General features: G+C 60.9%; 110 protein-coding genes, 2 tRNA genes, 4 pseudogenes and 1 riboswitch (1 of these 117 cut by a window edge). Of the genes and pseudogenes, 57 read left to right on the forward strand and 59 right to left on the reverse strand.

All coding sequences use genetic code 11. The features are described from left to right. Positions 1 to 393 precede the first annotated feature (393 nt). Complete coding sequence (locus AC09SL_RS21400; protein ID WP_058545934.1) at positions 394 to 744, forward strand: DUF6124 family protein; 351 nt, start codon at positions 394 to 396, stop codon at positions 742 to 744. A 211-nt stretch (positions 745 to 955) separates the two neighbouring features. On the opposite strand, the gene adeC is transcribed toward AC09SL_RS21400, so the two are convergent. The 3 genes from adeC to AC09SL_RS21415 are packed head-to-tail and all read right to left on the reverse strand — an operon-like array spanning position 956 to position 6,735. Next, positions 956 to 2,413, reverse strand: coding sequence for an AdeC/AdeK/OprM family multidrug efflux complex outer membrane factor (gene adeC / locus AC09SL_RS21405; RefSeq protein ID WP_064107050.1), 1,458 nt, complete (start codon positions 2,411 to 2,413; stop codon positions 956 to 958). After that, entirely contained in the window at positions 2,410 to 5,574 is a 3,165-nt protein-coding gene (gene emhB / locus AC09SL_RS21410; protein WP_058545935.1) for an efflux RND transporter permease subunit EmhB, read from the reverse strand. Before emhB ends, adeC begins: the two co-directional genes overlap by 4 nt. A 3-nt stretch (positions 5,575 to 5,577) precedes the next feature. Beyond that, positions 5,578 to 6,735 carry an efflux RND transporter periplasmic adaptor subunit gene (locus AC09SL_RS21415; protein ID WP_058545936.1) on the reverse strand — a complete coding sequence of 386 codons (1,158 nt, stop codon included), beginning with the start codon at positions 6,733 to 6,735 and terminating at the stop codon, positions 5,578 to 5,580. Between the two features lie 264 nt (positions 6,736 to 6,999). Here AC09SL_RS21415 and AC09SL_RS21420 point away from each other — a divergent pair, with 264 nt between their 5' ends. Next, entirely contained in the window at positions 7,000 to 7,632 is a 633-nt protein-coding gene (locus tag AC09SL_RS21420; RefSeq protein ID WP_058545937.1) for a TetR family transcriptional regulator, read from the forward strand. A gap of 191 nt (positions 7,633 to 7,823) precedes the next feature. Here the strand turns inward: AC09SL_RS21420 and AC09SL_RS21425 are convergent, their stop codons facing one another. The 4 genes from AC09SL_RS21425 to AC09SL_RS21440 all read right to left on the reverse strand — a co-directional run bounded on the left by AC09SL_RS21425 (position 7,824) and on the right by AC09SL_RS21440 (position 11,188). Continuing rightward, positions 7,824 to 8,330: a hypothetical protein gene (locus AC09SL_RS21425; protein WP_058545938.1), complete on the reverse strand. Its 507-nt coding sequence runs from the start codon at positions 8,328 to 8,330 to the stop codon at positions 7,824 to 7,826. Between the two features lie 288 nt (positions 8,331 to 8,618). Further along, positions 8,619 to 9,668 (reverse strand): alkene reductase, encoded by a 1,050-nt coding sequence (locus AC09SL_RS21430; RefSeq protein WP_058545939.1) that lies wholly within the window; start codon positions 9,666 to 9,668, stop codon positions 8,619 to 8,621. 33 nt (positions 9,669 to 9,701) lie between these two features. Continuing rightward, positions 9,702 to 10,868, reverse strand: coding sequence for an MFS transporter (locus tag AC09SL_RS21435; RefSeq protein WP_057449692.1), 1,167 nt, complete (start codon positions 10,866 to 10,868; stop codon positions 9,702 to 9,704). Between the two features lie 17 nt (positions 10,869 to 10,885). Beyond that, entirely contained in the window at positions 10,886 to 11,188 is a 303-nt protein-coding gene (locus AC09SL_RS21440; protein ID WP_014336977.1) for an ArsR/SmtB family transcription factor, read from the reverse strand. Positions 11,189 to 11,342: 154 nt separating this feature from the next. On the opposite strand from AC09SL_RS21440, the gene AC09SL_RS21445 reads away from it, so the two are divergent. Then, positions 11,343 to 11,927, forward strand: coding sequence for an acyl carrier protein phosphodiesterase (locus AC09SL_RS21445; RefSeq protein ID WP_058545940.1), 585 nt, complete (start codon positions 11,343 to 11,345; stop codon positions 11,925 to 11,927). A gap of 52 nt (positions 11,928 to 11,979) precedes the next feature. Here the strand turns inward: AC09SL_RS21445 and AC09SL_RS21450 are convergent, their stop codons facing one another. Together AC09SL_RS21450 and olsB are read right to left on the reverse strand one after the other, a co-directional pair. Then, on the reverse strand, positions 11,980 to 12,774 hold the full coding sequence (locus AC09SL_RS21450) for a lysophospholipid acyltransferase family protein (RefSeq protein WP_058545941.1): 795 nt from the start codon (positions 12,772 to 12,774) through the stop codon (positions 11,980 to 11,982). Next, a complete protein-coding gene (olsB, locus tag AC09SL_RS21455) occupies positions 12,774 to 13,529 on the reverse strand; it encodes an L-ornithine N(alpha)-acyltransferase (RefSeq protein ID WP_003198679.1) in 756 nt (251 codons plus the stop codon). The genes AC09SL_RS21450 and olsB overlap by 1 nt, the downstream gene beginning before the upstream one ends. 153 nt (positions 13,530 to 13,682) lie before the next feature. Here olsB and AC09SL_RS21460 point away from each other — a divergent pair, with 153 nt between their 5' ends. The 5 genes from AC09SL_RS21460 (at position 13,683) to AC09SL_RS21480 (ending at position 18,464) form a co-directional block, all read left to right on the forward strand. After that, complete coding sequence (locus tag AC09SL_RS21460) at positions 13,683 to 14,567, forward strand: acyl-CoA dehydrogenase family protein (RefSeq protein WP_058545942.1); 885 nt, start codon at positions 13,683 to 13,685, stop codon at positions 14,565 to 14,567. A gap of 522 nt (positions 14,568 to 15,089) precedes the next feature. Further along, positions 15,090 to 16,184: a serine hydrolase domain-containing protein gene (locus AC09SL_RS21465; RefSeq protein ID WP_058544295.1), complete on the forward strand. Its 1,095-nt coding sequence runs from the start codon at positions 15,090 to 15,092 to the stop codon at positions 16,182 to 16,184. Then, on the forward strand, positions 16,181 to 16,492 hold the full coding sequence (locus tag AC09SL_RS21470; RefSeq protein WP_058544296.1) for a hypothetical protein: 312 nt from the start codon (positions 16,181 to 16,183) through the stop codon (positions 16,490 to 16,492). The genes AC09SL_RS21465 and AC09SL_RS21470 overlap by 4 nt, the downstream gene beginning before the upstream one ends. 222 nt (positions 16,493 to 16,714) lie before the next feature. Next, complete coding sequence (locus tag AC09SL_RS21475) at positions 16,715 to 17,305, forward strand: YceI family protein (protein ID WP_058544297.1); 591 nt, start codon at positions 16,715 to 16,717, stop codon at positions 17,303 to 17,305. Position 17,306: 1 nt separating this feature from the next. Beyond that, positions 17,307 to 18,464 carry a phospholipase D-like domain-containing protein gene (locus AC09SL_RS21480; protein ID WP_058544298.1) on the forward strand — a complete coding sequence of 386 codons (1,158 nt, stop codon included), beginning with the start codon at positions 17,307 to 17,309 and terminating at the stop codon, positions 18,462 to 18,464. Positions 18,465 to 18,591: 127 nt separating this feature from the next. Here AC09SL_RS21480 and bglX read toward each other — a convergent pair whose 3' ends face one another. Beyond that, positions 18,592 to 20,883, reverse strand: a complete 2,292-nt coding sequence (gene bglX / locus AC09SL_RS21485; RefSeq protein ID WP_058544299.1) for a beta-glucosidase BglX — start codon at positions 20,881 to 20,883, stop codon at positions 18,592 to 18,594. Between the two features lie 250 nt (positions 20,884 to 21,133). Between bglX and AC09SL_RS21490 the strand changes: the two genes are divergently transcribed. The 6 genes from AC09SL_RS21490 (at position 21,134) to AC09SL_RS21515 (ending at position 25,850) form a co-directional block, all read left to right on the forward strand. Beyond that, entirely contained in the window at positions 21,134 to 21,742 is a 609-nt protein-coding gene (locus tag AC09SL_RS21490) for a LemA family protein (protein ID WP_058544300.1), read from the forward strand. A 41-nt stretch (positions 21,743 to 21,783) separates the two neighbouring features. Further along, positions 21,784 to 22,542 (forward strand): TPM domain-containing protein, encoded by a 759-nt coding sequence (locus AC09SL_RS21495; protein WP_058544301.1) that lies wholly within the window; start codon positions 21,784 to 21,786, stop codon positions 22,540 to 22,542. A 28-nt stretch (positions 22,543 to 22,570) separates the two neighbouring features. After that, positions 22,571 to 23,188, forward strand: a complete 618-nt coding sequence (locus AC09SL_RS21500) for a TPM domain-containing protein (RefSeq protein ID WP_058544302.1) — start codon at positions 22,571 to 22,573, stop codon at positions 23,186 to 23,188. Between the two features lie 211 nt (positions 23,189 to 23,399). Further along, a complete protein-coding gene (locus tag AC09SL_RS21505; RefSeq protein ID WP_058544303.1) occupies positions 23,400 to 24,617 on the forward strand; it encodes a class I SAM-dependent methyltransferase in 1,218 nt (405 codons plus the stop codon). Between the two features lie 224 nt (positions 24,618 to 24,841). After that, positions 24,842 to 25,423, forward strand: a complete 582-nt coding sequence (locus AC09SL_RS21510) for a DJ-1/PfpI family protein (RefSeq protein ID WP_064107051.1) — start codon at positions 24,842 to 24,844, stop codon at positions 25,421 to 25,423. A gap of 82 nt (positions 25,424 to 25,505) precedes the next feature. After that, positions 25,506 to 25,850: a YegP family protein gene (locus AC09SL_RS21515; protein ID WP_058543069.1), complete on the forward strand. Its 345-nt coding sequence runs from the start codon at positions 25,506 to 25,508 to the stop codon at positions 25,848 to 25,850. Positions 25,851 to 26,019: 169 nt separating this feature from the next. Here AC09SL_RS21515 and AC09SL_RS21520 read toward each other — a convergent pair whose 3' ends face one another. Further along, entirely contained in the window at positions 26,020 to 27,039 is a 1,020-nt protein-coding gene (locus AC09SL_RS21520; RefSeq protein WP_058543068.1) for a DUF4917 family protein, read from the reverse strand. Between the two features lie 140 nt (positions 27,040 to 27,179). On the opposite strand from AC09SL_RS21520, the gene yiaY reads away from it, so the two are divergent. Beyond that, entirely contained in the window at positions 27,180 to 28,328 is a 1,149-nt protein-coding gene (gene yiaY, locus AC09SL_RS21525) for an L-threonine dehydrogenase (RefSeq protein WP_058543067.1), read from the forward strand. Here the strand turns inward: yiaY and AC09SL_RS21530 are convergent. Beyond that, positions 28,325 to 29,488, reverse strand: coding sequence for an MFS transporter (locus AC09SL_RS21530; protein WP_058543066.1), 1,164 nt, complete (start codon positions 29,486 to 29,488; stop codon positions 28,325 to 28,327). The two genes, yiaY and AC09SL_RS21530, sit on opposite strands and share 4 nt — an antisense overlap. Positions 29,489 to 29,501: 13 nt before the next feature. Further along, positions 29,502 to 30,737 (reverse strand): aminotransferase class I/II-fold pyridoxal phosphate-dependent enzyme, encoded by a 1,236-nt coding sequence (locus tag AC09SL_RS21535; protein WP_058543065.1) that lies wholly within the window; start codon positions 30,735 to 30,737, stop codon positions 29,502 to 29,504. Between the two features lie 257 nt (positions 30,738 to 30,994). Between AC09SL_RS21535 and fos the strand changes: the two genes are divergently transcribed. The 3 genes from fos to AC09SL_RS21550 all read left to right on the forward strand — a co-directional run bounded on the left by fos (position 30,995) and on the right by AC09SL_RS21550 (position 33,729). Next, positions 30,995 to 31,411 (forward strand): fosfomycin resistance glutathione transferase, encoded by a 417-nt coding sequence (gene fos, locus AC09SL_RS21540; protein ID WP_058543064.1) that lies wholly within the window; start codon positions 30,995 to 30,997, stop codon positions 31,409 to 31,411. A 176-nt stretch (positions 31,412 to 31,587) separates the two neighbouring features. Beyond that, complete coding sequence (locus tag AC09SL_RS21545; protein ID WP_058543063.1) at positions 31,588 to 32,940, forward strand: sensor domain-containing protein; 1,353 nt, start codon at positions 31,588 to 31,590, stop codon at positions 32,938 to 32,940. Between the two features lie 285 nt (positions 32,941 to 33,225). Continuing rightward, positions 33,226 to 33,729 carry a DUF4142 domain-containing protein gene (locus tag AC09SL_RS21550; protein WP_058543062.1) on the forward strand — a complete coding sequence of 168 codons (504 nt, stop codon included), beginning with the start codon at positions 33,226 to 33,228 and terminating at the stop codon, positions 33,727 to 33,729. An 89-nt stretch (positions 33,730 to 33,818) separates the two neighbouring features. Here the strand turns inward: AC09SL_RS21550 and AC09SL_RS21555 are convergent, their stop codons facing one another. Then, complete coding sequence (locus tag AC09SL_RS21555; protein ID WP_057449713.1) at positions 33,819 to 34,223, reverse strand: low affinity iron permease family protein; 405 nt, start codon at positions 34,221 to 34,223, stop codon at positions 33,819 to 33,821. 176 nt (positions 34,224 to 34,399) lie between these two features. Between AC09SL_RS21555 and AC09SL_RS21560 the strand changes: the two genes are divergently transcribed. After that, positions 34,400 to 34,546, forward strand: a complete 147-nt coding sequence (locus AC09SL_RS21560) for a hypothetical protein (RefSeq protein WP_165826044.1) — start codon at positions 34,400 to 34,402, stop codon at positions 34,544 to 34,546. A 116-nt stretch (positions 34,547 to 34,662) separates the two neighbouring features. Here AC09SL_RS21560 and AC09SL_RS21565 read toward each other — a convergent pair whose 3' ends face one another. The 3 genes and pseudogenes from AC09SL_RS21565 to AC09SL_RS21575 form a co-directional block, all read right to left on the reverse strand. Then, entirely contained in the window at positions 34,663 to 35,073 is a 411-nt protein-coding gene (locus tag AC09SL_RS21565; protein WP_058543061.1) for a type II toxin-antitoxin system HicB family antitoxin, read from the reverse strand. A gap of 40 nt (positions 35,074 to 35,113) precedes the next feature. Further along, positions 35,114 to 35,290: pseudogene (locus AC09SL_RS21570) on the reverse strand (type II toxin-antitoxin system HicA family toxin); the annotation flags it as partial. A 279-nt stretch (positions 35,291 to 35,569) separates the two neighbouring features. Continuing rightward, positions 35,570 to 36,199 (reverse strand): LysE family translocator, encoded by a 630-nt coding sequence (locus AC09SL_RS21575; RefSeq protein ID WP_058543060.1) that lies wholly within the window; start codon positions 36,197 to 36,199, stop codon positions 35,570 to 35,572. 144 nt (positions 36,200 to 36,343) lie between these two features. On the opposite strand from AC09SL_RS21575, the gene AC09SL_RS21580 reads away from it, so the two are divergent. After that, positions 36,344 to 36,823, forward strand: a complete 480-nt coding sequence (locus AC09SL_RS21580; protein ID WP_003198732.1) for an Lrp/AsnC family transcriptional regulator — start codon at positions 36,344 to 36,346, stop codon at positions 36,821 to 36,823. 16 nt (positions 36,824 to 36,839) lie between these two features. Here AC09SL_RS21580 and AC09SL_RS21585 read toward each other — a convergent pair whose 3' ends face one another. The 17 genes and pseudogenes from AC09SL_RS21585 to AC09SL_RS21665 all read right to left on the reverse strand — a co-directional run bounded on the left by AC09SL_RS21585 (position 36,840) and on the right by AC09SL_RS21665 (position 53,012). Further along, positions 36,840 to 37,007, reverse strand: a complete 168-nt coding sequence (locus tag AC09SL_RS21585; protein ID WP_116643002.1) for a type II toxin-antitoxin system ParD family antitoxin — start codon at positions 37,005 to 37,007, stop codon at positions 36,840 to 36,842. 115 nt (positions 37,008 to 37,122) lie between these two features. After that, entirely contained in the window at positions 37,123 to 37,422 is a 300-nt protein-coding gene (locus AC09SL_RS21590; protein ID WP_014337003.1) for a DUF3077 domain-containing protein, read from the reverse strand. Between the two features lie 727 nt (positions 37,423 to 38,149). Continuing rightward, positions 38,150 to 38,317, reverse strand: coding sequence for a hypothetical protein (locus AC09SL_RS21595; RefSeq protein ID WP_165826043.1), 168 nt, complete (start codon positions 38,315 to 38,317; stop codon positions 38,150 to 38,152). Further along, the gene (locus AC09SL_RS21600) at positions 38,305 to 39,039 is read right to left on the reverse strand and encodes a zeta toxin family protein (protein WP_058543059.1); all 735 of its coding nucleotides are present in this window, start codon (positions 39,037 to 39,039) and stop codon (positions 38,305 to 38,307) included. The genes AC09SL_RS21595 and AC09SL_RS21600 overlap by 13 nt, the downstream gene beginning before the upstream one ends. Before the next feature lie 315 nt (positions 39,040 to 39,354). Continuing rightward, a complete protein-coding gene (locus tag AC09SL_RS21605) occupies positions 39,355 to 39,915 on the reverse strand; it encodes a hypothetical protein (protein ID WP_058543070.1) in 561 nt (186 codons plus the stop codon). A gap of 128 nt (positions 39,916 to 40,043) precedes the next feature. Continuing rightward, positions 40,044 to 40,117: transfer RNA gene (locus AC09SL_RS21610), tRNA-Gly, on the reverse strand. A 160-nt stretch (positions 40,118 to 40,277) separates the two neighbouring features. After that, the gene (locus tag AC09SL_RS21615) at positions 40,278 to 41,162 is read right to left on the reverse strand and encodes an alpha/beta fold hydrolase (protein ID WP_058543058.1); all 885 of its coding nucleotides are present in this window, start codon (positions 41,160 to 41,162) and stop codon (positions 40,278 to 40,280) included. Positions 41,163 to 41,473: 311 nt separating this feature from the next. Further along, on the reverse strand, positions 41,474 to 42,166 hold the full coding sequence (locus AC09SL_RS21620; RefSeq protein WP_058543057.1) for a pseudouridine synthase: 693 nt from the start codon (positions 42,164 to 42,166) through the stop codon (positions 41,474 to 41,476). A 35-nt stretch (positions 42,167 to 42,201) separates the two neighbouring features. Further along, positions 42,202 to 42,420, reverse strand: coding sequence for a cysteine-rich CWC family protein (locus AC09SL_RS21625; protein WP_064107053.1), 219 nt, complete (start codon positions 42,418 to 42,420; stop codon positions 42,202 to 42,204). Then, positions 42,413 to 43,021: pseudogene (locus tag AC09SL_RS21630) on the reverse strand (GGDEF domain-containing protein); the annotation flags it as partial. The gene AC09SL_RS21625 and the pseudogene AC09SL_RS21630, both read right to left, overlap by 8 nt. Positions 43,022 to 43,281: 260 nt before the next feature. Next, positions 43,282 to 45,060, reverse strand: coding sequence for an allophanate hydrolase (gene atzF, locus AC09SL_RS21635; protein ID WP_058542941.1), 1,779 nt, complete (start codon positions 45,058 to 45,060; stop codon positions 43,282 to 43,284). 22 nt (positions 45,061 to 45,082) lie between these two features. Then, the gene (gene uca, locus AC09SL_RS21640) at positions 45,083 to 48,724 is read right to left on the reverse strand and encodes an urea carboxylase (protein ID WP_064107054.1); all 3,642 of its coding nucleotides are present in this window, start codon (positions 48,722 to 48,724) and stop codon (positions 45,083 to 45,085) included. 211 nt (positions 48,725 to 48,935) lie between these two features. Further along, positions 48,936 to 49,577 (reverse strand): urea amidolyase associated protein UAAP2, encoded by a 642-nt coding sequence (locus AC09SL_RS21645; RefSeq protein WP_058543863.1) that lies wholly within the window; start codon positions 49,575 to 49,577, stop codon positions 48,936 to 48,938. An 11-nt stretch (positions 49,578 to 49,588) separates the two neighbouring features. Further along, positions 49,589 to 50,314 carry an urea amidolyase associated protein UAAP1 gene (locus AC09SL_RS21650; protein ID WP_058543862.1) on the reverse strand — a complete coding sequence of 242 codons (726 nt, stop codon included), beginning with the start codon at positions 50,312 to 50,314 and terminating at the stop codon, positions 49,589 to 49,591. Between the two features lie 14 nt (positions 50,315 to 50,328). Next, positions 50,329 to 51,117, reverse strand: coding sequence for an ABC transporter ATP-binding protein (locus AC09SL_RS21655; RefSeq protein WP_058543861.1), 789 nt, complete (start codon positions 51,115 to 51,117; stop codon positions 50,329 to 50,331). After that, the gene (locus tag AC09SL_RS21660) at positions 51,114 to 51,929 is read right to left on the reverse strand and encodes an ABC transporter permease (protein ID WP_058543860.1); all 816 of its coding nucleotides are present in this window, start codon (positions 51,927 to 51,929) and stop codon (positions 51,114 to 51,116) included. Before AC09SL_RS21660 ends, AC09SL_RS21655 begins: the two co-directional genes overlap by 4 nt. A gap of 15 nt (positions 51,930 to 51,944) precedes the next feature. After that, positions 51,945 to 53,012 carry a putative urea ABC transporter substrate-binding protein gene (locus AC09SL_RS21665; RefSeq protein ID WP_058543859.1) on the reverse strand — a complete coding sequence of 356 codons (1,068 nt, stop codon included), beginning with the start codon at positions 53,010 to 53,012 and terminating at the stop codon, positions 51,945 to 51,947. Positions 53,013 to 53,072: 60 nt separating this feature from the next. Next, positions 53,073 to 53,174: riboswitch (guanidine-I (ykkC/yxkD leader) on the reverse strand. A 305-nt stretch (positions 53,175 to 53,479) separates the two neighbouring features. Between AC09SL_RS21665 and AC09SL_RS21670 the strand changes: the two genes are divergently transcribed. After that, the gene (locus AC09SL_RS21670; protein ID WP_081264505.1) at positions 53,480 to 53,893 is read left to right on the forward strand and encodes a hypothetical protein; all 414 of its coding nucleotides are present in this window, start codon (positions 53,480 to 53,482) and stop codon (positions 53,891 to 53,893) included. A 262-nt stretch (positions 53,894 to 54,155) separates the two neighbouring features. Here AC09SL_RS21670 and AC09SL_RS21675 read toward each other — a convergent pair whose 3' ends face one another. Further along, positions 54,156 to 55,268 (reverse strand): enoyl-CoA hydratase/isomerase family protein, encoded by a 1,113-nt coding sequence (locus AC09SL_RS21675; RefSeq protein ID WP_058543858.1) that lies wholly within the window; start codon positions 55,266 to 55,268, stop codon positions 54,156 to 54,158. Positions 55,269 to 55,399: 131 nt separating this feature from the next. Here AC09SL_RS21675 and ung point away from each other — a divergent pair, with 131 nt between their 5' ends. Continuing rightward, a complete protein-coding gene (gene ung / locus AC09SL_RS21680) occupies positions 55,400 to 56,092 on the forward strand; it encodes a uracil-DNA glycosylase (RefSeq protein WP_058543857.1) in 693 nt (230 codons plus the stop codon). An 86-nt stretch (positions 56,093 to 56,178) separates the two neighbouring features. Here the strand turns inward: ung and AC09SL_RS21685 are convergent, their stop codons facing one another. Genes AC09SL_RS21685 through AC09SL_RS21700 form a run of 4 tightly spaced genes read right to left on the reverse strand, consistent with a single transcriptional unit; the run spans position 56,179 to position 60,219 of the window. Further along, the gene (locus AC09SL_RS21685) at positions 56,179 to 57,201 is read right to left on the reverse strand and encodes an AbrB family transcriptional regulator (protein WP_058543856.1); all 1,023 of its coding nucleotides are present in this window, start codon (positions 57,199 to 57,201) and stop codon (positions 56,179 to 56,181) included. Next, positions 57,194 to 58,708, reverse strand: coding sequence for a tripartite tricarboxylate transporter permease (locus tag AC09SL_RS21690; protein ID WP_058543855.1), 1,515 nt, complete (start codon positions 58,706 to 58,708; stop codon positions 57,194 to 57,196). Before AC09SL_RS21690 ends, AC09SL_RS21685 begins: the two co-directional genes overlap by 8 nt. 1 nt (position 58,709) lies before the next feature. Next, positions 58,710 to 59,171 carry a tripartite tricarboxylate transporter TctB family protein gene (locus tag AC09SL_RS21695; RefSeq protein WP_058543854.1) on the reverse strand — a complete coding sequence of 154 codons (462 nt, stop codon included), beginning with the start codon at positions 59,169 to 59,171 and terminating at the stop codon, positions 58,710 to 58,712. 55 nt (positions 59,172 to 59,226) lie between these two features. Then, on the reverse strand, positions 59,227 to 60,219 hold the full coding sequence (locus AC09SL_RS21700; RefSeq protein ID WP_058543853.1) for a Bug family tripartite tricarboxylate transporter substrate binding protein: 993 nt from the start codon (positions 60,217 to 60,219) through the stop codon (positions 59,227 to 59,229). Between the two features lie 427 nt (positions 60,220 to 60,646). On the opposite strand from AC09SL_RS21700, the gene AC09SL_RS21705 reads away from it, so the two are divergent. Beyond that, positions 60,647 to 61,318 (forward strand): response regulator, encoded by a 672-nt coding sequence (locus AC09SL_RS21705; RefSeq protein WP_003198779.1) that lies wholly within the window; start codon positions 60,647 to 60,649, stop codon positions 61,316 to 61,318. Further along, positions 61,311 to 62,702: a sensor histidine kinase gene (locus tag AC09SL_RS21710; protein ID WP_058543852.1), complete on the forward strand. Its 1,392-nt coding sequence runs from the start codon at positions 61,311 to 61,313 to the stop codon at positions 62,700 to 62,702. Before AC09SL_RS21705 ends, AC09SL_RS21710 begins: the two co-directional genes overlap by 8 nt. A 174-nt stretch (positions 62,703 to 62,876) precedes the next feature. Here the strand turns inward: AC09SL_RS21710 and AC09SL_RS21715 are convergent, their stop codons facing one another. Together AC09SL_RS21715 and ygfZ are read right to left on the reverse strand one after the other, a co-directional pair. Beyond that, complete coding sequence (locus AC09SL_RS21715) at positions 62,877 to 63,698, reverse strand: HDOD domain-containing protein (RefSeq protein ID WP_058543851.1); 822 nt, start codon at positions 63,696 to 63,698, stop codon at positions 62,877 to 62,879. A gap of 35 nt (positions 63,699 to 63,733) precedes the next feature. Continuing rightward, positions 63,734 to 64,675 carry a CAF17-like 4Fe-4S cluster assembly/insertion protein YgfZ gene (ygfZ, locus tag AC09SL_RS21720; RefSeq protein WP_058543850.1) on the reverse strand — a complete coding sequence of 314 codons (942 nt, stop codon included), beginning with the start codon at positions 64,673 to 64,675 and terminating at the stop codon, positions 63,734 to 63,736. A gap of 149 nt (positions 64,676 to 64,824) precedes the next feature. Between ygfZ and AC09SL_RS21725 the strand changes: the two genes are divergently transcribed. Both AC09SL_RS21725 and AC09SL_RS21730 read left to right on the forward strand, forming a co-directional pair. Next, a complete protein-coding gene (locus tag AC09SL_RS21725; RefSeq protein ID WP_003184348.1) occupies positions 64,825 to 65,079 on the forward strand; it encodes an FAD assembly factor SdhE in 255 nt (84 codons plus the stop codon). After that, on the forward strand, positions 65,063 to 65,515 hold the full coding sequence (locus tag AC09SL_RS21730; RefSeq protein WP_058543849.1) for a protein YgfX: 453 nt from the start codon (positions 65,063 to 65,065) through the stop codon (positions 65,513 to 65,515). Before AC09SL_RS21725 ends, AC09SL_RS21730 begins: the two co-directional genes overlap by 17 nt. Here the strand turns inward: AC09SL_RS21730 and nadB are convergent. Continuing rightward, a complete protein-coding gene (gene nadB / locus AC09SL_RS21735) occupies positions 65,484 to 67,100 on the reverse strand; it encodes an L-aspartate oxidase (protein ID WP_058543848.1) in 1,617 nt (538 codons plus the stop codon). The two genes, AC09SL_RS21730 and nadB, sit on opposite strands and share 32 nt — an antisense overlap. 558 nt (positions 67,101 to 67,658) lie before the next feature. On the opposite strand from nadB, the gene rpoE reads away from it, so the two are divergent. From rpoE to AC09SL_RS21755, 4 genes are all read left to right on the forward strand, one after another. Further along, positions 67,659 to 68,240, forward strand: coding sequence for an RNA polymerase sigma factor RpoE/AlgU (rpoE, locus tag AC09SL_RS21740; protein WP_003172477.1), 582 nt, complete (start codon positions 67,659 to 67,661; stop codon positions 68,238 to 68,240). A 31-nt stretch (positions 68,241 to 68,271) separates the two neighbouring features. After that, positions 68,272 to 68,859, forward strand: a complete 588-nt coding sequence (locus AC09SL_RS21745) for a sigma-E factor negative regulatory protein (protein WP_058543847.1) — start codon at positions 68,272 to 68,274, stop codon at positions 68,857 to 68,859. A 12-nt stretch (positions 68,860 to 68,871) separates the two neighbouring features. Next, positions 68,872 to 69,819 (forward strand): MucB/RseB C-terminal domain-containing protein, encoded by a 948-nt coding sequence (locus AC09SL_RS21750; RefSeq protein ID WP_058543846.1) that lies wholly within the window; start codon positions 68,872 to 68,874, stop codon positions 69,817 to 69,819. Positions 69,820 to 70,054: 235 nt separating this feature from the next. After that, positions 70,055 to 71,485, forward strand: a complete 1,431-nt coding sequence (locus AC09SL_RS21755; protein ID WP_058543845.1) for a DegQ family serine endoprotease — start codon at positions 70,055 to 70,057, stop codon at positions 71,483 to 71,485. Positions 71,486 to 71,547: 62 nt separating this feature from the next. On the opposite strand, the gene AC09SL_RS21760 is transcribed toward AC09SL_RS21755, so the two are convergent. Beyond that, positions 71,548 to 72,981: a M48 family metalloprotease gene (locus AC09SL_RS21760; protein ID WP_058543844.1), complete on the reverse strand. Its 1,434-nt coding sequence runs from the start codon at positions 72,979 to 72,981 to the stop codon at positions 71,548 to 71,550. Between the two features lie 98 nt (positions 72,982 to 73,079). Here AC09SL_RS21760 and AC09SL_RS21765 point away from each other — a divergent pair, with 98 nt between their 5' ends. Beyond that, positions 73,080 to 73,319 (forward strand): sulfurtransferase TusA family protein, encoded by a 240-nt coding sequence (locus tag AC09SL_RS21765; RefSeq protein ID WP_014337032.1) that lies wholly within the window; start codon positions 73,080 to 73,082, stop codon positions 73,317 to 73,319. Between the two features lie 29 nt (positions 73,320 to 73,348). Then, entirely contained in the window at positions 73,349 to 74,419 is a 1,071-nt protein-coding gene (locus tag AC09SL_RS21770; RefSeq protein ID WP_058543843.1) for an AI-2E family transporter, read from the forward strand. Between the two features lie 138 nt (positions 74,420 to 74,557). On the opposite strand, the gene AC09SL_RS21775 is transcribed toward AC09SL_RS21770, so the two are convergent. After that, positions 74,558 to 75,031 carry a peroxiredoxin gene (locus AC09SL_RS21775; RefSeq protein ID WP_003198804.1) on the reverse strand — a complete coding sequence of 158 codons (474 nt, stop codon included), beginning with the start codon at positions 75,029 to 75,031 and terminating at the stop codon, positions 74,558 to 74,560. Between the two features lie 10 nt (positions 75,032 to 75,041). Next, a complete protein-coding gene (locus AC09SL_RS21780) occupies positions 75,042 to 75,602 on the reverse strand; it encodes a glycine cleavage system transcriptional repressor (protein WP_003184325.1) in 561 nt (186 codons plus the stop codon). 315 nt (positions 75,603 to 75,917) lie between these two features. On the opposite strand from AC09SL_RS21780, the gene dapA reads away from it, so the two are divergent. From dapA to AC09SL_RS21815, 7 genes and pseudogenes are all read left to right on the forward strand, one after another. Further along, positions 75,918 to 76,796 carry a 4-hydroxy-tetrahydrodipicolinate synthase gene (gene dapA / locus AC09SL_RS21785; RefSeq protein ID WP_058543842.1) on the forward strand — a complete coding sequence of 293 codons (879 nt, stop codon included), beginning with the start codon at positions 75,918 to 75,920 and terminating at the stop codon, positions 76,794 to 76,796. Between the two features lie 17 nt (positions 76,797 to 76,813). After that, positions 76,814 to 77,929 carry an outer membrane protein assembly factor BamC gene (bamC, locus tag AC09SL_RS21790; RefSeq protein WP_058543841.1) on the forward strand — a complete coding sequence of 372 codons (1,116 nt, stop codon included), beginning with the start codon at positions 76,814 to 76,816 and terminating at the stop codon, positions 77,927 to 77,929. Positions 77,930 to 77,933: 4 nt separating this feature from the next. Continuing rightward, positions 77,934 to 78,692: an MBL fold metallo-hydrolase gene (locus AC09SL_RS21795; protein ID WP_003198811.1), complete on the forward strand. Its 759-nt coding sequence runs from the start codon at positions 77,934 to 77,936 to the stop codon at positions 78,690 to 78,692. 27 nt (positions 78,693 to 78,719) lie between these two features. Continuing rightward, on the forward strand, positions 78,720 to 79,433 hold the full coding sequence (purC, locus tag AC09SL_RS21800; protein ID WP_058543840.1) for a phosphoribosylaminoimidazolesuccinocarboxamide synthase: 714 nt from the start codon (positions 78,720 to 78,722) through the stop codon (positions 79,431 to 79,433). A gap of 83 nt (positions 79,434 to 79,516) precedes the next feature. Beyond that, a tRNA-Ser gene (locus tag AC09SL_RS21805) sits at positions 79,517 to 79,606 on the forward strand. A gap of 391 nt (positions 79,607 to 79,997) precedes the next feature. Then, complete coding sequence (locus AC09SL_RS21810; RefSeq protein ID WP_064107056.1) at positions 79,998 to 80,282, forward strand: AbrB/MazE/SpoVT family DNA-binding domain-containing protein; 285 nt, start codon at positions 79,998 to 80,000, stop codon at positions 80,280 to 80,282. Between the two features lie 2 nt (positions 80,283 to 80,284). Then, positions 80,285 to 80,793, forward strand: a pseudogene (locus AC09SL_RS21815) (type II toxin-antitoxin system YhaV family toxin). Positions 80,794 to 81,071: 278 nt separating this feature from the next. Here AC09SL_RS21815 and AC09SL_RS21820 read toward each other — a convergent pair. After that, positions 81,072 to 81,338, reverse strand: coding sequence for a hypothetical protein (locus AC09SL_RS21820; RefSeq protein WP_013692484.1), 267 nt, complete (start codon positions 81,336 to 81,338; stop codon positions 81,072 to 81,074). A gap of 340 nt (positions 81,339 to 81,678) precedes the next feature. On the opposite strand from AC09SL_RS21820, the pseudogene AC09SL_RS21825 reads away from it, so the two are divergent. The 3 genes and pseudogenes from AC09SL_RS21825 to AC09SL_RS21835 form a co-directional block, all read left to right on the forward strand. Next, a pseudogene (locus AC09SL_RS21825) lies at positions 81,679 to 82,455 on the forward strand (MCP four helix bundle domain-containing protein); the annotation flags it as partial. 78 nt (positions 82,456 to 82,533) lie between these two features. Beyond that, positions 82,534 to 83,313 (forward strand): methyl-accepting chemotaxis protein, encoded by a 780-nt coding sequence (locus AC09SL_RS21830; protein ID WP_373419643.1) that lies wholly within the window; start codon positions 82,534 to 82,536, stop codon positions 83,311 to 83,313. 13 nt (positions 83,314 to 83,326) lie between these two features. Next, positions 83,327 to 84,073: a phytanoyl-CoA dioxygenase family protein gene (locus tag AC09SL_RS21835; protein WP_058543837.1), complete on the forward strand. Its 747-nt coding sequence runs from the start codon at positions 83,327 to 83,329 to the stop codon at positions 84,071 to 84,073. A gap of 11 nt (positions 84,074 to 84,084) precedes the next feature. Here AC09SL_RS21835 and AC09SL_RS21840 read toward each other — a convergent pair whose 3' ends face one another. The 3 genes from AC09SL_RS21840 to AC09SL_RS21850 all read right to left on the reverse strand — a co-directional run bounded on the left by AC09SL_RS21840 (position 84,085) and on the right by AC09SL_RS21850 (position 85,749). Next, the gene (locus AC09SL_RS21840; protein ID WP_058543836.1) at positions 84,085 to 84,453 is read right to left on the reverse strand and encodes a cupin domain-containing protein; all 369 of its coding nucleotides are present in this window, start codon (positions 84,451 to 84,453) and stop codon (positions 84,085 to 84,087) included. A gap of 102 nt (positions 84,454 to 84,555) precedes the next feature. After that, entirely contained in the window at positions 84,556 to 85,362 is an 807-nt protein-coding gene (locus AC09SL_RS21845; protein WP_058543835.1) for an AraC family transcriptional regulator, read from the reverse strand. 195 nt (positions 85,363 to 85,557) lie between these two features. Then, positions 85,558 to 85,749, reverse strand: coding sequence for a YegP family protein (locus AC09SL_RS21850; protein WP_058543834.1), 192 nt, complete (start codon positions 85,747 to 85,749; stop codon positions 85,558 to 85,560). 284 nt (positions 85,750 to 86,033) lie between these two features. Here AC09SL_RS21850 and AC09SL_RS21855 point away from each other — a divergent pair, with 284 nt between their 5' ends. Further along, positions 86,034 to 86,957, forward strand: coding sequence for a LysR family transcriptional regulator (locus AC09SL_RS21855; RefSeq protein ID WP_058543833.1), 924 nt, complete (start codon positions 86,034 to 86,036; stop codon positions 86,955 to 86,957). A gap of 103 nt (positions 86,958 to 87,060) precedes the next feature. Continuing rightward, the gene (locus AC09SL_RS21860; RefSeq protein WP_058543832.1) at positions 87,061 to 87,426 is read left to right on the forward strand and encodes a 5-carboxymethyl-2-hydroxymuconate Delta-isomerase; all 366 of its coding nucleotides are present in this window, start codon (positions 87,061 to 87,063) and stop codon (positions 87,424 to 87,426) included. A gap of 3 nt (positions 87,427 to 87,429) precedes the next feature. On the opposite strand, the gene AC09SL_RS21865 is transcribed toward AC09SL_RS21860, so the two are convergent. Then, positions 87,430 to 88,362 carry a LysR family transcriptional regulator gene (locus AC09SL_RS21865; RefSeq protein WP_058543831.1) on the reverse strand — a complete coding sequence of 311 codons (933 nt, stop codon included), beginning with the start codon at positions 88,360 to 88,362 and terminating at the stop codon, positions 87,430 to 87,432. A 521-nt stretch (positions 88,363 to 88,883) separates the two neighbouring features. Between AC09SL_RS21865 and AC09SL_RS21870 the strand changes: the two genes are divergently transcribed. The 6 genes from AC09SL_RS21870 to AC09SL_RS21895 all read left to right on the forward strand — a co-directional run bounded on the left by AC09SL_RS21870 (position 88,884) and on the right by AC09SL_RS21895 (position 95,397). Further along, positions 88,884 to 90,266 carry a glutamine synthetase family protein gene (locus tag AC09SL_RS21870; RefSeq protein WP_058543830.1) on the forward strand — a complete coding sequence of 461 codons (1,383 nt, stop codon included), beginning with the start codon at positions 88,884 to 88,886 and terminating at the stop codon, positions 90,264 to 90,266. Positions 90,267 to 90,432: 166 nt separating this feature from the next. Further along, complete coding sequence (locus AC09SL_RS21875) at positions 90,433 to 92,082, forward strand: phosphoethanolamine transferase (RefSeq protein WP_058543829.1); 1,650 nt, start codon at positions 90,433 to 90,435, stop codon at positions 92,080 to 92,082. A gap of 67 nt (positions 92,083 to 92,149) precedes the next feature. Continuing rightward, positions 92,150 to 92,791 (forward strand): class I SAM-dependent methyltransferase, encoded by a 642-nt coding sequence (locus AC09SL_RS21880; protein ID WP_058543828.1) that lies wholly within the window; start codon positions 92,150 to 92,152, stop codon positions 92,789 to 92,791. A gap of 121 nt (positions 92,792 to 92,912) precedes the next feature. After that, positions 92,913 to 94,046 carry a ribonuclease D gene (gene rnd, locus AC09SL_RS21885; RefSeq protein ID WP_058543827.1) on the forward strand — a complete coding sequence of 378 codons (1,134 nt, stop codon included), beginning with the start codon at positions 92,913 to 92,915 and terminating at the stop codon, positions 94,044 to 94,046. Next, positions 94,043 to 94,336 carry a YcgL domain-containing protein gene (locus AC09SL_RS21890; RefSeq protein ID WP_003198853.1) on the forward strand — a complete coding sequence of 98 codons (294 nt, stop codon included), beginning with the start codon at positions 94,043 to 94,045 and terminating at the stop codon, positions 94,334 to 94,336. Before rnd ends, AC09SL_RS21890 begins: the two co-directional genes overlap by 4 nt. Positions 94,337 to 94,464: 128 nt before the next feature. Next, positions 94,465 to 95,397 carry a D-2-hydroxyacid dehydrogenase gene (locus tag AC09SL_RS21895; RefSeq protein WP_058543826.1) on the forward strand — a complete coding sequence of 311 codons (933 nt, stop codon included), beginning with the start codon at positions 94,465 to 94,467 and terminating at the stop codon, positions 95,395 to 95,397. A gap of 158 nt (positions 95,398 to 95,555) precedes the next feature. Here the strand turns inward: AC09SL_RS21895 and AC09SL_RS21900 are convergent, their stop codons facing one another. Then, a complete protein-coding gene (locus AC09SL_RS21900; RefSeq protein ID WP_058543825.1) occupies positions 95,556 to 96,149 on the reverse strand; it encodes a nitroreductase family protein in 594 nt (197 codons plus the stop codon). A gap of 160 nt (positions 96,150 to 96,309) precedes the next feature. On the opposite strand from AC09SL_RS21900, the gene AC09SL_RS21905 reads away from it, so the two are divergent. Together AC09SL_RS21905 and AC09SL_RS21910 are read left to right on the forward strand one after the other, a co-directional pair. Further along, complete coding sequence (locus AC09SL_RS21905; protein ID WP_018607524.1) at positions 96,310 to 96,759, forward strand: YcgN family cysteine cluster protein; 450 nt, start codon at positions 96,310 to 96,312, stop codon at positions 96,757 to 96,759. Between the two features lie 31 nt (positions 96,760 to 96,790). After that, a complete protein-coding gene (locus AC09SL_RS21910; RefSeq protein WP_058543824.1) occupies positions 96,791 to 98,020 on the forward strand; it encodes a hypothetical protein in 1,230 nt (409 codons plus the stop codon). Positions 98,021 to 98,144: 124 nt separating this feature from the next. On the opposite strand, the gene AC09SL_RS21915 is transcribed toward AC09SL_RS21910, so the two are convergent. From AC09SL_RS21915 to AC09SL_RS21940, 6 genes are all read right to left on the reverse strand, one after another. Further along, positions 98,145 to 98,522: a YgaP family membrane protein gene (locus tag AC09SL_RS21915; RefSeq protein WP_003198860.1), complete on the reverse strand. Its 378-nt coding sequence runs from the start codon at positions 98,520 to 98,522 to the stop codon at positions 98,145 to 98,147. 77 nt (positions 98,523 to 98,599) lie between these two features. Further along, positions 98,600 to 99,070, reverse strand: coding sequence for an RNA methyltransferase (locus AC09SL_RS21920; RefSeq protein WP_003198862.1), 471 nt, complete (start codon positions 99,068 to 99,070; stop codon positions 98,600 to 98,602). A 131-nt stretch (positions 99,071 to 99,201) separates the two neighbouring features. Continuing rightward, positions 99,202 to 101,307 carry a copper-transporting P-type ATPase gene (locus AC09SL_RS21925; protein ID WP_231139259.1) on the reverse strand — a complete coding sequence of 702 codons (2,106 nt, stop codon included), beginning with the start codon at positions 101,305 to 101,307 and terminating at the stop codon, positions 99,202 to 99,204. Then, positions 101,297 to 101,506 (reverse strand): DUF2933 domain-containing protein, encoded by a 210-nt coding sequence (locus tag AC09SL_RS21930; RefSeq protein WP_058543822.1) that lies wholly within the window; start codon positions 101,504 to 101,506, stop codon positions 101,297 to 101,299. The genes AC09SL_RS21925 and AC09SL_RS21930 overlap by 11 nt, the downstream gene beginning before the upstream one ends. A gap of 290 nt (positions 101,507 to 101,796) precedes the next feature. Beyond that, positions 101,797 to 102,171 carry a YajD family HNH nuclease gene (locus AC09SL_RS21935; RefSeq protein ID WP_003184246.1) on the reverse strand — a complete coding sequence of 125 codons (375 nt, stop codon included), beginning with the start codon at positions 102,169 to 102,171 and terminating at the stop codon, positions 101,797 to 101,799. Between the two features lie 48 nt (positions 102,172 to 102,219). After that, complete coding sequence (locus AC09SL_RS21940; protein ID WP_064107057.1) at positions 102,220 to 102,906, reverse strand: spermidine synthase; 687 nt, start codon at positions 102,904 to 102,906, stop codon at positions 102,220 to 102,222. A 75-nt stretch (positions 102,907 to 102,981) separates the two neighbouring features. On the opposite strand from AC09SL_RS21940, the gene AC09SL_RS21945 reads away from it, so the two are divergent. Further along, a complete protein-coding gene (locus tag AC09SL_RS21945; RefSeq protein ID WP_058546108.1) occupies positions 102,982 to 103,269 on the forward strand; it encodes a hypothetical protein in 288 nt (95 codons plus the stop codon). A gap of 184 nt (positions 103,270 to 103,453) precedes the next feature. Here AC09SL_RS21945 and AC09SL_RS21950 read toward each other — a convergent pair whose 3' ends face one another. Beyond that, complete coding sequence (locus AC09SL_RS21950; protein ID WP_003184242.1) at positions 103,454 to 103,927, reverse strand: cyclic nucleotide-binding domain-containing protein; 474 nt, start codon at positions 103,925 to 103,927, stop codon at positions 103,454 to 103,456. 163 nt (positions 103,928 to 104,090) lie between these two features. Continuing rightward, a complete protein-coding gene (locus AC09SL_RS21955; RefSeq protein WP_064107058.1) occupies positions 104,091 to 106,145 on the reverse strand; it encodes a S9 family peptidase in 2,055 nt (684 codons plus the stop codon). Positions 106,146 to 106,280: 135 nt separating this feature from the next. Between AC09SL_RS21955 and AC09SL_RS21960 the strand changes: the two genes are divergently transcribed. The 4 genes from AC09SL_RS21960 to AC09SL_RS21975 all read left to right on the forward strand — a co-directional run. After that, complete coding sequence (locus AC09SL_RS21960; RefSeq protein WP_058545956.1) at positions 106,281 to 106,778, forward strand: hypothetical protein; 498 nt, start codon at positions 106,281 to 106,283, stop codon at positions 106,776 to 106,778. Between the two features lie 32 nt (positions 106,779 to 106,810). Beyond that, positions 106,811 to 107,587: a class II glutamine amidotransferase gene (locus tag AC09SL_RS21965; RefSeq protein WP_058545957.1), complete on the forward strand. Its 777-nt coding sequence runs from the start codon at positions 106,811 to 106,813 to the stop codon at positions 107,585 to 107,587. Between the two features lie 12 nt (positions 107,588 to 107,599). After that, positions 107,600 to 108,142 carry a DUF2937 family protein gene (locus AC09SL_RS21970; protein ID WP_057449800.1) on the forward strand — a complete coding sequence of 181 codons (543 nt, stop codon included), beginning with the start codon at positions 107,600 to 107,602 and terminating at the stop codon, positions 108,140 to 108,142. Positions 108,143 to 108,556: 414 nt separating this feature from the next. Next, on the forward strand, positions 108,557 to 109,273 hold the 5' portion of the coding sequence (locus AC09SL_RS21975) for an MFS transporter (RefSeq protein ID WP_058545958.1). 570 nt of this gene lie beyond the right edge of the window; 717 of the gene's 1,287 nt are visible here — the first part of the coding sequence; the start codon lies at positions 108,557 to 108,559; its stop codon lies beyond the right edge, outside the window.

Below are 109,273 nucleotides of genomic sequence, written 5' to 3' on the forward strand. Positions count from 1 at the left end.
TGCCGAGCCTAGGCGAGGCACCGAGTGGTGGGGCAGGAGCGTTTTGCTTACTTTTGACTGGGCCGGCTTCCGGGCTCTTCAAAAGTGAGCCGCCGTAAGGGCGGAACCCTAAGCAGCCGTTACCGCAGCAATGGATATGTACCCGATCAACAAAATCTTGGCCAGCCGTAAGGCCGCCATCGTGGGCAAGCCTTGCTCCCACAGGATTTGTGGCCGGTCTGACAGACGCGGCGATTTTTCCGACGAGGTTTTAAGGTTGCTGCTCGGAAGCGGTATCTCTAGCTTGTACGTGTCGCTGCCAATCCAGCGACCGGGACTGCAAGCCCGCCGAATTCGTTAGGCGCCAGCGCCCGGACCCACGTCTCGGGCTCCAATTGATGCAGGAGCGCCGTTATGAAAAAACATCATCCTTCTTCGCCATCAGAGAGCACCTTCCCCTACAACGACCCCGATCCGGAAAAGCTCCAAGAGGCCGCAGACCGAGCACTCGATTACCATCTGGGCACCCACCCTGATCCCAAACCCAAAACCTCAACTCAAGTGTTCACCGTCATCGATACCCTCGACACCGAATGCCTGCTAGCAAATCTCAGCGAAACCCTGGCCTCAGCCAGTGCCATGGTCAACGACCTGGCGTTCGATCTGGAAGGCTCGCGGCGGCATGTCGCGCTCGGTGTGGCGCAGATGATTGACTTGAGTGAGCTGTTGGCCAATCGAGCGCTGGATATCGTCGACCCGCGTTAACCAAGTTTGGCGAGGGGATTTAGCGAAACGTCGTATCGCCCCGCTGGGCTGTGGGAGTAAAGCTTGCTCGCGAAACAGGCGCCTCGGTTCCTGAAAGACCGCATCGCCTCCATCGCGGGCAAGCCTTGCTCCCACATAGGCTGGCATTAAAGCGCGCACAAACAAAAAGCCCACCTTTCGGTGGGCTTCATGTTCAGCGTTCAAACATCAATCAGAACAGCTTCATCTTCGGCGCTTCTTCTTTCACCGGTTCGTTCTTGCCCGTCTGGGCATTCCAACCACCGCCCAGTGCCTTGTACAAATTGACCTCACTGGTCAGTTGCGCAAGACGGTCAGTGATCAGCGATTGTTGCGCGCTGAACAACTGGCGTTGGGCATCGAGGAAGGTCAGGTTGCTGTCGACGCCGATGCGGTAGCGACGCTCGGCCAGGCGGTAGTAGTCCTGGTTGGCGGTGACGAAGTCGGTCTGGGCCTGCAACTGTTCGTTGTAGGTCTGGCGCGCGGCCAGGCCGTCGGAGACTTCCTGGAACGCTGTCTGAATCGACTTCTCATACTGCGCGACGTTGATGTCTTTCTGGATCTTGGCGTAGTCCAGGCTCGCACGCAGGCTGCCGGCGTTGAAGATCGGCAGGTTGATTTGCGGCGCGAAGGTCCAGGTGCCCGAGCCGCCCTTGAACAGGCCGGACAGGTCCGGGCTCAAGGTGCCGGCGTTGGCCGTCAGGCTGATGCTCGGGAAGAACGCGGCCCGTGCGGCGCCGATGTTGGCGTTGGCGGCCAGCAGGTTGCGTTCGGCCTGGAGGATGTCCGGACGACGTTGCAGCAGGTCCGACGGCAGCCCGGCCGGCACTTCGCTGAGCAGGTCATCGCTCAGCGGTTGCGAGTTCAGGTTGGCCGGCAGCCCGGTGCCCAGCAGCAGGGTCAGGCTGTTTTCGTCCTGGGCGACCTGGCGGGTGTAGCGCGCCAGTTGCACACGGGCGTTTTCCACGGCGGTGCGCGCCTGGCTCAGGTCCAGGGCCGAGGCCACGCCGACTTCGGCACTGCGCGAGGTCAGCTTCAAGCTTTGCTCGTAGGTTCCAAGGGTTTCCTGGGTCAGCTTGAGCAGTTCCTTGTCGGCCTGCCAGGTCAGATAGGCATTGGCGACGTTGGCTACCAGGCTGATCTGCGTACTGCGACGGGCTTCTTCGGTGGCGAAGTAGCTTTGCAGCGCTTGCTCGCTCAGGCTGCGAACCCGACCGAACAGGTCCAGTTCATAGGCGCTGATGCCCAAGGTCGCCGAGTACGAACTGCTGATGGCCGCTTCACCGGTTTGCGAAGCCCGTGCCGGTACCCGCTGACGGCTGCCGGAGCCGGTGGCCGAGACCGCCGGGAACAGGTCAGCGCGCTGGATGCGGTATTGCGCGGCGTAGGCATCGATGTTCAGCGCCGCGACGCGCAGGTCGCGGTTGTTTTCCAAGGCGACCTGGATCAGCTGTTGCAACGCCGGGTCATGGAAAAACTGTTTCCAGCCTTGCTCGGCGGCGGCCTGGCCAGGCGCATTGGCCGACTCGTAGGCCGGGCCTTGCGGGTATTGCGCCGCGACCGGTGCGTCGGGCCGCTGATAGTCGGGGATCAGCGAGCAGCCGCTGAGCACGACGGCGGCGATGGTCAGGGAGAGTAGCGACTTGCTCATTGGCCAGCCTCTTTAGAAGTTTCAGGAGTGTCGTCCTGGTCGATAGGTTTGCGACGACCCATTGACGACACCGTCACGAAGAACAATGGCACCCAGAAGATTGCCAGGATGGTAGCGGTGAGCATACCGCCAATCACGCCGGTACCGATGGCGTGCTGGCTGCCCGAGCCGGCTCCGGTGGAGATGGCCAGCGGGACTACCCCGAGGACGAATGCCAGGGACGTCATGATGATTGGCCGCAGACGCATCCTGCAGGCTTCGATGGCGGCTTCCACCAGTGTGCGGCCCTGCTCATGAAGTTCCTTGGCAAACTCGACGATCAGAATGGCGTTTTTCGCCGCCAGGCCGATGGTTGTCAACAGGCCAACCTGGAAGTAAACGTCGTTGGACAGGCCGCGCAGGCTGGTCGCCATCAGGGCACCGATGATCCCCAGGGGGACCACGAGCATGACCGCGATCGGAATCGACCAGCTCTCATACAGCGCTGCCAGGCACAAGAACACCATCAGCAGCGACAAGGCGTACAACGCTGGCGCCTGGGAGCCCGATAGACGTTCCTCGTAGGACAGGCCCGTCCAGGAAATACCAACACCGGCCGGCAGCTTCTTGGCGATGGCTTCGACTTCGGCCATGGCTTCGCCAGTGGAATAACCCGGGGCGGGGGCGCCCAGTATTTCCATCGCTTCCACGCCGTTGTATCGGGCCAGTTTGGGCGAGCCATAGACCCACTCGCCCTTGGCGAACGCGGTGAACGGCACCATGGTCCCGGCGCTGTTGCGCACGTACCATTTCTTCAGGTCCTCCGGGCTCATGCGAGAGCTGGGTTGACCCTGCACATACACCTTCTTCACCCGACCACGGTCGATGAAGTCGTTCACGTAGCTACTGCCCAGGGCAATCGACAGGGTGTTGTTGATGTCCGACAAGGTGATGCCCAGCGCGCTGGCCTTCTCGTCATCGATTTCCAGTTGGTACTGCGGCTCGTCGTTCAGGCCGTTTGGACGCACCTGGGACAGGATCTTGCTCTGCGAAGCCATCCCCAGGAACTGGTTGCGTGCCTCCATCAGCTTGTCGTGGCCAATGCCGGCACGGTCCTGCAGGAACACGTCGAAACCGGTGGCGTTACCCAGCTCCAATACCGCTGGCGGAGCAAAGGCGAACACCATGGCATCACGGAACGTGAAGAAGTGCTGTTGGGCGCGGGCGGCGAGCTTGAACACGCTGTTGTCGGCGTTACGCTCGTCCCACGGCTTGAGCATGATGAACGCCATGCCGGAGCTCTGGCCGCGACCGGCGAAGTTGAAGCCAGTCACGGTAAATACCGAGGCCACGGCATCGCCTTCACCGCCGTCCTTGCTGGGACGCAGCAGGAACTCACGCATCTTGTCCACCACAACCTGGGTACGCTCGGCACTGGAGCCCGCCGGCGTTTGTACCTGGGCAAACAGTACGCCCTGGTCTTCTTCCGGCAGGAACGCCGTCGGGATGCGGGTGAACAGCCAGATCATGCCAACCACGATGAGCACGTAGGCCAGCAGGTATGGGGCCTTGTGCTTGAGCATATTGCCCACACCGCGCTCGTAGCTGCGTACGCCACGGTCGAAGTTGCGGTTGAACCAGCCGAAGAAACCGCGTTTCGGTGTGCCATGCTCACCCTTGGGGATCGCCTTGAGCATGGTGGCGCACAGGGCCGGGGTGAAGATCAAAGCCACCATGACCGATAGGGCCATGGCCGAGACGATGGTGATGGAGAACTGCTTGTAGATCACCCCGGTGGAACCGCTGAAGAACGCCATCGGCAGCAGTACCGCCGAAAGCACCAGGGCGATACCCACCAGGGCGCCCTGGATCTGGCCCATGGATTTCTTGGTGGCTTCCTTGGGTGACAGGCCTTCTTCGCTCATCACCCGTTCGACGTTTTCCACCACGACGATGGCGTCGTCCACCAGCAAGCCGATAGCCAGCACCATGCCGAACATGGTCAGGGTGTTGATGCTGAAGCCGAATGCCGCGAGGATCCCGAAAGTACCCAGCAGTACTACCGGCACGGTCATCGTGGTGATGATGGTGGCGCGGAAGTTCTGCAGGAACAGGAACATCACCAGGAACACCAGCACGACCGCTTCGACCAGGGTTTCAACCACACCCTTGATCGACTCGCTCACCACCGGCGTGGTGTCGTAGGGGAACACCACTTCCATGCCCTGCGGGAAGAATGGCTTGAGGTCGTCGATGGTCTTGCGCAGGGCCTTGGCCGTGTCGAGGGCATTGGCGCCGTTGGCCAGCTTTACCGCCAGGCCCGACGCCGGGGCGCCATTGAACTGGGCGCTGACGCTGTAGTTCTCACCACCCAGGCCCACATCGGCAACATCGCCGACGCGTACTTGCGAACCGTCCGGGTTGACCTTGAGCAGGATCGCCTTGAACTGCTCGGCGGTCTGCAGACGAGTCTTGCCGATGATGGTGGCGTTCAGTTGCTGGCCGGGCAGGGCAGGCAAGCCGCCGAGCTGGCCGGACGAGACCTGGACGTTTTGCGCGGCAATGGCGTTTTTCACGTCCACCGGCGTCAGGTTGAAATTGTTCAGCTTGGCCGGGTCGAGCCAGATCCGCATGGCGTACTGGGCACCGAAGACCTGGAAGTCACCGACACCGGCGGTACGCGAGATAGGGTCTTGCAGGTTGGACACGATGTAGTTGGCCAAGTCGTCCTTGGTCATGCTGCCATCGCGCGACACCACGCCGATCACCATCAGGAAGTTCTTCACGGCCTTGGTCACGCGGATACCCTGCTGCTGCACTTCTTGCGGCAGCAGCGGGGTGGCCAGGTTCAGCTTGTTCTGGACCTGGACCTGCGCGGTATCGGAGTTGGTGCCCTGCTCGAAGGTCGCGGTGATGGTCATGCTGCCGTCGGAGTTACTTTCCGACGAGACATAACGCAGGTTGTCGATACCGTTGAGCTGCTGCTCGATCACCTGCACCACGGTGTCCTGCACGGTTTGCGCGGACGCACCCGGATAGGTCACCTGGATCGCAATGGCCGGTGGCGCGATACTCGGGTACTGGTTGATCGGCAATTTGAGGATCGATAGAGCCCCGACCAGCATGATCACCAGGGCAATCACCCAGGCGAAAATCGGACGGTCGATAAAAAATTTCGACATGGTTTACTCCCCTTTACCGCCGGCTGCTTTATCAGCTGCCTGAGCGGGGGCCGGGTTCTTGGTATCGACGTTGGTGGCTTCGGTGGCTTTGACTTCCACCCCCGGCCGTACGTATTGCAACCCTTCGGTGATCAGGCGGTCGCCGGCCTTGAGCCCGTCTTCGATCAGCCACTGGCTGCCGACAGTGCGGCTGGCCTTGAGCTGACGCAACTCGACCTTGTTGTCCGGGCCTACCACCAGGGCAGTTGGCATGCCTTTGAGGTCGCGGGTCACGCCTTGCTGCGGGGCGAGGATCGCTGCGCTGTTCACACCGGCCTGCAGTTGTGCATGGACGAACATCCCCGGCAGCAGCGTGTGGTCCGGGTTCGGGAACACGGCGCGCAAGGTCACCGAACCGGTGGTCTGGTCGACCGACACTTCGGAGAATTCCAGCTTGCCTTCGTGTGGGTATTGGCTGCCGTCTTCCAGGGTCAGCTTGACCATGGCGGCATTGTCACCGGCCTTCTGCAAACGACCACTCTTCAGCTCACGGCGCAGTTGCAGCAACTCGACCGAACTCTGTGTCACGTCGACGTAGATCGGGTCCAGTTGCTGGATGGTTGCCAGGGCGTCGGCCTGACCATTGCTCACCAACGCGCCCTCGGTCACCGAGGAACGACCGATACGGCCGGAGATCGGCGCGTAGACCTTGGTGTAGCGCACGTTGATCCGGGCTGTCTGCAGGTTGGCTTCCGACTCCAGGCGGTTGGCCACGGCGGTGTCGTATTCCTGACGGCTCACCGCCTGTTCATCCACCAGTTGCTTGTAGCGGTCTGCAATCGACTTGGTGGAGCGCAGGTTGGCCTCGGCACTCTTGAGGTTCGCTTCATAGACGGCCGGGTCGATCTGGTACAACTGCTGGCCGGCCTTGACGTCAGCGCCTTCCTTGAACAGGCGCTTGAGAATGATGCCGTTGACCTGTGGCCGTACTTCCGCGATGCGGAATGCGCTGGTGCGCCCCGGAAGCTCCGACGTCAGGGTGAAGGGCTGGGTCTTGAGGGTTACGACGCCAACCTGAGGCGGCGGAGGAGCAGGTGCAGCCTCTTCCTTTTTGCATCCGCTGAGCAGCGATGCCAGGGCGATGGCGGTAACCAGGGCAGTAACAGCTGGCTTGAATTGCATGGAAATCCTCGGGTCCAGGCGCGCAACTGGCGCACTCGAAAGGTGGAAAGGTAAAAGGCGCACTATTTCAATTAGTAGGATGCTAAGAAATATACTTACGTACATGGTTGTTTGTAAACAGCCCAATTGCGTAACATCCGTATTTACAAAAGCCTGACAAAGGCCTGTATAGATCAGAGGCGCGCTCCAAGAGACGTCGCCTCATATTTTGTTCAGCTGATTCTTACGCATTGCTGACGCATCCTGCTTGAGGTGTTTACTGCCATGGTCCGTCGTACCAAAGAGGAAGCCCAGGAGACTCGCAGCCAGATACTTGAAGCCGCCGAAAAGGCGTTTTTCGAGCGAGGCGTGGCGCGCACGACCCTGGCCGATATCGCGACACTGGCTGGTGTGACGCGTGGTGCCATCTATTGGCATTTCAGCAACAAGGCGGACCTGCTCCAGGCCATGCTCGATACCCTGCACGAGCCGCTCGATGAGTTGGCCCGTGCCAGTGAGAGTGAAGAGGAGCTTGATCCGCTGGGCTGTATTCGCAAGCTGTTGGTCCGGTTGTTCCAGCAAGTGGCCCTTGACCCGAAAACCCGACGCATTAATGAGATCCTGTTCCATAAGTGTGAATTCACCGATGAAATGTGCGATTTGCGACAGCAGCGACGCGAGGTGAGTCTCGACTGCAATGTGCGCATCGCCCTGTCGTTGCGCAATGCGATGAAACGCGGCCAGTTGCCGGATGATCTGGATCCCGAAAGGGCGGCAGTTGCCATGCATGCCTACATCGACGGCATCTTGTACCAGTGGCTACTGGCCCCGGACAGTTTTGCCCTGGCGGCTGAGGCCGAGCGCTGGGTGGAGATCGGGCTGGACATGCTGCACTTGAGCCCCAGCCTGCGCAAATGAAACAAAATGGGTGATTGCGTCGGTTTGTGTCAATAGCCGATCCAGAGGTACCTCGCTGGGCACTCATCCCGGCGGGGTACTTTATATAGGCACCGCAGCGTCTTTGACAGGCGGCGAATCGGCTATTTTGTAGGGAAATTGTTGCGCATTGGTTAAGTCGCGTCTCGGTCACCCTCCCTAGGTGAGTCTGATCAGGTCGGGTTGTTTTCGTCGATCGTCAGATTAACGGTGTAGCTGAACGGCACTTCAGACATTTTTTGGGAAATGACGGCTTTGCAACTGTAGTTGTTATTACCAGAAGAGTTGACTGTTTTGCTCCAGTGAGGGCTGTAGCTGGGCTCCGACCAACCAGGAATAATGGGAACTTCGAGTTGAGTGGCAAGTTGGCAGATATGGCCGTTGACTTCATAAGCCAGGTTGAGCTGGATGGGCGATATTCTTCTTAGTGTGGGTTGCCAGCCGGACGCTGGGTAAGTGAATCCCCTTTGGAAGGGGATGTTTATATTCCGTAACTTTTTCGGCGATACGTCATAATCTGAGATTGGGTAATCGGGTGGGAGGACCGAGAGGTGTTTCAGCTTCAAAGTATCTGAAGTGTTGTTCGTGACCTGAACGAGCACGGCTGTGTCCGCCATGGCGCTGGTGATAAATGCCGGAGCCAATGCAGCAGCCAGGATAAAACGCTTAATGTGGGTCATGATGGGCTCTTCCGTGAGCGCAGATATGTTTGGGTCTGCATGATATGTTTGATTAAATATTGTCAGGTGGTTGCCAGCGACATGGTTTTATATTTGTCGCTGTTCAGCGTTTCTATTATTGGCGTGATTAGAGGTGTCAATCTATAGTGCCGACCTTTCGGGTTGTTTTTTTATGTGTCGCAACGTTGGTGGTGAATTTTTGTTGTCGGTTTACTCCGTTTTTTAAACATAAAAAAGCCCCGGCGTTTTTTGATGCCGAGGCTTTCTTCATATAAGGCAGCGGAGCACTTACATTACCGGGTAATCAATGTAGCCTACCGGTCCTTTGCCATAGAACGTTTCCGGATGCGCCTCGTTCAGCGGTGCATCGGCTTTCAAGCGTGCCGGCAGGTCCGGGTTGGCAATGAACGGCACTCCGAAGGCAACGGCATCGGCCTTGCCCTCGGCCAGCCAGGCATTGGCGCTGTCCTTGGTGAAGCGTTCATTGGCGATGTACGGGCCGCCGAAAGCCTGCTTGAGTTGCGGGCCGATGCTGTCATCGCCTTCTTTCTCACGGGAGCAGATAAAGGCGATGCCACGCTTGCCCAGCTCGCGAGCCACGTAGCTGAAGGTTTCCAGGCGGTTCTCGTCACCCATGTCATGGGAGTCGGCGCGTGGCGCCAGGTGCACGCCAACCCGGCCGGCACCCCAGACTTCAATGGCCGCGTCGGTCACTTCCAGCAGCAGGCGGGCACGGTTTTCCAGGGAGCCGCCGTAGTTGTCGGTGCGCTGGTTGGTGCTGCTTTGCAGGAACTGATCGAGCAGGTAGCCGTTGGCGCCGTGGATTTCCACGCCGTCGAAACCGGCGGCCTTGGCATTCTCGGCACCGACGCGGTACGCATCGACGATGTCGGCGATTTCAGCGGTTTCCAGCGCGCGTGGGGTCGGGTAGTCGGCCAGCGGACGGACCAGGCTTACGTGGCCCTTGGGCTGGATCGCGCTGGGCGCCACCGGGGTTTCGCCGTTCAGGTACGACGGGTGGGAGATCCGGCCCACATGCCACAGTTGCAGGAAGATCTTGCCGCCGGCGCCGTGGATCGCCTTGGTGACGTTGGACCAGCCGCGCACCTGGTCGTTGGACCAGATGCCCGGGGTGTCCGGATAGCCTACGCCCATCGGTGTGACCGAGGTTGCTTCGCTGAGGATCAGGCCGGCGGATGCGCGTTGCACGTAGTACTCGGCCATCAGCGCGTTGGGCACGCGGCCTGCATCGGCGCGGCAGCGGGTGAGCGGGGCCATGATGATGCGGTTCTTCAGCTCGATGTCGCCGAGTTTGATGGGGTCGAAAATAGTCGCCATGAAATACAACCTCGAAAGTGGAAGGATTAAAAGTCAGTGAGTTGCCGGTGCCAGGTCGGCATTGCCGCCCTGGCGGAAAGTGATCAGGGTGACCAGCAGCGCCAGCACGGCCAGCGCGCCGGCGGCCAGGGGCACGGAGGTCAGGCCCAGGCCATGGTCGATGACACTGCCGCCGACCCAGGCGCCCAGGGCGTTGCCAATGTTGAAGGCGCCGATGTTCAGGGTGGACACCAGGTTGGGCGCATCTTTGCCGAAGGTCACCACGTTGACTTGCAGGGCCGGCACGGCGGCGAAGCAGGCAGTGGCCCAGAGGAACAGGGTGATTTCGCTGGGGATCAACGCCACGCTGGTCCAACTCAGTACGGTGGACACCACGGCCATGGTGAGGAAGACGCCCATCAGCGTGTTCGCCAGGCTCTTGTCCGCCAGCTTGCCGCCGATGATGTTGCCCAGGGTCAGGCCCAGGCCGATCAGCACCAGGGTCCAGGTCACGCCTCGGGGCGATACGCCGGTCACTTCACCCAGCAGCGGGGCGACATAGGTGAACAGGGTGAACACCGAGGCGGAGAACAGCGCGGTCATGCTCAGGGACAGCCACAGGCCGGCCCCTTTGAGCGCCACCAGTTCCGAGCGCATGTCGAGTGTTTCTTCATCGCGCTTGGCCGGCAGGAAGCGGATCAGGCCGATCAGCGCAATTACGCCAATGACAGTCACTGCCCAGAAAGTCGAACGCCAGCCGGCTTCCTGGCCCAGTGCGGTGCCCAGTGGTACGCCGAGCACGTTGGCCAGGGTCAGGCCGGTGAACATCAAGGCCACGGCCGAGGCGCGCTTGTTGGGCGCCACCAGGCCGGCAGCCACCACCGAACCGATACCGAAGAACGCGCCGTGGCACAGGGCCGTGACGACCCGGGCGAACATCAGCACGTTGTAGTCGCTGGCGATGGCGCAGAGCAGGTTGCCTACGATGAAAATCCCCATCAACACCACGAGGGCAGCCTTGCGCGGCAGCCGCGCGGTGGCCAGGGCCATGAACGGCGCACCGATGGCCACGCCCAGGGCGTAGCCGGTCACCAGCCAGCCGGCGCCAGGAATCGACACGCCCAGGTCGGCCGCCACGTCGGGCAGCAGGCCCATGATGACGAACTCGGTGGTGCCGATGGCGAAGGCGCTCAGGGCCAGGATCAGGAGTGAGAGGGGCATGATGGGTCCTTGTCGGGTCAGAGCTCTTGGCTCATTTGCTTGAGGAACTGCTGGATCACGTCCTCGTTGCGTTTGAAGAAGTGCCATTGACCGACCTTCTGGCTGGTGATCAGCCCCGCCCGTTGCAACACCGCCAAGTGCGCAGACACCGTGGATTGCGACAGGCCGCAACGCTGGTCGATCTGCCCGGCGCAAATGCCGAATTCGTGGTTGTGCAACTGTTCAGGGAACTGGACCTTGGGGTCTTTGAGCCAGTTGAGGATGTCTCGCCGTACTGGGTGTGCCAGGGCTTTTATTATTTCGTCGAGGTCGAGGGTCATGGTGGCAGCTCGGAGTGAGTAAAACGCTATATCGCGATGGAGCGAACCTTAAATCGTTATTTTGCGATATACCAATATGGATTTGATCTGAATATCGAACAAATCGCTATATCGGGTTATAACGATATTGGCGTGGTGGTGCTAAGCTGCGGCCATGAACTATCTCGCGCACCTGCACCTCGGCGGCCCTGGCCGGGAACAACTGCTCGGCAGCCTCTACGGCGACTTCGTCAAGGGCCCGCTGCAAGGGCTCTATGACTCACGAATCGAAGCGGCGATTGCCCTGCATCGGCGCATCGACATGTACACCGACCGCCATCCCTTGGTGGACATCGCCCTGTCGCGCTTTTCCACGGTGCGACGGCGCTATGCCGGGATCGTGCTCGACGTGTTTTTCGACCACTGCCTGGCCCGGGACTGGCCGTTGTACGGTGAAGGGCCGCTGCTGGACTTCACTTCCCGGGTGTACCAGGTACTCGGCACCGAACCGCAGCTGCCGGGACGCCTGGCGCACATCGCGCCGTTTATGGCGGCGGATGACTGGCTGGGGTCTTATCGGGAGTTCGAGGTGCTTGGGCAGGTACTGCGCGGCATTTCCCGCCGCCTGTCCCGCCCCGAGGAGCTGGCCGGAGCGATGCCGGAGTTGATCAGGCTCTATGAGCCGTTGAGCGAAGACTTTCGGTTGTTCTACCCGCAACTGCAGGATTTTGCTCAAAACCAAGTCACACCGCAGGAATAAATGTGGGAGCGAGCAAGCTCGCTCCCACAGGGGGCTCCACGGAGATCCAGGATCAGGCCGCAATCGCAGCAGGTCGCATCGGCGCTTGCTGTTTCTCTGGAAGTGCCCCGAACAAAGCCTTGTGCACCGCCTGCTGCGCCTGGAAGGCCAGTGCCGCGCGTTCCTGGCCGTGGCAGGCAATCGGTTCCAGCAGATGGATTTCCACCTCGCCCCGATCATTGGCAAACAAGCGCATCAGGTGCGACAGCAAATCATCATCGCCAATGAACGGCGCCAGTGAATCCGGTTCACCGTTGCGCAGGTAACGGATCGCCACCGGCTGCAACGCGACATCGGCATCGATGGCCGCCGACAACAAGCGACCGTGGAAGGTGCGCAAGGTACGGCCATCGGTGGTAGTGCCTTCCGGAAACATCAACAGCGGATGGGCCTGTTCCAGGTGGCGGCTCATTTGCTTGCGGATCAACTGGCTGTCACCCGAACCGCGCCGGATAAACAGGCTGCCGGCCTTGGCTGCCAACCATCCGGCCACCGGCCAGGTGCGCACTTCGGCCTTGGACAGGAACGACAGCGGCGTGAGCATCCCCAGCAACGGGATGTCGGTCCAGGACACATGGTTGCTGACCCACAGCATCGGCCGATGCGGCAGTTGACCGTGGACGGTGACTGAAAAGGGCAGGGCACGGCTCAGCCGTGCCATGAAGAACCGCGACCAGCGCTGGCGACGGACCATCGAGTGGGCGATCCCAGCACGTTCGAACAGGCCGAACACGCTGGCCATGCTCAGGCCCAGCGCCACCACCAGCAATACTCGCGCGATTCGCGCGTACACCCGCAGCCGGCTCATCAGACCGCTGCCTTGAAGTGGCGGGCGTAGCGCGGGCAGAGCTCGTCGCGCTTGAGCAGGATGAACACGTCGGCCACCTGGAAATCCTCGTCCCAGCACGGCTCGCCGCAAATCTTCGCGCCCAGGCGCATGTAGGCCTTGAGCAGCGGCGGCATCTCGGCGATGACGTTGGACGGCACGTCCAGGGTCGGCAAGGGTTTTTTCGGTACGGCTTGCAGGTGTTCGGTGCACAGGTAGCGTTCGCGCAGGCGTTGCATGATCGCCTGGGCCTGGATACCGCCGTCCTGCATCGGAATGCTCGCGCAGCCCATCAGGTAGCTGTAGCCGCCTTCGTTCAGGACTTCGGCCAGTTCGCCCCAGAGCACGGCGATGGTGCCGCCGTTGCGGTAGGCCGGGTCGACGCAGGTACGGCCGATTTCCAGGATCGGGCCCTTGAGATGGACCAGGCCGTGGAGGCTGAATTCTTCTTCGCTGTAGAACCGGCCCAGGCTGCTGGCGGCCTGGTGGTCGAGCAGGCGAGTGGTCGCCACGAGGCGGCCGGTGTTCAGGTCGCGTACGCCAATGTGGGCGCAGTGAACATCATAGTCATCCATGTCCAGACCCATTTCCGCGCCCTTGAGCTTGGCGTTGAATTCGCCGCTGAAGACGTTGAAACGCAGGGCCTGTGCTTCTTGCAAGGCTTGGGCGCCGATCAGGCGTTCGGCTTGCAGGCGGCGTTCATTGCCGGTGTCGCTGATGCGGGCGATCTGGGTCATAGCGAATCTCCGTGCGGGATGTGCTCCCGTCTTGGGTTGAGCCAATCGACTTTCTTTATGCAGCCATGTTGTGCAAAGTCAGGCTATGTAGCCCCGGTGTCATCGCCATGAAGCTTTGGTGATGCTTATATGACAGCCCTCGAGGAGCCCCCCATGCCCTGGCACACCCTGATCGAACGCGGCGAGCGCCTGCCCGCCCATCCGGACCTGGCCGAAGGATATTCAGCGTTGTTGCAACGCTTGGGGCCGGTAACGCCGTTCGAACTGGCCGTCACCGGGGCGCGGTTGATGGCGACACCGGGCCTGGCGTTCCTGGTGGGTTACCAGGCGGCGCTGCGGGTGCTGTGGCCCAGCGCGCCCCAGAGCCTCGGCGCCTTGTGTGCCACCGAACAGCGCAGCCTGCGCCCGGCAGACATGCAAACCCGTCTCGACGATTTGCGCCTGAGCGGACGCAAGGATTTCGTCACCGCCGGCGACGCCGCCGAGTGGCTGCTGATTGCCGCTCGCTGCGAAGCACCCGGTGAAACGCCACGGCTGAACCTGGCAGTGGCCTATGCGGGTGAGCCCGGCGTGACCCTGGAAAAACTGCCCGCCATTGCCCTGATGCCGGACATCAGCCATGGCCGCGTCCTGCTTGACGGCGCGCTGTGCGAGTTGCTGGCGGGCGACGGGTGGGACGCCTACGTCAAACCGTTCCGCACCCTGGAAGACCTTTATGTGCTCAGTGCGATGACCGCCTGGTTGTATGGCGTCGGGCAGGAATGTGCCTGGCCCCAGGCGTTGCAATTGCGCCTGCTGGCGTTGCTCGCCGGCTGCGCGGAGGTGAGTCGGCATAACCCTTCCAGTGCGGTCGGGCATGTGCTGCTGGGCGGGTTGTTCGCTCAATTCCAGGGGCTCGATGGTGAACTGAACGATGCGTTGAACGCTGGGCCTGCGGCGTGGCGCGAGATGTGGACGCGGGACAAAGGAGTGATGGAGATTGGGGCGGGGGCGCGGGCCAAGCGGTTGGCCAAGGCGTTGGGATCCTCATTGATTTGAAGGCCCTCATCGCGGGCAAGCCTTGCTCCCACAGGTCTACAACAGTCTGTCATTTGGCATTGAGCCTGTGGGAGCAGGCCTTGCTCCCACAGGTCTACAACAGTCTGTCATTTGGCACTGAGCCTGTGGGAGCAGGCCTTGCTCCCACAGGTCTACACCAGTCTGTCATTTGGCACTGAGCCTGTGGGAGCAGGCCTTGCTCCCACAGGTCTACACCAGTCTGTCATTTGGCACTGAGCCTGTGGGAGCAGGCCTTGCTGCCACAGGTCTACAACAGTCTGTCATTTGACACTGAGCCTGTGGGAGCAGGCCTTGCTCCCACAGGTCTACAACAGTCTGTCATTTGGCACTGAGCCTGTGGGAGCAGGCCTTGCTCCCACAGGTCTACAACAGACTGTCATTTGGCATTGCACCTGTGGGAGCAAGGCTTGCCCGCGATGGCGTTGGTACTGTCGATACAAGCCTCGAAACTGTCATCAAGTCTGAATAGGCTCTGAAGGTTCAATCCTGCGAGCCTCAAGCATGTCCAAAGGCTGGTTCCTGATCCCGCTGCTCTTGCTCAACCTGAGCGCCCACGCCGAAGATTGGCCCGGCGAGCAATGGCCCATTGGCCCGACCCCGAGCGGGCCGGCCATCGAAGCCTTGGAGCAATACGCCTTCCCACCCCGGGACGATGCGAGCCGCGAGGGCATCCGCACCGATGCGCTGCTGGTGATCCAGGACGGTCGGCTGGCCTATGAACGTTACGCCGGGCCGACCACTGCCCAGACTCCGCACCTGACCTGGTCCATCAGCAAAAGCCTGCTGGCAACAGTGTTTGGCGTGGCCTACGGGGAAAAGCGCTTTGCCCTGGATGATCCGGCAGCCAAGTACTACCCGCCACTGAGCCGGCACCCGGGCCTGACCCTGGCCGATCTTTTCCACTGGGCCTCAGGCCTGGACTGGCAGGAGGACTACGAATACGCGCCGCTCAACTCTTCGGTGGTGGCGATGCTCTATACCCGTGGGCGTCATGACATGGCGGCGTTCACTGCGCAGCATGAAAGCGCCAGCCCGCCGGGGCAGGCGTTCCGTTATTCCAGCGGTGACAGCAACCTGCTGGCGGCGGCCTTGAGAACCATCGTCGGCCCGGCGCGCTACCCCGACTATCCCTGGACGGCATTGTTCGACCCCCTGGGCATCCACCACGCCACCTGGGAAACCGATGCCAGCGGCACGTTCGTTGGATCGTCCTATGCCTACCTCACCGCGCGAGACCTGGCGCGTGTCGGGTTGTTGATGCAGCGGGACGGTCGCTGGGGCGAACGGCAACTGATCCCCAAGGCTTGGGTCGCGTTCAATCGCCAGCCGTTCGCCTACTTCCAGGCTGGCCAGGACGAAGCCGTGCCCGGCGGGCATTGGTGGCTCAACCGCGCCGCCGATCCGGCAATCCATCCCTGGCCCGATGCGCCGCCGGATACCTTTGCCGCGCTGGGCCATTGGGGCCAGGCGCTGTACGTCATCCCCAGCGCCAAACTGGTGATCGTGCGCTATGGCGACGACCGCGACGGCAGCTATCGCCATAACGAATTGCTCAAGCGCACCATGGCGGCGTTCGCCGGGGCGGTGCAGCCATGAAGCGCAAAGTGTTGCTCAGCCTGCTGTCGGTGCTGCTCGTTGCCCTGTTCAGTTGGGTTTGGCTGGAGCGGGTGGCATTGCGGGCTTTCCCCGACATCATCAGTGCCTACACCGCCAAGGAGTACTGCTCGTGCCGCTACGTGATGGAGCAATCGGCGGACTACTGCCGTGGCTATGTGAAGCAGTCGGTGCCCATCAGCGATTTTCTCGAGACCGCTGAAGCCAAACGCATCACCGTCAGCGGGTTGGGGCGTAGCAACAGTGCGCGGTGGATGGGGGAGCGGCAGGGGTGTCGGTTGGAGCCCTGAGCTAACTGTTGGGAACAAGGCCTGACGCCGATCCTAGTGTGGGAGCAAGGCTTGCCCGCGATGGCGATTCCGAGAACGCCATCGCGGGCAAGCCTTGCTCCCACAAATGAGTCCCTTGACCACAGGTTCTGTGTCTTCCTGGCCGTTGTTGCACCAGACAGTTTGCAAGCGCCCTCGGCCCGGTTAAGGTTCGCCACAGGTTTATCTACCCTCCGAGTGTGTATGTTCAAGCGGTTTTTCCCTCACGCTGCCGCCAGCTTGCTGCTGGCCTGCGCCGCGCTGCCGGCCCAGGCTGACTGGTACCTGGACAGCGAATCGTCGCGGCTGTCATTCATCAGCAGCAAAAACGGCAATGTCTCCGAGGTCCAGCGTTTCCTGGTGTTGCACGGTCAAGTCCAGCCCGAGGGCTTGGCGCGCCTGGAAGTGGAACTGGAATCCATCAACAGCGGCATTCCCCTGCGCGATGAGCGCATGCGGGCCGAGTTGTTCGAGATCAAGCAATTTGCCGAAGCCACTGTCACCGCAAAGATCGACCTGGTGCCGATCCAGGATCTGGCCAACGGCGCGCAGTTGGAATTGCGCCTGCCACTGACGGTGGACCTGCACGGCAAGCAGCATGAGTACCCGGTCGAACTGCTGGCCACGCGCCTGGACGAGCGACGTTTCCAAGTGGTGACCCTGGAACCGGTGGTGCTCAACGCGGCGGATTTCGATCTGGCACCGGGGCTGGAAAAGCTGCGAAACCTGGCTGGGTTATCAGCCATCAGCCTCTCGGTGCCGGTGAGTGCGGTGCTGATTTTCACGGCGCGCTGACATGAGCGGCCCGGTATTTCCCTGGCGTGAAGGCAATCGCTTCGAGCTGTTGGTCGATGGCCCGCAGTTCTTCCCGCGCATGCTGGTGGAAATCGCCCGAGCCCTGGAACAGGTCGAGCTGGAACTCTATCTGGTGGAGGCAGGCACTTGCGCCGAGGCGATGGTCCAAGCACTGGTCCAGGCCGCCGAGCGTGGTGTTCGCGTGCGGTGCCTGTTCGATGACTACGGCAGCCTGGCGTTTACCCTGGCCCTGCGCAAGCGTCTGACCGACGCCGGGGTGGAGTTGCGTTTCTACAATCGCCTGAGCTGGCGCCGCTGGGTGCGCAACCTCTATCGGGATCACCGCAAGCTGCTGCTGGTGGACCAACGCCTGGCCGTGGTCGGCGGCACCGGGGTGACCGATGAATTCTGGAACCCCCTCGACGACCGCAGTGAGTGGCACGAAGTGATGGTGGAAATCGTCGGCCCGCTGGTGCTCGACTGGCAGTTGCTGTTCGACCGCCAATGGCTCGCCAACCGCCATCGGCGAGCCTGGAAACCGGCGTCCAACTTCGGCTTGCCACGCCTGCCGCGCGTACCGCCGGTGGGCGAGGGCATGGGCCGGGTGGCGTATGCCGACGCCCGCCAGCATCGCGACATCCTGCAATCGCTGTCGCGGGCATTGAACAGCGGCCAGAAACGCATCTGGATGGCGACACCGTATTTCCTGCCGACCTGGAACGTGCGCCGTTCCTTGCGCAAGGCCGCCGCCCGCGGCATCGACGTGCGCCTGCTGCTGACCGGCCCGCGCACCGATCACCCGTCCGTGCGCTACGCCGGGCACCGTTACTACCCGCGACTGCTCAAGGCTGGCGTGAAAATCTTCGAATACCAGCCGTGTTTCCTGCACCTGAAGATGGTGCTGGTGGACGACTGGGTCAGCATCGGCTCCTGCAACTTCGATCACTGGAACCTGCGTTTCAACCTGGAGGCCAACCTCGAAGCCCTGGACTCCAGGCTCAGCAGTGCAGTGGCGGCCAGTTTCGAGCGGGACTTCACCCAGAGCCTGCAAGTCAGCCTCGACGCCTGGCAGCGCCGGCCGTTGTGGAAGCGCTTCAAGCAGCGGGTGTGGGGGTTGGTGGATCGGTTGGTGGTGAACCTGTTGGATCGCCGGGGCTAGCCCGAACACCCAGATACAACTGTGGGAGCGAGCTTGCTCGCGATGGCGGAGTGTCAGTCGATATCAATGTGACTGATCTGACGCTATCGCGAGCAAGCTCCACACATGGGTTTTGTGTTGCCTGGGATCAGAGCAACTCAAAACTCTGCTGCTTCACATCCTGGGAATCCAGGCCGATCTGTACGTTGAACTTGCCCGGCTCCGCAGCGTACTGGAGCTGGGCATTGAAGAACTTCAGGTCGTCTTCGGTGATGGTGAAGTGGATGACTTTCTTCTCGCCGGCCTTGAGCATCACCTTGCGGAAGTTCTTCAGTTCCTTCACCGGGCGAATGACCGAGCCGGTCACGTCCTGGATGTACAACTGCACCACGGTTTCGCCGTCACGCTTGCCAGTGTTTTCCAGCGTCACGCTGGCATCGAGCTTGCCGGTCTTGTTCAGCGTGGTCGACGACAGGACCATGTCCGACAGGCTGAACTCGGTGTAGCTCAGGCCGTAGCCGAACGGATAGAGCGGGCCGGTGGTGTCATCGAAGTACTGCGAGGTGTAGTTGCCCGGCTTACCCGGGGTGAATGGCCGGCCGATGCTCAGGTGGTTGTAGTAGGTCGGAATCTGCCCCACCGAGCGTGGGAAGGTGATCGGCAGTTTGCCCGATGGGTTGTAGTCGCCGAACAGCACATCAGCGATGGCGTTGCCGCCTTCGGTGCCGCTGAACCAGGTTTCCAGGATCGCATCGGCCTGCTGCTTTTCTTCCAGCAACGACAGCGGCCGGCCATTCATCAGCACCAGCACCAGCGGCTTGCCGGTGGCCTTCAGGGCCTTGATCAGCTCGCGTTGGCTGGCCGGAATGTTCAGGTCGGTACGGCTCGACGATTCATGGGACATGCCACGGGACTCGCCCACGGCGGCCACCACCACATCGGCGTCCTTGGCGGCGTTTACCGCTTCGTCGATCAGCACTTGGGCCGGGCGCGGGTCGTCCACCACTTCCGGGGCATCGAAGTTGAGGAAGTTCAGGTAGTCGAGCACCTTCTTGTCGTCGGTGATATTGGCGCCACGGGCGTAGATCAGCTTCGAGTCAGCGCCCAGGACGCGGGTCATGCCGTCGAACAGGGTGACCGATTGCGCAGGACGCCCGGCGGCGGCCCAACTGCCCATCATGTCGATCGGTGCCTTGGCCAGCGGGCCGACCAGGGCGATCTTCGCCGTCTTCTTCAAGGGCAGGGTCTGGTTGCGGTTTTCCAGCAGGACCAGGCTGCGGCGCGCCACGTCACGGGCGTCGGCGCGGTGCAGGCGGCTTTCGGCGTAGGTGTCGGCCGGATCATCCTCGGCCTTGCCGATGCGCAGGTACGGATCCTTGAACAGGCCCATGTCATATTTCGCCGCGAGCACTTCGCGCACCGCGTTGTCGATGTCGCTCTGCTCGATTTCACCGGCCTTGAGCAAGCCTGGCAGTTCCTTGCCATAGAGCGAGTCGTTCATGCTCATGTCGATGCCGGCCTTGATCGCCAGTTTCGCCGCTTCGCGACCGTCCTTGGCTACGCCGTGGTTGATCAGTTCGAAGATCGCGCCGTGATCACTGACAGCCAGGCCCTTGAAGCCCCATTCCTTGCGCAGCAGGTCATTCATCAGCCAGGTGTTGGCCGTGGCCGGTACGCCGTTGATGGAGTTCAACGCGACCATCACCCCGCCGGCACCGGCGTCGATGGCGGCGCGGTAGGGTGGCAGGTAGTCCTGGTACATTTTCAACGGACTCATGTCCACGATGTTGTAGTCCCGGCCGCCTTCCACCGCGCCGTACAGGGCGAAGTGCTTGACGCTGGCCATGATGCTGTCGGCCGCGTTGGCGCCGTTGCCCTGGAACGCCTTGACCATCACCCCGGCGATGCGCGACACCAGGTAGGTGTCCTCGCCGAAACCTTCGGAGGTTCGGCCCCAGCGTGGGTCGCGGGAAATGTCGACCATCGGCGCGAAGGTGATGTCCAGGCTGTCGGCGGCCGCTTCCTTGGCCGCGATGCGGCCGGAGTGGTAGATCGCGTCCATGTCCCAGCTCGAGGCCAGTGCCAGGGGGATCGGGAAAATCGTGCGGTGGCCGTGGATCACGTCATAGGCGAAGAACATCGGGATCTTCAACCGGCTGCGCATGGCCGCGTCCTGCATCGGACGGTTTTCAGCGCGCGTGATGGAGTTGAACGTGCCACCGATGTTGCCGGCGGCGATTTCCTTGCGAATCATCTCCCGGGGCATTTCCGGGCCGATGCTGATCAGGCGCAATTGGCCGATCTTCTCTTCGAGGGTCATCTGCTTCATCAGGTTGCTGATGAACGCGTCCTTGTTCTCTATGGGGGCTGGCAGGTTGTCGGCAAATACGGATTGACTGGCCAGACTGATAAACAGGCCCAGCATACACAGCTTCTTCATGAATAATTTTCTCGCAAGCCTAAAGGGCGGGGATCACACCACGCCGGTCAGCCAAAATGTGAGGAGCGGCTATTGTTGTTCAGTTAAATGCAGCACACTTTCGAACCCATTGGGCTGAACTTAGTTTCGCACTGCGCATCTTTTAGCCCATCGACCCGTTTCAATCCAGTGCGGCGGCAAATTATGCCCCAGGCGCCGGTGAGATAGGTGGCCGTGTTTTTCCATGTCATGCAAGGGAGAGTTCCACCCGATGAATCCACGACTGAACCACCTTCGCAGCCTGCCGATGCTGGCCCTGATGCTGCTCACCACGTTGCTGGCCGGTTGCGGCATCAATAACATCCCGACCCTGGACGAACAGGCCAAGGCTGCCTGGGGCCAGGTGCAGAACCAGTACCAGCGGCGCGCCGACCTGATTCCCAACCTGGTGGAAACCGTCAAGGGCTACGCCCAGCACGAGCAGGAAACCCTCACCGCTGTGATTGAAGCGCGGGCCAAGGCGACGTCGATCCAGGTCGACGCCAGCACCCTGGACAATCCCGAAAGACTCAAGCAGTTCCAGCAGGCCCAGGACCAGTTGAGCGGCGCGTTGAGCCGGCTGATGGTGGTGGTCGAGCGTTATCCGGACCTCAAGGCCAACCAGAATTTCCTGGCGTTGCAATCGCAGCTCGAAGGCACCGAGAACCGCATCGCCGTGGCCCGCCGCGACTTCATCCTGGCCGTGCAGAAATACAACACCGAGATCCGCACGTTCCCGGGACGCCTGTGGCACAGCGTGCTGTACAGCGACCTGCCGATCCGCGAGACCTTCGAGGCCACCAGCCCCAATGCCGAAAAAGCCCCTGAAGTGAAGTTCTGAACAAACTGTGGGAGCGAGCTCGCTCCCACACTGGAGTTCCAATGCGCGTGTTGAAATTTGGCCTGGTGCTGTTGCTCTGGGTGTTTGCCATCACGGCCCAGGCCGAGCTGAAGTTTCCGGCATTGACCGGGCGGGTGGTGGACGCCGCCCAGATGCTTGAGCCATCGGTACGCACGCAACTGCAAGCGCAGCTCAAGGCCCATGAACAGGCCACCGGCGAACAGGTCGTGGTGGTCACGCTGGCGGACCTGCAGGGCAGCAGCATCGAAGACTTCGGCTATCAACTGGGGCGCCACTGGGGCATCGGGCAGAAGGATAAAAACAACGGCGCGCTGCTGATTGTCGCCCGGGATGACCGTAAACTGCGCATCGAGGTGGGCTATGGCCTGGAAGATCGCCTGACCGACGCGCAGAGTTCGGTGATCATCAACCAGGTGATTACCCCGGCCTTCAAGACCGGCAACTTCAACAAAGGCATCAGCGACGGCGTCGCGGCGATGCTGGTGGTGCTGGGCGGCAGCCCGTTGGATGAGCCGGCGCCGGCATACAGTGCCGATGGGCAGCAGGAGCAGGGCGATTATGTCGAGCGCCATCCAGGGCTGTTCGTCTTCCTGGTGATCCTGTTTATTTTGACGGTATTGGTCTGTCAGATGCTCGGTATCCTGCCGACCGGAAGCGGCGGCTCCCGCGGCTCGCGCGGTTCCGGTGGTTTCGGTGGAGGCTTCGGTGGCGGAGGCGGCGGGGGCTTCAGCGGTGGTGGTGGCAGTTTCGGGGGCGGCGGTTCGTCGGGCGGCTGGTGACAATAATAATGAGCAGGCACTTTTAACCATGGCACTACTGACTGAACACGAACAACGCAAGGTCGCCGAGGCCATCGCCCGGGTCGAGCGGTATACCGACGCTGAACTGGTCACGGTGCTGGCCGCCCGCGCCGACGACTACGCCTATATCCCGCTGCTATGGGCCAGCCTGCTGGCCCTGGTGGTGCCCGGCGTGGTCCATTACCTCACCGGCTGGCTGGCCATGCACAGCCTGTTGCTGGTGCAGTGGGTCAGCTTCATCGTGTTATGCCTGGTGTTTCGCATCCCCAGGATCACCACACACCTGATCCCTCGTTCCGTTCGTCACTGGCGGGCCTCCAACCTGGCGCGCCGGCAATTCCTCGAACAGAACCTGCACCACACCGTGGGCAGCACAGGCGTGCTGATTTTTGTCTGCGAGGCTGAGCGCTACGTGGAAATCCTGGTCGATGAAGGTATTTCCAAGCGCCTGGACAACAAATGCTGGGATGCCATCGTCGCAACGTTCACCCAGCAGGTTCGCCAGGGCCAGACCTTGCAGGGTTTCGTGACCTGCATCGAAGCTTGCGGCGAATTGCTCAAGGAGCACGTGCCGGTGACCCAAGAGCGCAATGAACTGCCCAATCGATTGGTGGTGCTGGGCTGAAAATCTCCTGCCAGCACAAGCCTGTGGGAGCAAAGCTTGCTCGCGATGAACAATGGCTCGGTTTAGCCTGCTGAATCGCGATGTATTCATCGCGGGCAAGCCTTGCTCCCACAGAGGCTACTGGTCGCCAAACGAACTTTTCCGTGCCCTCGCTGCCCATCCCCCCTAAAATACCGCCATTCCCGATTCGCCGCCCCGAGGCCGTTTTTTCATGTCTGCCACCGCAACGCCCATCCGTCCCGCGCCGGATCACCACGCCCAGTTCATCGAGCTGCTGCGCACCAGCCTCGAGCAGAACGGCTTCATCAAACTGGTGCTGGCCAAGTACGTGGGTGACGAAGCAGACCTCCAGCGGCTGATCATCAAGCAGCTGACGGTCAAGGACCAGCCGTGCCTGTCCTTCGTCTACCGCTACAAGACCCGCGATATCACCAAGAATTTCCCGCTGGCCGAAGGGGTGCAAACCATTGCCGCGCTGTTGCCGGCATCGTTCAAGAACGCGCATTTGCTGGCGGTCACCGACGAGGCGCAACTGGAGTACAGCAAGAAGGGCAAGAGCTCGCTGTTCAAGAGCAAGCCCCAGCAACTGCGGGAAGTGCCATCGGCCGAGCACAACCGTGAGAAGAATCGCTTCCTCGACCTGAACCGGCCATTTTTGGCCGACCTGGGCGTGACCAACCACAAGCACGAGCTGATTCCGGCGATGTCGCGCAAGTGGAAGCAGATCAACAAGTTCATCGAAGTCTTCAGCCATGCGCTGACATCCTCGCCGCTGGCCCTGGATAAACCAGTGCGGGTCTCGGATTTCGGTTCGGGCAAAGGCTACCTGACGTTCGCCATCCACGATTACCTGCGCAACACCTTGCAGGCCGAAGGCGTGGTGACCGGTGTCGAGCTGCGCGAAGACATGGTCAAGCTGTGCAACGAAGCCGCCGCGCGGCTGGAACACCCGGGCCTGAGCTTCCAGCACGGTGACGTGCGCAGCGTGGCGCCAAGCGCGGTGGATGTGATGATCGCCTTGCACGCCTGCGATATCGCCACCGACTACGCGATCCACATGGGCATACGCTCGGGCGCCTCGATCATCATGTGCTCGCCGTGCTGCCACAAGCAGATCCGCTTGCAGATCCAGAGCCCGGCCTTGCTCAAGCCCATGCTGCAATACGGCCTGCACCTGGGCCAGCAGGCGGAAATGGTCACCGACAGCTTGCGGGCGCTGTTCCTGGAAGCTTGCGGCTACGAGACCAAGGTCTTCGAGTTCATCTCACTGGACCACACCAACAAGAACAAGATGATCCTGGCCGTCAAACGCGCCGAACCGGTGGACCCCACCGAGCTGCTGGCCAAGATCCAGGAACTCAAGGCCTTCTACCACATCACCGAGCACTGCCTCGAAACGCTGCTGCGGGCGGATGGATACCTCGCCTGAAGCAGCTATACCGAACGCTGTGGGAGCAAAGCTTGCTCGCGATGACGCGGTTCTGGCAGTTGAACCGTGTCGCCCTCATCGCGAGCAAGCTTTGCTCCCACAGGGGAATTTGTATCTTTGGGTATGCATCCCGTCAGGTAATCAGCGGTTATCGCTCGCCTGCCAACACTCCGGTCTACCTTTAATGCGTTAACCATTCACGCATCCCCAAAGGAGCCCTTCCCATGGCTGCCAAGAAAATCCTCATGCTGGTCGGCGATTACGTCGAAGATTATGAAGTCATGGTGCCGTTCCAGGCTTTGCAGATGGTCGGTCACACCGTGCACGCCGTGTGCCCGGACAAAACCGCCGGGCAGACGGTGCGCACAGCGATCCACGACTTTGAAGGCGACCAGACCTACAGTGAAAAGCCGGGGCACTTGTTTGCCCTCAACCATGACTTCGCCAACGTCCAGGCCGCCGACTACGACGCGCTGCTGGTGCCGGGTGGACGAGCGCCGGAATACCTGCGCCTGAATGAAACCGTCTTGCAGTTGGTGCGCGATTTCGATCTGGCGGGCAAGCCGATTGCCGCGGTGTGCCACGGTGCACAATTGCTGGCGGCGGCGGGCATCCTCGAAGGGCGTGAATGCAGCGCCTACCCGGCATGTGCCCCGGAAGTACGGCTGGCGGGCGGGACCTACATCGACATTCCCGTGACCCAAGGCCATGTGCAGGGCAACTTGGCGACCGCACCGGCCTGGCCTGCGCACCCGAACTGGCTGGCGGGGTTCCTGACGCTGCTGGGCACGGCCATCACTTTGTAATAACGCTGCACACCAGACTGGCAGGGCAAGCGCAGCGGGTCTTTACTCTCGGGGCATGTTTTCATTGCCAGGAGAAAAAATCATGTCCGGATGGTACGAAATCAGCAAAAGCAGCAGCGGCCAGTTTCGGTTTGTGCTCAAGGCAGCCAACGCCGAGACAATCTTGACCAGTGAGCTGTACACCACCCGCAGCGGTGCCGACAGCGGCATTGTTTCGGTGCAGAAAAACAGTCCGTTGGCCGAGCGCTATGAACTCAAGAGCACCAAGGACGGCCATCCGTACTTCAACCTCAAGGCTGCCAACCATGAGGTGATTGGCAGCAGTGAAGCTTATTCATCGGACGCGGCCCGGGACAAAGGCATCGCCAGCGTCAAGGCCAATGGACCGACGACGGTCATCAAGGACAAGACCGTGGCTGCGCTCTGAAGGCACAGCAATAAGGGCGCCCAGCCTGTGGACGAGAAATCATGTGTGGGAGCAAAGCTTGCTCGCGATGCAGGCGCTGCGGTTGTGCAGGCTAACCGAGTCATCGTTCATCGCGAGCAAGCTTTGCTCTCACACATAGATCCCCTCGCCACGCGTTTTTAACCTGCCTTTAAACCTCCACCGGCACCGACAACTTCGGATCGCCCAGCGGATGGCTCTTGGCATCGAAGAAGCGCAATTGCACCTTCAGCCCCTGGAACACCTTGGCGTAATGCCGCTTCTGATGCTGGATGAACGCCTGGCTACGGGGGTAGATCGAAATCGCCACGGTTTTCGGTGCGGCCAGGCGCAGGGCTCGCACGATGTGGTGGTCCTGCTCGCCCAGGGCGTGGCCGAACAGGCACAGGTTGTCGCCGTGCTGCAGCAACTGGTCGTAGCAGAACGACAGGTAATCGCTGCTGCGGATGGTCTTGAGCTTGTCCTGGCTCGGGCCTTCATTGACGAATAAAGGCACGTCGTCGAGGGTCTTGATCGTGTTGTTGATGGCGAAACTGCCCAACAAGGTGCCTTCGGTGGAGGTGAGCTTGCGCGCCGTGCCGTCCTGGTTGCGCACCAGGTGCAGGCCGCCGTGCAGGTACAGCAGGCGCGGTTTGTCTGTGGTCGCCTGGCTCAGGTCGAAACTATGGTCTTCACCGAAGAACAGGTCGCTGATGGTCTCGGGCGCCTGCTGGATCGCCCAGTAGTTGAGCAGGTCGTAGTTGGTGGTGAACACCGTGCGGTAGCGGCTCAGCTCCTGGTTGAGCGTCGCCAGGGTCGCCGGTTGCACCAGGCGCCACGGGATGTGCACCGCATGCACGGTGTTGATCAGCGCTTCCTTGATCGCGTAATAGCGATTGCGTGGCGCGGCGGAGCTGACGGCCAGGGCCTTGTTGACCCGGCTGGTGGTTTTCAGCGCCGCGAGCACCTGTTCGAAACTGCGCGTCTGCATCGCGTCGAACACGCTCAGTTCCGACGGTGTCAGGGGTTTTTCCTCGACGGTACGGGCGTTTTCGAACAGCGAGTCATAGCCGAAATCGTCCCACACCGCGCGGCTGGCCCCATTGCCCACCAGCAGGCCGCTGAAGGCGGTGTCGGCGCGCACGGCCTCCCAGTCTTCAAGCCGGCTGTCGTATTCCTGGAAATCGGTCATCGCAAGGATCATCTCAAAACGTGGCAAAGGCAGGGCGCGACTTTATCACGACCCAGTCTTGAGCCAGATCAAGATGCGTCATGACTACTCGGTCATTCTGTAGGCCCTGCCGATCCGGCCTCAACCAGGAGCGTGACCCCATGAGCAGCACTTTTTTCATTCCCGCCGTGAACATCATGGGGCTGGGCTGCCTCGATGAAGCGATGACCGCTATTCGCAACTACGGCTTTCGCAAAGCCCTGATCGTCACCGACGCGGGGCTGGCCAAGGCCGGCGTCGCCAACATGGTGACCGAGCAACTGGCGCTGCAGGACATCGATTCCGTGATTTTCGACGGTGCCAAGCCCAACCCAAGCATTGCCAATGTCGAGCTCGGGCTGGGGCTGTTGAAGGAGAGCCGGTGCGATTTCATCGTGTCGCTGGGCGGCGGTTCGCCCCACGATTGCGCCAAGGGCATCGCGCTGTGCGCCACCAACGGCGGGCAGATTCGCGACTATGAAGGCGTCGACCGTTCGAGCAAGCCGCAATTGCCGTTGATCGCCATCAACACCACGGCGGGCACTGCCAGCGAAATGACCCGTTTTTGCATCATCACCGACGAGACACGCCACGTGAAAATGGCGATTGTCGATCGCAACGTGACCCCATTGATGTCGGTGAACGACCCGGCGCTGATGGTGGCGATGCCCAAGGGCCTGACGGCCGCCACCGGCATGGATGCACTGACCCACGCGATCGAGGCTTATGTCTCCACCGCCGCCAACCCCATCACCGATGCCTGCGCCCTGAAGGCCATCACCCTGATCAGCAACAACCTGCGCCTGGCCGTGCGTGACGGCAATGACCTGACGGCGCGGGAGAACATGGCCTACGCGCAGTTTCTCGCGGGGATGGCGTTCAACAATGCATCATTAGGTTTCGTGCACGCGATGGCGCATCAGCTGGGTGGCTTCTACGACCTGCCTCACGGGGTGTGCAACGCGGTGCTGTTGCCTCACGTGCAGAGCTTCAACGCTTTGGTGTGCGCCGTTCGCCTGACCGACGTGGCCCATGCCATGGGCGCCGATACGCGCGGCTTCAGCCCGGAAGAGGGGGCCCGGGACGCCATTGCGGCGATCCGCAAACTGGCCCATGACGTGAACATTCCGACCGGCTTGCGCGAGCTGGGCGTACGCCTCAACGACGTGCCGGTGCTGGCTGCCAATGCCTTGAAAGACGCCTGCGGCCTGACCAACCCACGGGCAGCGGACCAGCGGCAGATCGAAGAGATTTTCCGCAGCGCGTTCTAAGCGACCCGGGGCGGCACGAACCTCACACAGAGCATCGCCGCCGCGCCCAGCAGCGCACACAATGCCGCCAGCGGCCAGGCCTGTTGGCTCAACAACAGGCTGGCCATGGCGCCGATTACCGAGGCCATCAGTTGGTGCAGGAACCCACTCAACGCCATGGCATAAGCGCCGGCCACCGGTGAGCCTTCGTTGGCCAGGGACAGGCTGATGGGGTAGATCAACGACTGGCCAAACACCGCGAAGCAATACGGCAGCCAGAAGAGCAACGCGATGCCGCTCAAGGTGAGGCTGCCTGCCAGCATGGTCATGCACCCGCCCAGTACCAGGACGATGCCCCAACCCATCATTCGCCGTTGACCGGTACGCAGTACAAAAGCGTTCACCACCAGCGCCCCAAGCAAATACGCCGCACTGACTGGCCAACCCAGCAGGCCGTATTCAATGGGCGACCAGTGGAAGCTCTCCTGCAGGATCAGCGGCGCTGCGGTATTGAAGGCGACGATCACGCCGTAACCCAGCCCACCGGCCAAGGCTGGCAGCAGGAACGCCCGTTGCTGGAGTATTTGCCCGTAGATGCCCCATGCCGATTGCCCATTGCCGGCTTGCACCAGCACCGGGAACCTGGCCCGGGACACCGCCGCAGCCATGGTCAGGCTGACGGCACCCAAGCCTTGGAAAATCGCCTCCCACCCGAAAGCAGCCTGGATCAGCGAGCCCAGGTACTGGCCGATACCTAGGGCAATCACAAAGGCGATCGATATCCATGACAGCGCCTTGGCCAACAAGTCGCCGCTGAAGCTGTCACGAATCAAGACCCGTGCCATCACCGAGATTCCGCTGGCACCGATGCCTTGGATCAACCTGAGTGTCAGGAACGCCTCCACTGTCGTGCCCAGCGGCAGGGCCAGGTTGCCCAGGCCATACAGCCCCAGAGCCGCCAGCAAGACCGGCTTGCGCCCCAGGCGCTGGCTCAGGCTGCCCCAGAGCAACATGGGCAGCGCCATGCCGATCAGGTACACCGACAAGCCCCAGGAAACCCGGCCCGCATCGGCGCCCAGATCCCGGGCGATATCGGGCAGGGCCGGCAAGTAAATGCTCATGCCCAGTTGGGCCAGGAAGACGGTGGTGCAGGTGACGATCAGGGTTGTACGATTTTTCATCAAGCGTCCCGTCTCAAGGGCGGATGTCACGCCCGTGGCTCAGCAGCAGTTCGGTGACCTTTTCGCAAAACGAGCGAATTACTTTCGACTCCATGTCGGCGCGCAGGGTAATGCGAATAGCGGCCTTGCCTTGCGGCAACACGGGGAAAAAAACCGCCGAGGTGAAATACCCCAGTTCGGCCAGTTCGACGGCCAGGCTGTTGGCCAGCGTCGCTTCACCGCAGGGCACCATACGGATTGCCATGGGACTGCCGCGCTGTTCGGTGCGCACGAGGCTGTCGAAGAAGCGGATGTTAGCCTGCAAACGCTCCTGCAAGGCGCTGAATTCTCGGCTGCGGTGAAGGCGGATCGAGGCCATGCCGGCGCCGATGGCCGCAGCGTTCAGGCTCTGGGACCAATTGCTCGGCCCACCGTAACGCTGCACCAGCGCTTTGTGCCGTTCACTGCCAAACATGACCAGCCCGCCACTGGCGCCGAATGACTTGGCCAGTGAAGCAACGATAAGGGTGCGCTCGTCCACGGCAGGGATGCGCGAACGGACCAGGCCTGCGCCGGACTCCCCGACCGTAGACAGTGCGTGGGAGTCATCCAGATAGAGAAACAGGCCATAGCGCTGCTTGAGATACATCAGGCTGTCCAGGTCCGCCAATCCGCCCATGCTGTAGGCACTGTCGGCTACGTAAGCCACGCTGCGCTGGCGTTTGCACAAGTCTTCAATGAAATCCATGTCGTTGTGCGGGCAGGTGATGACCTGGGTTTCATCGGCGCAGGCGGCCTTGCTGTGGTTCATCGAGTAATGGGCGTGTTTGTCGAACACCATGACCGGCGAACACTGGTTGGTGAACGCGCCGCTGGCCAGCAGCGGCAGGATTCCGGCGCTTGCAGCACTGCACGACAGGGCACTGAGGCAACTGGCGCCAAACAGTTCCGACAATTGGGTTTCGTACTGGTCCAGGATCGCCAGCTTGCAGCGATTTCTTGAGTTGGCGACCCGCAGGGTGCCGGTTTCCCACAGGGCAGTCATGGCACCGTCCAGCAACGCGGGGTGATAGTCCAGGCCCAGGTAGGACGTGGTACAGAAGTGATGAAAGGTGCGGCCGTATTGATCGACCAGCACATTGGGTGTCTTGACCTCGACATTCAGGCCTGAGATTTTTCCGGCTTCGGTGCCCTGCCAGTTCTGGTCTGCGAGGGAAATCATCTTGCGGTAGTGGGTGAAGTGATGGGGCGCTTGAGCCGTCTGGTTCATGGTGCGATTACATTCCTTGGTGAGTGGTTCTGTCCGTGGGCTGTTTCGATAGCGGTGTGTTTCCAGACTTTACAGATTGTTGTGCAGGGCTTTGAATCGGCCGTTTCCGGTGTGTTTGAGCGTTACGGGAGAGTTCTGTGTAGGACTTTGCCTAGGGCCTTGGACGGGGAATCCATCGGCGATGTCGGAGCTTGGGAATACCAGGGGTTTGCCCCAAGCCCGCTGGGTTATCACTCTTTTCTGAAGGTTGCTCACTCATGCTCACAGGCCTCAATCACCTGACCCTTGCTGTCACCGAGCTGGATCGCAGTGTGGCTTTTTATAACGAGCTATTGCAGCTGCGTCTTGAAGCCAAGTGGAACAGCGGGGCCTATTTATCGCTGCCGGGTTTGTGGTTGTGCCTGTCTCTCGACCCATTGCGCAGGCCCGAGCCGGCGGCGGACTACACTCATTATGCTTTGAGCATCGATGCCGAGGATTTCCCGGTGCTGGTGGCGCGGCTGAACGCGGCCCGGGTGTCATCGTGGCGAGACAACCGTAGCGAGGGTGATTCGTTCTACTTTCTCGACCCGGACGGGCACAAGTTCGAAGTCCATGTGGGCGACCTGGCGTCGCGGTTGAAGGCCTGTCGGCAGGCACCGTATGTCGGCATGGTGTTTTTTACCGAGCCGTGATGGGGCAGCGTCGGATCGAGTTGCTGCGCCTACTGGGCGTTTCATTCCCTACAGTTGATCGCCTACGCTATCCTCATCGGTACTGGGGGCGTCAGTCTCGCTCGTTGTATCGGCGTCACGAACTGACGATTACCCGCTTCGTTTACCGCTGCATTATCCGGATGACCTCCAGCCCCATGGACACTCGAAGTTCCGCGCCGCTGGCCAGCTACATCGACCTTCTGCTGGACGCGGTGTGTGCCGTCGACGGCCAAGGGCGTTTCGTGTTTGTCAGCGCTGCCTGTGAAGAAATTTTTGGCTACACCCCGCAGGAACTGATCGGCCAGCCGATGATCGATCTGGTGCACCCTGCCGACCGCCAGCGGACCCTTGAGGCGGCGCGGGAGATCATGGATGGCGAGCCCAAGCTCAATTTCGAGAACCGTTACCTGCGCAAGGACGGTCGAGTGGTGCACATCCTGTGGTCGGCGCGCTGGTCGCCGGCGGACCAACTGCGCATCGCCGTGGCTCGGGACATCACCGAACGCAAGCAGGCGGAGTCCCGGCAGGCGGCGTTGTATGCGATTTCCGAGGCGGCCCATGCCGCGGCGGACCTGATGGCGCTGTTCAAGCGCATCCACCTGATTATTGGCGAGTGGTTGCCGGCGCTGAATTTTTCGGTGGCGCTGTATGACGAACAATGTTCGCAGCTTAACTTCCCCTATCACGTCGATGACCGGGAAAGGCAGCCCGAATTGCCGGGCACGGTCACCGGGCGTTTGTGCGCCGAGGTGATTCGCAGTGGCCAGCCTATCCTGCTGACGCCCGGTGGCAGTCACTTGCCGCCGGGGTTCGACGACCTTGTGGCGCAGCCAGACGCGCCTTGTTGGCTGGGCGTGCCGCTGAACTCGCAGAGTGGCACGATTGGCGCGCTGATCGTCAAGAGTGCGCCGAACAACGTGCGCTACACCGAGCAGGACAAGGAGCTGCTGCAATACGTCTGCGTCCAGATCACCGTCGCCATCGAGCGCAAGCAGTTGCATGCCCGGTTGCAGCATATGGCTCAGTACGATCAACTGACCCAGGTGCCCAACCGCGAATTACTTCGTGAACGGTTCAAGTGCGCACTGACCACCGCCCGTGCTGCGTCCGGGCGCATGGCCTTGCTGTACATCGACCTGGACCGTTTCAAGCAGGTCAACGACACCTATGGCCACGGGGTTGGCGACATGTTGCTACAAGCGGTGGCCAAGCGTCTCAAGGGCTGTATCCGCGACACTGACACCGTGGCACGTATTGGCGGGGACGAGTTCGTGGTCCTGCTGCACAGCATCCATGCCTTGGAGGATGCCCAAAGCGTACAGGAGAAAATCCGCCATGCACTGGCCCAGCCGCTGCGTCTGGACGGGCACTGCCTGAGCATCGAGCCGAGCATCGGTGTGGCCTGTTTCCCCGATCATGGCACTGAAGATGTTGCCCTGTTCCGCCACGCCGACGAGGCGATGTATGCCGCCAAACGCCGGAATCACAGGGTGTTGGATATCGGATAGCGCGCCACCGTTCGTCGTGGTGCTGGACGTTTTTTCAACCTTTCGGGCTTTGCTCGTTTCAAATGTCAGGTGAGGCCCGCTCGCCGGAAACATCACTCACGATCGAACGAAGGTGTCTGCAGCGGGTCGCAGAAGTGGGAGAACCACCCTCGCGGCTGTCGACAGATGCCCGGCGAAAGCCGGAACTGGCCGCAACGGGGTCAGGCGTTTCGCCTGATCATTTGGGGTGGTTCTGATTCAGAGGCGGAGAACCCGCCAGAATTTTCATCAGAGGAGGGCGCGACCATGAGCCGTATGGCCAGCTTTTTTCGCATCACCAGTGTCGTCGTGCTGATGGGCCTGGGTGCCAACAGTGCCTGGGCCCAATCGCCTGCCGAATTCATCAACGATGCTTCAGCCAAAGGCATGGCCGACATCGAGACAAGTCGCATGGCCCACGGGAAAGCCGAATCCAGGGAGGTCAAGGACTACACCATCATGGTGATCAACGACCGCACCACGGCCAATCAACACCTGGCGAAGATCGCCAAGAAGCTTGACTTGCCCGTCGCTCCCCGGGAAGAAGTGGCTGACAAGGCCAAGGCCCTGATGCCGCAAGTCAAGGAAGGCGAGTCGTTCGAGGCTGCGTATGCCGCCAGCCAGGTCAAGGCCACCGAGGAGGCCATTGCGCAGATCCAGCAGGAGGCCCAGACCACCGAAGTGCCGGAGATCAAGGCCTTCGCCGATGAAACCCTGCCTAAACTGCAGACCCACCTCGAGATGGCCAGGGCGCTGCAGGCCAGCCGTTGATCTGCTGCGTTTTTGTATTCAGGGCCGGGACGTTCGCGTCCCGGCTGATTTTTGCCCGCCAGAAGGAGAGCGCTTCCAGCGCGTCTGCGTCAGCACTGGTTCAGGTCTACCTTGTTCTTTTCTTCCAGCCCTTCAAGACTCTTGGCTTCGCCCTGGCCCATGGCCTGGTAATGCTTTCTCAGCGCTTCCAGTTGCTTGAGGTCCAGCGACTCAAGGCCGAGCATCGCATTCTGTGCCTCCTTGGTCGCGCGCAATAACTCATCGACCTTGAGGTGCAAGATGTCGGTATCGCGGTTCTGCGTGTTTTGAATCAGGAACACCATCAGGAAGGTAATGATCGTCGTTGATGTATTGATGATCAGTTGCCATGTGTCATTGAAGTCGAAAAGAGGTCCGCTGAGGGCCCAGAGCGCCAACAAGACGATGGCGCCCAGGAATGTCTTGGGGCTCCCCGCCCAGAGGGCCAGTTTTTGAGCGATTTTTGCGAACGTCATTGCTGTGTTTCCTTATGGGATGCACCTGTCTGGTGTGACAGCAACGAGATGGTGAAAATTCTACTTACATTTCAGTTGCAAGCATCCGTCGACGTTCATCGTCCGGCGCGATGACAGTCGCAACCATTGCCACGCTCGCAGGTCTCTGCTTAAAGCCCTCAGCATCGGAATACATCATGAATTTCGCCCGCACTTTTTACCTCGCCTGCGCTTTGTTCGCCCTGCAAGGCTGTTTCGACAACTCGGATAACGAGACCAAGGACAACACCGACGGCACCAAGTCTTCGGTGCAGATGCAAGAGTCTGGAACGGAAAACAAATAGTCGTCTAGCTCAACCCTGTGGGAGCGAGCTTGCTCGCGATGGCGTCGGCTCAGCGATATCATGGGTGCCTGACACACCGCTATCGCGAGCAAGCTCGCACAGTTGGTGGTGGCGTCTCAGCGCCCTTGTTGCAACACCTTCAGCGCCGCCGAAGCCAGGAAGCCGGAACGGCTCTTCTCTTCAGGATGGTGCAACACATATTCATCAATACGATTGAGCAGGTAGCCGGGCAACGTGATGTTGAGTTTCTGCGCCTTGCCCAGGTACTTGGTCACATCGATGTCCACCAGTGCCCAGGTGCAGCCAGCATATTTCGGATTGGCTGCGTGCAGCGTCACAGTATTGGCCGGCGGAATCGGCGAGCCGTCTTCAGCCAGAATCTCGAAGTGACCCTCGATGGCCTCACGCGCCATCGCCATGGCCTCGTCCAGGTCGTCGCCTGCGGAAAAACAACCGGGGATATCCGGCACTTCAACACCCCAGGCGTGCTTGTCATCGCCCATGGAAATCGCAATCGGGTAAAGCATATTCATCGTCCTCCGGGAACGTCGCGCAACGGGCCGGCTGAAGCAGCGCCTGTTGCAAAATACTGATGGCCGTTTTCTTGAGCAGGTCCTTCTTCGGATGAGGAACCGTGACCAACCCCGGTTTGGTCGGGTGCTTGAAATGATGGTGGCTGCCCCGAACCCGCACCAGATACCAACCGTCTGCAATGATCTGGCTTATCAAAAATCGGCTATTCACAACACCTCCGTGTGGTGCGCTTGGTGGGTACTATACCTACTTAGAATGAATGATCAACACTATAACCACCAAGTTCGACATCGGTGGACTCGCGTGGTCACTGCAACGAAGTCTAGAAGCGGCGTGGTACAAGGGCGGCAGAGGGGCGGGGTGGGTTTATTTCGGGATGTGAAGCCGGACGAAAATACTTGTGTGGTGAGGGAGCTTGCTCCCGCTGGGCTGAAGCAGCCCTGGATTTACAGCTCAAATACCAGGGGCCACTTCGCGAAACTTCGGTCGCTATGACTGCTGCACAAACGTCAGCCGCACCGCAAACCCAATCAAAAGACTCCCAAACAACCACTGCTGCACGCGCTGGGCCGAAGGGGAACGCTGAAGCCAGCGACCCAGTGCAACACCCACCAACGCATAGGCGCTATCGAACAGCAGGCCGACGCCGACCAGTACCACGCCCAGGGTCGCAAACTGCCCCAGCACCGGCCCGCCTTGTGGATCGATGAACTGCGGCAACAGCACCGAGCAAAACAGCAAGGCCTTGGGATTGAGTAGATTGGTCAGCAGCCCACGTCGAGTCGCCTGGTGCCAACGCCGCTTTCCGGCCTCGACAGCGGCGTTTTCAAAATTCGGCAACAAGGTGGTCCGCAGGCATTGAAAACCGATCCATAACAAGTAGGCCGCCCCGGCCAGACGCACGACATCGAACGTCCACGGCGCGGTCTTGAACAAGGCCGAAAGCCCCAACGCCGCCAATGCGACATGACACCCACGAGCAACCCCCAGGCCCAACGCCGTCGCCAGCGCTGCGCCCCTGCCCTGACGGGCACCGGTTTGCAGCAGCAGAATCATGTCCGGCCCGGGCAACAGATACGCCACCGCCAACGCCATCAAAAACAACCCGAGCTCTGCCATGCCACACCCCTTCATCAACGATTCGCAAGTGACCAGTCTATGGCGGAGGGGCGGGGCAGGTGGTTGCGAAGTCAGCTTCTAAAGCTTAGGGAATTGGCATAACCTGCCACATATCTGCATCATCCAATCGGAAAATGCCAACTTATGAAACTGGACGCCTTTGACCGCAAAATCCTCGTCGCGCTGCAACGCGACGGCCGCCTGAGCAACGTGCAACTGGCCGAAGAAATCGGCCTGTCCCCGTCGCCCTGCTTGCGCCGCGTGCGAATGCTCGAAGAGGCGGGGGTGATTCGTGGTTACCAAGCCGTCCTGGACCGCGACGAAGTGGGCCTCGGGCTGACGATCTTCGTCGGCGTCAAGGTCGAACGGCACAACGACGAGCGAGCCGAAGCATTTCGCCAGGCAGTGACGGCATTGCCCGAAGTGATCTCGGCGTTCCTGGTATCGGGCGAGTCGGATTTTCTACTGCAAGTCGTGGTGCCGGACCTGCGGGCTTATGACCGTTTTGTCACGGGGCATTTGTTGAAATTGCCCGGCATCAGCGATATCCGGAGTAACTTTGCGATTAATACGGTGAAGACGCCGGGGGCGTTGCCGTTGGGGCATTTGCCTGGGGCTGAATAGTTTTTACGATGGGGATTTATCCACGTCCTAATAACATTCGCTGTTTGAATGCGTCGGGATTGAATGGGCGAGGGGGGCCGCTGGACTCACCGTCTTCAAGGGCCGAGCGGATATCCTTCAGTTCGGCATTACGTTCCTGAGCGCGCTGATTGGCAACGGTTATAGTTTTTCGAACGCTTCCCATGCTTGAGCCTCTAGGGACGTCGGTATTGCTAAGCCCCGCTGCGAAAGAAGCAGGGCTTAGCGCTGTCTGTCGGATGGGGTTCCCTATGTCCCCATGCTCAGGACTTACTGTCGATCTACTGCGCCTCGGATTTTTTCTTGGACTCAGCTGCTGGTCTTGGCGTAATGACTTTCACAACGTCATCAATCACCGCCTTGCTCATCTCCAACAAAAAGTGCGCAGCCCAGGCGTATCGGTCGGTGCTCTTTTCAAACGCCGCGTCTTCGGCAAGCCGGTGAGCGAGATGCAAAAGGTCCGATGCCCGCTCCAATGCTTCTTGGATGGGGACGCCGCCGTTGACACGGAACAGCGCTCGATCAGCGGAATAGTTGAAGGGGGTGTAGCCGATGGTTTTTAGCTCAGTGTTTTCGTTCATGGCCTGCCTCCGAAGGACGGAAGGTCGTTGGCCCCAAGCTGAGGCTTGGTTCGGTCAGCGTGGAAATAAGATGGAATTACGTTTCGCATAGTTTCACTCCTTGACTTGAGAAACCGCCGCCATCCTTTCCTAGATTCGGGTGGCGGCCGTACGTGGGCTAGGAACCGGGAATCAAGGCACCCGGCACACCCGAGGGTGTCCCACGCACAGCCGCCATAAAACATCATCGCAAACACAAAAAACGCCTGCAATTTTATGGGCGCTGTGCGCCTTGAATTCAACGGGTTCCTAGGCCCGGTCGCTGAATTTGCAGCGACGTCTGGAGAGTAGCCATCGAAGGACAAGGGCAACAAGGCGAAAACTCGCCGAAAAGCAACGTAAGCGCACCCCCTACGCAATTCTCGGATTTTGCCTACAAATATCCCGGGGCCATGCAATACGTGGCGAGGGAGCTTGCTCCCGCTGGGCTGCGCAGTGGCCCCTCTTGTGAGCGCTTCGCACTCAAGCGGGAGCAAGCTCCCTCGCCACGGGACTCATTTTTTCTCAGGACTATTGTCTATCTTTCCTTAACGGTCCCGTTGTTGAGGTGCGCAACGTCTCGTTGGGCGTAGTCGGCTTTCCAAAGATTGCCGGCGAGCCTGTAGGCGCCAGAGCGCGAAAAGCAGGGTGACGACAGAATGAAAAAGCCCGGCGTTCGGCCGGGCAGTTTTGGAATCCAGTAACGTAATCAGGCTTGCTTTTCACGCGCCGCCAGCATCACTTCATTCTGTTTTTTGGTGGCTTCGGTCAGCACTTCACTGTAGACGCGTTTTTTTTCTTCCGATTTCGCATTACGAATGAAGTCTGCGAATGGACTCGTGGACTCCTTTGTGGATCCGAGTTTCATGGTAAACATGGGGTTGCTCCGTCATTTATCCCAAGCATGGCCATCAGTTCGTGTCGCGTATGCTTCTCGGGGATATGGTAGTCGATCTTGTCAACGCCAGCCTTGTAGAGGCGTCCAGAATTATCAATGTGCTTCACAAGCAGATCGACATGTAGATCCTTGCCAAACTCTAGCTTAAGCGTGTTTACCGCGTCACGTGCTGCAAAGTATTGGTCGACGAAATGCTCAGGTCGAATCCTCCGTCCTTCGGCTTCCTCACGGGCCGTTACAAAGGCCCAAGCAAGCCTAGGATCTTGATAGACGTAGAGTATTTGTACAAATCTCCCCTTGTCGAGGCACCGCTGCACATTTTTCCTCGCGATATCTATATTTGAAAGAGTCCCATCCAGCAGAAAAGATTGCTTTCGATCTAGGGCGAGGTCAATCAGCTTCTCAACAAGAATTGAAACGGCACCTTGGAAAAGCCAGGCATTGCCACCTTGGTACGCTTCAAATTCGTTTCTGAGTTCGTCTGGATCAATTCGTAGGATGGGCGTATCACAGAAAAGGTTCAGCAGCGCTAAGGATGCTTCTGTTTTGCCAGCACCCGGCGATCCAGCCATGAAAACCGAAACAGGTTCTTTTTCGGGTGGATACTTGGTCTGATCCGTGAGCCGCTTGCCAATAGCCTTCTTGTTTGATCGGGAAAACCTGATCGCGTCATCCCAGATGGCCTGCTCTTCTCTCGTCATTCCAAGCCTTTTGTCTTCTTGCACTGGATGCGAACCCTCTTCGAGTGACTGGTGATTTGCCGTTTGTGCTCCGGGTTTTACCGTACCGCATGCGACACCTGGGAGGGGAAATTACGGCGTAATCCGCCGCGTTGACCTTGTCCAAGTGTTTCTAACCTAGAGGTGGCAAGGCCCCATTGGCCGGTGCGCTTCGCATAGCTGGTAGGTGATGAATCGAGATGTGCGTCACATGACATGACGCAGAGATCCGCCTCAGTCAATGGCTCAATTTTGAGCGTCTCTTGGTGACAACAGATCTGTATTGCGATGAAGAATTTAAAAAGCGCCTGCTGCACAACGCCTCGCAATAGCTTTGAGCATGCGTCGACGGATAAGCCCGCTGACCGGGCGAATCAAATACCAATACGACGTAAAACTTCGCAACGCATCCGCGTCGAGGCAATGCACCCGCGTTTGCGTGGTGACCCTCGTCAAGCCCGGTCGCAGCAACTGGCAGCTGAAACTGATGACCAGTTTCACATTCCCCGGTTCATTGAATAGCTCGAACGCTTCGGCATCCGCGACAACAACTTGGCCGTAGTCGGCTTTCCACAGTTTGCCGGCGAGCCCGTAAGCGACCTCTACGTCGCCGTTGCGCTGAAGCAACGTGAAATTATCCATGCCGAATGAAGCGCGTTGATCAGCGCCTGCATGCCGAGATCGACCCAACAGGCGCATGGGGAGTTCGCGAAGCTTGATTGCATACCGAAAAAAACGGTCGTCTTCGGGGCGGTGGGCGAGGATTGCCGCCATGGCATGGGAAGGCTCTACGGGGATGTCCACGGTATGCAATTCACTAAACTGATACGTAGGCAGATATGAGTCAATCAGGTGCATCCTTGCTCTCCTCCATAGGTACTCGGGCGCAAATCCCACCAGATTCCAGACCAAAAAAAAACCGGCCACCAAGAGCCGGTTTTTTAATCCCTCGCCAAAAAACATACGACGCAGGACCAGAATTCGATTGGAGCGGGTGAAGGGAATCGAACCCTCGTTATCAGCTTGGGAAGCTGGAGTAATGCCATTATACGACACCCGCTCAGAGCGGCTGACTTTGTACCAGATGTGGGCACGGATTTGAAGTTTTTCTTCATGCAACGTGCGGTCAGTCGTCTATGCGAGCCTCAAACCAGAGCGGTCACTGGCGGGCAGGCCCCGTTGCTGAAGGCGCAAAGGGGCTTGCTCGCCAGGACTCGGTTTCAGATGGCCAGTGCATGATGGCCCTGCACGTAGCTATAGCGCGGTCGGCTTTCGTGGTGTTCCGGTGTGAGGAAACCCATCAAGGCGTTACGGCTGTCGCGGCAGGCGGCTTTGTGTTCCATGTCCAGGAAGTGCCCGGTGGCTTGCAGCGTGCTGAAGCTGCTGTGCTGCACGTGATCGGCAAAGAGCCTGGCGTCGTCGGCCGCGGTGTATTCGTCCCATTCGCCGTTCAGGAACAACACCGGTACATTGATTTTTTTCGCGGCGTTGACATAGCACAACTGATCGCTGTGGAGCACATCGCTGATGTGGAAGTGCATCTGCCCGTACTCGTGCTCGGCCAAACTGCTGACGTGGCGATAGTTGAAGCGCTTGAACAGCGGCGGCAAGTGCTTGCCGATGGTGCTGTTGACCAGGTGCCCGACACGGTCGCCGTCCAGGCTGCCCAGATAATCCACACCGCGTTCCAGGTAGTCGCGCATTGGCGCATTGAGTACCGGCGAGAACGAGCTGATCACCGCTTTTTCGATGCGCCGTGGCTGCTGCGCCAAGGCGGTCAGCGTGGCGGCGCCGCCCCAGGAAAACGACAGCACATGCTCGGCGGCGAAGTGGTCGATCAGTTCCAGGAGAATCTGGCCCTCGATCTCTTTCGTCAGCATTTGCTCATGTCGATTGTGAGCCTTTGACTTGCCCGCGTAGGGTTGGTCGTACAGCACAACATTGAATTGCGGGTAGAGGTTTTTGGCGGTCTGTGCAAACGACGCGGTGGTGGCCATTGAGCCGTTGACCAGAATGATGGTCTTTTGTGCGGCGTCTGCGCGATAGAACTCCGTGTAAACCCGATACTGACCCTGTATATCCAGCACAGCGATTTCTGGCCTCATGTCATAAGACTCCTGGCAAGCGGGTATGCGCGCAATGAGATTGCACGGGCAATGTGACAGGTAGGCATACGCCTGGAAGATAAAGCCCATGTCGATCCAAAAAAAACGGTCGACGGGTGTTGTTATAGGCGGGCAGTTTGCCGGCGGGACAAGGCGGAACCTGAGGGTTCCAGCCGGCAAAAGGTTTCTTGGAAGTATGTTGTGACTCATCGGTCACATTTCGGCCGACGGTTTGATTCAAGCAGGGGGGCGACCGTTGCGCAAGTACCTATCGGAAAATTGTTCGACACTTCTGCCCAGCGGTAGCGGGCTCAGATGAAACGGACTTCTTCAAGGCTCAAGGCGCGGTATTGGCCCGGCTCGAGATGGGCGTCCAACGTCATCGGGCCCATGCGTTCGCGGTGCAGGCGCAGCACCTTGTTGTTGAAGTGACCGAACATGCGCTTGACTTGGTGATAGCGCCCTTCAACGATGCTCAAGCGCGCCGATCTGGGCCCCAGCAGCGTCAGCTCGGCTGGCTGGGTGGTGAGGTCCTCGAAGGCAAAGTACAGGCCCCGGGCGAAGGTGTCGGCGTATTCGGCCGTGATGATTTGCTCGGTTTCGACGTAGTAGACCTTGGGCAGTTTGGTCTGCGGTTGGGTCAGGCGCCGCGACCAGCTGCCGTCATTGGTGATCAGCATCAGTCCGGTGGTGTTGAAGTCCAGGCGCCCGGCGATGTGCAGGTCGTCCTTGTCCGGTTCGTCCAGCCAATCGAGGACGGTGGGGTGTTGCGGATCGCGGGTCGCACTGACACAGCCGGGCGGCTTGTGCAGCATGAAATAGCGCGCCGGTCGGCCTGCTTGCAGCACTTGGTCGTCGACTTCAACGCGACTGAACTCTCGGACTTGGGCATGGGGATCGCTGACGGTCTGGCCGTCGATACGCACCCGGCGTTCCACCAGCAGCAGGCGCACTTGTTGGCGATTGAATCGCGGCAGATTACTGAGGAAACGGTCGACGCGCATGGACAGTTCAGGCAAGGCAACGGAGGGCGGGCATCTTACGCGATCGGCTGGGGCTTGGCGCGCAACTGGGCTTCGACCTGGGCACAGCGTGGGCACAGGCAGGACCGGTCACGCAGCTCGGCCGGCAATGCTTCGAGCACGGCCGGGTCGATGCTCACGCCGTAACACCAGCAGGCCCGGTCGGCGGTTCGTGGGTCGGCCAGGGTGCAGTCGTTGGTGCCGCCGCAAGCCGGGCAAAGGTCGGGTTTATTCATAACTGGAGTGAGGCATTTCCACGCAGGTTCGATTGCACCCGGTCTGCCGGGCGCGTTGCAGCGCATGATCGGTCCGCGACAGCAGGCTGTGCAAGGTGTCTTCGTCCTGCAAGGTGGTGAGGCCGAGGCTGACGGTGACCCGCAATTGTTTTCCGCTGCAGAAATAGCACTGCTTTTCGATGTGCTGACGAATTTTCTCAGCGATTTTCAGACCGGTCTGTCCGTCGGTGTCCTTGAGCAGGACGGCAAAGGCTTCAGTGCCCCAGCGACACACGATGTCCGAATGCCGCAGGCTTTGCGTCAGGTCGCGGGCGAACCCGGTCAGCAGCTGATCGGTGGCGATATGACCATGGGTGGTGTCCAGCCGCTTGAAATCGTCCAGTTCCACCAGCAGCGCCGTCAAGGGTTTGGGCTCGCGCTGGGCTTCATGCAGGGCTTGCACGGCCAGTAGGTCGAAGCCATGGCGATTCGGCAATTCGGTCAGGCTGTCGAGGGTGGCCTGGGCGTCGATGCGTTGTTGGTAGCTGTTGATCAACCGATAGAGGATTGCCAGGACGGCCAGCGTCACGAGCACGCCGATCAGCAGGTTCAGATACAACGTCTTGAGGAGGTTATCGCGTACCGAGGCCTGGGCTGCGTAATAGCCCAGCAACGCAATGATCAGGAAACCTGTACCGAGCAGCGCCACCACGGCCAGGAGCGGCTTGTGCTGGGAATACAACGACGAACGGAGCGACATGGCGTTTCCCTTGGCGCAGACCCAATGAAGTCAGTTTAGTGGCCTTGTGGGAAAAGACATTCGGATTTGCAGGTTTGTAGGGCCATGGTGAGGGAACAGGCTCCCTCACCCCAGGTTCGGCCTTATTCCAGGCTACGCAGATATGCCCGCCATCCCCCCAGGTGACTGATGTCCCGTGCGCCTTCCAGGCCATAGGACTCGCAGATGAATCCGCTTTCCCAGCGACCATCGGCCAGTTGCACCTTGCCCAGCCCTAACGGTGCGGGGATGCCGGTCAGGAATGAACCCAGTTCGCTGCTCGGCAGTTCCCAGACCTCCACCTCGATTGCCACGCCGCCTTCACTGACCCGAAGCATGCCGGGGCGCAGGGGTGGGCCGCCGGCCAAGGCATGGAGGCGGTAGTCCGGTGAGCTTTGGGTGGCCTCGATCATCCGCGCACCGCGTTGCTTGAGCTGCCCGTTCAGCGCCAACCCGTCCAGGTGTGCGCCACACACGACCAGCCGCGCCCGGTCGTGTCGTGCCGGGTGGGCGGGCGCTGGTAAAGTCGTGTCCTGTTGACGCTGCAAGGCATCGGCCACGCTCAAGAGGTATTGATCGGTGAAGGCTCGACCGAACAGCGTCACGCCCCAGGGCAAGCCGTTGGCCATGAACGCACTGGGAACGGCGACGGCGGCGTAGTCCAGCAGGTTCATGAAATTGGTGTAGTACCCCAGCTCCGAGTTGCGCAGCACTGGTTCGGCGGCCAGTTCGGCGAGGGTCACCGGCCGGCCGATGGTCGGGGTGATTACGCAATCGAGCGCGTCCATGGCCCGGTCGCACTGGGCCTTGAGGGCTTGCAAACGGTAGCGGGCGCGGAAGGTTTGTACGCCATCTACCGTAGGTGCTTTCGCCAGGACGGCGCGGATGACCGGCAGTACGGCCTCTGGCTCGCGTTCCATCAAGGGGCCGGCAACGCTGTAGCGTTCGGCCACCCAGGGGCCTTCATAAAGCAGCCGCGCCGCTTCCAGGAATGGCGACAAGTCCAGTTCCACGGCTTCGCCGCCCAGGCGTTCGAGCCGCTCGATGGCTTCCTGAAACAGTTGCGGACCTTCCTGGCAGCCGAAAAATGCCAGGTCCTGCTGGCGCGGCACCCCGAAGCGAAAGCGCCGGGGTGTGCCGAACGCGGCGCCGTCGTTCCACTGCGGGTTGTGGCGGCTGTAGTCGTCACGCGGGTCCGAACGGGCCGTCAGCGCCAATAGCTGACTGGCTTCTTTGGCCGTTGCCGTGAAGGTCGTGACGCAATCCAGCGTGCGACAGGCCGGGACCACGCCCGCCGTGGAGATCAACCCCAGCGTGGCCTTCAACCCCACCAGATTGTTCAGCGCTGCGGGCACTCGACCGGAGCCGGCGGTGTCAGTGCCCAAGGCAAAACTTGCCACGCCCAAGGCCACGGCCAGCGACGAGCCGGCGCTCGAGCCGCCGGCCGGATAGTCGGGCAACACGCTGTTGCGGCAGGCGCCGTAGGGCGAGCGGGTGCCGTTGAGCCCGGTGGCGAATTGGTCGAGGTTGGTCTTGCCCAGGGGGATCGCCCCCAGTGCCAGCAACTGCTCGACAATGGTCGCCGAACGGTGCGGCACGTAGGCAAATGCCGGACAGGCGGCGGTGGTTGGAATGCCGGCCAGGTCGATGTTGTCCTTGATGGCAAAAGGTACGCCGTACAGCGGCAGGCTCTCCAGGTCGCGGCTTTCCAATGCGGCCAGGTAGGGTTCCAGTTCTTCGGCCGTCAGCAGGTGGATGAACAGGTGATAGTCCGGGTTCAGCGCCGCGGCTTTTTCCCGCAGGCCCAGCAGCAATTGGCGTGGCGTCAGTTCGCCGCTGCGGTAGGTGTTACGCAGGTCGTCCAAGCGAAGAGAGAAGTTCATGGTGTTAATCCTTTGATTGAGTTCAGTCACGGTCCAGCACCACGACGCGCTGTCCGGCGCGCACCGCAGAACCTGGCTGGACGCGCACCTCGCGCACCACGCCGGCCGAGGGCGCAAGCAGCGGGATTTCCATTTTCATCGACTCCAGGATGACCAGCACATCACCGGCGGCGACCCGTGCGCCAACGTCTACCTGCACCTGCCAGAGGTTGCCGGCGATGTGGCTGTCGACACTCAGTTGACCGTCAGTCAGCGGCGAATCTTCGCTCGGTGCGATGGCCGGTTCTTCACTGTCGAAGTGCGCCTGGTCACTGGCGATCCAACGCTCACGCTCGGCGTCGAAGGCACCTTGTTGCTGTTGTCGGAACGCGGCGATGCTGTTGGCCTCCTGCGCCAGGAAGCGCTGGTAGTCAGCGAGGTTGAGCTGGCTGTGCTCGATCTCCAGATCGAAGCGGCCCAGGGGGAAGTCCCGACGGATGCGCAGCAGTTCGTCGGCGCTGACCGGGTAGAAGCGGATCTGGTCGAAGAACCGCAGCAGCCAGGGCTTGCCGTCGAAGGCGGCAACGTCCCGATAACGGTTCCACATCTGCAACGTGCGCCCGACGAACTGATAGCCGCCAGGACCTTCCATGCCGTACACGCACATGTAGGCGCCGCCGATGCCCACCGAGTTTTCCGCGGTCCAGGTTCGGGCCGGGTTGTATTTGGTGGTCACCAGTCGATGGCGTGGGTCGAGCGGCGTGGCGACCGGCGCGCCGAGGTAGACGTCCCCCAGGCCCATCACCAGGTAGCTGGCATCAAACACCGTGCGTTGCACTTCATCGAGGTTGGGCAGGTCGTTGATGCGTCGGATGAACTCCAGGTTGCTCGGGCACCAGGGCGCGTCCTTGCGCACCGTGGTCATGTATTTTTCGATGGCCAACTGACAGGCCGGATCATCCCAGGACAGCGGCAGGTGGACGATGCGCGACGGCACTTGCAGGTCCTGCGCGGCGCACACCGCGTCCCATTCACCGACGATGAGGGGCAGCAGGTCGGCCAGGGGCATTAGCTCGGGTTGATAGTGCACTTGCAGCGAGCGAATGCCTGGCGTGAGGTCGATCACGCCGGGCAGGTGTTTGTGTTCCAACGCCTGCATCAAGGCATGGGCGCGAAAGCGCAGCACCAGGTCCAATTCGGGGGCGCCGATTTCCAGCAGCAGGTGGGTGTCGCCGGCCAATCTCGCCACCAGGCGGGTGTCGTCCTGGCCGATATCCAACACCACAGGCGACACAATCACCTGTGGGAGCGGGCTTGCTCGCGAAAGCGGCGGGACATCCAAAATCGATGGGACTGACAGACCGCTATCGCGAGCAAGCTCGCTCCCACAGGGGGGCCATTGCAGGGCCAGTGATCGGGCGGTGGAGATATCCACCGGCACGAACCGCACCTTGTCCCCCGCCTTGAGCTGCCCCAACTGCCACAGGTCCGCTTCTATCACCGTCACCGGGCAGACGAAACCGCCCAGGCTCGGGCCGTCGGGGCCGAGAATGACGGGCATGTCGCCGGTGAAGTCCACGGCGCCGATGGCGTAGGGGTTGTCATGGATGTTGGAAGGGTGCAGCCCGGCCTCGCCGCCGTCGGCGCGGACCCATTCGGGTTTCGGCCCGATCAGGCGCACGCCAGTGCGGCTGGAGTTGAAGTGCACTTCCCAGGCCGTGTCGAAGAAGGTCTGGATGTAGCGCTCGGTGAAATATTCCGGCGCGCCGTGGGGACCGTAGATCACGCGGATCTGCCGCACGCTTGGCAGTTCCAGGATCGGCGCGCTCGTTGGCGGCAGCGTCATGTGCGCGTCCAGCGGCGCCAGGTGCAATACGTCACCGGTGCACAACGCGCGTCCGCCGTGGCCGCCAAACTGGCCGAGGGTGAAGGTGCTTTTACTGCCCAGGTAATCCGGCACTTGCACGCCACCTTGCAGGCACAGGTAGCTGCGCGCCCCGGCGCCAGAGATATGGCCGATGGCGAGGGTGGCGCCAGCAGCAATCGACAACGGTGTGTTCATCGGCACTGCTTCGCCGTCGAGCGTGAGGGCAATCGCCGCACCGGTCACCGCCACCCGGGCATTGCAGTTGAAACGCAGCAGCGGCCCGTTCATGGTGATTTCCAATGCCGGCGCACCTTCTTCGTTGCCCAAGAGGCGATTGCCCAGGCGCAGCGAACGGCTGTCCATCGGCCCCGACGGCGGCACCCCCACCGCCCAATAACCGAGGCGGCCGGGATAGTCCTGGACGCTGGTCTGGGTGCCGGGGCTGAGCACTTCAACGGTGTTGGCGCGATAGACCAACGCTTCCAGGCAGCGGGTCCAGGGCTGGCCACTGGCAAACGGTGTGTCGAGGAGAATCTGTTGCAGGTATTGGCGGTTGGTCTCCACCCCATACAGCAGGCTTTCCTCCAGCGCCTGATGCAAGCCCAGCCGTGCCTGCTCGCGGGTCGGCGCCCAGCGAATGACCTTGGCGATCATCGGGTCGAAGTAGGGCGGGATCTGGCAACCGGCCTCGACCCAGGTGTCGATGCGCAACTGTTTACCATCGGCCTGCGGGAATCTCACGGCGCTCAGCATCCCCGGGCTTGGCTGGAAATCCCGGCCTGGGTCTTCGGCATACAGGCGCGCCTGGATTGCGTGGCCCTCGGCCTTCAAACCCTGGCTCAACTCGTTCAGTGGCGGCAAATCACCGGCCGCCAGTTGCACCATCCAGCGCACCAGGTCCACGTTCCACACCTGTTCGGTGACGCCGTGCTCCACTTGCAGGCGGGTGTTCACTTCCAGGAAGTAGAAGCGCCCCGCGTCGCTGTCGAACACGAACTCCACGGTGCCGGCGCTGCGATAGTTCACGGCCTGGGCCAGTTGGATCGCCGCTGCGCAGAGTTCGTCGGCCATGCCCTCGGGCAGGTTCGGCGCCGGGGTTTCTTCGAGGACTTTCTGGTTGCGCCGTTGCACCGAGCAGTCGCGCACGCCCAGGGCGATCACCTGTCCCAGGCCGTCGCCGAAGACCTGCACTTCCAGATGCCGCGCGCGTTCGATGTATTTTTCGATGAACACTCCGGCGTCGCTGAAGTTGTTCTGACCCAGGCGCTTGACCGCTTCGAAGGATTCGCTCAGGTCGGCGGCGCTGCGACACACGCGCATGCCGATACCGCCGCCGCCCGCGGTACTTTTGAGCATTACCGGATAGCCGAGCTGTGTGCCCGCCAATAGCGCGGCGTCGAGGCTGTCGAGCAGTTCAGTGCCTTCGAGCAGTGGCACGCCGTGTCGGCGGGCCAGGTCGCGGGCGGTGTGCTTGAGGCCGAACACGCGCAGTTGCTCTGGCGTCGGACCGATGAAGGCAATACCGGCAGCTTCGCACGCTTGCGCGAAGGCAGCGTTTTCCGAGAGAAAGCCGTAGCCGGGATGGATCGCGGTCGCGCCGCTGCTTTTGGCAATGGCCAAAAGCTTGTCCACCGCCAGATAAGTACCGGCCGCCGCGCCTTCGCCCAGGCAGTGGGCTTCATCGGCCTGGAGGATATGCAAGCTGGCGGCGTCGGCCTGGGAATACACCGCAACGCCCTCGACCTTCAGCTCACGCAAGGTCCGCAGGATGCGGCAGGCGATGGCGCCACGGTTGGCGATCAGGATTTTTTCGAACATGGCATTGGCCCCTCAGGCATGCGTACTGCCTGAACTGGGATGCGGGCCGTCCCGCAGTTTTCGATGGCCAACGGGGTCGTCCCCGTGAGCGAAATAATCAACCTTACAAACACCGCTGAACCCTGTGGGAGCGGGTGTTAGTGCTATTTGATGCACTGCCCCGACCGGCTCTGGCACAACACAAACAACCAGCGCCGCAGGCGGGTAAGTTTCAGTTCCATATCAAGAGCTCCGCTGGCGTGGGGTTGTAGGCGTTGCACGGGTTGTTCAGTTGCGGACAGTTGGAGATCAACACGATCACGTCCATCTCGGCCCGCAGGTCGACGTATTTGCCGGGCGCCGAGATCCCGTCTTCGAAGGTCAGGCCGCCATCGGCGGTGACCGGCACGTTCATGAAGAAGTTGATGTTCGGCCCGATGTCGCCCTTGCCCAGCCGACCGTCGTGGGCGCAGGCCCGCAGGTAGTTGTCGCGGCAGCTGTGCATGTAGCGTTTTTCCAGGGCGTAGCGCACGGTGTTGCTTTCCTGGGCGCAGGCGCCGCCGAGGGTGTCGTGGCGTCCGCAAGTGTCTTCGACGATGGTCAGCATCGGCTGGCCTAGGTTGGAATACAGCACGCTGCCGGTGCTCAGGTACACGCTGTTCTGCCGGCGCAGGGTGCGCTGCACGTCGTAGCGTTCCTTGGGGTTGGCCAGGCTGTAGAACAGCGTATCGACCGCCTGGTTGCCTTCCAGGTCGAGAATGCGCAGGGTCTGGCCTGCCTTGACCTCCACCAGCCATGGTTCCCCGGCGGGGATGGTGGCGCGATAGATGGCGGCGTCAGGCAGCTTTTGTACGGTGGCGATGGCGAGTGACATGGCAGCGATCCTCAGGCGAACAGGCGGTCGGTGTTGATGAAGCCGCGCTGGTTTTCCGGGCGCGAATGGCGACAGTGCTCGGCGACGCTGGCGTCCGCGTTCATCCAACTGAGCTTGAGCGGTTGCGGGGCGTAGTGCGGGTTCGGATCCATCGGGTGTTGCAGCGCGGTCAGCACCACCAGGGTGTCCATCGGCGCGTACAGCTCGATGTAGTCGCCGGCCCGGGAGTTGCCTTCAACGAAGTGAAAGCCTCCGGCCTCATCGACATCGACCCGGCTGAACAGGTTGAGGGTCATCAGCAGGTCGGACAGGCCCAGCCCCCACTTGCCCAGTTCCACCAGCAGGTTGTCGGTGCCGTTGCGAAAGAAGCCGTTGCGCAGTTCCTGATAACGGCCCTGACCGTATTTTTCAGCGACTTCCTCGGCGCAGAGCACGCCGCCCAGGCTGTCGCTCCAGCCGCAGGTGTCGGCGGTGATGGCCGCCAGCACCCGGCCCATGTCGGAGTAGAGGCAATGGCCGGCGGTGAGCTTGGCGGTGTGTTGGCATTTGAGGCTGTCGGGCAGGTTCAGGCGTTCGGTTTTCTCGTTGGCGTTGAGCAGCGTCAGGCTCACGTTGGCCCCGCCGCGCAGGTCGGTCAGGCGCAGCAGTTGGCCGCGCTTGAGCACGAAGGAACGGTGGCCGCCACCGGGCAGCAGTTCTTCGGCGAAAGGTGCAAACAATTGGGTCGAGTCGGTCATGGAAAAAACTCCTTTCAAGCGATACGCAACGTGCCGGCCAGTTCGGCGGGCAGGGCGTCGACGGCGGCACGGGCGGTGCGGCGGTCGCTGTTCAATGGAATGTCGTAGGTAATGCGCGCGCCATAGGCGCCGGGGGCGTGCGGGTCGACACGGACCTTGTCGAACACCAGCAGGCGCGTGCCGAGGCTGAAACCTTCGGACAGGTCATGGGTGACCATGAACACCGTCAGCCGGGTTTCGCGCCACAGCTCCAGCAACAAGGCATGCATGTCTTTGCGAATGCCCGGGTCGAGGGCACCGAAGGGCTCGTCCAGCAGCAGGACACGCGGCTTCATGATCAGTGCCTGGGCGATCGCCAGCCGCTGTTGCATGCCGCCGGACAGTTGCGCCGGGTATTTGTCCAGCGCATGGCCGAGGCCGACCTTGTCCAGCAGTTGCGCGGCTTCTTCGCGGGCCTGGCGCTTGGCGCTGCCAAACAGCCGTCCCAACAGTGGTGAGCGCGGCAACTCCAGGCCCAGGGTCACGTTGTCCAGCACGCTCAGGTGCGGGAACACCGAGTAACGCTGGAACACCACACCGCGGCTGGCATCCGGTTCGCCGGCCAAGGGTTCGCCGTCCAGGAGAATGTGCCCGCGACTGGCGCGTTCCTGGCCCAGCAGCAACCGCAGGAAGGTCGACTTGCCGCAACCCGAGGCCCCCACCAGCGTACAGAACTCGCCCTCAGAGACGCTCAGGTTCAAACGCTCCAGCACCACCTGATCGGCATACTGTTGCCAGATGTTGTTCACTGTAATGAAGCTCATGCCTTCGCCCCCTCGTACCAGGGGAACGCTCGGCGGGTCAGGCGCTTGAGGCCCCAGTCCATCAGCCAGGCGAGCAGGGTGATCCACACCACATACGGCAAGATCACGTCCATCGCCAGGTAACGTCGCACCAGGAAAATCCGATAGCCCAGCCCATCCGTAGAGGCGATGGCTTCGGCGGCGATCAGAAACAGCCAGGCCGAACCCAGCATCAGCCGCAGGGAAATCAACAGGCGCGGCAGCAGTTGCGGCAGCACCACCCGCAGCAGCAGGGTCCAGGTCGAAGCGCCGAGAGTCTGGGCCTTGATCAGCAGCTCGGGCGGAATCTCCCGGGCGCGCTGTTCCAGGTCGCGGGCCAGGCACGGGGTGATGCCAATCACAATCAGCATCACTTTCGACAGTTCTCCCAGGCCGAAGACGATGAACAGGATCGGCAGGATGGCCAGCGGCGGCACCATCGACACTACGGTGAGCAACGGCGACAGCGGTGCGCCAAACAGCGGCAACGTACCGGCGGCTATGCCCAGGCACAGCCCGGCCAGGGCGCTGATGCCCAGGCCGATGGCCAACCGACGCAGGCTCGAGGCGGTGTCTTGCCAGAGCAAGTAATCGCCACTGCGGGCGTCGGCGGTGAAGGCCAGGCGTTTCACCGCATCGGCCATCTGCACGGCACTGGGCAGCAGTTTGTCGTTGGGGTTGTCCGTCAACCGTTCGGCCGAGCCCATGAAGTAGGCGAACAACACCAGCGCGAATGGCAGGATCACCAGCAACAAGCGGCTGGGACGATCCGGGTAGCGGTTGATCAGGCGCATGCCAGGTCCTCCGGTTTACAGCTTGGCGTCGGCGGCCAGCTGTACGTAGGTCGGGTCAAAGCGCAGCTTGAGGTTGGCCTTGTCGCCGCGGGTCACGCCATTGGCGAACGTCATGCCGACCGCGTCGGTGCTCTTGGCGCCTTCGCCCAGCAAGCCGTGCTGGAACGAGAACTGGGCCACCTTGCCCATGGTGGCGGGCAGTTGTTCACTGGTGGCGAAACTCAGGGCTTCCTTGGGCGTGGCGAACAGCTTGGTGGTGTCCAGTTGTGCCTGGAAACCGGCCAGGTCGGTGCCCGAGGCTTTGGCCATGTGCTCCAGCGCGGCCTGGCTGGCGGCGTTTTTCGCGTTCATCAGCGCCACCACTTCGAACCAGGCGCCGGTCAACGCTTTGCCCAGGGCTGGGTTGTCCTGGAGGGTCTGGGTGTTGACCACCATCATGTCCATGATCTCGCCGGGAACCTGGCTGGAATTGAACACTTCGCTCACGCCTGGCTGGGCCTTGATGTCCGAGAGCATCGGGTTCCAGGTGGTGACGGCCTTGACCTGGTCGGTGTTGAAGGCGGCGGAGATGTCGGCGTCGGAGGTGTTGACGACTTTCAGGTCTTTCTCGGCAAGGCCAACCGAATCCAGGGCGCGGGCCAGCAGATAATGGGACACCGACAGTTCCACCAGGTTGACGTCCATGCCCTTGAGGTCGGCCACTTTCTTGCCCTCGCCCTTGAGGACGATGCCGTCGTTGCCGTTGGAGAAATCGCTGACGATCAGCGCGGTGCTGTCCACACCACCGGCAGCGGGAATGGTCAGGGCGTCCATGTTGGTCATGGTGCAGCCGTCGAACTGACCGGCGGTGTACTGGTTGATGGATTCGACGTAATCGTTGAGCTGCACGACATCGATCTTGATGCCGTATTTTTTCGCCCATTTATCGACGATGCCTTGGCTACCAGCGTATTCCCAGGGCATCCAGCCGGCGTAAATGGTCCAGCAGACGCTGAAGTGGTCTTTTTGCGCGGCGACGGACGAGAGGCTCGCGAGGGCCGAGAGGGCGGCGAGGAGCAGGGCGGACAGACGAAGCTTGAGCATGGTGGTTCTCCAGTTGATCAAGGGCGGACAGGAGCAACGCGGCACCGCGAACGGTGGCTTGTCTCCCGGGCTTTTGTCCCGCCGTGTAACCTCAACTGGAGGTCGCCAACTCTCGGACCAGCCACTCGCCAGAAGCGAGCCGGAACCCTAGTCAGCCATTGCAAATTGTGGTGCCGCGAACCTGTGATGACTCCTGCACGGAATTTGTTAAAGCGAGAGCCGTGCCAATTCGGGCAAAGGCCCGGACCAGAGAGGGTCAGTGTTGGGGAGGGATGAGCGGTGAGCCGATTTGTGCTTGCTTGTGGTGCCATCGCGCACCGGAAGAGGGCGACGAGCGACATGTTTCTAGTTATTGCCCCATCGCACCAGATTCCGATTTCGCTGTCTGAGTAGTTGTCAGTCACACAACGTTGACTGCCGCCCATCAGCGTCGCTGATGTGGCCCATTCGCGGTCCAGGAGGCCGCCATGTATCGACGACTGCTGCTCATTGCGTTTCTCGGTTTGACTCTTTCGGCATGCGTGCCTTATTACGACGCAGACTCGAGCTACTACCGTTCCGAGGTCTACACCTCACCGGCGCCGGTCTATTACAGCGGTGGCGGGAGTTACTATTCGGCACCGCGTGGCTATTACGCTCCGCGGTATTACCAACCGGCGCCGCGCTATTACTCGGCACCGCGTTACTACCAACAAGGCCCACGCTACTACTCGCCACCGCGAGCAGCGTACCGGTCTTATCCGAATCGGGGTGGCTGGGACGGCCATAACCGGGGCGGCTGGAATGATGACCGGCGTGGTCGAGGCGGACGTGATCATTGGGGACGCGGCGATCGCGATCGTGGACGTGGCGATCGCGATGGACGCAACAGCCACCGCTGATACCAGGGCAGAAAAAAGCGGCGCATTGAGCGCCGCTTTTTTTGTGCCTGCAATAAACCCGATGGGATAACACTGTGGGAGCAAAGCTTGCTCGCGATGAGAGGGGAGCAGACGGCTTCCCTGTGAGTGACAGACCGCTATCGCGAGCAAGCTTTGCTCCCACAGATGTCACATCCCACAGATGTCACATCCCACAGATGTCACATTCCACAGATGTCACATTCCACAAATGTCACTCTCACAGAATGTCACGCCAGGGGCGTTACTCATTGGACAAGTCCGCCAATGGATGCCGTCCCTCCCATGCTTTGTGAAAATGCGCCTCGACCGTCGCTTCGGGCACATGGTTGATGTCCGGCCAGTGCCAATGGGGTTTGTGGTCCTTGTCGATCAGCCGCGCGCGCACGCCTTCACTGAATTCCGGATGGCGGCAGCAGTTGAGGCTCAGGGTGTATTCCATCCTGAACACGCCGGCCAAGGACAAATGCCGGGCCCGGGCGATCTGTTCCCAGACCAGATAAGCGGTCAGCGGCGAGCCTTCGGTCATGGTCTTGGCCGCCCGGGCGATCAACGGATCCGGGTTGTCCACCAGCAGGCTGAGGGCTTTCCAGGCGCAGCGCACATCGCTGACATCCAGCCATTCATCGATTTTCTGTCGACGTGGCAGCCATTGGGCTTCGGGCATTTGGCCGACCGCTTCCTGCTGCAGGGCCTTGAGCAGGCTGTTGAGCTGCATCTCGGTCTGTTCCTGCCAATTGAGTTGCAGCAGGCCTTCGATCAGGTCGTCCTGTTGTTCATCCAGCAAAAAGCGGTCGGCCAGGCCCAGGTCAATGGCGTCCCGGGCATTCATGTGGGCGCCGGTCAGGCCGAGAAACAGGCCGAGCTTGCCGGGCAGGCGCGACAGGAACCAGCTGGCGCCGACATCCGGGTACAGGCCGATGCTGATCTCTGGCATTGCCAGGCGACTGCTTGGTGTGACGATGCGGGTACTGGCGCCTTGCAACAGCCCCATGCCGCCGCCCAGTACATAGCCGTGGCCCCAACACAGCAGGGGTTTGGGGTAGGTGTGCAGGTTGAAGTCCAAGCGGTATTCCGCCGCGAAGAATTGTGCAGCCAGCGGTGGCACTTCGCCGGGATGGGCACGGCAGGCCTCCACCAGGCTGCGCACTTCACCGCCGGCGCAAAATGCCTTGGCGCCATTGCCGCGCAATAACACACAGACGACCTGCGGCTCCCGGGCCCAGGCATCGAGACGATCACGCAAGGCGTTGATCATCGGCAGGGACAGGGCATTCAGGGATTTTTCGGCGTCCAGGGTGGCGATGCCGATACGGGCACCGTCGATGCCGGTGAGCTCTTCGAAGTGCAGATTCATCGTGACCTCGATCAGAAATTTGAATAATCAGTATGACCGCTGCGTGGGAAAGTGCCGGTTCTGTGTCAGATCAATTGACAAGCCATGTAGCCTTTCCTAGGGTGCGCCCATTGTTTTTACCGGATGCAACCATGACTGCCGACGACCGTATCAAACTCGAACCGAGCTGGAAGCAGGCACTGCGTGCCGAGTTCGACCAGCCCTACATGGCAGAGTTGCGCGAATTCCTGCGCAGTGAATACGCCGCCGGCAAGGAGATTTACCCACCGGCACCGCTGATTTTCAATGCCCTCAATTCCACGCCGCTGGATAAGGTCAAGGTGGTGATCCTCGGCCAGGACCCGTACCACGGCCCGGGCCAGGCCCATGGCTTGTGCTTTTCGGTACAACCGGGTGTGCCAGCGCCGCCGTCGCTGGTGAACATCTACAAGGAATTGAAGCGCGACCTGAACATCGATATTCCCAACCATGGCTATCTGCAAAGCTGGGCCGACCAAGGCGTGTTGCTGCTCAACACCACCATGACCGTGGAACGTGCCAACGCCAATGCCCACGCAGGCAAGGGCTGGCAGCATTTCACCGACCGGGTCATCGAAGTGGTCAGCGAACACCAGCCGAACCTGGTCTTCCTGCTGTGGGGCGCCCATGCCCAGAGCAAACAGAAGCTGATCGACGCCACCAAGCATTTGGTGCTGACCTCAGTCCACCCGTCGCCGTTGTCGGCTTATCGTGGTTTTTTGGGGTGCGGGCATTTCAGTCGGACCAACAAGTTCCTCGAGCAACATGGCGAGGCGCCTATCGATTGGCGGTTGCCGCCGCTGTAGGCGCTGGCGAAGCCAGCGATCTTTTCACTGCCTGTTGAATCCCAAGCGAAAGATAAAGATCAAAAGATCGCAGCCTTCGGCAGCTCCTACCGGTTCCAGTACCTGAACAACGGCTCCGCCAGAAACAGCACGAACAGCAATCGCATCACCTGCAACGCCGTCACCAATGGCACCGACAGTTGCAACGTCTCGGCCGTCAGGCTCATTTCCGCGATACCGCCGGGCATCATGCCGAGGGTCAGTGAGCGCAGGTCCAGGTGGGTCAAGGTGCTCAGGCCCAAGGCCGCCAGGGTGGCGATCAGCATCGTCAACACCGTACCCACCAAGGTGCGGCCCATGAACGATGGCGCCCGACGAAAGAACTGCCGGTTGAAATGACAACCCAATCCGCTGCCGATCAACCACTGGCCGACTTGGCTGGCGCCGTTGGGCAGGCCGATGTGCAGGTCCCAACCGACGCTTACCGCCGCACTGACCAGCAATGGCCCGAACAGCCAGGGATTGGGTTGGCGCAAGCGCCCCCAGACCCAGGCGAGCAGGGCGCCAGCCGGAAACAGGAGTGCCAGCCACAGCCAGTCCACCGTCGTGGCGTGTTGCACCGGCGCGCCTTCGCCCAACAGGTACTTGAAGGCGGCCGGTACGCACAGCACCACCACCAGCACCCGCAGGCTCTGGCCCGCCGCAACACGACTGAGGTCCGCACCGTTGCGGGCGCCGAGGTTGACCATTTCGCCGGAACCGCCCGGCATGCTCGAGAAGAACGCGGTGGCGCGGTCCTCGCCGGTGCGACGCATCAGCCAGACACTCACCACACTGGACACGCTGGTGATCAGCGCGCCGAAGAAGATCAGGCCGAAGTGGCTCAGTACCTGCTCCATCACCACGGGGGTGAAGTGCAGGCCGATGCCGATGCCCACTACCCATTGGCCGCATTTACGGCCGCCGGGGATTTCCATCAATTGCCACGGCGTGAGACAGCGCACCAGGATGATCGCCAGCAACGAGCCGACCATCCAGGGCAAAGGCCAGCCGATCAGGCTGGCCAGGAAACCGCCGGCGAGGCCGACCAGCGGTGTTCCCCACCACTGTCTGAAGGTTGCCTCAGACATTGGCCAGGGCGCGACGTTGCGCACTGCGGCGACGCCAGATCCGCACCACTGGCATCAACAGCATGATCACCGTCAGGATCCAGCAACCGAGGGTGATCGGGCTCGACCAGAGGATTTCCAGTGCACCATTGGAAATCGACAGCGCACGGCGCAGGTTCTGCTCCATCAGGCCACCGAGGATGAAGCCCAGCAGCACCGGCGACAGCGGGAATTCCAACTTGCGCAGGATGTAACCGAAGATACCGATGCCGATCATCAGGAACAGGTCGAACGTGGTGGCATGCACCGCATAGACACCGATGCCGGTGATGATCGCGATGACCGGTACCAATGCCCAGTTCGGCACGGCCAGGATGCGGGTGAAGACGCGGATCATCGGGATGTTGAGGACCACCAGCATGACGTTGGCGACGAACAACGACGCGATCAGGCCCCAGACGATGTCCGGCTGTTGCTGGAACAGCAGCGGGCCAGGGGTGATGTTGTACAGCGACAGGGCGCCGATCATCACCGCAGTGGTGCCCGAGCCGGGAACGCCGAGGGTCAGCATCGGCACCAGCGCACCGCAGGCCGCGCCGCCGATGGCGGTTTCCGGGGCGGCGAGGCCGCGCTTGTCACCCTGGCCGAACGTGCCGCTCGTGCCGGCAATGCGTTTTTCAGTCATGTAGGCCACGGCACTGGCCAGCGTCGCACCAGCACCCGGCAGCACGCCCATGATGAAACCGAGCACGCCGCAGCGCAGGTTCACGGTGAAGACCGACGCCGCTTCCTTGAAGTTGAACATCATCCGCCCGGTGGCCTTTACCGCTTCCTGGCCGCGATGGGTTTTTTCCAGCAGCAACAGGATTTCGCTGATGGAGAACAGGCCCAGCACCAGCACGACGAACTGGATGCCGTCGGTCAGGTGGATGTTGTCACCGGTGAAGCGGTACACGCCGCTGTTGGCATCGATCCCGACGCAAGACAGGAACAAGCCGATCAGCGCCGCGATAAACGTCTTGAGCGGCCGGTCGCCGGCCATGCCGCCGAGGCAGACAATGGCGAACACCATCAGGACGAAATATTCCGCCGGCCCGAAGGCGATCGCCCATTTGGCCAACAGCGGTGCGAACAACACCATGCCGCAGGTGGCGATGAACGCGCCGATGAACGAACTCCACGCCGACAGCGACAACGCTACGCCGGCCAGGCCCTGGCGGGCCATCGGGTAGCCGTCGAGGGTGGTCATCACGGTAGAGGCTTCACCGGGGATGTTGAGCAGGATCGAGCTGATACGTCCGCCGTACTCGCAACCCAAGTACACCGCGGCCAACAGGATCAGCGCCGATTCCGGCGGCAGCCCCAGGGCAAAGGCAATCGGGATCAGCAGCGCCACGCCGTTGATCGGGCCCAGGCCCGGCAGCAGGCCGACCACGGTGCCGATCAGGGTGCCGGTCAATGCCGTGACCAGGTTGTAGGGGGTCAGTGCAACGCCAAAACCCTGGCCGAGATAATTCAGGGTATCCATATCAATTCTCCAGGACGTCGAGCAGGCCCAGGGGCAGCGGCACGTCCATCAGCTTGTCGAACAACAGATAAAGACCGATGGCCATCAGGCTGATGATCACCACGCTCGGCACCCAACGACCGCCGTAAAGGCGCGCCATCGGCACGCCGGTCAGGATGCTGGCAAGGATGAAGCCCAGGGGTTCGAAGGTCCCGGCGAATACCAGCAGCAATGCCACGCAGATGCCGATTTTCTGCAGGGTTTCGCGGTCCAGTTGCGGATCGTCATCGCTGTGCACGATGGGCGTCGGGCGAAACAGCATGTACAGCAATGCCAGCCCCATCAGCCCGATCATCAGCAAGGGAAAGGCGCGGGGACCGACCGGTTCGTAGGAAAAGGCGGCTTGATAGGGCCAAGCCATCAGCGCCAGGCCGATACAGACCAGTAGCAACACCGCGGCAAAAATACGTTGGATGGTGAGCATGACTAACTCCTGGGCGGCGCCGGCAGGGCCAGCGCCGCCGCGAGAACAGAGACGATTACTGAATCAGGCCGAACTCTTTGGCCAGCACCTTGTAATCAGCCACTTGCTTCTTCACGTAGGTGTCCAGTTCCGGGCCGGTCATGGCAAACGGGAACAGCTCGCGCTGGTCACGCAGCTTGGCGAACTCTTCGGAAGCCAGCAGTTTGTCGAAGGCGTTTTTCCACCAGGCGTAGTCTTCGTCGCTGACCTTTGGCCCGAGGTAGAAGCCACGCACCACCGGCCAGAGGATGTCGTAGCCTTGCTCGCGAGCGGTCGGGATGTCCTTCATTTCCGGTTGCTCCAGGCGCTTCTCGGCGAACACGGCCAGCAGGCGCATGTCGCCGCTCATGATGTGCGGCATGGAGTCGGAGATGTCGGTACTGCCCACCTGGATATGGCCACCGAGCAGGGCAGTGGCGATTTCACCGCCGCCTTCGAGGGCCACGTAGCGCAGTTTGCGCGGGTCGATACCGGCGGCCTTGGCGATCAGGGCGGTTTGCATCCAGTCCTGGCTGCCGACGGTACCGCCGGAGCCGATCACCACCGAGCCTGGATCTTTCTTCAGGGCCTTTACCAGGTCGTCGAGGTTCTTGTAGGGCGAATCGCTCTTCACCGCGATGGCACCGTAGCTGGTACCAACGGCCGCCAGCCAGCGCACGGCGTTTTCATCGAAACGACCGAACTTGCCTTGCGCCAGGTTCAACAGCGAACCGCTGGACCAGGCCACCAGCGTACCGGCGTCGGCCGGACGCTGGGCGACCACTGCGTTGTAGGCCACCGCGCCGACACCGCCGGGCATGTAGGTCACCCGCATGGGTTTGGTCAGCAGTTTCTCGTTGACCAGCGCGCTTTGCGCCAGTTTGCATGTCAGGTCGAAACCGCCGCCCGGTGCCGCCGGGGCGATGCACTCGGGACGCTTGGGCTCTTTGGCTGGATCAGCGGCGAGCAACTGCCCGGCGAACATCAGGCATCCGGCGGCCAGGGCTACTTTACGCAGTGATAGGTTCATTGTTGTCTCCACAGGATTGTTGTTGTGTGTGGTGAAAATTTGTCGTTGACGGATCCCGCCCAAGTCATCGCTGATGGCGCGCGCAGGTCGTTTCCGGGATTGAATACAGGGCGACATCGCCCAAGGCGGTCTGGTTGAAGCGAGGAGGGCGAGCAGGCGCTGGGGCCTGGAGCTGCATGGACAGCATGGTGAATACTCCGCTTTTATTTTTCTTATTCAGGATGAAAACGCTTCGTGGCATTTTTCATTCGCGATCAGGCGTCGCGGCGGTCAGTCGAAACTATCCCGTAAAGGCACTCTAATGGCCCAACCTTTCGCTAACCTTTCAAAAGCTTTCAGCGTGTTTTTTGGCTTCACAGTGGCGGATGCGGCTGTAAACTCCGCGCCAAAGAATGGCGTCGGCCATCCCTGAACCGAGGAATAACCCATGCGTGTCCTGCTCGTCGAAGACCATTTGCAGCTCGCCGAAAGCGTTGCCCAGGCGCTCAAGAGCACGGGTTTGACTGTGGACGTGCTGCACGACGGTGTCGCGGCCGACCTGGCCTTGAGCAGCGAGGAATACGCCGTGGCGGTGCTTGATGTCGGGCTGCCGCGCATGGACGGTTTCGAGGTGCTGGCGCGTTTGCGGGCCCGTGGCAAGACTTTGCCGGTACTGATGTTGACCGCCCGCAGCGACGTCAAGGACCGCGTCCATGGCCTGAACCTCGGTGCCGACGATTACCTGGCCAAGCCATTCGAGCTCACTGAACTGGAGGCCCGGGTCAAGGCACTGTTGCGCCGTAGCGTGCTGGGCGGCGAACGCCAGCAGCGCTGTGGCGGACTGGTCTATGACCTGGATACCCGCCGCTTCACCCTTGACGATGAACTGTTGACCCTGACGTCCCGTGAGCAAGCCGTGCTGGAGGCGTTGATCGCCCGGCCGGGGCGGGTGATGAGCAAGGAGCAACTGGCGGCCCAGGTGTTCGGCCTGGACGAAGAGGCCAGCCCCGACGCCATCGAAATCTATGTCCATCGCTTGCGCAAGAAACTCGATGGTCACGCGGTGGCGATCGTGACGTTCCGCGGCCTGGGCTACCTGCTGGAAAATCGCAATGCATAAGCCCGACAGCCTGCGCTGGCGGCTGCTTCGCAACCTCGCATTGCTGCTGGTGGTACTGATGCTCGCCAGCGGCTTGAGCGCCTACTGGAATGGTCGCGAGGCTGCCGACACTGCCTACGATCGAACCCTGCTGGCCTCGGCCCGGACCATCGCCGCGGGCCTTTCGGCGCGTGACGGCAGCCTCAGCGCAGATGTGCCCTACGTGGCCCTGGACACTTTCGCCTACGACAGCGCCGGACGCATTTATTACCAGGTCAATGACATCAACAAGAAGCTGATTTCCGGCTACGAAAACCTCCCCGGCCCGCCGCCCGGGACGCCCCGCACGGACGATTACCCAGCCCTGGCGCGCTTTTACAACGCTCGCTATCAGGGCCAGGACGTGCGGGTGGTGAGCCTGCTCAAGGCCGTGAGCGAGCCGAACATGAACGGCATGGCGGAAATACGCGTGGCGGAGACTGAAGAGGCGCGGGTCAGGATGGCCCGCGGGTTGATGGCCGACACGCTGTTGCGCCTGGGCATGCTGGCCGTGGGCGCGCTGTTGTTGGTGTGGTTTGCGGTCAGCGCGGCATTGCGCCCGTTGGAGCGCCTGCGCACGGCGGTGGAGGAACGCCAGCCGGATGATCTGCGACCGTTGCCGCTGGTGGAAGTGCAGCACGAATTATGGCCGCTGGTGCGGGCCCTCAACCATTTCACCGAGCGTCTGCGCGGGCAGTTCGAGCGTCAGGCGCAGTTCATCGCCGATGCCGCCCATGAGCTGCGCACGCCCTTGGCCGCGCTCAAGGCGCGTCTTGAGCTGGGCTTGCGTGCCAGTGAACCGGCGACCTGGCGTGAAACCTTGGAAGCGGCGGCCCAGGGCACTGACCGGCTAACCCACCTGGCCAACCAACTGCTGTCCTTGGCGCGTGTGGAAAACGGCGCCCGGGCCATTGCCGAGGGCGGTGCGCAACTGCTTGATCTCACTCAGTTGGCCCGTGAGCTGGGCATGGCCATGGCTCCACTGGCCCATGCCCGGGGGGTGGCACTGGCCCTGGAAGCCGACGAGCCGGTATGGCTGCGGGGCGAGCCGACCTTGTTGAACGAGTTATTGAGCAACCTGGTGGACAACGCCCTGGCCCATACCCCATCGGGCGGCAATGTGATCCTGCGGGTTTCTGCGCCGGCCGTGCTGGAAGTCGAGGACGATGGCCCAGGCATTCCACTGCACGAACGGGACCGGGTGTTCGAGCGCTTCTATCGACGCAACCAGCAAGTGGCCGGTTCGGGGCTGGGATTGGCGATCGTCGGTGAAATCTGCCGTGCGCACTTGGCGCAGATCACCTTGCACGACGGGCAGGAGCACGGGTTGAAGGTGCGGGTGAGTTTTATCCCAGGCGCAGACTGATCCAGAGCTGGCTCTTTTGTGGCGAGGGGATTTATCCCCGCTGGGTCGCGAAGCGGCCCCCTACGACTCGGCTGAGATACCGCGGTGACAGATAAATCCGGGGGCTGCTTCGCAGCTCAGCGGGGATAAATCCCCTCGCCACAGGTTGAGTGCCTGGCTCAAATTCATTGGTTGTTAATAGAACATCGACCGCGCTTCTTCGATATCCGCACACCGGGCCTTGTTCTCCGGGTCGATGCCCAGTTTCTTGAAGGCCGGAACCCCAAACACGTCAATCTTGCTCAGGGGATGATCGGTGTCCTTGTAGCAATACAGCGCTGCGACCTGCACCAGGTCGACATAATCGATTTGCGTGGAGTCCCGGGTGAAATCCAGATACAGCCCTGGCAGTTTCACCAATCGCTCCGGAAACTCCCAGACACTGAGTAATTTGTCCCCCAGCACCGGGTGAATCGTTTCGATGACATGGTTGAGGCTGACCGGGTCCGACAGCAGTTCATTGTTGTCTTGTGCATAGGTCAGGATCGGCAGCACGCCGATCTGGTGCACCAGCCCACCCAGCGCGGCCTGGTCGGGCTTGAGTTGGGTATAACCGCGACACAGTGCATAGCTGACGCCGGCGATCTCCAGGCTCTTGCGCCAGACTTCGCGCATCTTCAATTCCACCACCTCGGAGCGGGCGTGGAAAATCTGCTCCATGACCAGGCCGATGGCCAGGTTGCTGCTGTAGTTGACGCCCAGTCGGGTGATGGCCGTGTGCAAGTCGGTGACTTCCTGGGTGGCGCGCAACAACGGGCTGTTGACCACTTTTATCAGGCGTGCCGAGAGGGCCGTGTCGCGACCGATCACTTTGCTCAGGTTGCTGACGCTGATTTCCGGGTCTTCGGCGGCCCGGCGAATCTGCAGGGCCACTTCCGGTAATGTTGGCAGAACCAAGTCATCGTTATCGATGGCCTGCACCAAATCCCGTTGGACCTTATCCGCCAAATCGCTCATTTCGGTTCTCTAGGGTGTTGCGACAAATGCTGCGATCAACGCTGGATTTCGCGGTCGCGGTCCAGTTCGTAAGGCAGGTCAAGCAACTGCAACGCAGGGCCTTCCAAAGCGCCGAGGTGAATGTCGCCCTCTACTGCTGCTTCGGCCTGCAAGACCGCCAGCAGTTCAATGTATCGCTCGGATCGAGCGGCAATCACCACTTCGCCGATGGAACTGCCGTGAGTGGGGGAGAACAGCGCTGTGCCGGGTTCTGGCAGTTCGCTGGCGTCCAGCTGCAGGCGATACAGGCGTCGCTTGAGCTTGCCCAGGTATTGCATGCGGGCGACGATTTCCTGGCCGGTGTAGCAGCCTTTCTTGAAACTGACGCCGCCGACGGCTTGCAGGTTGAGCATCTGTGGGATGAACAGTTCGCGGGTGGCCGGCATGACCTGGCCGATCCCGGCGCGAATCTGGCCCAGCAGCCAGGGGTTGAGGTCCGCCTCGGTCAGTTCTGCGCCCAGGCGGGCTTGCAATGTCTGTGACTGTTCGGCGGGGACCCACAGTTCAGCGCGGCCGGGAGATACGCGGATGGCGATCAAGGCGTCATGGCGTGCCACGCTGTCGGTGTCGCTCGGCAGTTCGAGGCCCAGGCCGGCCAGCGCCTTGTCGGCGTTTTCCAGGCCGAAGCGAACCCAGGCCGCGCTTTCGTCGGTGAGCTTGGATTTGGAGAACACGGCATATTTTTTCAGGTCGGCCAGTTGCGGTTCGAGCAGTTCGGTGGCCATGGCCATCAACACGCCGTCGCCTTGGAGCAGGATGCGGAAGCTCGATTGCATCCGGCCTTTCTGGGTGCAGCGGGCGCCGAGGCTGGCCCGGCTGTCGCTCAGGTAGTCGAGGTTGCAGGTCAATTGGCCTTGCAGGAATTTGCCGGCATCCACGCCGCGGACCGCGAGAACGCCTTCGTGGGACAGGGTGCAGAAAAAAGCGGAATCAGCCATGGGTCATCGCAGGATAAAAAGTCTGGCAGACATCATAAGGGGACGCCCTTGAAATGGGTAGTTCACAAAGGATCGGTGGTGCCCGACCAAAGCTGTCTGTTGCGCGGCAGCGGGGCCTGTATACTTGCGCTCTATTTGAGGAGCGCTCCATGGTCGAAGATGTAGAACTGAATCGCCTCTACTGGCACAGCCGCCGCGGCATGCTTGAGCTGGACGTGTTGCTGGTGCCATTCGTCAAAGAGGTTTATCCCCATCTCAATGAAGTCGACCGTGCGTGCTATGTCCGCCTGCTCGAATGCGAGGATCAGGACATGTTTGGCTGGTTCATGGAGCGCAGCGAATCCGAAGACCCTGAGCTGCAGCGCATGGTCCGGATGATCCTGGACCGTGTCCAGCCCAAGTAATCGCTTCGAATGCCGCTGGCAGGCCTCCGGGCAACTGCTGGCGGCCTATCTGCTGGCCCAGGTGTTTGCCCTGGGGGCATTGTTCCTGTTGTCCGCCCCCTCCTGGGTCGTGGCGCTTGGCGTTGTATTGTGCCTGGCCCATGGCGCCTGGGTGATCCCCCGATATGTAGTGCTGACCCATCGTCGGGCTTTCTGCGGGTTGCGTCGTAATGACGCTGGCTGGCAACTCTGGAGCCGGGCCGATGGGTGGCGGGCTGTGCAGCTGCGCCCCGATAGCTTGGCGCTGCCGATGATCATCGTGCTGCGTTTTCGCTTGCAGGGTGAGTGGCGGGTCCGCTCGCTGTGCGTGCCGCGCGACGCGCTGGCGCCGGATATTCATCGGCGCCTGCGGGTGCGGCTCAGGTTCAGTCGGCGTAGGTGGGCGGCACCAGGATAGTGTCCAGTGCCTCGGGCAGCAGGTCCGGGTAGTCCAAGGTGTAATGCAGCCCCCGGCTTTCCTTGCGCGCCATGGCCGAGCGAATCATCAGTTCGGCCACCTGGGCCAGGTTGCGCAGCTCGATCAGGTCGCGACTGACTTTATAGTTGCTGTAGAACTCGTCGATTTCATCCAGCAGCAAGCGCACCCGATGTTGGGCCCGTTGCAGGCGCTTGTTGGTGCGCACGATGCCCACATAGTCCCACATGAATCGCCGCAGTTCGTCCCAGTTGTGGGCGATGATCACATCTTCGTCCGAGTCGGTGACCTGGCTGGCGTCCCACGAGGGCAGGGCGGCAGGAATGGCGATCTGCGGCAATTGCGCCAGGATGTCTGCCGCCGCCGAGCGGGCGTAGACGAAACATTCCAGCAGCGAGTTGCTGGCCATGCGGTTGGCGCCGTGCAGGCCGGTGAAGCTGGTTTCGCCAATGGCATACAGCCCGGGTACGTCGGTGCGGCCCTGTTGGTCGACCATCACGCCACCGCAGGTGTAGTGCGCGGCTGGCACCACCGGGATCGGTTGCTTGGTGATGTCGATGGAAAACTCCAGGCAGCGTTCGTACACCGTCGGGAAGTGGCTCTTGATGAACGCTTCGGGCTTGTGGCTGATGTCCAGGTAAACGCAATCGATACCCAGGCGCTTCATTTCATGGTCGATGGCCCGGGCGACGATGTCCCGCGGGGCCAGTTCGGCGCGCGGATCGAAGCGCTGCATGAAGCGTTCGCCGTTGGGGAGCTTCAAGAGGGCCCCTTCGCCACGCAGGGCTTCGGTCACCAGGAAGCTCTTGGCCAGTGGGTGATAGAGGCAGGTCGGGTGGAACTGGTTGAACTCCAGGTTCGCCACCCGGCAACCCGAACGCCAGGCCATGGCGATGCCATCGCCGCAGGCACCGTCGGGGTTGCTGGTATAAAGGTAGACTTTCGCTGCGCCGCCAGACGCCAGGATGACGAAGCGCGCGCCGTAGGTGTCGACTTCGCCAGTGCCGCGATTGAGCACGTAGGCACCGAGGCAGCGATCACCGTCCAGGCCCAGGCGTTTTTCGGTGATCAGGTCGACCGCGACGCGCTGTTCCAGCAATTCGATGTTTGGCCGTTGTCGCGCCTGGGTGAGCAGGGTCTTGAAGATCGCTGCGCCAGTGGCGTCGGCCGCGTGGATAATGCGCCGATGGCTGTGACCGCCTTCGCGCGTCAGGTGGAACTCGAAACCGCCGTCTTCGGTACCCGATTGTTCGTCACGGGTAAACGGCACGCCCTGGTCGATCAGCCACTGGATCGCTTCCCGGCTGTGTTCCACGGTGAAACGCACCGCTTGTGGATTGCAAAGGCCACCGCCGGCGTTGAGGGTGTCGTTGACATGGGATTCAATGGTGTCGGTATCGTCCAGCACGGCTGCGACGCCGCCCTGGGCCCAGAAGGTCGAACCGTTGGCCAGGTCACCCTTGCTCAGCACTGCAATGCGCAAATGCCCAGGCAAGGTCAGTGCAAGGCTCAATCCAGCGGCTCCGCTGCCGATTACCAGAACATCGTGTTGAAATTGTTGGCTCATTCGAATGGTTTCCGCTCAAGGCGACCCGGGTCGGGGTTGGCGCAAGACACCGCTTCAGCAGGTCAGGCAGCCACGCAGCCCACTAGTATATAGAGGGGGGGATCGGCACAATAGCCGGGCATTCATGGCAATGTGAAACCAGCGTGACAGAAAAGCGACACGCTTCGTCGGATCGCCGGTTTTGGTACAAAGTCGATAAGGCCACCGTTTCGAGGACGAACGTTGTTTATCTCGTCACGGTTGGCTGATATTGAGTGTACAACGCAATAAATAGAGGGAACTTTTGCCAAGCGCCTACGTTCAATAGACGGTTGTCTGCAAAAGGGAGCAGCGTCGGGTTGGTGCAAGATTTCGATTGGAGTCTCTGCCGTCAGGCCCGGTGACAGATTATTCGCGCAGCCGGGGAATCTCCTGCTGCGTTTTTCGTGCGTGCCGAGATCAGAGCGCGCCGGAAACTTGCTTGGAAGGGGGAGAACTTTTGCGAAAAGCCCGAGTCTATGGTTGCAAGCCCGGTCAATTAGTAATGCAAGCCTCCTTCGAGCTTATCGAGGAGTGTTCATGCTAACCCAGGAAGAGGATCAGCAGCTGGTCGAGCGCGTCCAACGCGGCGACAAGCGAGCTTTCGATCTGCTAGTGCTGAAATACCAGCACAAAATTCTCGGGTTGATCGTGCGTTTCGTGCACGACACCCATGAAGCGCAGGATGTCGCTCAGGAAGCCTTCATCAAGGCCTACCGCGCACTTGGTAATTTTCGCGGGGACAGCGCGTTTTACACGTGGCTTTACCGCATCGCCATCAACACGGCGAAAAACTATCTGGTTTCACGCGGCCGCCGGCCGCCGGATAGCGATGTAAGTTCTGAAGATGCCGAGTTCTATGATGGCGATCATGGCCTCAAGGATCTCGAGTCACCAGAACGCGCGTTGCTGCGGGATGAGATTGAAGGCACTGTCCATCGAACCATCCAGCAATTGCCCGAAGATTTGCGTACGGCTTTAACTTTACGTGAATTCGACGGTCTGAGTTACGAAGACATTGCGAGCGTCATGCAATGTCCTGTGGGCACCGTGCGCTCCCGGATTTTCCGCGCTCGGGAGGCCATTGATAAAGCCCTGCAACCGTTGTTGCAGGAAAACTAGAGACAGCGGCGACAGCCAAGAGAGGAACGCCATGAGTCGTGAAGCCCTGCAGGAATCGCTGTCCGCAGTGATGGATAACGAAGCGGACGAACTGGAGTTACGTCGGGTATTGAATGCCTTCGACGATGTTGAAACCCGTGAGACCTGGGCTCGTTACCAGATCGCCCGGGCTGTGATGCACAAGGACTTGTTGCTTCCACGCCTGGACATCGCTGCGGCCGTTTCTGCTGCATTGGCTGACGAAGCCGTACCGGCTAAAGCTTCACGCGGACCATGGCGCAGCCTGGGTCGCCTGGCGGTAGCCGCTTCGGTCACCGTGGCTGTACTGGCCGGTGTGCGCCTGTACAATCAGGATGAGATTGCCGGCGTGCAAATGGCGCAGCAGTCCACCCAACCAGGTCTGACGGCTCCACAGGTCAAGGGCCCAGCGGTATTGGCCGGTTACAGCGAAGGTTCGGAAACCGCAGGCCCGATGGTCAACGGTGTTCTGCAAGGCCAACCTGGCTGGCATGATCAGCGTCTGCCAAACTACCTGCGTCAGCATGCTCAGCAAGCTGCCCTGAAAGGTACTGAAAGCGCGCTGCCTTACGCCCGTGCAGCCAGCCTGGAAAACCGTTAATAAGGAAAACCATTGCGCGCCATACCTCTATTCACGCTTCTGCTTGGTGGCTGGTGTGCGATTCCAGCCCATGCCGATGAGGCTCAGGATTGGTTGAATCGCCTGAGTCAAGCCGAGCAGCAGCAGAGCTTCCAGGGCACTTTCGTTTACGAGCGCAACGGTAGTTTTTCTACCCATAACATCTGGCATCGCGTCCAGGATGGAAAAGTCCGCGAGCGGTTACTCCAACTCGACGGCTCGGCACAGGAAGTCCTGCGCATTGATGGGCATACTCAATGCGTCAGTGGCTCCTTGATCGCGGGGCTGGGCAATACGCCTGACGGCACCTCACGTACGCTTGATCCGCAAAAACTCAAGAATTGGTATGACCTGGCCGTCATTGGCAAGTCGCGTGTGGCCGGGCGTCAAGCGGTCATTGTGGCGTTGACGCCCAAGGACCAGCATCGCTATGGCTTCGAGCTGCACCTGGACAAAGAGACCGGCCTGCCGCTCAAGTCCCTGTTGCTCAATGACAAGGGCCAGTTGCTCGAACGTTTCCAGTTCACCCGCTTGAATGTCGCCGCGCCGACAGACGGCGATCTGCAAGCCAGCGCCGAATGCAAGGCTGTCGCGCAGGATTCCGGCAAGGCCATCGCGGTGAAAACCGCCTGGCACTCGGATTGGCTTCCGCCTGGCTTCGAGCTGACCAGCAGTGCTGTGCGCAAGGATCCGGACACCCATGTCCAAGTCAGCAGCTTGATGTACGACGATGGCTTGGCGCGTTTCTCGGTGTTCCTGGAACCGTTGAACGGCGCCACCGCCACCGATACCCGTACTCAGCTCGGCCCGACGGCTGCCGTCTCCCGCAGGCTCACGACGCCCCAGGGCGAAATGATGGTCACGGTGGTCGGTGAGATTCCTATCGGTACGGCGGAACGGATCGCACTTTCCATGCGCTCCGACGTCACGGCGACCCAATAGCCTGCTTGATTGGATGGGTGGTTCGATTGCGCGAGAGGCTGATAATGCCAGGGCTTGATCGAAATTCCGACACTTCCTGTCAGTATTTTCATTTGCCAAAACTCAGTTTTTTTTCTATAGGTCAGAGCCGCTCGGCCCTGGCCTTGTCTGTTTCCGGAACAAAAATACCGGCGTATCTTTTCCTGGTATTCCTTGCTCCATATCGCTTAACCATGCTCGTCGTAACGGGAGCCGTATGTCGATACCACGCTTGAAAACCTATCTTTCCATCCTTGCCACCGTGCTTGTGCTCGGCCAGGCCGTTCCTGCCGTGGCGGTCGAGTTGCCCGACTTTACGCAATTGGTCGAACAGGCTTCGCCCGCCGTGGTGAACATCAGCACGACCCAGAAACTGCCGGACCGTCGCGTATCGGACCAGCAAATGCCGGACCTGGAAGGCCTGCCGCCGATGCTGCGTGAGTTCTTCGAGCGCGGCATGCCGCAACAACCCCGTTCGCCCGGCGGTGGTCGCCAGCGCGAAGCGCAATCCCTGGGTTCAGGTTTCATTATTTCGCCTGACGGCTACATCCTGACCAATAACCATGTGATCGCCGATGCCGACGAAATCCTGGTACGCCTGGCCGATCGCAGCGAGCTCAAGGCCAAGCTGGTCGGCACCGATCCACGTTCCGACGTGGCGCTGTTGAAAATCGAAGGCAAGGATCTGCCCGTGCTCAAGCTGGGCAAATCCCAGGACCTGAAAGCCGGCCAATGGGTCGTGGCCATCGGTTCGCCGTTCGGCTTCGACCACACCGTGACCCAGGGTATTGTCAGCGCCATCGGTCGCAGCCTGCCGAACGAAAACTATGTGCCGTTCATCCAGACCGACGTGCCGATCAACCCGGGTAACTCCGGTGGCCCGCTGTTCAACCTCGCGGGTGAAGTCGTCGGCATCAACTCCCAGATATATACCCGTTCGGGCGGCTTCATGGGGGTGTCCTTCGCGATTCCGATCGACGTTGCCATGGACGTGTCCAATCAACTGAAAAACGAAGGCAAGGTCAGCCGGGGCTGGTTGGGCGTGGTCATCCAGGAAGTGAACAAGGACCTGGCCGAGTCGTTCGGGCTGGAGAAACCCGCCGGTGCGCTGGTGGCGCAGATCCAGGAAGGCGGTCCGGCTGCCAAGGGCGGCCTGCAAGTGGGTGACGTGATCCTGAGCATGAATGGTCAGCCGATCATCATGTCTGCCGACCTGCCGCATTTGGTCGGTGCCCTCAAGGCCGGTGCCAAGGCCAATCTGGAGGTGATTCGCGAAGGCAAGCGCAAGAACGTCGAATTGACCGTCGGCGCCATTCCTGAAGAGGGCAAGGAGTTGGATTCGCTGCCCAAGTCTGGCGTGGAGCGCAGCAGCAACCGTCTGGGTGTGGCTGTGGTCGAGCTGACCGACGAGCAGAAGCGCACCCTGGAGCTGCAGGGCGGGGTGGTGATCAAGGAAGTGCAGGATGGTCCTGCCGCCATGATCGGCCTGCAACCAGGCGACATCATCACTCACTTGAACAACCAGGCAATCGGTTCGGCCAAGGAGTTCACCGACATCGCCAAGGCGCTGCCGAAGAATCGTTCGGTCTCGATGCGGGTCCTGCGCCAGGGGCGTGCAAGCTTCATCACCTTCAAGCTGGCCGAATGATCGGTTAGCGGCTCAAAAAAAACCGCCTCGAGAGAGGCGGTTTTTTATTGTCTGGCAAATGCTCAGCCCATCATGTCCTTGACCATGCGTTCCTGCTCCATGAGTTCCCGCTGCCGGGCATCGATGCGTGACGACAGGGGGAAATTGGAGCCGGCGCGCCGTTTGGCGAAGTCCAATTGTTGAATGGCTTGCCGGTAGTCGCCCACCAGTGCGAAGTACTCGGCACGAGCCTGATGCAGGCCAATGATGTTGCCTGACAGCCCGCGTGTCTCGGCCACCATGTACCAGACGTCCGGATCATCCGGACGGGTCTTGAGCAAGCTCTCCAGGGCCTTCTCGGCATCGGCGGGACGGTTCTGCTTGAGCAGTAGATCGACACGTACCTGGTTGAGCGGATAGTTGCCCGGGTATTGGCTCAGCATTCGGTCGACGCGCGATTGAGCGTCGGCCAGTTTGTTGCTAGTGATGTCCAGGTCCACCTGGGCGAGGTTGTAGATGATCTCGTTGGGCGATTTGGCCAGCAGCGCCTTGAGGTTCTCCCGTGCTTCATTCAACTGGCCGCCCTTGATCTGCGCGATCGCCAGGCCATAGCGTGCCACGTCGTTCTTCGGGTTCTCATCCAGCTGTGCCCGGAAGCGCTTGGCGCCCAGGCCGGGGGTTTGCTCATAGATCAACTGCACCCGTGCTCGAATCAGTTGATAGCGCACACTGTCCTCGATGCCGCCCGGCTTGGCCTGTTCGGCGCGGTTGCGGGTGTCGGCGATCCGGGATTCGGTCACCGGGTGAGTCAGCAGGAATTCCGGGGGCTTGGCGTCGAACCGGTACTGGCGCATCAGACGTTCGAACATGGTCGGCATGGACCGCGGATCGTAGCCGGCCTTTTCCAGGTTCTGAATGCCGATGCGGTCGGCTTCCTGTTCGTTCTGGCGAGAAAAGCGCCGTTGTTCCTGGATAGCGGCGGCCTGGGTCCCGGCGATGGCCGCGATCCCGGCGTCACCGCCACCGGCGGCGGCGATCACGATGCCGGCCAGCAGCGCGGCCATCATTGGCACCTGCATGCGTTGCTGGGCCTCGACGCCGCGGGCGAAATGGCGTTGTGACAAGTGCGCCAGTTCGTGGGCCATGACCGAGGCGTATTCGCCTTCGGTCTGTGCGTTGAGGAACAGGCCGCCGTTGACCCCGACGATTCCGCCAGGTGCGGCGAAGGCGTTGAGCTGCGGGCTGTTGATCAGGATGAATTCCAGGCGCCGGTCGTTGACCTGGCTGGTTTCCACCAGTTTATAGACGCTGGATTCGACGTAGTCCTTGAGCTGCGGGTCGTTGAGCTGTGAAACCTGGCTGCGCAGCAGGGCCAGCCAGGCGCGGCCCAGTTGGTGCTCCTGTTCTGGCGAGACGATGGCAGAACTGGCATCGCCAAGTGACGGCAAGTCGTCGGCGAAGCCCGGTGAGGCAAGCAGGCAAGCAAGCGTCAGCAGGGTGGGGCGCAGAAATGTCATGCACGAGGCCTTCGTTGACAAAGACCCTACTGTAGCCGGACACCGGGCCCGGGACCAGATATTCTAGGCCGCTCAACGATCTGCCGCGGAGTGAACCCATGACTGATGCTGTAGCCCACGATGCCGAACTGGACGCCAGCGGCCTGAACTGTCCGTTGCCGTTGCTCAAGGCCAAGCTGGAACTCAATCGCCTGGCCAGCGGCAGTGTGCTCAAGGTGATCGCCACGGATGCGGGCTCCCAACGTGATTTTCGCACCTTCGCCCGATTGGCCGGTCATACGCTGCTGCGTGAAGAAGACGATAACGGCGTCTACCGTTACTGGCTGAAAAAGGCCTGAAAACCGACAGCGTCTCTTAAGGATTTTTAATGTTCAAAGTGTTACGCGACTGGATTCAGCGCTACTTCTCCGATGAAGAAGCGGTGGTCCTGGCAGTGCTGCTTTTCCTGGCCTTTACCGCCGTGCTCACCCTGGGCGGCATGCTGGCGCCGGTGCTGGCGGGGATGGTGCTGGCGTACCTGATGCAAGGGTTGGTCACGACGCTGGAGCGCATGCGATTGCCGGGTGCGGTGGCGGTGGGCTTGGTGTTCGCCCTGTTCATGGGCTTGTTGTTGGTGTTCATAATCGTGATCGTGCCGCTGCTCTGGCACCAGTTGGTGACGCTTTTCAACGAGTTGCCGGGGATGCTTGCCAAATGGCAGTCCGTGCTGTTGCTGTTGCCCGAGCGTTATCCGCACCTGGTGTCCGACGAGCAGGTGTTGCAAGCCATTGAAGTCGTGCGCGGCCAGATCGGCAAGTTCGGCCAGTGGGCGCTGACATTCTCGCTGTCCAGTCTGCCGCTTCTGGTGAACATCATGATCTACCTGGTGCTGGTGCCGATCCTGGTGTTTTTCTTCCTCAAGGACCGGGAAATGATCGGCCGTTGGGTCCGCGGCTACCTGCCGCGTGAGCGGACGCTGATTACCCACGTGGCCCAGGAGATGAATCGACAGATCGCCAATTACATTCGCGGCAAAGTCATCGAGATTTTCATCTGCGGCGGCGTGACCTACATCGGTTTCGTGACCATGGGGCTCAATTACGCCGCCTTGCTGGCGCTGCTGGTGGGCATCTCAGTGGTGGTGCCTTATGTCGGCACCGTGGTGGTGACCGTGCCGGTGGCCTTGATTGCGCTGTTCCAGTGGGGCTGGAGCGATCAGTTCATCTACCTGATGGCGGTCTACGGGATCATCCAGACGCTGGACGGCAACGTGCTGGTCCCGCTGCTGTTCTCCGAGGCGGTGAACCTGCATCCGGTGGCGATCATCTGTGCGGTGCTGCTGTTTGGCGGGCTGTGGGGGTTCTGGGGCGTGTTCTTCGCGATTCCCCTGGCGACGCTGTTCAAGGCGGTGCTGGATGCGTGGCCGAGCAAGGAGCCGGTGGTGGCGCCGTTGTTGTAGCTTGATAAATCAGGTGATGCTGATGACCCCTTCGCGAGCAAGCCCGCTCCCACATTGGATCTGCGGTGACTTGGTCAACACAGAACCCCTGTGGGAGCGGGCTTGCTCGCGAAGGGCCTGGACAGGCCCAAGGTAAAGTCAGGCCTTGTTGAGGGCCTGAGCCGCCGCCAGCACCGCATCCACATGCCCTGGCACCTTCACGCCCCGCCATTCCTGGCGCAGCACGCCGTTCTTGTCGATCAGGAAGGTGCTGCGATCAACGCCCAGGTATTCCTTGCCGTAGAGTTTTTTCAGCTTGATCACGTCGAACAGCTGGCAGACGGCCTCGTCCTTGTCACTGATCAGCTCGAACGGGAACTCCTGTTTGCACTTGAAGTTCTCGTGGGACTTGAGGCTGTCCCGCGAGACGCCGAACACTTCGGTGTTGGCGGCCTGGAACTGCGCGTACTGATCGCGAAAACCCTGGCCTTCGGTGGTGCAGCCCGGGGTGCTGTCCTTGGGGTAGAAGTAGATCACCACCTGCTTGCCCTTGAGGGCGGCGAGGCTGACGGTCTGCCCGCTGGTGGCGGGTGCCTGGAAATCGGTAACCGGCTGGTCGACGGCAACGGCCATGAACGTTTCCTTACATTGGGTTTTGTGGGCGCCACGGTTCGATCAAGGCATCCAGGTTCATCGCATCGGCGAAATCCAGGAACTGATCGCGCAGCCAACTGATCTGGGTTCCGGCCGGCAGGGTCACGGTGAACGTGGCATTAAGCATGGTGCCGCCGGTCTGTGGAGCCTGGTAGGTGTCGCAGGTCAGGTTTTCCAGCTCGACGTGATGGTCCATGAAGAACTGGCACAGCTCGTTGATGATGTCCGGGCGGTAGGCCGAGCTCACGTAGGCCACGTAGGGCAGGGCCTGGGGACGGTTCTCCAGCGCGGCGCTACGCACCACGTTGACGGTGAAGGCATGCTTCTTGGCCAGCACCGGCAGGCTGCCTTCCAGGCGAGCCAGGGCGTCCCAGCTGCCGGAGATCTCGAGCACGAGTGCACTGCATTCGCCATGACGGGTCAGGCGTGAGGTCACGACGGCGCAGCGATTTTCATGGCTGGCGCGGCACAGGACGTTAGTCAGCTCCATGGGGTTGGCGCCAAGGGCACTGATAACAAGGAATTGTTCGCGGACTGTGGGGGTGGACATGCAGCATTCCTAAAGCGATGAGCGGTCGGTACTTTTGCCGCTCGACACAGCGCCAGGCCCGGAAAAACGAACGGCTCAAGCCTTGTGCCCGGAGTTGCGCTGCATTCCACGAAAGCAGGAATGCACCGGGACAAACCCGGGATCGGGGCTTGCGGCGACGAAAACGGAGGCTGGAAACCGGCGTATGAGCTTGTCGGTACCGATCAAAGCCTGAAGGGTAGCGAAAACCATCGCCAAGGGGAATGGTAGTTCGCTTGTACAAGCATCTTGGCGCCAGTACCATTACCGCTCTCTTTTTCCGGCAGGAGCGGTTTCATGATTGCGGGCAGTATGGTGGCACTGGTCACACCCATGGATGCACAAGGGCATCTTGACTGGGCCAGCCTCAGCAAACTCGTGGACTTCCACCTTGAGAACGGCACCCATGCCATTGTCGCCGTCGGTACCACCGGCGAGTCGGCAACCCTCGACGTCAATGAGCACATCGAAGTCATCCGTGCCGTGGTCAAGCAGGTCAACGGTCGCATTCCCGTCATCGCCGGCACCGGCGCCAACTCGACCCGCGAGGCCGTCGAGCTGACCCGCAACGCCAAGGAGGCCGGTGCCGACGCCTGCCTGCTGGTCGTCCCGTATTACAACAAGCCGACCCAGGAAGGCTTGTACCAGCACTTCAAGCACATTGCCGAAGCCGTCGACATCCCGCAGATCCTCTATAACGTTCCCGGCCGCACCTCCTGCGACATGCAGGCCGAGACCGTGATTCGCCTGTCCACCGTGCCGAACATCATCGGCATCAAGGAAGCCACCGGCGACATGACGCGCGCCAAGGCCATCCTCGATGGCGTGAGCAAGGACTTCATCGTGCTGTCCGGCGATGATCCGACAGCGGTCGAGCTGATCCTGCTGGGTGGCAAGGGCAACATCTCCGTCACCGCCAACGTTGCCCCGCGCGAAATGGCCGACCTGTGCGAGGCCGCGCTCAAGGGCGACGCCGAGACTGCACGGGCAATCAACGAAAAACTGATGCCGTTGCACAAGGACCTGTTCATCGAGGCCAACCCGATTCCGGTGAAGTGGGCCTTGGTTGAAATGGGCCTGATGCACGAAGGCATCCGCCTGCCACTGACCTGGCTGAGCACCCCCTGTCAAGAACCGCTGCGGCAGGCCATGCGCCAGTCCGGCGTCCTGGTTTAATTGAGGAAGTACAACGCATGAAGCGAATGGCCGGACTTTCCGCACTTGCCTTGATTATCTCCAGCACCAGCGGCTGCGGATGGATCTGGGGGCCGGAAGGTTACTTCCGCGACCGTGGTAGCGATTACCTGCAGGCGCAACAGACTGCACCGATGCAACTGCCACAAGACGTCAATGTTGCCAAGCGCCTGGATCCGCTGCTGCCGATCCCGCGCAACGTAGCTGACGACAGCGTCAAGGGCGAATACATCGTCCCACGTCCACAGCCGCTGTCGGCCGTGGCCGATGCCAGCGACTACACGCTGCAGAAGAGCGGCGACTCCAGCTGGGTCATGGGCCAGCATCCACCGGCCGAAGTCTGGCCTGTGGCGATCCAGTTCTTCCAGGACAACGGTTTCCGCCTGGACGAGCAGCGCCCGCAAACCGGCGAGTTCACCACCACTTGGCAGCGCTCCGATGAACTGTCCGCGAGCATGGCCAAGCGCATGAGCGCCGCCGGTGTCGCGGCCGACAGCGAAACCCGTGTGCGGGTGCGTATCGAGCCGGGCGTGCAGCGCAATACCAGCGAAGTCTATGTGGTCAGCGCCGAGCGGCCTGCCGGCAGCACCGCCGACGTGGCCTTTACCAACCGTTCGGTCAATACCGGTCTCGACGCTGCGCTGGTGGACGACATGCTTGCCAGCATGAGCCGTACCGCAGAGCAGGGCGGTTCGGTCTCGATGCTGGCGTCCAAGGAGTTCGATGCGCCGAGCCGCGTCAGCCTGAACGAAGACGGCAGCGGCAACCCGGTGCTAAACGTCGGCTCCGACCTGGACCGTGCCTGGTCGAGCGTTGGTCGTGCGCTGGAGCAGGGTGAGTGGCGCGTTGAAGACATCAACCGCAGCCTGGGCCTGTACTACATCAACCTCGCTGAAAAGGCCGAGAGGAAAGACGAGAAGCCTGGCTTCTTCAGTGGCCTGTTCGGCAGCAAGCCGGACAAGGAAGAAATCGAAGCCCGCGCCGAGCGTTACCAAGTTCGCCTGAGCAAGGTCGGCGACAACGTCCAGGTCACCGTCGAGAAGAACATCAACACCGTGGCGCCGGCCGATGTGGCCCGCAAGGTGTTGGGCGTGATTCAGGACAACCTGGGCTGATCCGATGCGTTTTGCCGTTCTCGGCAGCGGTAGCCAGGGGAACGGCACGCTGGTAGCCAGCGCCGGCACGTACGTGTTGGTCGATTGTGGTTTCTCCTTGCGGGAAACCGAGAAGCGCCTGTTGCGCCTGGGTGTGCACCCGGCGCAACTGAGCGCGATACTCGTGACCCACGAACATGCCGACCACGTGCATGGCGTGGGTTTGCTGTCTCGGCGCTACAATCTGCCGGTGTACCTGAGCCGCGGAACACTGGAAGGCCTGCGCAAACCCATCGAGCCGGCGGGTTTTGTGGCCGGTGGCGAGCAATTGCGCATCGGTTGCCTGGACATCAGCGTGGTCAGCGTGGCGCACGATGCCCGAGAACCCACGCAATATGTGTTCAGCGACGGCGAGCGGCGCTTTGGGCTGCTGACCGACCTTGGGTCATATTGCGACAGAGTGATGGACAGTTACCGGGACCTCGATGCGTTGATGATCGAGTCCAACCACTGCCGCGACATGTTGGCGCGTGGTTACTACCCGTACTTCCTCAAGCAGCGGGTAGGCGGGGAGCACGGACATTTGAACAACCACCAGGCAGCGTTCCTGGTGGCCGAGTTGGGCTGGCAAGGCCTGCAACACCTGGTCCTGGCCCATCTGAGCAGCAAGAACAACCTGCCGCAGCTGGCCCGGCAATGTTTTGTCGACACCCTCGGGTGCGACCCGGACTGGCTGCAACTGGCCGATCAAGATTCAGGGCTCGACTGGCGACATATCGCCTAGCCCACTACTTAGCAAGCGGAGCCCATCATGGAAAAACGTGAAGAACTCTACCGCGGCAAAGCCAAGTCGGTTTACAAGACCGACGACGCTGACCGCTTGATCCTGCTGTTTCGCAACGACACCTCGGCGTTCGACGGCAAGCGCATCGAACAGCTGGACCGTAAGGGCATGGTGAACAACAAGTTCAACGCCTTCATCATGCAAAAGCTCGAAGCCGCCGGCGTGCCGACCCAGTTCGACAAGCTGCTGGGCGACAACGAATGCCTGGTCAAGAAGCTGGACATGATCCCGGTCGAATGCGTCGTGCGTAACTACGCCGCCGGCAGCCTGGTCAAGCGTCTGGGCGTGGAAGAGGGCATGAAGCTCAACCCTTACACCTTCGAGCTGTTCCTGAAGGACGACGCCAAGGGCGACCCGTTCATCAACGAATCCCACGTCGTGGCATTCGGTTGGGGCACCGCCGAGCAACTGGCCCGCATGAAGGAGTTGTCCCTCAAGGTCAACGAAGTGCTGACCAAGCTGTTCGACGACGCAGGCCTGCTGCTGGTGGACTTCAAGCTTGAATTCGGCGTGTTCAGCGACGGCTCCATCGTCCTGGGCGACGAATTCAGCCCGGACGGCTGCCGCCTGTGGGACAAGGACACCAAGAAGAAGATGGACAAGGACCGCTTCCGCCAGGGCCTCGGTGACGTCATCGAAGCCTACGAAGAAGTCGCCAAGCGTCTGGGTGTACCGCTGTAATCGACGCAAGCATCTGATAGCACGGAAAAAATTTCGCTCGGGGGTTCGCTTCCGGCGAATGTGCTGGTATGATGCGCGCCACTGGAGAGATGCCGGAGTGGCCGAACGGGACGGATTCGAAATCCGTTGTACTGGCGACAGTACCTAGGGTTCAAATCCCTATCTCTCCGCCAAATTTAAAAGCCCCGAGCGCTTAACCGCCTCGGGGCTTTTTGTATTTGGGGGGATTTTGGGGGAATGGGGGCGAATGTCATTCCCCCAACATGCTGGGATCTTCCTCGGCTCTGCCCCCTCGCTGCTTTGGCCCTTTCTGTTGCACCACTGTATGGCCGGCCGTCAGAAATAATTGTATTCGGTGGGCCATAGCTTGATCGTACGCGACTTGTATTGCGGCACAGAGACTCGCAAGCCGACGTTTGATATGACATTTTCGTCTGGTCTGGTCATCCGTACAGGCTTCTCCATCTGTTACATCATCACGCTTCCTTTATTCGGCTTTGATGGTGTTAAATGCACTCCTCGTGAACCATAGTGATCTACAGTGATCCTACAGAGGGCACGGAAATGCCCCATAAGGCCGTGCTCGCCATGAAGCGTTCAGGCCATGTTCTGCTGAAAATGCAGGAAAATTTGCGATGGAGAGAAGTCATGTCTAAAGGCAATGTCGTCTCGTTTACCGAAAGAAAGGCAGAGACTCAAGCAGGTATCGAGTTCCTTGATCTGCTTGATAGGGATATCAAGGAAAATCCTGAGGGTATCCAGCCTATCCCTCGCGGCCTGCTGCAGCGAATTCAAGCAATTCGCAATCAGGCAGACGACAATCGTCGCCGCGAGCTTCAAGAAGGCTAAGCGTGACCGAAAGCACGATTCATATCGAAAACGGGTGGGCACTTTATGCACACCCGTTATTCATTGCGCGCCTTGAGGAAATCACCGCCTCTGTTGAGAGAGCGATGGCTAATGACCCGGAAGGCTTTCACCATCATCCGGTCTACAAGCTTTTCGATGCAGTGAGCGCGAATATCCTGATAAATGTTCCGTCTGATCCGGCCCATACCTGCTATCGCCAGGGGAACACGCTAGGGCGTGACTTCAAGCATTGGTTTCGAGTGAAGAAGCAAGGGATACCTCCACGGTATCGCCTTTTTTTCAGTTCAGATCAGAGGCGCCCAAGACCATCATCTACGCGTGGCTCAATGATGAGAAAACGTTGAGGAAGGATGGCGATAAAAATGATGTGTATGCAGTTTTTACCGCAATGCTTCTAAACGGAAAAATGCCTAATTCCTACACCGACCTCATCGCGGCTTGCGGCGTCTTGGAATATGGAAGTTCTACGACAGGAACGGAGGAAGAATAAAGCCATCCGTTTCCCATAAAAGCCCGGCGTATCCGCTGGGCTTTTTCGTTTCTGGCGTTTTGTCGCGTGAAAACGGGGACAGACCACGATTATGAATCGGGGCGATTACAAGTGAACTCGAAATCGTGGTCTGTCCCCTCGTTCCTCAACTCAATCAACCAGACAATCCTGGTTGCCTGGCTTTTAGGGCTGCTTCACAGCCCAGCGGGGATAAATCCCCTCGCCACAGGGGCTGCATCGATTAGCTGATCGGCATCACCTTGTTGAGGCCCTTTGAACTAGGCCGGCTCTGCATCCAATCGTCGGGCTATGACATCAAGTACGTCGCAACCATCCCTCAATGGAATGCAGCACAGCTGTGCGAAGTCCTGAAGGACCACTGAGTCGCTCGGAATGTCTCCTCGCATGGCGAGGTTCTCTAAAAGCTGGGTGACCGCGCGGATTCTATAGCCCGCCGTGTCGAGCAGGATGTGCAAAGGTGCAGAGGTATCGACGAAGAGGGGTTGATCGTCGGCATTGCTGGTAAGGGCCATGTATCTATTCATTTCAAACTCCACTTGATCGAGGGCTTTCTTACCATTTGTCATTGAGTCGCCAAACCCAAGCCGCTCTTACGAACGACGTTTGGACTATAGGGCCTCGCCGGAGAAATCATCAATCAGATGATGAGTCAGAAAATTCCCTAAATTATGTGGGCGAGAAATGTCAGAAAAATCCCCGCTGCAATTGCCTCCCCCGCCTTTTTTATCCCGCACAACCCCCTCCGCGACCTGCATCACCTCGGTGTCTGCCAGACCCAAAGCTTTGTAACAATTAGACTAATGGTCTATAGCTCAAGACAAGGCTGCCGATAGGCAGGTATTCCCCCGTGTAAGGAGTGACACCATGCTGCGGTTTTTTGCCGATCTGGGCTTTCGCTGGAAAATCACCCTTCCGATCGCATTCCTGGCTGTGTTGTTGGTGCTGATGGGGTGGTCGGGCATGCGTGGTATCGGTCAGGTGACCGAATCGAGCACGCAACTGACCAAGCGTTATCTGCCGGCGATCAGCCTGTTGCTCAACGCCGACCGTGATCTTTATCAGGCTTTCGTCGCCGAGCGCAGTCTGCTTGATGGTCATGCAAGCGAGCATCTGAAAGCGCTGAGCGCCAGTCATGGCGAGAATGCGAAGCAGGCTTATGACCGCGTGCAAAAATATGCCGCGATGCAACCCGGTGCCGAAGCACAGGCATTGGTCAGTCAGTTCAATGACAGCTTCGGGAAATGGATGCAGGTGTCGCGACGGGTCCTCGAGCTGTCTGTGGGCGATCCGCAGGGTGCCAGCGCGCTGAGTTTTGGTGACAGTGAGCGCCTGTTCGAAACCATGCGCGACTCCATCGACAAGCTGGGTGAGCTGGAAGATGCGGCGTCGCATCGCGAAGGCGACGCCGCGATCAATAACGGCAAGGCAGTTGGGATGCAACAGGGTGCGATTCTGCTGGTCGGCCTGCTCAGTTGCGTCCTGGTGCTTTTCGTTCTGCCACTTGTGGTGCTGAGCCCAATGCGTCGACTGCTGCACCGCGTCGAGCAGATTGCCGAGGGTGGTGGCGATTTGAAAGGGCGTCTGGAGGTACGTTCGGCCGATGAATTGGGTCAGCTCAGCGGTGCCTTCAACCGTTTTCTCGACAAGCTGCAACCGTTGATTGCCGAAGTTGGGCGGGTCACCGGGGAGGTCGATTCCGCAGCGCGCGCCATGGCTGATATGGCCGCCACGAATGACCGGTTGATCAGCAGCGAGCATGCGGCGCTCGATCAGGTCAGTACCGCCGCCACCCAGATGAGCGCGGCGGTGCACGAAGTGGCGCATAACGCGGCGAACGCCTCGGGCGCCGCGCAACAGGCGAGCAGTCAGTCTCGTGACGGCGCCGAGGTGGTCAGCAGCACCATCGAGTCGATCCGCCAGTTGGCCCAGGAAGTGGAGAGCGCTTCGGGCACGATCGAGGCATTGGCCCAGGAAACTTCCAGCATTGGTGCCGTGCTCGAGGTGATACGTGGCATCGCCGAACAGACTAACTTGTTGGCGCTGAACGCTGCCATCGAAGCCGCACGGGCCGGTGAGCAGGGCCGTGGTTTTGCCGTGGTGGCCGACGAAGTGAGGGCGCTTGCGGCGCGCACACAGGATTCGACCAAGGACATCCAGGTTCGCATCGAGCGGTTGCAGAGCGGTGTCGCCAAGGCTGTTCAAGCCATGCATGTGGGCAGTAGCAAGGCCCGGGACAGTGTCGAGCGTGCAGCGGGTGTCGATCAGGTGCTCAGCGGTACCGGCGGTTCGATCCAGCGGATCAACGACATGGCCGCGCAAATCGCCAGTGCATGTGAGGAACAGAGCAGCGTCACTGAGGAAATAGCCCGCAATATTTCTGACATCCGTGATCTGTCCAACGAGGCGGCATCCAATTCTGCCCAGAGCATGCAGGCCAGCCAACAGCTGTCCAGCCTGTCGAGAAACCTGGCAGAACTGACCGGCCGCTTCCGCACCTGAAGCAGGGGGTGTCGTGTCCACTGACGAGCAACTGCAAGCCCTGCATCAGGACGGTTTCGTCCTGATGCCTGGTGTGTTGGATGCTCGCCAGATCGCCGACCTGCGCCATGCCATCGACCAGTTGAAGCCCCAGCATTGGGACTACAGCGGCGTCATCGATCATTACAAATGTGTGTTCAATCGCGATCCGTTCTGGCTGGCCTTCCTGGATGTGGCCGGGGTGATCGAACTGGCAGAGGCGGCCCTGGGCGATGATTGCCATGTCATCGGCCAGACGGCCTGGCGTTGCCATCCCGGTTTTATCGGGGCGCCGTTGCATCTGGATTATCTGGCGATGCAATTGCCGCCAAGCCTGTTGGCCGACCCTGCCTTTGAACTGCCGATGCAAGTTTTTACCGCGCAGTTTTACCTGGATGACATCGACGCCGACTTGAGCCCGACACAGGTCATTGCCGGCAGTCACAAGGCCGGCCGGGCGCCGGTGAAAGGCGAAACGCAGTGGCAAGGGCGCCCCGCGCAGCCGGTGCTGTGCCGGGCGGGCGATGTGCTGATACTGCGCAGTGAGTTATGGCACGCCGGCAGCGACAACCGGACCGCCGACCGCACGCGTTACATGCTCCAGGTGCACTATGGCCGGCGGATGGTCGCGCAGAAGTTCTCACCCTATCTGCATTGGCAGTTCAACCCCGTGGTCTTGGCCGCCGCGACACCTCGTCAGCGGCGGTTGTTGGGCGATCACCAGGAAGCTGAATACGATTGAGCCCAGCTCAGTCAGATCCACACATCATTGACCGCCGTTCGCTCATTGGTTTGTTCGCCGGTATTGATGACGCCGCGAGGCTCGATCAACAGCAGTTTCACTTCCTGGGCGGCGCTGGGCTTATGTTCGACACCTTTTTTGACCACGTACATCTCGCCCGGGCCAATCGTCACTGCACCATCGCGAAAGTCGATACGCAGCTCGCCCTCCAGCACGATGAAGGTTTCATCCGTATCGGCGTGGACGTGCCAGATGAATTCGCCTTCGAGCCGGGCGATCTTGAATTGGTAGTCATTCATTTCGGCCACGACTTTCGGTGTCCACTGTTCCTGGAACAGGGTGTATTTCTGGGCGAAGTTGATGGGGGCGTAACGGTTCATCGAGGCATGCTCCTTGGTGGGTGGTGCGTCCTACTTTATTGTTCGAGCCGATGCTGCGTATTGGATGATCGTGCAACTTTTTTGCGGCGCGCAGTCGCTATCTTAGCGCAGCATGTTCAGCCAGCGTGCCGGTGAAATACCGAAGACCTGGGTATGCAACCGGGTCATGTGGCTCTGATCGAAAAAACCACAGGCCAGGGCCACTTCGCTCAATGGCGTACCGTGGAAGGCCAGGCGTCGGGCTTCGCTCAAGCGACGCATGATGATGTAGCGATAGGGGCTGGTGCCGTACAGCGCCCGGAAATCCCGGGAGAGGCTCCATCGATCGCGACCGCTGGCCTGCACCAGGTCTTCGAGGGTGATCGACTGGTGGAGGGCATCGTGGATGAACAGGCGGGCTCGCTCCGCCGCCGGGTAGTCGATCAGCCGCCGTCCACGTCGACTGCCGGCCGCCAGGTCGAGTGCCTGGGCCACGTCGTAGATGGCATCCTCTTCCTCCAGCGGATCGAGGGGATGATCCAGGCCGTTCAAGAGTCGGCGGGTCGCGATGTTGAGGCGAGGGTCGCTGGACAACCCTCCTTCAATGAAGGGCAATGGCTTGCCCCCCAGTACTTGCTGGATCAACGACGGTTCTATGTAGAACATCCTGTAGCGGAAACCCTCACTCGTCCCGGCTTCGCCATCGTGCACCTCGTCCGGGTGCAGGACGATGGTGCCGCCGGGCTGGCTGTGGCGTTTGCTGTGGCGATAGTTGAAGCTCTGCACGCCGGAGAGCGTGATGCCGATGGCGTAGGTGTCATGGCGATGGGTGGTGTAGCCATGCCCGCTGAAATAAGCTTCGATGCGCTCCATTTTCCTCGACTCGGGCGCCCGCACCAGCCAGTCGCGATTATGGATGGATCGAGTCATTGCACCGGCCTCCTGCTTTTGTCCGCCTACCCTACCGCAAAAAAGCTGAACTGGCGTAGGAGCTGTCGAGTGCAACGAGGCTGCGATCTTTCCCCTGACGCTTGAATCTCAAGCGAAAGATCAAGATCAAGATCAAAAGATCGTCCGAACGCGGCCCGAGCCTTCGCCAGCTCCTACAGAGCCCACGCGGCGCTGTTAGATCTCCTTTACGGGCGTTTCGCCCTGGACATTCTTGATCAACCCGATGACATGAAGGCAGTCACTCTTGTTCACATAGGACTCGCCACTGGCGATCGTTTCGTGGTTGCCGGCTCTCAAGCGCCAGCGCCATTGGCCTTTTCCGGTATTCGGGGTGCCTCGGGTCTGTCGATAGATTTCAAAATACATCGGTTCGCTCCCTGCGATTCATTCAGTCAAGACATGCGTTGGACATGTGGCTGCCAGCCTAGCCAAGTGGGTGGTTTTGGCTACAGGAAATTCGTTTCCATTGGTTATCAAATATTGCTGACATGAGTCTGGATCGAACATGCGACCGTTTATGTCCTTGCTTTGCCTTGACCGAAAGAGCCCAGGGACTGAAATCCCTGGCCGTGAAGTGAGTCTTTTTGCGCATAGACGCACAACCCCTGGCGTTTCTACACTGCATCCAATCAACGGATCGAGGGCAGTGGATGAACCGCAACGAATTGCGCAAGGCCGATATCAACCTGATGGTGGTTTTCGAAACGCTGATGCTGGAGCGCAACGTGACACGGGTGGCGGAAAAACTGTTCCTGGGTCAACCGACCATCAGCTCGGCCCTCAATCGTTTGCGCAAGATGTTCAACGACCCATTGTTCATTCGCGTTGGCCACCGCATGGAACCGACGGCCCGGGCTGAAGAAATCATCCGGCATCTATCACCGGCGCTCGATTCGCTGTCGGTGGCCTTGAGCCTGACCCACGATTTCGACCCCACCAGCAGCACCATGACGTTTCGCATCGGCCTGTCGGATGACGTCGAGTTCGGCCTGTTGCCGCCCCTGTTGAGTAGCCTGCGGCAAGAAGCGCCGCAAATCGTGTTCGTGGTCCAGCACGTCGATTACTGGCGTATCCCCGATTTGCTGGCATCGGGCGACATTACCGTGGGCATCAGCCAGACCCGCGGTCTACCGGCCAACGCCAAGCGCAAATTGTTGCGGCACATCGAGCCCCGCGTGTTGCGTGCCGATGTGTCGGACACGCCGCTGACGCTGGACGAGTATTGCGCGCGGCCTCATGTGTTGGTGTCCCATACCGCGAACGTCGCCGGGTTTGCCGATGAATGGCTGGCCGAGATCGGACGCACGCGTCAGGTCGTGCTGTCGGTGCCGCAATACAGCGCATTGCCGGCGTTGCTGGCCGGCACGGACCTGATCGCCAGCCTGCCGGACTATACCGCCGCCGCCATGGCGGCCTCGGGGCAACTGTTCAACGAACCCTTTCCTTTCAAGACCCCGACCCTGGATTTGTCCATGGTCTGGTTGAGCCATGTCGACAGTGACCCGGCCGAGCGCTGGTTGCGCTCTCGGCTGGAGGCGTTTATGGGTGAGCGCGTTGTCTCGGCGCAAGCTTGAGCGCGTGAAACGAGGAAACAAAACCTGCCCCAAAGTTTAAAGTCGAGGTAAGGTTGTGGCGGCTGAAATCCCCTCGTCATATTTTCGAATCGGAGTCGAACACATGCCTCACCTGCACATGGAGTACACCGCCAACCTGCCCGAGCTGAAGGCCGATGTCGCATTGCTGCGCCTGAACAATGCGCTGGTGGCCTCTGGCCAATTTGCCGCCGAGCTGGACATCAAGAGCCGGGCCGTGAAGCTCGAGACTTTCCGGGTGGGCACGGGGTTGGGCGAGCGGGGTTTCGTGCACGTGAAGCTGGCCTTGCTGAGCGGTCGCTCGCTGGAGGTCAAGAAACAACTGGCCGATAGCCTGCTGGCCGTGATCCAGGAGCTGGGGCCATGGCCGGCCGACGTTAGCGTGCAACTGTGCGTGGAAATCCTCGATATCGATCGAGGCCCGTATGCCAAGGCCTTGATCGGTCAATGACGATCAGGTGTCGCGGGCGGCGCAGGCCTTTATGATCTGTTCGCGCAGCCAGGCGTTGGCACTGTCCTGATCGACGGCCAGGCTCCACTGCATGTTCAGGGTGAACCCCGGCAGGCCCTGGGGCACTTCGTGGTGATTGAAGATCGCCTCGTTGGCCAGCAATTTCTGGATGCGGCGGGGCAGGGTCAGGATGAAGTCGGTGCCGGTGATCATCTTCAGTGCAGCACTGTAGCTGTTGGCGCGAGCGGCAATCTGGCGTTGATGCGCCTGCTGCGACAGCCAGCCGTCCACCATGTTGGTGGCTGACGACCAGGGTGTCGGAAATACGTGTCGGCGCCGTACGAAAGACTGAAGGCTCAGTTGCGGTTCGAGTGGCGTCGCTCGTTTATCCACGACACAAACCAGGTCTTCCTCCAGCAACTGCCGGGATTTGAAATCGGCATGGTTGCTGTGGAAGTTCGGGCCGAAGCAGATCACCAGGTCCAGGCTGCCGTCGCGCAATTCTTCGGCGGGAATGTCGGCTTCGAGCTTGTGCACGTTCACCACCACCGGCAGATTGGCGTAATCGAAGCCTTGCAGCAGTTGCGGCAGAATCAGCTGTTCGAAATATTCCGGTGCGCAAATATTGAAGGTAATGGCTTGCCGGGTCGGATCGAAGGTGGGCGTACCGGCATGGCACAGGTTGATGCTTTGCAAAATGGCGCGCACATGGTCGTACATGCCCTCGGCCTTGTAGGTGGGGCGCATGCCGGTGCGGGTGTTGATGAATAGCTCGTCTTCGAAACAGGTTCGCAGTTTCTTGAGGCAATAACTGACAGTTGATTGACTGACGCACAATGCCTCGGACACGCCAGTGACACTGCTTTGCTCGTACACGGCGCTAAATACCATGAGGTCCTGCATGTCGAGCTTTCTGAGGGAGTTACTGTTCAGCATCCGTTCTGTCTCTCGCTGTGCTCCTTGCGCGGATTTTGCGCAAACCAGGCTGACGATCCTAACGGAACGATGGTGCCAAGAGAATGCCGGGCAGGCGCTTTCATGGTCGGGAACGGGACAGATAATGTAGCGAATACGACGTGTCGATCAACGACTGTTTGGTTTGCCTATGTTTAGCTCGCTGCGATCCAAGCTCCATCAAATCCAGGTTTAACCGCCAAGGGGGCCGTGGGACGCTTGCCCGATGTATTTCCTGTGATGCGCTCATGGACGGTTGGCCCCTGGCATTCCAATACGCTTCATCTGCCGCGGTCGATCCGCTGGGCCGGTTCACGCCTGCCATGGCCCCAACCCTCAGTGCGTTGCCCTCCGAGCTGGCTTTTTGGGCGCTCTGGCATTGCCGTCACGCTCGTCCTCCAGATACGCGTATTTCCTGTTGATCATTCACGGTGCTCGCTCAATGGCGAGCACAGACTGACGGTGCCTTGTCCCCCGTCCGACATGGAAATACGAGCGTTCTCATGAGCCTTGCCAAGTTTTCTTTCGCACCCGTGCAACACGCCCAGGCGTTCCTTGCGCAGAACCCTGATATCGAACTGTTCGAGCTGTTCATTCTCGACAACAACGGCGTGCCCCGGGGCAAGTTGTTGCATCGGGACGAGTTGCTGGCGGTCTTCGAAAGTGGCCGGCCACTGCCCAGTACGATTCTCGGGCTGACCATCAATGGCGATGATGTGGAAAACTCGGGACTGGTGTGGGACGTCGGTGACATCGATTGCCGTGCCTATCCCCTCAGCGGCAGCTTGCAGCGCATGCCATGGCGGCTGATTCCCACGGCTGCCGTGCAGGTCAGCATGCATCCCCAGGAAGGCATGCCGGCGACCATCGCCGATCCGCGTTATCTGCTCAGCCAAGTGATCGAGGCCTTGCAGGCCGACGGCTATTACCCGGTGATGGCGGCGGAGCTGGAGTTTTATCTGCTGGACGCGCAACGCGACAGCCAAGGCCGGCCACAACCGGCGCGGGATGCCGACGGTGGCCGGCCGCGCGCGACCCAGGTCTACGGTTTGCGCGAGCTGGAGCAGATCGAGCCGTTCCTGGCCGACCTGTACACCGCGTGCAAGCTGCAAGGCATTGCGGCCCGGACCGCCATTTCCGAATACGCACCGGGACAAGTGGAGATCACCCTTGAACATCGCAGCGATGCCTTGCAAGCCATGGATGAAGCGGTGCGCTACAAGCGACTGGTCAAGGGCGTGGCCCACAAGCACGGCATGCAGGCCTGTTTCATGGCCAAGCCGTTCGATCACTTGGCGGGCTCCGGCATGCACATGCATGTCAGCCTGGCGGACCGCGAAGGCCACAATTTGTTTGCCAGTGAAGCCGCAGACGGCACGCCGCTGTTGCGCCAGGCAGTGGGGGGGATGCTCGACACCTTGCTCGATTCGCTGTTGATGTTTTGTCCGAACGCCAACTCCTACCGGCGATTCCAAAGCAACAGCTACGCACCGCTGGCGGCGACCTGGGGCGTGGACAACCGCACCGTGAGCTTGAGGGTGCCGGGCGGCCCGGCGTTCTCGCGGCACATCGAGCATCGTATCTGCGGCGCCGATGCCAACCCTTACCTGGCAGCGGCGGCGATATTGGCCGGCATTCATCGCGGCCTGCGTGAACAGTGCGATCCCGGGAAACCTGTGGAAGGCAACGGCTACGCCCAGGCCACCGAGTTGCTGCCCACCGATTGGCTCACCACCCTGCGTGCCCTTGAAGCATCGGCCTGGGCGCGGGAGGCGTTTGGCGATGAGTTTCTTGGCGTTTATCTGGCGGTCAAGCGCGCGGAATACCGTCAATTCATGGGGGAAGTCGGGGAGCAGGACTGGCGCTGGTATCTGAATCAGGCTTGAAAGCGGTTGGCCGCCTGTTCCTTAAATAATTATTTAGTGGCAAGTTTTTCACGAAAAATTGATGGTGAGCTACCTAAAGTTTGTGCTGCCGTAGGAAATGAAATTTTCACATTTTCCTGCGGCACTTCTTTTTAAAAGAGCAACTTTCAGGAAACCGTCATCCATTATGCTGACTATTAAAGCCGTGCGCCCCGAGTGGGTGACGCTGGTCGCCAGTGCCTTTTTATTAATGGGCTTTAACATCGTTCTCTGGCAACACTTGCTGGCGATCACCACGGCTGACGCTCGGGGCCTGCTGATGTGCGTGGCGTTTGGCCTGATGATTATCTGCGCGTTCAACCTGGTGTTGACGCTCGTGGCCTTCCGTCCGCTGCTCAAGCCCGTACTGATGCTGTTGTTCCTGATCAGCGCCGGCGTTGCGTATTTCATGGGCCAATACGGCGTATTGATCGACACCGGCATGTTGCGCAACTTTGCTGAAACCAATGCCACGGAAGTTCGCGACCTGTTGTCGCTGAAGTTGTTTGTTTATATCGGATTGTTGGGGGTATTGCCTTGCTGGTTGTTGTTCAAGACACCGATCAACTACCGTCGCTGGCCCAAAGAGTTATTAAGTAAGTTGCTGGTCGGTGTGGCCTCGGTCGCGGTGATTGGCGTGGTCGCCCTGGCCAACTACCAAGGCCTGTCTTCATTGTTTCGCAACCACCACGAGTTGCGCTTGATGGTCGTGCCGAGCAATTACATCGGTGCCTCGTTCGGCTACTTGCGTGAGCAGGTCGCGTCGGCCAAGCAGCCGTTCACCAAGTTGGGCGAGGACGCGAGCCGCAACCCCATCTGGCAAACCCACGGCCGCAAATCCCTGACTGTACTGGTGGTGGGCGAAAGTGCCCGGGCCGAGAACTTCGGCATTCTCGGCTATAACCGCGATACCACGCCGACACTGAACAAAGAGGCCGGCCTGATCGCTTTCACCGACGTGCAATCCTGCGGCACTGAAACCGCCGTGTCGGTGCCTTGCATGTTCTCCAACATGGGGCGCAAGAACTACGACGCCAGTATCGCCAAGAATGAAGAGGGTTTGCTGGATGTGCTCAAGCGCGCCGGGCTGGAGGTGATCTGGCGGGACAACCAGTCCGGCTGCAAGGGCACTTGCGACCGGGTCACCGTGCAGGATATGAGCAATCTGAAGGATCCAGCCCTGTGTGCGAGCAGCGAGTGCCGTGACGAAATCCTGCTCCAGGGTTTGCAGCATTTCATCGACACGCTCGACAAGGACACCGTGCTGGTGCTGCACCAGATGGGCAGCCACGGGCCGGAATACTTCAAGCGCTATCCCAAGGAGTACGAGCATTTCACCCCGGTGTGCGAAAGCAACGCGCTGAACAATTGCAGTCGCGAGAGCATCGTCAACGGCTACGACAACACGCTGGTGTACACCGATCATGTGCTTTCGACCCTGATCGATCTGCTGCGGGCCAACCAGGACAAGGTCGACACGGCCATGCTGTACTTGTCGGACCATGGCGAGTCCCTGGGCGAATACAACCTGTTTCTCCATGGCACGCCCTACATGCTCGCCCCGGAGCAACAGAAACATGTGGCGATGCTTGCCTGGTTCTCTGACAGCTATCAGAAGGCTTTTTCGGTCGACACCCATTGCCTGCAACTGAGTCGGGAAAAGCCCTTGAGCCAAGACAACCTGTTTCACTCGATGCTCGGGCTGCTGGAAGTCAACAGCCAGGTCTACAACCGCGACCTGGACCTGTTTGCCAACTGTCGCGGCGCGGTGATTGACGGTGTCCTGGCGCGCCAGTGATGGCGTGACTTTTTTTTCACGCGGTGTTGGTTAACCTGTCATCCAATCTTTTCCAAGAGCCGTTCGTATGTCCGGGCTACCCCCTTCCACCGTCGAGCTTGAGTTTGCCAGGCAGCATGACCAGGAACATGCGCAGGTCTGCTGTCGGCCGGCACCTCGACGATTGCGCCTGGCGTTCTGGCGCGACGAACACATGGTACGCAACGCCCTGAAGGTGGCGGGCGAGCCCGGTTTGGTGCTGGATGTGGCCTGTGGCGCAGGACGGTTCTGGCCGGTGCTGGCCGAGCATGCCAACCGGGTGATCCTGGCGGCGGACCCGTCGCCGGACATGCTTGAACATGCGCTCACTCACCATGGCGGCGCGTTGCTCCAACGGGTCAAGACCTTCCCGAGTTCAGCGTTTACCATCGGGCTGTCGGCCAACGCGGTGGATTGTATTTGTTGTCTGCAACTGTTTCGCCACGTCGGCGCCAGCGAGCATCGCCTGGCGCTGTTGCGCGAGTTCCATCGGGTCAGTCGCGACACGGTGATCGTTTCGGTGCAAATCGAAGGATGCCTCAAGATCGGCCAGGCGCCACGACGAAGCCTGGCCGACAAGGCCGATGTCGAAGCCGAGTTTCGCCAGGCCGGTTTCAGCGTGCTCTGGTATCAGGATTTCCTGCCCGGTTTTGCGCTGACGCGTGTTTATGTATTGCGTAAGACCGGTTAAGTTCCGATGTAGGACTATTCTTGCTTTTTCGCAGGCGATTTCTCTTAGGCTGCTGCTCTATGGATGCTCGCAATCGCCAGCGGCGATATATACTGCGCGCCATTCTTCAAGGGAGAGCCGTGTGGCCATCGATATTCACTGGATTCGCGACAACGATAGCCTCGGTCAGTTTTGCGCCGAGTGGCAGCAGTTGCCATTCGTCGCCCTCGATACCGAATTCATGCGGGTCGACACCTTTTACCCTATTGCCGGTTTATTGCAGATCGGCGACGGCAAGCGTGCCTACCTGATCGACCCCTTGACCATCGACAATTGGCAGCCCTTGGCCGCACTGCTGGAAAACCCGGCGGTGCTCAAGGTATTACACGCCTGCAGCGAAGACCTTGAAGTGCTGCTGCGCTTGACCGGCAGCCTGCCTGCGCCGCTGTTCGATACTCAACTGGCCGCCGCCTACCTGAACCTGGGCTTCTCCATGGGCTATTCGCGGCTGGTGCAGGAAGTGCTGGGTATCGAGTTGCCCAAGGGTGAGACCCGTTCCGACTGGTTGCAGCGGCCCCTGTCCGAGACGCAGATCAGCTATGCGGCAGAGGATGCCGTGCACCTGGCGGAAGTTTTCGTACTGCTGCGTCCAAAACTTTGCGACGAAAAATACCGTTGGGTCCTGGAGGACGGCGCCGAACTGGTGGCCAACCTGCGTCGCGAAGTCGACCCATACGAGGTCTACCGCGAGGCCAAGCTCGCCTGGAAACTGTCCCGCGCCCAATTGGCCGTGCTGCGCGAGCTGTGCGCCTGGCGCGAACGCGAGGCGCGGGCTCGTGACCTGCCGCGCAATCGCATCATTCGCGAGCATTCGCTATGGCCCCTGGCCCGTACCCAGCCGGATAACCTCGGCGCGTTGGCGAAGATCGAAGACATGCACCCGCGCACCGTGCGCCAGGACGGCCAGTTTCTGCTGGACCTGATCCAGCGCGCCGCCAGCGTGCCGCCCGAGCAATGGCCGCCGGCCGTGGCCGAGCCTCTGCCCATCGAGGCCTCGGCCTTGGTCAAGCGTCTGCGGGCGCTGGGGCAGGCTGAAGCCGAGCGCCTGGAGATTGCTCCGGAGCTGATGCTGCGCAAGAAAACCCTCGAAGCGCTGATCAAGAGCGGCTTTCCCGAGGGCCCTTACCAATTGCCTGATTCGCTGCGTGGCTGGCGCCGCGAATTGATGGGCCAGGCGCTGCTCGACAGCCTGGCCACTGCCGGAGAACAGCCTTGAAACGTATCTGCTCCATCTACCGAAGCTCGAAGAAAAACGAGATGTACCTGTATGTGCTCAAGAGCGATGCCCTGGAGCGTGTACCTGAGCCGCTGATGGCCGCCTTTGGCAAGGCGATCCATGCCTTCGACCTGGTGCTGAGCCCTGAGCGGGCGCTGTCTCGGGAAGACATCAACAAGGTGCTGGAAAACCTCGACACCCAGGGCTATCACTTGCAAATGCCGCCGGCCGAAGACGAGTACATCGAGCATTTGCCCGAAGAGTTGTTGCGCCGCAACGACCCGGTCTGACGGTCTCTGAGGCACCTGTTCTGGGTGCCTCTGGAAAAACATTGGAATGGTTTATTGACGACGATCGCATGGATGGAGCGACACACTCTATCGGCGGTTGTCTGCACTGTTTTTGAAAGGTTTGATTCATGCGCGTTCTGATTGCCGAACACGACCACCCGGTGTACGCCCAGCTTCTGCGTCAGGCGGCACCCGATATCGAAGTCCTGACCAGCGGCGACTCTGCCGAACTGTCGCGACTGGCCACCGATTGTCCGGTCTGGCTCGGCCAGCCTGATCTGCTGGCTACCCTGTTGCGCCAAGGCCATAGACCCAACTGGCTGCAATCGACCTGGGCGGGCATCACGCCGTTGCTGGCCGAGGGCTTGACGCGCAATTACCGCCTGACCCGTGCGGTGGGTATTTTCGGCCAGGTGATGGCTGAGTACGTGCTGGCTTACATGCTCGGTCATGAGCGCGAGGTGCTGGCGCGATTGGTCAGCCAGGTCGAGCGCAAGTGGGACAACCGCCAGGGGCAGAGCCTGGCCGGGCGCAAGGTGTTGATCGTCGGGACCGGGGATATCGGCCAGCGTGTGGCGCAGTTCCTCGTGCCGTTTGGTGTGCAGTTGTACGGCGTTGCCCGCGAAGCGCGGGCGTTGGCGCCGTTCATCGAGGTCGGGGCGCTGAAGGACCTGCCGCGCCTGGTGAGCGAGGTCGATTACGTGATCAACCTGCTACCCAACACTCCCGACACCCATGATGTGTACGACGCGGCGCTGTTCAAGCAATTCAAGCCGACCGGGTTGTTCATCAACGTCGGTCGCGGCGTGGCGGTGGTGGATGCGGACCTGGTGCAAGCCCTGAAGGACGGGCACCTGGCCGGCGCGGTGATCGACGTCTGCCGCCAGGAGCCGCTGCCGCAGCGCCACCCGTTCTGGACCGCCTGGGGCCTGCTGCTGACCGGCCACAGCTCGGCACCGACCTCGCCACCGATGATGGTGCAGTTGTTCCTGGAAAACCTGCGGGCCTATCAGGCGGGCGACGCGCTGCGCGGGGAAGTGGATTTCAGCAGGGGCTACTGACTTGGCGATGCACATGCTCCGCCCGGCCCTGTAGGAGCTGGCGAAGCCTGCGATCTTTTGATCTTTTGATCTTTAGCTCGAGACTCAAGTGTCTGAGGAAAGATCGCAGCCTCGTTGCACTCGACAGCTCCTACAACGTGGGGGGGCAGTGTTTGGGGTTACAGGCTGAAATCGCCTTCTGCCACCAGTTCGCTCAACGGCCGGCGCGGGCTCGGGGTTTCGCGGGCCTGGAGGTACTCGGCCAGTGTCGACTTGTCCCCCAGCTTGCCAATCGCCACGGCCGCGTGCAGGGCGTAGCCTTGCGGGATCTTCAGTTCCTTGCGGGTCAACTCATGGTCGAAACCGGCCATGCCATGGGTGTGCCAGCCGCTGAGGCTGGCTTGCAGCGCCAGGTGGCCCCAGGCCGCGCCTGTGTCGAAGGTGTGGGACTGCGCTGGCGTCTCTTCGGTGGCGCCGGGCACAGCGAAGGTGGTTTTCGACACAATGATCACCAGTGCCGAAGCGTGTTGCGCCCAGCCGCGGTTGAATTCATTGAGCAGGCCCAGGAAGCGCTCCCAATTTGGCGTGTCGCGGCGCGCATACAGGAAACGCCACGGCTGGGAGTTGTACGCCGACGGCGCCCAGCGTGCAGCTTCGAAGAAGCCCAGCAGGGTTTCTTCGGCAATGGCCTGGCCGGTAAAGGCTCGGGGCGACCAGCGTTCGATGAATTGAGGGTGAATCGCGTAATCGGCAATGCGGGGATTGGCGCTCATGGGCTTACCTGGCTGGGGTTTGGAAAGTCAATGAAGCAACCTACGTCCCGCCGCCCGGCCTGACAAGCCCCTGCCTACCGACAGTCGCCAATGCTTGGCCTGAAGAGGCCCGGGCACTAGACTGTCGGCCTTTTCACCACCTGATGTTGATGCTTGAGCCATGGCCGCCAAAGTCGAACCGTTCTGGAAACGCAAAACCCTCGATCAGCTCGATCTGCAGGAATGGGAATCGCTGTGCGACGGCTGCGGCCTGTGCTGCCTGCAAAAACTCGAAGACGAAGACGACAACAGCGTCTACTACACGCGCATCGCCTGCAAACTGCTGGACCTGAAAACCTGCCAGTGCACCGACTATCCCAACCGCCGCGACTTTGTCCCCGACTGCATCCAGCTCACGCCGGGCAAGGCCGATGAGTTCAAATGGCTGCCGCCGACCTGCGGTTATCGGCTGGTCAGCGAGGGCAAGGACTTGCCGTTGTGGCACCACTTGGTCTGCGGTGATCGCGATGCCGTGCACCACGAACGCATTTCCCAGTCCGGGCGTATGTTGGCCGAAGGCAGCGTGCCGGAAGACGATTGGGAAGATCATCTGATTTTCCGCGCCGGCTGAGCCGCCGGACGGCGCGCCCCAGGGAGAACCCATGGCAGCAGGATTGAAACGGACGCTGGCCGCCGGACTGCTGGCGATGGGCGGGCCGCTGTGGGCGGCGCAGAAAGTCGATCTGGATTATCACGTGCACCTGTTGCCGCAGAGCGATCAGGCCGAAGTGCGTCTGACGCTGGCCCGGGGTTCGGCGGTGCGCAGCCTGGATTTCGACCTCGGCGACGGCAGTCGCTACAGCGATTTCAAGGCCGACGGCCAATGGCAACTCACCCCCGGCAAGGAGGTGCGAGGTGTCTGGCGTCCAGCAGCCAACAAGGCCAGCCTGAGCTACCGCGTGCGCATCAGCCATGCTCGCAAGAACGCCACCTTCGAAACCCGCATGACCCCGATGTGGGCGTTGCTGCGCGGTGACGACCTGGTACCGTCGGCCAAGCTCGACCAGCAGGACGGCGTCGAACTGGTGGCCCGTCTGGACGTTGAATTGCCCGCCGGCTGGAAAAGCATCGAGACGCCCTGGCCGCGCATCGGCAAGCAACGCTTTCGCATCGACAACCCCTCGCGCCTGTTCGACCGCCCCACGGGCTGGATGCTCGCCGGCAAACTGGGCAGCCGCCGCACACGCCTGGGCGAAACCGAAGTGACGGTGGCCTCGCCCCAGCGCCAGGGCATGCGCCGGATGGATGTGCTGACGCTGCTGACGTTCGTCTGGCCGCAGGTGCAAGCGCTGGTGCCGCGCCATCCTTCCAAGTTGCTGATTGTCGGCGGCGGTGATCCGTTGTGGCGTGGCGCCCAGGCCGGCCACGACTCGATCTATTTGCACAGCCGTCCGCCGCTGGTCAGCGAGCGGGGCAGTAGCCCGTTGTTGCGCGAGTTGGTGCAGGCACTGGCCCGGGTCAATGATCAGGATCGCAGCGACTGGATCAGCGAGGGGCTGACAGAGTACTACGCCATCGAACTGCTGCGCCGCGCTGGCGGTCTGAGCGATGAGCGCTATCAGACCCTCAATGACCGGCTCGCCCGCGACAGCAAGGGCGTCACCACCTTGCGTGGCGAACAAATCAGCACCGCGGCAGTGGCCAAGGCGGTATTGCTGCTGCAGGAACTGGACCGCGAGATTCGCTTGAAAACCCACAACAAGCGTTCACTGGATGATGTGTTGCAGGGGGCGATGCGGCTGGAGACGGTCGATACCCAGGAGTTTGTGCAACTCAGTGAAAGTGTGCTGGGTGGGGGCTCCAGCGTTCTGGATACCCAGTTACTTCAGTAATACCGCTATCGCGGGCAAGCCTTGCTCCCACACTGAATCTTCGCCGGATGAAATATTGGGTACGACTCGATCCTGTGGGAGCAAGGCTTGCCCGCGATGAGGCCATCAGCCTCACCGCAAAGAATCAAAGCCCAACTTTGGGCGAATCCAACGAATCATTCCCCGTCACCGTAGCCGTGCCAGTCGCCGCCTCGGCATTGGCCTTCAGGCGGCTCAGCTCATCACCGGCCTGTTCGATGCGGGCACGGGCGTTGCTGAGGTTCTGCCGGTTCTTTTCCAACAAGGCCTTGGCCGAACAATGCCCGGTGATCCCCCGCGCCAGCGCCATGCCGCCGATCGCCAGTTGAGCCAGGCCGAGCACACCGCCACGGCGCAAACCCTTGCCCATCATCAGCACACCGCCGGCCAGTGAGCCAATGCGTTCCCAGCCATGCACGTTTTGTGGCGGATGGGATTGGAAAGGGGTGGTCTCGATCGGCTCGAACGGATTGTTGTCGCTCATGATCTGTCTCCAGTGTGGGGATTGGTATAAAGCTGACTGCCCGAGCGATTGCCTTGTTCAATCGAATGTTGCACCGATCAGCGGAATTGCGGCCCCGAACGGGTGTTGTTGCCTTTGGCCATGCGGTCATACAGCACGACGTTGACGGTAGCGGCCAGGTTCATGCAGCCGGTGGTGGGGATGTACACCACGTCCTCGCACCAATCGCGGATGTCCTTGTCCAGGGAGCCATCTTCCGGGCCAAAAATGTACAGCGCCCGGTCCGGGTGCGTGTATTCGGGCAGAGGGCGGGCGCCTTCCACCAGTTCCACGGCCACTGGCACACAGCCCAAGGGCAGGATTTTCTTCAGGTCGTCGATACCGATCAGCGGGATGTCGTAGTGGACTTTCTTGGTGTCGGTGACGAAGTCGGCGGCGCGCTCATAGCGCTTGCCGGTGTAGAACACCGACGCCACGCCGTAGCAGCCGGCGGCACGCATGACCGAGCCGACGTTTTCCGGTGACTTGGGGTTGAACAGACCGATGCAGCTATAGCGTTTGTTGGCCACGGGCGGGGTGCCTTTGGGGAAAAGGCGCGATTATACGGGGATTGAGCCTGGTTGTTCAGTGTGGCGATCGAGGGTGGCTGGCCAGTCGATAGACGCGAACCGATCGCGCCATTTTTTAGCCCGCCCTGGGTTTACTCCACCGACGCGTTGCGCAGCCTCAAGGCATTGAACACCACCGACGCCGAACTCACGCTCATGGCGATGGCGGCGATCATGGGCGAGAGCAGGTGACCGGTCAGGGGATACAGCAGGCCGGCAGCCAGCGGAATCCCCATCGAGTTATAGAGGAAGGCAAAGCCGAGGTTCTGGCGCATGTTTCTAACGGTTGCCACCGAAAGGGTGCGGGCCCGCAAGATCCCCATCAAATCGCCTTTTACCAAGGTCAGTTGGGCGCTGTTCATCGCCACGTCCGTACCCGTACCCATGGCAATGCCTACGTCCGCCCGAGCCAGGGCGGGAGCATCGTTTATTCCGTCACCCGCCATCGCGACCTGGCGGCCATCGCGCTGCAGGTCCGCTACCAGGCGCTCCTTGTCCTCGGGTTTGACTTCGCCATGGACCTCTTCGATGCCCATCTCCCTGGCCACGGCGCGTGCAGTGGTGAGGCCGTCGCCGGTGGCCATGATGATCTTTATGTCGTGAGCCTTGAGCCGGTTGACCGCTTCCCGGGAGGTCGGCTTGATCGGGTCCGAGACGGCCAGCAGCCCGGCCAGCACACCGTCGACCGCCATGTAGATAATGCTGATGCCTTGCGCGCGTAGCTGCTCGGCCTGTTGTTGCAGCGGGCTGACGCTGATACTGGCAGCGTTCATCAGGGCGGTATTACCCAAGTGGACCTGCTTGCCGTCCACCTGGCCACTGACACCGATGCCGCTGCCGGATTCAAATGAAGCCGGCTTGATCAGTTCAAGCTGCTCGGATCGTGCGTGATCGACGATGGCGTGGGCCAGGGGATGTTCGCTGCCCTGGTCCAGGCTGGCGGCCAATAGCAGCACCTGGCGGTCGTCGAAGCCCTGGGTGGCTTCCACGCTGTGAAAGGCCGGGCGCCCTTCGGTCAGGGTGCCGGTCTTATCGACGATCAGCGTGTCGATCTTGCACAAGTTCTCGATGGCGCTGGCGTCCCGGAAAAGCACGCCCAGGCTGGCAGCCTTGCCGGTGGACACCATGATCGACATGGGGGTTGCGAGCCCCAGCGCACAGGGGCAGGCAATGATCAGCACGGCGACGGCGTTGATCAGCCCGAAGACCCAGCCAGGCTCGGGACCTAACAGCCCCCAGCCGAAAAAAGTCAGTACGGCGATGGCAATCACGCCCATGACGAAATAGCCAGCGATCACGTCGGCCATCCGCTGCATAGGGGCTTTGGAGCGCTGGGCCCGGGCGACCATCTGAACAATTTGCGCCAGGACGGTCTCGGCGCCGACCTTCTGCGCCGTCATCACCAAGCTACCGTGGGTGTTGATCGTGGCGCCGATCAGGCTGTCCCCGGCGCGTTTGATCACCGGAACCGGCTCGCCGGTGAGCATCGACTCGTCAACGGCACTTTCACCTTCGAGTACCGCACCATCGACCGGGACCTTTTCACCGGGCCTGATCCTCAGGCGGTCACCCTGATGGACATGGGCCAGGGGGATGTCCTGTTCCTGGCCATCGGCGTTGATCCGGCGCGCGGTCTTGGGTGACAGCCCCAGCAGCGACTTGATGGCGGCCGATGTCTGCGAGCGTGCCTTGAGCTCCAGCATCTGCCCCAGCAAGGTGAGGGAGATGATCACCGCGGCGGCTTCAAAGTAGACGCCGATCCGCCCCTCTTGCAGGAACGTGGCGGGAAACCCTCCAGGCCAGAACGTGGCTGCGACACTGTAGAGATAGGCCGCCGCGGTGCCCAGGCCAATCAGGGTCCACATGTTCGGGCTACGTTGGCGAACAGAGACCACTGCTCGCACAAAAAACGGCCAGCCTGCCCACAGGACCACGGGTGTCGCCAGGAAAAACTCGACGAAATTTTGCATTTCACCGTGAAACAGCGACAAGGCGTGCCCCGCCATGGCGAGCACGGTCACGATGACCGTCAACGGCAAGGACCACCAGAAGCGGCGGGTGAAGTCCTTGAGTTCTGGATTGTCCTCTTCTTCCAGCGCGGGCATCACCGGCTCCAGCGTCATGCCGCACTTGGGGCAGGTGCCGGGGCCGGGTTGGCGTATTTCCGGGTGCATGGGGCAGGTGTATTCAGTCGCCATGTCGTCCGTGTCCGTGCCCGAAGACATGCATCAAGGGGCATATCAGGAGAATCAGGTACGGCCAATTCGCCGTGATGTGGCTGAAGTGTTCTCGCACCAGATAGAAGAGGCCAATGACCAGCAACATGATCAATACAATGCCGGTCTTGCCCCGCCAGAATGACGTTGCGCCAGCAACTGGGGGTTGATGAGTGTTCATGGTATCGCTCCTTCAGGCCGGGCGAGCCATCGCCACCGATAAACACAGCATAGGCAGGGAGCGCCTTGGGGGATTGATATTCATCAACCTTGGCTTACTCCCCCGCAAATGAGGGATGTGGCAGGCATGCTAAAGGTACGAAGCTGTCAGCGATCTGACGGGGACATTGCAGATTTGTCAGCGGGGCCATGAAAGCGGCTCAGGCCGCCGCTCCACAGTCGAGTGAGGGGATTGGATCTGTGGAGCAACACTTTGCAGCGCAAGATAAACCCGCTCGCCACAACGGCTGATTACTCGTCCTTCTTCATCAACCCGGCCAGTGCGGCGAAGGGGTTGTGGGTTGCCTTGGCGATTTTCGGAGTGCTCAGGGAGCCGTCGCCGAAATATTGCTGGTCGGTGTAGCGCGAGTGTTCGTTGTCGTGGCAGTACAGGCACAGCAGTTCCCAGTTGGAACCGTCCTGCGGGTTGTTGTCGTGGTTGTGGTCGCGGTGGTGAACGGTCAGTTCGCTCAGGCGCTTGCCGGAAAACTCACGGGCGCAGCGGCCACAGACATGGGGGTACATTTTCAGGGCTTTGTCGCGGTAGCCCATCTCCCGGTCGCGCTGGGCATCGGCGAGGATACGGTCCAGCTTGGCGGTGTTGGACGGTGGCGTTGACGAACTCATGGGTTCACCTTTGTAAACAGGACGGATGACGGTTGGACAGAGTTTAGCTCAGCCCTTGAGCTTCTCGGCAATCCAGATGGTGTGGCGGGTGCCTTTGTTGCCATGGGCGAACACTTGCACCTCTTCGGCCTTGAAGCCGGCCTTCTTCAGCTTGTCGGAAAACTGCCGGTCAGCGCTGGCCGACCACACCGCCAGCACGCCCTTGGGCCGCAGGGCCTTGGCGCAGGCGGCCAGGCCTCCAGCCGAATACAGCCAACTGTTGGCTTTCTGGGTCAGGCCTTCCGGGCCGTTGTCGACATCGAGCATGATCGCGTCGAAACCCTGGGGTTCGGCTTGCAGCACCTTGGCCACGTCTTCCATGCGGATTACCGTGCGCGGGTCCGACAGCGGCCGCCCGGCCTTTTCACCCAGGGGGCCACGGTTCCACTCCACCACGCCGGGCACCAGTTCGGCCACCACCACCTCGGCGGTCTTGCCCAGGTGCTTGAGGGCCGAGGCGAGGGTGAACCCCATGCCCAGGCCGCCGATCAGCACGCGCGAGCCGGGACGACCGGCCACCTTGCGGCAAGGAATCTCTGCCAGGGCATCTTCGGAACCGTGCATGCGGGTGTTCATCAACTGCCCGCCGTCACCGCCCTGGATCTTGATGACGAAGTCGTCACCGTACTCGAACAGGCACAGTGCACCGCCGTTATCAGGGATGGGCGTGGTATCGAGCAGAACGAAACGTTTCATGGAAATCTCATGAGAAGGGGCAAACCGACGCGGTAAGGACTAGCCTGAAGGCAGACAATAGCCACGGAGCCATTGATGAAGTGCCTCATTCTAACGGCCATTGGCCTGGCGGCGCTCTCGATAAGTTGCGCGCAGGCCCAGCAGCCGACGATTCCGGTCAACCCGCCGAGCATTCCCGGCTCGCCAGGCACTGCCACTCCCATGCCCTATCCGCCGGTCACGCCCAACAGTGTGCCCAAGGCTGGCCCCGGAAGCGGCGGGCCGCCGTTGCTGCCCCCCATCGAAATGCCCAAGCCACCCAAGGACCAGCCGATACCGGGCATGGAGCCCAAGCCGGTGAAGGCCAAGTCGCCGGGGGGGTAGACATCAAGCCTGTCGGTGAAACAACTGGATGATAAAAACCTGTGGGTTCGGGCATTGCGGTGAACTCTGTGGGAGCAAAGCTTGCTCGCGATGACGTCGGCATATGCAACACCGCTATCGCGAGCAAGCTTTGCTCCCACAGGCTCGCTCCCACAGGTTCTGTTTTTCAACTGACAGAGGGAGGTCAGACCTGCTGCGACAACAACTGCCCATCAGCCATGCGCAGGCGCTTGGACAGGGAGACGGCGAGGGCGCGGATGATCTTGGCGGCGATCTTGGGGGCGTCGTTGAGCATTTTTTCCAGGGAGTCCTTGCCCAGGTTCAGCAACTGGCAATTGCTGGCGGCGATGCAACTGGCCGAGCGCCGTTCGCCGTCGAGCACAGCCATTTCGCCGAATGCCCGGCCACTGCGCAGCGTGGCGATGGTTACAGGTTGGCCGTCGGGGCCGGTTTTCTGCACGGCCACCTGGCCGGTGTGGATGATGCACATGAAGCTACCGGCATCGCCCTCGCGGAAAATCGCCTCGCCCTCGGCAATGGCGCTGATGCTGAAATAGCCCGATGCCGCGGCGAAGTCGACAGGCAGCAACTGGTCGAACAGACCGCAGTCCATCAGCCAGTCGCGGATTTCTTTGTTCAGTAAGGTCGGTTCTGACATGTTGGCACGGTCTTTTTTCTTGTGTTTGTTACAGGTTCGGGCTGGCCTGGGTGTAAGAGATCCCTGGGACAGGCCTTGCTCCCACAAAGCCTTTCCCACATTGGGCTGGGTTAAATCAGGGCCTTGCGCATGGAGCTAAGACCCGGCCATCCCACAGAGTTCCTCAGACCCGCCCCAAAACCTTCAAGACAAATGCATATTCGAGCGCTACGTCACGCAATCCCTGGTAGCGCCCGCTCATCCCGCCATGTCCGGCGCCCAGTTCGGTCTTGAGCAGCAGGGGGTTGTCATTGGTCTTGGTGGCCCGCAATTTCGCCACCCACTTGGCCGCTTCCCAGTACTGCACTCGGCTGTCGTTGTAACCGGCGATCACCAGCAGCGCCGGGTAGGCCTGGGCGCGGACGTTTTCGTACGGGGCGTAGGCCCGGATCCGATCATAAACCTGCGGTTCCTCTGGATTGCCCCATTCGTCGTATTCGGTGACGGTCAGTGGCAAGTCCGGGTCGAGCATGGTGTTGAGCACGTCGACGAACGGCACCTCGGCAATCGCAACCTTGAACAGCTCCGGGCGTTGATTGAGCACCGCGCCAATCAGCAGGCCACCGGCGCTGCCGCCGCTGATTGCCAGCTGTTCGGCGCTGGTGAAACCGTTGGCGATCAAATGTTCGGCGCAAGCGATGAAGTCGCTGAACGTGTTGTGCTTGTGTTCCTGCTTGCCGGCGCGATACCAGGCTTCCCCCAGCTCGCCGCCGCCGCGCACATGGGCGATGGCAAACGCTACGCCGCGGTCAAGCAGGCTCAGCCGCGAATGGGAAAACCACGGATCGAGGCTTTCGCCATAAGCACCGTAGCCATACAGGTACAGCGGTACCGGCCGGCCGAGGGCTTCGCGCTTGACCACCAGGCTGATGGGCACCTGGGTGCCGTCCGGTGCTGTAGCCCAAAGCCGCTGGCTGACGTAGGCATCGGCGTCGAACGGCCCCAGTACCGGGGTTTGCTTGAGCACGACCTGTGCGCCGCTGGCCAGGTCCAACTGACGGATCTGCGCCGGACGGTTCAGGGCCTCGTAGCGCAGGCGGATGCGATCGCTGACGAATTCCAGGCTGTTTTGCACATGCAGGCTGTAGGCCGCATCCGGCAGTTGCACCCGATACGCCGGCAAGCCTTGCGGGTGAACTTCGATGATCGGCAGGCCGCCTTCGCGCAGGCTCAAGGTCATCGCCCCGGCATTCAGGCTCAAGCCGTCGATCATCACCGTGTCGCTGTGGGGGATCAGGTTCTGCCAGTCGGCCTCGGTCGGCGCTACGCCCGTGTCGGCGGCCTGATACAACGCGAAGTTGATTCCGTCGCGGTTGCTGCGGATCAACCAGGTCCATTGGTCATCGAGCAGGCCGTGGTCGACGTCGTATTCATGGTTTTCCACACGGGGCGCCAGGCAGGTAAAGGGGCGCTGCGGTTGCGCGGCGTCCAGCACCCAGACTTCGCTGGTGGTCTTGCTGCCCAAGGACAGGATCAACTGCCTTTCCGAACTCGAACGATAGCAATGCAGGAAGAAACGTCCGTCCTGCTCATGGAACACCTCTTCAGCGGCCGTGCCGTCCAGGCGATAGCGCCAGAGCCTGTGGGGGCGGTGGGTGTCGTCCAACTCGCCAAAAAACAGCGTCAGACTGTCGTTGGCCCAGGTCATGCTGCCGTCGCAATTATCGAAGGACAATTCACTGACCTTGTCGTTGGACAATTCCTTCACGAACAGGGTGTAGATCTCGTCGCCCGTGGTGTCCAGGCTGTAGGCCAGGCGCTGGTGGTCGGGGCTGATGCTGAAGGCGCCCAGGGCAAAGAAACCGCCGCCCGCCAACGCGTTCGGGTCCAGCAGCAGTTGTTCACGGCTTTCATCCACAGTCAGGCTGTCATCGGCCGGGCGCGGGCAGCGGTAGTGGCGTGGGTATTCGTCCCCGGCCGTGGTGCGGGTGTAATACAGGTAGGGGCCCCAGGGCGAGGGCAGCGACAGGTCGGTCTCGAGGATCCGGCCCTTGATCTCCTGGAACAGGGTTTCGCGCAGATCGGCCTGGTCGGCGAGTTGCGCCTCCTGATAGCTGTTTTCCGCCTTGAGGTAGTCGAGCACGGCGTCGGTGTCGCGTTCCTGCAGCCAGGCGTATGGGTCAACACCGGCGTCCCTGCGGGCAATCGGGGCGTTGGAAACGTGGGCAGATAGGGACATGAAAGGCTCTCGAACGTTGTACGAAAAGGGACACGTGGCCTGGACAGAACCAACCAAACAGGCCATTCGCCAGACGCCGGGGCAGCCTGACGAGCGAAAAGCCGTTACTATAAGCGTCTCTTTGCCTGCCTTGCCATGGACACCATGACCGAGAATGACTATCTGATCGCCTGGGGCCTCTACGCCTTCGCCGCCCTGGGCTGCCTGTTGGTATGGATGCGCATGACCCGCTGGATGTGGCGCTGGTTGCGCGAACCGCTGCGGTTGCTGATGGCGGTGTTGCTGTTTTGCCCTACCATCGTTGATCCGGTGAAGGACAAGGTCGCCCCGGCCCTGGCCATTGTTGCCCTGGACGTGCTGTTCAAAGTCGGCAACAACGTCTGGCGGGCGGCTTCCGATCTGCTCATGTACAGCATGATCGCCTTCGGTATCTACTTGATTTTCGTGTTGATCCGCTTCCCCATCGAGCGTGCCGCCAACGCTCGCAAGGAACGGGCCGCCGCCGCAAAAGCCGCCGCCGTGGCCGATGAGCCGGAGGACGTGCCGCCGTTTGGCGTGGCCGGTGATGACCGTTACGGTCGCCCGCCCGTGCCGAGCAACCCCCAGCGTTCGCGAATCGAACCGCGCCTGTAACCGGGCCTGCCCCTTGAAGCGAGAGTTCGAGCATGTGTGAGTTACTGGGCATGAGCGCCAATGTGCCGACCGACATCGTGTTCAGCTTCACCGGGCTGATGCAGCGCGGCGGCAAGACCGGGCCGCACCGGGACGGCTGGGGCATCGCGTTCTATGAAGGCCGTGGCCTGCGCCTGTTCCAGGACCCGGCGGCCAGCAGCGAGTCGGAAGTTGCGAACCTGGTGCAGCGCTATCCGATCAAGAGCGAAGTGGTGATCGGGCACATTCGCCAGGCCAACGTCGGCAAGGTTTGCCTGTCCAACACCCATCCGTTCGTGCGTGAGTTGTGGGGCCGCAACTGGTGTTTCGCCCACAACGGCCAGCTCGCCAATTTCCAGCCGGGCGTGAGCTTCTACCGCCCGGTAGGCGATACCGACAGCGAAGCGGCTTTCTGCGATCTGCTCAACCGCGTGCGCCAGGCCTTCCCCGAGCCGGTGGAGGTGGAGCAATTGCTATCGACGTTGATCGAAGCCTGCACCGAATACCGCAGCAAAGGCGTGTTCAACTGCCTGCTCAGCGATGGCGACTGGCTGTTCTGCTATTGCTCGACCAAACTGGCTCAGATCACCCGTCGCGCGCCGTTCGGCCCGGCGCGCCTCAAGGATGTGGATGTGATTGTCGATTTCCAGGCTGAAACCACGCCCAACGACGTGGTCACGGTGATCGCCACCGAGCCCTTGACCGAAAACGAAACCTGGACCCGCTACGAACCGGGCCAATGGAGCCTGTGGCGACGCGGCGAATGCGTCCGCCACGGCCGGACCGAATAAGGACGTCACGCTATGTTGCTCAGTTATCTACGGCTGGTGTTGTTCGCGGTGGGCCTGTTGGTTGGGGTCCAGGTGCCGGGCTTCATCAATGACTACGCCAAGCGGGTCGAGGCGCACCTGATCGAGGCGCAGACCGGCCTGCAAGGGTTCCAGGGCACTGCCAACCAGTTCTTCAAGGGCGACATGCAGGCCCTGGTGGCCCATTACCGCGCCAGCGAAGACCCGATCTTTCGCAGCGACGCCGACAGCCTGAACACCTTACTCGTGCGCCAGCAGGCCCTGGACAAGCAATTCCAGGCGATGCAAGGCCCGTGGTACATCCGCTTGCTGCAAGTGGCCCTGGCTGCCGATCCGGACATTCGCAAGGAAACCTGGAACGGCTACAGCTACCAGATCCTGTTGACCCCCGAGGCCATGATCTGGGGCATCAGCGGTGCGTTGTTGCTGTCGTTCGGCCTGGAATGCCTGTTCCGTCTGATCGACTGGGTGGTGCTGGGTGGCAAGCGCCTGCGCCAGGGGCGGCCGATTGAAGAGCGCGATTTGCGCGGGCTGTAGCGCCACAGCGCGTTCTTGTGGCGAGAGCGCTTGCTCCCGCTGTTCTGTGCCCGTAGAAGCTGCGTAGAAGCTATGTAGAAGCTATGTAGAAGCTATGGAGCTGTGTAGGAGCTGTCGAGTGCAACGAGGCTGCGATCTTTCCCCAGACACTTGAATCTCAAGCGAAAGATCAAAAGATCAAAAGATCAAAAGATCGCAGGCTTCGCCAGCTCCTACAGGGACCAGCGGGAGCAAGCTCCCTCCACAAAAGCGGTCCGCCTGTCCTGGCGATGTTCTGCCCAATCAAGTTTTTCTTATGACCCAGCCAAGGTTTTATTCGTTGGACGGGATCGGCCGTGCGTTCAAGAATCGGGGCAACGGTCTCCACGTCAGCGTCGTCGAGACTCAAAAACAATAAAACCGTGGAGAACCACCATGAGTGCACCCGACACGCTCGGCGTCCCCCAAACCCAGGCCCGTTCCGGCCCGTTCGATTGGTATCGCAACATCAACCAGCAGGAGCGTCGCACCTTCTGGAGCTGCAAGATCGGCTACGCCCTGGATGGCATGGACACGCAGATGCTCAGCTTCGTGGTGCCGACCCTGATCGCGATGTGGGGCATTACCACCGGACAGGCAGGGCTGATTCACACCAGCACCTTGATCGCTTCGGCCCTTGGTGGCTGGGTGGCCGGCATTCTTTCCGACCGCATCGGTCGAGTGCGCACGTTGCAACTGACAGTGCTGTGGTTCGCGTTCTTCACTTTCCTGTGCGGCTTTGCCCAGAACTACGAACAACTGTTGATCGCCCGTACGCTGATGGGTTTTGGCTTCGGCGGCGAGTGGACTGCCGGCGCGGTGTTGATGGGCGAGGTGATCCGCGCCAAGGACCGCGGCAAGGCGGTGGGCATGGTGCAGTCGGGTTGGGCCCTGGGCTGGGGCATGACGGCGATCCTGTATGCGCTGCTGTTCTCGGTATTGCCGCCGGAAGACGCCTGGCGCGCCTTGTTTATCCTGGGCATTGTCCCTGCGGTATTCGTGATATTCGTCCGGCGCCTGGTCAAGGATCCGGAAGTCTATAGCCAGGCCAAGGCCCGACAAACACCGAGCAACCCGGCGAAGTTCTACGAGATATTCGCCCCCGGCATCCTC

Source organism: Pseudomonas sp. PF05, assembly GCF_056521845.1.

What these genes read in the sequence shown, in the direction of transcription:
- AC09SL_RS21400 (WP_058545934.1), top strand. Translation starts at nt 394, where the DNA reads ATGAAAAAACATCATCCTTCTTCGCCATCAGAGAGCACCTTCCCCTAC.
- adeC (WP_064107050.1), bottom strand. Translation starts at nt 2,413, where the DNA reads ATGAGCAAGTCGCTACTCTCCCTGACCATCGCCGCCGTCGTGCTCAGC.
- emhB (WP_058545935.1), bottom strand. Translation starts at nt 5,574, where the DNA reads ATGTCGAAATTTTTTATCGACCGTCCGATTTTCGCCTGGGTGATTGCC.
- AC09SL_RS21415 (WP_058545936.1), bottom strand. Translation starts at nt 6,735, where the DNA reads ATGCAATTCAAGCCAGCTGTTACTGCCCTGGTTACCGCCATCGCCCTG.
- AC09SL_RS21420 (WP_058545937.1), top strand. Translation starts at nt 7,000, where the DNA reads ATGGTCCGTCGTACCAAAGAGGAAGCCCAGGAGACTCGCAGCCAGATA.
- AC09SL_RS21425 (WP_058545938.1), bottom strand. Translation starts at nt 8,330, where the DNA reads ATGACCCACATTAAGCGTTTTATCCTGGCTGCTGCATTGGCTCCGGCA.
- AC09SL_RS21430 (WP_058545939.1), bottom strand. Translation starts at nt 9,668, where the DNA reads ATGGCGACTATTTTCGACCCCATCAAACTCGGCGACATCGAGCTGAAG.
- AC09SL_RS21435 (WP_057449692.1), bottom strand. Translation starts at nt 10,868, where the DNA reads ATGCCCCTCTCACTCCTGATCCTGGCCCTGAGCGCCTTCGCCATCGGC.
- AC09SL_RS21440 (WP_014336977.1), bottom strand. Translation starts at nt 11,188, where the DNA reads ATGACCCTCGACCTCGACGAAATAATAAAAGCCCTGGCACACCCAGTA.
- AC09SL_RS21445 (WP_058545940.1), top strand. Translation starts at nt 11,343, where the DNA reads ATGAACTATCTCGCGCACCTGCACCTCGGCGGCCCTGGCCGGGAACAA.
- AC09SL_RS21450 (WP_058545941.1), bottom strand. Translation starts at nt 12,774, where the DNA reads ATGAGCCGGCTGCGGGTGTACGCGCGAATCGCGCGAGTATTGCTGGTG.
- olsB (WP_003198679.1), bottom strand. Translation starts at nt 13,529, where the DNA reads ATGACCCAGATCGCCCGCATCAGCGACACCGGCAATGAACGCCGCCTG.
- AC09SL_RS21460 (WP_058545942.1), top strand. Translation starts at nt 13,683, where the DNA reads ATGCCCTGGCACACCCTGATCGAACGCGGCGAGCGCCTGCCCGCCCAT.
- AC09SL_RS21465 (WP_058544295.1), top strand. Translation starts at nt 15,090, where the DNA reads ATGTCCAAAGGCTGGTTCCTGATCCCGCTGCTCTTGCTCAACCTGAGC.
- AC09SL_RS21470 (WP_058544296.1), top strand. Translation starts at nt 16,181, where the DNA reads ATGAAGCGCAAAGTGTTGCTCAGCCTGCTGTCGGTGCTGCTCGTTGCC.
- AC09SL_RS21475 (WP_058544297.1), top strand. Translation starts at nt 16,715, where the DNA reads ATGTTCAAGCGGTTTTTCCCTCACGCTGCCGCCAGCTTGCTGCTGGCC.
- AC09SL_RS21480 (WP_058544298.1), top strand. Translation starts at nt 17,307, where the DNA reads ATGAGCGGCCCGGTATTTCCCTGGCGTGAAGGCAATCGCTTCGAGCTG.
- bglX (WP_058544299.1), bottom strand. Translation starts at nt 20,883, where the DNA reads ATGAAGAAGCTGTGTATGCTGGGCCTGTTTATCAGTCTGGCCAGTCAA.
- AC09SL_RS21490 (WP_058544300.1), top strand. Translation starts at nt 21,134, where the DNA reads ATGAATCCACGACTGAACCACCTTCGCAGCCTGCCGATGCTGGCCCTG.
- AC09SL_RS21495 (WP_058544301.1), top strand. Translation starts at nt 21,784, where the DNA reads ATGCGCGTGTTGAAATTTGGCCTGGTGCTGTTGCTCTGGGTGTTTGCC.
- AC09SL_RS21500 (WP_058544302.1), top strand. Translation starts at nt 22,571, where the DNA reads ATGGCACTACTGACTGAACACGAACAACGCAAGGTCGCCGAGGCCATC.
- AC09SL_RS21505 (WP_058544303.1), top strand. Translation starts at nt 23,400, where the DNA reads ATGTCTGCCACCGCAACGCCCATCCGTCCCGCGCCGGATCACCACGCC.
- AC09SL_RS21510 (WP_064107051.1), top strand. Translation starts at nt 24,842, where the DNA reads ATGGCTGCCAAGAAAATCCTCATGCTGGTCGGCGATTACGTCGAAGAT.
- AC09SL_RS21515 (WP_058543069.1), top strand. Translation starts at nt 25,506, where the DNA reads ATGTCCGGATGGTACGAAATCAGCAAAAGCAGCAGCGGCCAGTTTCGG.
- AC09SL_RS21520 (WP_058543068.1), bottom strand. Translation starts at nt 27,039, where the DNA reads ATGACCGATTTCCAGGAATACGACAGCCGGCTTGAAGACTGGGAGGCC.
- yiaY (WP_058543067.1), top strand. Translation starts at nt 27,180, where the DNA reads ATGAGCAGCACTTTTTTCATTCCCGCCGTGAACATCATGGGGCTGGGC.
- AC09SL_RS21530 (WP_058543066.1), bottom strand. Translation starts at nt 29,488, where the DNA reads ATGAAAAATCGTACAACCCTGATCGTCACCTGCACCACCGTCTTCCTG.
- AC09SL_RS21535 (WP_058543065.1), bottom strand. Translation starts at nt 30,737, where the DNA reads ATGAACCAGACGGCTCAAGCGCCCCATCACTTCACCCACTACCGCAAG.
- fos (WP_058543064.1), top strand. Translation starts at nt 30,995, where the DNA reads ATGCTCACAGGCCTCAATCACCTGACCCTTGCTGTCACCGAGCTGGAT.
- AC09SL_RS21545 (WP_058543063.1), top strand. Translation starts at nt 31,588, where the DNA reads ATGGACACTCGAAGTTCCGCGCCGCTGGCCAGCTACATCGACCTTCTG.
- AC09SL_RS21550 (WP_058543062.1), top strand. Translation starts at nt 33,226, where the DNA reads ATGAGCCGTATGGCCAGCTTTTTTCGCATCACCAGTGTCGTCGTGCTG.
- AC09SL_RS21555 (WP_057449713.1), bottom strand. Translation starts at nt 34,223, where the DNA reads ATGACGTTCGCAAAAATCGCTCAAAAACTGGCCCTCTGGGCGGGGAGC.
- AC09SL_RS21560 (WP_165826044.1), top strand. Translation starts at nt 34,400, where the DNA reads ATGAATTTCGCCCGCACTTTTTACCTCGCCTGCGCTTTGTTCGCCCTG.
- AC09SL_RS21565 (WP_058543061.1), bottom strand. Translation starts at nt 35,073, where the DNA reads ATGCTTTACCCGATTGCGATTTCCATGGGCGATGACAAGCACGCCTGG.
- AC09SL_RS21575 (WP_058543060.1), bottom strand. Translation starts at nt 36,199, where the DNA reads ATGGCAGAGCTCGGGTTGTTTTTGATGGCGTTGGCGGTGGCGTATCTG.
- AC09SL_RS21580 (WP_003198732.1), top strand. Translation starts at nt 36,344, where the DNA reads ATGAAACTGGACGCCTTTGACCGCAAAATCCTCGTCGCGCTGCAACGC.
- AC09SL_RS21585 (WP_116643002.1), bottom strand. Translation starts at nt 37,007, where the DNA reads ATGGGAAGCGTTCGAAAAACTATAACCGTTGCCAATCAGCGCGCTCAG.
- AC09SL_RS21590 (WP_014337003.1), bottom strand. Translation starts at nt 37,422, where the DNA reads ATGAACGAAAACACTGAGCTAAAAACCATCGGCTACACCCCCTTCAAC.
- AC09SL_RS21595 (WP_165826043.1), bottom strand. Translation starts at nt 38,317, where the DNA reads ATGTTTACCATGAAACTCGGATCCACAAAGGAGTCCACGAGTCCATTC.
- AC09SL_RS21600 (WP_058543059.1), bottom strand. Translation starts at nt 39,039, where the DNA reads ATGACGAGAGAAGAGCAGGCCATCTGGGATGACGCGATCAGGTTTTCC.
- AC09SL_RS21605 (WP_058543070.1), bottom strand. Translation starts at nt 39,915, where the DNA reads ATGCACCTGATTGACTCATATCTGCCTACGTATCAGTTTAGTGAATTG.
- AC09SL_RS21615 (WP_058543058.1), bottom strand. Translation starts at nt 41,162, where the DNA reads ATGAGGCCAGAAATCGCTGTGCTGGATATACAGGGTCAGTATCGGGTT.
- AC09SL_RS21620 (WP_058543057.1), bottom strand. Translation starts at nt 42,166, where the DNA reads ATGCGCGTCGACCGTTTCCTCAGTAATCTGCCGCGATTCAATCGCCAA.
- AC09SL_RS21625 (WP_064107053.1), bottom strand. Translation starts at nt 42,420, where the DNA reads ATGAATAAACCCGACCTTTGCCCGGCTTGCGGCGGCACCAACGACTGC.
- atzF (WP_058542941.1), bottom strand. Translation starts at nt 45,060, where the DNA reads ATGAACTTCTCTCTTCGCTTGGACGACCTGCGTAACACCTACCGCAGC.
- uca (WP_064107054.1), bottom strand. Translation starts at nt 48,724, where the DNA reads ATGTTCGAAAAAATCCTGATCGCCAACCGTGGCGCCATCGCCTGCCGC.
- AC09SL_RS21645 (WP_058543863.1), bottom strand. Translation starts at nt 49,577, where the DNA reads ATGTCACTCGCCATCGCCACCGTACAAAAGCTGCCTGACGCCGCCATC.
- AC09SL_RS21650 (WP_058543862.1), bottom strand. Translation starts at nt 50,314, where the DNA reads ATGACCGACTCGACCCAATTGTTTGCACCTTTCGCCGAAGAACTGCTG.
- AC09SL_RS21655 (WP_058543861.1), bottom strand. Translation starts at nt 51,117, where the DNA reads ATGAGCTTCATTACAGTGAACAACATCTGGCAACAGTATGCCGATCAG.
- AC09SL_RS21660 (WP_058543860.1), bottom strand. Translation starts at nt 51,929, where the DNA reads ATGCGCCTGATCAACCGCTACCCGGATCGTCCCAGCCGCTTGTTGCTG.
- AC09SL_RS21665 (WP_058543859.1), bottom strand. Translation starts at nt 53,012, where the DNA reads ATGCTCAAGCTTCGTCTGTCCGCCCTGCTCCTCGCCGCCCTCTCGGCC.
- AC09SL_RS21670 (WP_081264505.1), top strand. Translation starts at nt 53,480, where the DNA reads ATGTATCGACGACTGCTGCTCATTGCGTTTCTCGGTTTGACTCTTTCG.
- AC09SL_RS21675 (WP_058543858.1), bottom strand. Translation starts at nt 55,268, where the DNA reads ATGAATCTGCACTTCGAAGAGCTCACCGGCATCGACGGTGCCCGTATC.
- ung (WP_058543857.1), top strand. Translation starts at nt 55,400, where the DNA reads ATGACTGCCGACGACCGTATCAAACTCGAACCGAGCTGGAAGCAGGCA.
- AC09SL_RS21685 (WP_058543856.1), bottom strand. Translation starts at nt 57,201, where the DNA reads ATGTCTGAGGCAACCTTCAGACAGTGGTGGGGAACACCGCTGGTCGGC.
- AC09SL_RS21690 (WP_058543855.1), bottom strand. Translation starts at nt 58,708, where the DNA reads ATGGATACCCTGAATTATCTCGGCCAGGGTTTTGGCGTTGCACTGACC.
- AC09SL_RS21695 (WP_058543854.1), bottom strand. Translation starts at nt 59,171, where the DNA reads ATGCTCACCATCCAACGTATTTTTGCCGCGGTGTTGCTACTGGTCTGT.
- AC09SL_RS21700 (WP_058543853.1), bottom strand. Translation starts at nt 60,219, where the DNA reads ATGAACCTATCACTGCGTAAAGTAGCCCTGGCCGCCGGATGCCTGATG.
- AC09SL_RS21705 (WP_003198779.1), top strand. Translation starts at nt 60,647, where the DNA reads ATGCGTGTCCTGCTCGTCGAAGACCATTTGCAGCTCGCCGAAAGCGTT.
- AC09SL_RS21710 (WP_058543852.1), top strand. Translation starts at nt 61,311, where the DNA reads ATGCATAAGCCCGACAGCCTGCGCTGGCGGCTGCTTCGCAACCTCGCA.
- AC09SL_RS21715 (WP_058543851.1), bottom strand. Translation starts at nt 63,698, where the DNA reads ATGAGCGATTTGGCGGATAAGGTCCAACGGGATTTGGTGCAGGCCATC.
- ygfZ (WP_058543850.1), bottom strand. Translation starts at nt 64,675, where the DNA reads ATGGCTGATTCCGCTTTTTTCTGCACCCTGTCCCACGAAGGCGTTCTC.
- AC09SL_RS21725 (WP_003184348.1), top strand. Translation starts at nt 64,825, where the DNA reads ATGGTCGAAGATGTAGAACTGAATCGCCTCTACTGGCACAGCCGCCGC.
- nadB (WP_058543848.1), bottom strand. Translation starts at nt 67,100, where the DNA reads ATGAGCCAACAATTTCAACACGATGTTCTGGTAATCGGCAGCGGAGCC.
- rpoE (WP_003172477.1), top strand. Translation starts at nt 67,659, where the DNA reads ATGCTAACCCAGGAAGAGGATCAGCAGCTGGTCGAGCGCGTCCAACGC.
- AC09SL_RS21745 (WP_058543847.1), top strand. Translation starts at nt 68,272, where the DNA reads ATGAGTCGTGAAGCCCTGCAGGAATCGCTGTCCGCAGTGATGGATAAC.
- AC09SL_RS21755 (WP_058543845.1), top strand. Translation starts at nt 70,055, where the DNA reads ATGTCGATACCACGCTTGAAAACCTATCTTTCCATCCTTGCCACCGTG.
- AC09SL_RS21760 (WP_058543844.1), bottom strand. Translation starts at nt 72,981, where the DNA reads ATGACATTTCTGCGCCCCACCCTGCTGACGCTTGCTTGCCTGCTTGCC.
- AC09SL_RS21765 (WP_014337032.1), top strand. Translation starts at nt 73,080, where the DNA reads ATGACTGATGCTGTAGCCCACGATGCCGAACTGGACGCCAGCGGCCTG.
- AC09SL_RS21770 (WP_058543843.1), top strand. Translation starts at nt 73,349, where the DNA reads ATGTTCAAAGTGTTACGCGACTGGATTCAGCGCTACTTCTCCGATGAA.
- AC09SL_RS21775 (WP_003198804.1), bottom strand. Translation starts at nt 75,031, where the DNA reads ATGGCCGTTGCCGTCGACCAGCCGGTTACCGATTTCCAGGCACCCGCC.
- AC09SL_RS21780 (WP_003184325.1), bottom strand. Translation starts at nt 75,602, where the DNA reads ATGTCCACCCCCACAGTCCGCGAACAATTCCTTGTTATCAGTGCCCTT.
- dapA (WP_058543842.1), top strand. Translation starts at nt 75,918, where the DNA reads ATGATTGCGGGCAGTATGGTGGCACTGGTCACACCCATGGATGCACAA.
- bamC (WP_058543841.1), top strand. Translation starts at nt 76,814, where the DNA reads ATGAAGCGAATGGCCGGACTTTCCGCACTTGCCTTGATTATCTCCAGC.
- AC09SL_RS21795 (WP_003198811.1), top strand. Translation starts at nt 77,934, where the DNA reads ATGCGTTTTGCCGTTCTCGGCAGCGGTAGCCAGGGGAACGGCACGCTG.
- purC (WP_058543840.1), top strand. Translation starts at nt 78,720, where the DNA reads ATGGAAAAACGTGAAGAACTCTACCGCGGCAAAGCCAAGTCGGTTTAC.
- AC09SL_RS21810 (WP_064107056.1), top strand. Translation starts at nt 79,998, where the DNA reads ATGCCCCATAAGGCCGTGCTCGCCATGAAGCGTTCAGGCCATGTTCTG.
- AC09SL_RS21820 (WP_013692484.1), bottom strand. Translation starts at nt 81,338, where the DNA reads ATGAATAGATACATGGCCCTTACCAGCAATGCCGACGATCAACCCCTC.
- AC09SL_RS21830 (WP_373419643.1), top strand. Translation starts at nt 82,534, where the DNA reads ATGGCCGCCACGAATGACCGGTTGATCAGCAGCGAGCATGCGGCGCTC.
- AC09SL_RS21840 (WP_058543836.1), bottom strand. Translation starts at nt 84,453, where the DNA reads ATGAACCGTTACGCCCCCATCAACTTCGCCCAGAAATACACCCTGTTC.
- AC09SL_RS21845 (WP_058543835.1), bottom strand. Translation starts at nt 85,362, where the DNA reads ATGACTCGATCCATCCATAATCGCGACTGGCTGGTGCGGGCGCCCGAG.
- AC09SL_RS21850 (WP_058543834.1), bottom strand. Translation starts at nt 85,749, where the DNA reads ATGTATTTTGAAATCTATCGACAGACCCGAGGCACCCCGAATACCGGA.
- AC09SL_RS21855 (WP_058543833.1), top strand. Translation starts at nt 86,034, where the DNA reads ATGAACCGCAACGAATTGCGCAAGGCCGATATCAACCTGATGGTGGTT.
- AC09SL_RS21860 (WP_058543832.1), top strand. Translation starts at nt 87,061, where the DNA reads ATGCCTCACCTGCACATGGAGTACACCGCCAACCTGCCCGAGCTGAAG.
- AC09SL_RS21865 (WP_058543831.1), bottom strand. Translation starts at nt 88,362, where the DNA reads ATGCTGAACAGTAACTCCCTCAGAAAGCTCGACATGCAGGACCTCATG.
- AC09SL_RS21870 (WP_058543830.1), top strand. Translation starts at nt 88,884, where the DNA reads ATGAGCCTTGCCAAGTTTTCTTTCGCACCCGTGCAACACGCCCAGGCG.
- AC09SL_RS21875 (WP_058543829.1), top strand. Translation starts at nt 90,433, where the DNA reads ATGCTGACTATTAAAGCCGTGCGCCCCGAGTGGGTGACGCTGGTCGCC.
- AC09SL_RS21880 (WP_058543828.1), top strand. Translation starts at nt 92,150, where the DNA reads ATGTCCGGGCTACCCCCTTCCACCGTCGAGCTTGAGTTTGCCAGGCAG.
- AC09SL_RS21895 (WP_058543826.1), top strand. Translation starts at nt 94,465, where the DNA reads ATGCGCGTTCTGATTGCCGAACACGACCACCCGGTGTACGCCCAGCTT.
- AC09SL_RS21900 (WP_058543825.1), bottom strand. Translation starts at nt 96,149, where the DNA reads ATGAGCGCCAATCCCCGCATTGCCGATTACGCGATTCACCCTCAATTC.
- AC09SL_RS21905 (WP_018607524.1), top strand. Translation starts at nt 96,310, where the DNA reads ATGGCCGCCAAAGTCGAACCGTTCTGGAAACGCAAAACCCTCGATCAG.
- AC09SL_RS21910 (WP_058543824.1), top strand. Translation starts at nt 96,791, where the DNA reads ATGGCAGCAGGATTGAAACGGACGCTGGCCGCCGGACTGCTGGCGATG.
- AC09SL_RS21915 (WP_003198860.1), bottom strand. Translation starts at nt 98,522, where the DNA reads ATGAGCGACAACAATCCGTTCGAGCCGATCGAGACCACCCCTTTCCAA.
- AC09SL_RS21925 (WP_231139259.1), bottom strand. Translation starts at nt 101,307, where the DNA reads ATGGCGACTGAATACACCTGCCCCATGCACCCGGAAATACGCCAACCC.
- AC09SL_RS21930 (WP_058543822.1), bottom strand. Translation starts at nt 101,506, where the DNA reads ATGAACACTCATCAACCCCCAGTTGCTGGCGCAACGTCATTCTGGCGG.
- AC09SL_RS21935 (WP_003184246.1), bottom strand. Translation starts at nt 102,171, where the DNA reads ATGAGTTCGTCAACGCCACCGTCCAACACCGCCAAGCTGGACCGTATC.
- AC09SL_RS21940 (WP_064107057.1), bottom strand. Translation starts at nt 102,906, where the DNA reads ATGAAACGTTTCGTTCTGCTCGATACCACGCCCATCCCTGATAACGGC.
- AC09SL_RS21945 (WP_058546108.1), top strand. Translation starts at nt 102,982, where the DNA reads ATGAAGTGCCTCATTCTAACGGCCATTGGCCTGGCGGCGCTCTCGATA.
- AC09SL_RS21950 (WP_003184242.1), bottom strand. Translation starts at nt 103,927, where the DNA reads ATGTCAGAACCGACCTTACTGAACAAAGAAATCCGCGACTGGCTGATG.
- AC09SL_RS21955 (WP_064107058.1), bottom strand. Translation starts at nt 106,145, where the DNA reads ATGTCCCTATCTGCCCACGTTTCCAACGCCCCGATTGCCCGCAGGGAC.
- AC09SL_RS21960 (WP_058545956.1), top strand. Translation starts at nt 106,281, where the DNA reads ATGGACACCATGACCGAGAATGACTATCTGATCGCCTGGGGCCTCTAC.
- AC09SL_RS21965 (WP_058545957.1), top strand. Translation starts at nt 106,811, where the DNA reads ATGTGTGAGTTACTGGGCATGAGCGCCAATGTGCCGACCGACATCGTG.
- AC09SL_RS21970 (WP_057449800.1), top strand. Translation starts at nt 107,600, where the DNA reads ATGTTGCTCAGTTATCTACGGCTGGTGTTGTTCGCGGTGGGCCTGTTG.